82 protein-coding genes, 3 tRNA genes and 3 rRNA genes (2 of these 88 running past the window's edge) are annotated in these 115,343 nt (G+C 43.4%); 35 read left to right on the top strand and 53 right to left on the bottom strand.

What is annotated here, in order from left to right; all coding sequences use genetic code 11:
• Together E2K93_RS08815 and E2K93_RS08810 are read right to left on the bottom strand one after the other, a co-directional pair.
• Nucleotides 1-904, bottom strand: partial view of a mechanosensitive ion channel family protein gene (locus tag E2K93_RS08815; protein ID WP_189637733.1) — the 5' portion only. Its footprint begins 794 nt before the window's first position; the window shows 904 of its 1,698 coding nt (coding positions 1-904); its start codon is at nt 902-904; the stop codon falls past the left edge of the window.
• A gap of 200 nt (nt 905-1,104) precedes the next feature.
• Nucleotides 1,105-3,366: a cellulase family glycosylhydrolase gene (locus tag E2K93_RS08810; protein ID WP_189637732.1), complete on the bottom strand. Its 2,262-nt coding sequence runs from the start codon at nt 3,364-3,366 to the stop codon at nt 1,105-1,107.
• A gap of 590 nt (nt 3,367-3,956) precedes the next feature.
• Here E2K93_RS08810 and E2K93_RS08805 point away from each other — a divergent pair.
• Nucleotides 3,957-5,174 carry a helix-turn-helix domain-containing protein gene (locus E2K93_RS08805; RefSeq protein WP_135438742.1) on the top strand — a complete coding sequence of 406 codons (1,218 nt, stop codon included), beginning with the start codon at nt 3,957-3,959 and terminating at the stop codon, nt 5,172-5,174.
• A 535-nt stretch (nt 5,175-5,709) separates the two neighbouring features.
• On the opposite strand, the gene E2K93_RS08800 is transcribed toward E2K93_RS08805, so the two are convergent.
• From E2K93_RS08800 to E2K93_RS08770, 7 genes are all read right to left on the bottom strand, one after another.
• A complete protein-coding gene (locus tag E2K93_RS08800) occupies nt 5,710-8,271 on the bottom strand; it encodes a glycoside hydrolase family 3 protein (RefSeq protein ID WP_135438741.1) in 2,562 nt (853 codons plus the stop codon).
• 23 nt (nt 8,272-8,294) lie between these two features.
• On the bottom strand, nt 8,295-9,566 hold the full coding sequence (locus E2K93_RS08795) for a sugar MFS transporter (protein ID WP_135438740.1): 1,272 nt from the start codon (nt 9,564-9,566) through the stop codon (nt 8,295-8,297).
• Between the two features lie 172 nt (nt 9,567-9,738).
• Complete coding sequence (locus tag E2K93_RS08790; protein ID WP_135438739.1) at nt 9,739-13,377, bottom strand: carbohydrate-binding protein; 3,639 nt, start codon at nt 13,375-13,377, stop codon at nt 9,739-9,741.
• A 474-nt stretch (nt 13,378-13,851) separates the two neighbouring features.
• The gene (locus E2K93_RS08785; RefSeq protein WP_135438738.1) at nt 13,852-17,943 is read right to left on the bottom strand and encodes a ThuA domain-containing protein; all 4,092 of its coding nucleotides are present in this window, start codon (nt 17,941-17,943) and stop codon (nt 13,852-13,854) included.
• 169 nt (nt 17,944-18,112) lie between these two features.
• Complete coding sequence (locus E2K93_RS08780; RefSeq protein WP_135438737.1) at nt 18,113-21,187, bottom strand: TonB-dependent receptor; 3,075 nt, start codon at nt 21,185-21,187, stop codon at nt 18,113-18,115.
• Between the two features lie 90 nt (nt 21,188-21,277).
• A complete protein-coding gene (locus E2K93_RS08775) occupies nt 21,278-23,752 on the bottom strand; it encodes a carbohydrate-binding protein (RefSeq protein WP_189637731.1) in 2,475 nt (824 codons plus the stop codon).
• A 436-nt stretch (nt 23,753-24,188) separates the two neighbouring features.
• Nucleotides 24,189-25,508: a winged helix-turn-helix domain-containing protein gene (locus E2K93_RS08770; protein ID WP_135438735.1), complete on the bottom strand. Its 1,320-nt coding sequence runs from the start codon at nt 25,506-25,508 to the stop codon at nt 24,189-24,191.
• Nucleotides 25,509-25,744: 236 nt separating this feature from the next.
• Between E2K93_RS08770 and E2K93_RS08765 the strand changes: the two genes are divergently transcribed.
• On the top strand, nt 25,745-27,043 hold the full coding sequence (locus tag E2K93_RS08765; RefSeq protein WP_189637730.1) for a S41 family peptidase: 1,299 nt from the start codon (nt 25,745-25,747) through the stop codon (nt 27,041-27,043).
• Between the two features lie 87 nt (nt 27,044-27,130).
• Here the strand turns inward: E2K93_RS08765 and E2K93_RS08760 are convergent, their stop codons facing one another.
• The 3 genes from E2K93_RS08760 to E2K93_RS08750 are packed head-to-tail and all read right to left on the bottom strand — an operon-like array spanning nt 27,131 to nt 29,370.
• The gene (locus E2K93_RS08760) at nt 27,131-28,321 is read right to left on the bottom strand and encodes an NAD(P)/FAD-dependent oxidoreductase (RefSeq protein ID WP_416316095.1); all 1,191 of its coding nucleotides are present in this window, start codon (nt 28,319-28,321) and stop codon (nt 27,131-27,133) included.
• A gap of 7 nt (nt 28,322-28,328) precedes the next feature.
• Complete coding sequence (gene ftnA, locus E2K93_RS08755; protein WP_135438733.1) at nt 28,329-28,859, bottom strand: non-heme ferritin; 531 nt, start codon at nt 28,857-28,859, stop codon at nt 28,329-28,331.
• Between the two features lie 37 nt (nt 28,860-28,896).
• Nucleotides 28,897-29,370, bottom strand: a complete 474-nt coding sequence (locus E2K93_RS08750) for a peroxiredoxin (RefSeq protein WP_135438732.1) — start codon at nt 29,368-29,370, stop codon at nt 28,897-28,899.
• A gap of 124 nt (nt 29,371-29,494) precedes the next feature.
• On the opposite strand from E2K93_RS08750, the gene E2K93_RS08745 reads away from it, so the two are divergent.
• Nucleotides 29,495-29,968 (top strand): NYN domain-containing protein, encoded by a 474-nt coding sequence (locus tag E2K93_RS08745; RefSeq protein WP_135438731.1) that lies wholly within the window; start codon nt 29,495-29,497, stop codon nt 29,966-29,968.
• 216 nt (nt 29,969-30,184) lie between these two features.
• On the opposite strand, the gene E2K93_RS08740 is transcribed toward E2K93_RS08745, so the two are convergent.
• Nucleotides 30,185-31,087, bottom strand: coding sequence for a hydrogen peroxide-inducible genes activator (locus E2K93_RS08740; RefSeq protein ID WP_135438730.1), 903 nt, complete (start codon nt 31,085-31,087; stop codon nt 30,185-30,187).
• Nucleotides 31,088-31,300: 213 nt separating this feature from the next.
• Between E2K93_RS08740 and ahpC the strand changes: the two genes are divergently transcribed.
• Complete coding sequence (gene ahpC / locus E2K93_RS08735) at nt 31,301-31,864, top strand: alkyl hydroperoxide reductase subunit C (protein WP_228445236.1); 564 nt, start codon at nt 31,301-31,303, stop codon at nt 31,862-31,864.
• 123 nt (nt 31,865-31,987) lie between these two features.
• Nucleotides 31,988-33,547: an alkyl hydroperoxide reductase subunit F gene (gene ahpF, locus E2K93_RS08730; RefSeq protein ID WP_135438728.1), complete on the top strand. Its 1,560-nt coding sequence runs from the start codon at nt 31,988-31,990 to the stop codon at nt 33,545-33,547.
• A gap of 78 nt (nt 33,548-33,625) precedes the next feature.
• Here the strand turns inward: ahpF and E2K93_RS08725 are convergent, their stop codons facing one another.
• The 3 genes from E2K93_RS08725 to prlC all read right to left on the bottom strand — a co-directional run bounded on the left by E2K93_RS08725 (nt 33,626) and on the right by prlC (nt 37,251).
• A complete protein-coding gene (locus tag E2K93_RS08725) occupies nt 33,626-34,369 on the bottom strand; it encodes a class I SAM-dependent methyltransferase (protein WP_135440446.1) in 744 nt (247 codons plus the stop codon).
• A 50-nt stretch (nt 34,370-34,419) separates the two neighbouring features.
• On the bottom strand, nt 34,420-35,127 hold the full coding sequence (locus E2K93_RS08720; RefSeq protein WP_135438727.1) for a DNA-3-methyladenine glycosylase I: 708 nt from the start codon (nt 35,125-35,127) through the stop codon (nt 34,420-34,422).
• 69 nt (nt 35,128-35,196) lie between these two features.
• On the bottom strand, nt 35,197-37,251 hold the full coding sequence (prlC, locus tag E2K93_RS08715) for an oligopeptidase A (RefSeq protein ID WP_135438726.1): 2,055 nt from the start codon (nt 37,249-37,251) through the stop codon (nt 35,197-35,199).
• Nucleotides 37,252-37,536: 285 nt separating this feature from the next.
• Here prlC and gorA point away from each other — a divergent pair, with 285 nt between their 5' ends.
• Together gorA and polA are read left to right on the top strand one after the other, a co-directional pair.
• Entirely contained in the window at nt 37,537-38,886 is a 1,350-nt protein-coding gene (gorA, locus tag E2K93_RS08710) for a glutathione-disulfide reductase (protein ID WP_135438725.1), read from the top strand.
• Nucleotides 38,887-39,429: 543 nt separating this feature from the next.
• Complete coding sequence (gene polA, locus E2K93_RS08705) at nt 39,430-42,159, top strand: DNA polymerase I (RefSeq protein ID WP_135438724.1); 2,730 nt, start codon at nt 39,430-39,432, stop codon at nt 42,157-42,159.
• Between the two features lie 237 nt (nt 42,160-42,396).
• Here polA and E2K93_RS08700 read toward each other — a convergent pair whose 3' ends face one another.
• Nucleotides 42,397-43,098 carry a hypothetical protein gene (locus E2K93_RS08700; protein WP_135438723.1) on the bottom strand — a complete coding sequence of 234 codons (702 nt, stop codon included), beginning with the start codon at nt 43,096-43,098 and terminating at the stop codon, nt 42,397-42,399.
• Between the two features lie 101 nt (nt 43,099-43,199).
• Nucleotides 43,200-43,850, bottom strand: a complete 651-nt coding sequence (gene yihA / locus E2K93_RS08695) for a ribosome biogenesis GTP-binding protein YihA/YsxC (RefSeq protein ID WP_135438722.1) — start codon at nt 43,848-43,850, stop codon at nt 43,200-43,202.
• A 251-nt stretch (nt 43,851-44,101) separates the two neighbouring features.
• Here yihA and E2K93_RS17885 point away from each other — a divergent pair, with 251 nt between their 5' ends.
• Nucleotides 44,102-45,334: a c-type cytochrome gene (locus tag E2K93_RS17885; protein ID WP_416316094.1), complete on the top strand. Its 1,233-nt coding sequence runs from the start codon at nt 44,102-44,104 to the stop codon at nt 45,332-45,334.
• 69 nt (nt 45,335-45,403) lie between these two features.
• Here E2K93_RS17885 and E2K93_RS08685 read toward each other — a convergent pair whose 3' ends face one another.
• The gene (locus tag E2K93_RS08685) at nt 45,404-47,050 is read right to left on the bottom strand and encodes a serine hydrolase (protein ID WP_135438721.1); all 1,647 of its coding nucleotides are present in this window, start codon (nt 47,048-47,050) and stop codon (nt 45,404-45,406) included.
• A gap of 159 nt (nt 47,051-47,209) precedes the next feature.
• Between E2K93_RS08685 and E2K93_RS08680 the strand changes: the two genes are divergently transcribed.
• The 3 genes from E2K93_RS08680 to E2K93_RS17690 all read left to right on the top strand — a co-directional run bounded on the left by E2K93_RS08680 (nt 47,210) and on the right by E2K93_RS17690 (nt 52,071).
• A complete protein-coding gene (locus E2K93_RS08680; RefSeq protein WP_135438720.1) occupies nt 47,210-47,494 on the top strand; it encodes a hypothetical protein in 285 nt (94 codons plus the stop codon).
• Nucleotides 47,495-47,621: 127 nt separating this feature from the next.
• Nucleotides 47,622-51,749: a two-component regulator propeller domain-containing protein gene (locus E2K93_RS08675; RefSeq protein ID WP_135438719.1), complete on the top strand. Its 4,128-nt coding sequence runs from the start codon at nt 47,622-47,624 to the stop codon at nt 51,747-51,749.
• A gap of 157 nt (nt 51,750-51,906) precedes the next feature.
• A complete protein-coding gene (locus E2K93_RS17690) occupies nt 51,907-52,071 on the top strand; it encodes a hypothetical protein (RefSeq protein WP_189637729.1) in 165 nt (54 codons plus the stop codon).
• A 22-nt stretch (nt 52,072-52,093) separates the two neighbouring features.
• Here the strand turns inward: E2K93_RS17690 and E2K93_RS08670 are convergent, their stop codons facing one another.
• From E2K93_RS08670 to E2K93_RS08655, 4 genes are all read right to left on the bottom strand, one after another.
• The gene (locus E2K93_RS08670) at nt 52,094-52,537 is read right to left on the bottom strand and encodes an ATP-dependent zinc protease (RefSeq protein WP_135438718.1); all 444 of its coding nucleotides are present in this window, start codon (nt 52,535-52,537) and stop codon (nt 52,094-52,096) included.
• 29 nt (nt 52,538-52,566) lie between these two features.
• A complete protein-coding gene (locus tag E2K93_RS08665) occupies nt 52,567-53,568 on the bottom strand; it encodes a succinylglutamate desuccinylase/aspartoacylase family protein (RefSeq protein WP_135438717.1) in 1,002 nt (333 codons plus the stop codon).
• Between the two features lie 4 nt (nt 53,569-53,572).
• Complete coding sequence (gene rimK / locus E2K93_RS08660) at nt 53,573-54,466, bottom strand: 30S ribosomal protein S6--L-glutamate ligase (protein WP_135438716.1); 894 nt, start codon at nt 54,464-54,466, stop codon at nt 53,573-53,575.
• A 673-nt stretch (nt 54,467-55,139) separates the two neighbouring features.
• Nucleotides 55,140-55,215: transfer RNA gene (locus E2K93_RS08655), tRNA-His, on the bottom strand.
• A gap of 290 nt (nt 55,216-55,505) precedes the next feature.
• Here E2K93_RS08655 and E2K93_RS08650 point away from each other — a divergent pair.
• Together E2K93_RS08650 and E2K93_RS08645 are read left to right on the top strand one after the other, a co-directional pair.
• A complete protein-coding gene (locus E2K93_RS08650) occupies nt 55,506-57,314 on the top strand; it encodes a GGDEF domain-containing protein (protein WP_135438715.1) in 1,809 nt (602 codons plus the stop codon).
• A gap of 74 nt (nt 57,315-57,388) precedes the next feature.
• Entirely contained in the window at nt 57,389-57,931 is a 543-nt protein-coding gene (locus tag E2K93_RS08645; RefSeq protein ID WP_135438714.1) for a DUF1285 domain-containing protein, read from the top strand.
• Here the strand turns inward: E2K93_RS08645 and hemN are convergent.
• The 4 genes from hemN to E2K93_RS08625 form a co-directional block, all read right to left on the bottom strand.
• Nucleotides 57,928-59,268, bottom strand: coding sequence for an oxygen-independent coproporphyrinogen III oxidase (gene hemN, locus E2K93_RS08640; RefSeq protein WP_228445583.1), 1,341 nt, complete (start codon nt 59,266-59,268; stop codon nt 57,928-57,930). The genes E2K93_RS08645 and hemN overlap by 4 nt on opposite strands.
• Before the next feature lie 169 nt (nt 59,269-59,437).
• Complete coding sequence (locus E2K93_RS08635; RefSeq protein WP_135438713.1) at nt 59,438-59,749, bottom strand: TraR/DksA family transcriptional regulator; 312 nt, start codon at nt 59,747-59,749, stop codon at nt 59,438-59,440.
• Nucleotides 59,750-59,779: 30 nt separating this feature from the next.
• On the bottom strand, nt 59,780-60,274 hold the full coding sequence (locus E2K93_RS08630; protein ID WP_135438712.1) for a DUF2489 domain-containing protein: 495 nt from the start codon (nt 60,272-60,274) through the stop codon (nt 59,780-59,782).
• A 5-nt stretch (nt 60,275-60,279) separates the two neighbouring features.
• Entirely contained in the window at nt 60,280-60,873 is a 594-nt protein-coding gene (locus tag E2K93_RS08625; RefSeq protein ID WP_135438711.1) for a GTPase-activating protein, read from the bottom strand.
• Between the two features lie 691 nt (nt 60,874-61,564).
• Between E2K93_RS08625 and E2K93_RS08620 the strand changes: the two genes are divergently transcribed.
• Together E2K93_RS08620 and E2K93_RS08615 are read left to right on the top strand one after the other, a co-directional pair.
• A complete protein-coding gene (locus E2K93_RS08620; RefSeq protein WP_189637728.1) occupies nt 61,565-63,139 on the top strand; it encodes a polysaccharide lyase family 7 protein in 1,575 nt (524 codons plus the stop codon).
• A 46-nt stretch (nt 63,140-63,185) separates the two neighbouring features.
• Nucleotides 63,186-64,247 carry a polysaccharide lyase family 7 protein gene (locus E2K93_RS08615; protein ID WP_135438710.1) on the top strand — a complete coding sequence of 354 codons (1,062 nt, stop codon included), beginning with the start codon at nt 63,186-63,188 and terminating at the stop codon, nt 64,245-64,247.
• A 1,234-nt stretch (nt 64,248-65,481) separates the two neighbouring features.
• Here the strand turns inward: E2K93_RS08615 and rrf are convergent.
• The 6 genes from rrf to E2K93_RS08585 form a co-directional block, all read right to left on the bottom strand.
• Nucleotides 65,482-65,596: ribosomal RNA gene (gene rrf, locus E2K93_RS08610) — 5S ribosomal RNA — on the bottom strand.
• Between the two features lie 155 nt (nt 65,597-65,751).
• Nucleotides 65,752-68,638: ribosomal RNA gene (locus E2K93_RS08605) — 23S ribosomal RNA — on the bottom strand.
• Between the two features lie 394 nt (nt 68,639-69,032).
• A tRNA-Ala gene (locus E2K93_RS08600) sits at nt 69,033-69,108 on the bottom strand.
• 125 nt (nt 69,109-69,233) lie between these two features.
• Nucleotides 69,234-69,310, bottom strand: a tRNA-Ile gene (locus E2K93_RS08595).
• Between the two features lie 124 nt (nt 69,311-69,434).
• A 16S ribosomal RNA gene (locus tag E2K93_RS08590) occupies nt 69,435-70,976 on the bottom strand.
• The 16S, 23S and 5S rRNA genes sit together here with 2 tRNA genes alongside, the layout of an rRNA operon.
• An 865-nt stretch (nt 70,977-71,841) precedes the next feature.
• Nucleotides 71,842-72,576, bottom strand: a complete 735-nt coding sequence (locus tag E2K93_RS08585) for a hypothetical protein (protein WP_135438709.1) — start codon at nt 72,574-72,576, stop codon at nt 71,842-71,844.
• 128 nt (nt 72,577-72,704) lie between these two features.
• On the opposite strand from E2K93_RS08585, the gene E2K93_RS08580 reads away from it, so the two are divergent.
• Nucleotides 72,705-73,256 carry a gamma carbonic anhydrase family protein gene (locus tag E2K93_RS08580; protein WP_135438708.1) on the top strand — a complete coding sequence of 184 codons (552 nt, stop codon included), beginning with the start codon at nt 72,705-72,707 and terminating at the stop codon, nt 73,254-73,256.
• A 39-nt stretch (nt 73,257-73,295) separates the two neighbouring features.
• On the opposite strand, the gene E2K93_RS08575 is transcribed toward E2K93_RS08580, so the two are convergent.
• From E2K93_RS08575 to E2K93_RS08565, 3 genes are all read right to left on the bottom strand, one after another.
• Nucleotides 73,296-73,517: a hypothetical protein gene (locus E2K93_RS08575; RefSeq protein WP_135438707.1), complete on the bottom strand. Its 222-nt coding sequence runs from the start codon at nt 73,515-73,517 to the stop codon at nt 73,296-73,298.
• Nucleotides 73,517-74,332 (bottom strand): shikimate dehydrogenase, encoded by an 816-nt coding sequence (gene aroE / locus E2K93_RS08570; RefSeq protein ID WP_135438706.1) that lies wholly within the window; start codon nt 74,330-74,332, stop codon nt 73,517-73,519. The genes E2K93_RS08575 and aroE overlap by 1 nt, the downstream gene beginning before the upstream one ends.
• 121 nt (nt 74,333-74,453) lie before the next feature.
• On the bottom strand, nt 74,454-75,158 hold the full coding sequence (locus E2K93_RS08565; RefSeq protein WP_135438705.1) for an OmpW/AlkL family protein: 705 nt from the start codon (nt 75,156-75,158) through the stop codon (nt 74,454-74,456).
• Between the two features lie 126 nt (nt 75,159-75,284).
• On the opposite strand from E2K93_RS08565, the gene E2K93_RS08560 reads away from it, so the two are divergent.
• Nucleotides 75,285-77,129 carry a DUF3413 domain-containing protein gene (locus E2K93_RS08560; protein WP_135438704.1) on the top strand — a complete coding sequence of 615 codons (1,845 nt, stop codon included), beginning with the start codon at nt 75,285-75,287 and terminating at the stop codon, nt 77,127-77,129.
• A gap of 61 nt (nt 77,130-77,190) precedes the next feature.
• Here the strand turns inward: E2K93_RS08560 and E2K93_RS08555 are convergent, their stop codons facing one another.
• From E2K93_RS08555 to E2K93_RS08545, 3 genes are all read right to left on the bottom strand, one after another.
• On the bottom strand, nt 77,191-77,823 hold the full coding sequence (locus tag E2K93_RS08555) for an outer membrane beta-barrel protein (RefSeq protein ID WP_189637895.1): 633 nt from the start codon (nt 77,821-77,823) through the stop codon (nt 77,191-77,193).
• Nucleotides 77,824-77,943: 120 nt separating this feature from the next.
• Complete coding sequence (gene hemF / locus E2K93_RS08550; RefSeq protein ID WP_189637894.1) at nt 77,944-78,861, bottom strand: oxygen-dependent coproporphyrinogen oxidase; 918 nt, start codon at nt 78,859-78,861, stop codon at nt 77,944-77,946.
• Complete coding sequence (locus E2K93_RS08545) at nt 78,858-79,430, bottom strand: L-threonylcarbamoyladenylate synthase (protein ID WP_135438701.1); 573 nt, start codon at nt 79,428-79,430, stop codon at nt 78,858-78,860. The genes hemF and E2K93_RS08545 overlap by 4 nt, the downstream gene beginning before the upstream one ends.
• A 201-nt stretch (nt 79,431-79,631) precedes the next feature.
• Here E2K93_RS08545 and purE point away from each other — a divergent pair, with 201 nt between their 5' ends.
• On the top strand, nt 79,632-80,114 hold the full coding sequence (purE, locus tag E2K93_RS08540) for a 5-(carboxyamino)imidazole ribonucleotide mutase (protein WP_135438700.1): 483 nt from the start codon (nt 79,632-79,634) through the stop codon (nt 80,112-80,114).
• A 6-nt stretch (nt 80,115-80,120) separates the two neighbouring features.
• Complete coding sequence (locus E2K93_RS08535; protein ID WP_135438699.1) at nt 80,121-81,278, top strand: 5-(carboxyamino)imidazole ribonucleotide synthase; 1,158 nt, start codon at nt 80,121-80,123, stop codon at nt 81,276-81,278.
• A 109-nt stretch (nt 81,279-81,387) separates the two neighbouring features.
• Here the strand turns inward: E2K93_RS08535 and E2K93_RS08530 are convergent, their stop codons facing one another.
• The 4 genes from E2K93_RS08530 to E2K93_RS08515 all read right to left on the bottom strand — a co-directional run bounded on the left by E2K93_RS08530 (nt 81,388) and on the right by E2K93_RS08515 (nt 84,921).
• Nucleotides 81,388-81,945, bottom strand: a complete 558-nt coding sequence (locus E2K93_RS08530; RefSeq protein WP_135438698.1) for a type I DNA topoisomerase — start codon at nt 81,943-81,945, stop codon at nt 81,388-81,390.
• Between the two features lie 83 nt (nt 81,946-82,028).
• A complete protein-coding gene (locus E2K93_RS08525; protein ID WP_135438697.1) occupies nt 82,029-82,502 on the bottom strand; it encodes a DUF494 family protein in 474 nt (157 codons plus the stop codon).
• A 35-nt stretch (nt 82,503-82,537) separates the two neighbouring features.
• Nucleotides 82,538-83,677, bottom strand: a complete 1,140-nt coding sequence (gene dprA / locus E2K93_RS08520) for a DNA-processing protein DprA (RefSeq protein WP_135438696.1) — start codon at nt 83,675-83,677, stop codon at nt 82,538-82,540.
• 146 nt (nt 83,678-83,823) lie between these two features.
• Nucleotides 83,824-84,921, bottom strand: coding sequence for a LysM peptidoglycan-binding domain-containing protein (locus E2K93_RS08515; protein ID WP_135438695.1), 1,098 nt, complete (start codon nt 84,919-84,921; stop codon nt 83,824-83,826).
• Between the two features lie 157 nt (nt 84,922-85,078).
• Between E2K93_RS08515 and def the strand changes: the two genes are divergently transcribed.
• From def to trkA, 4 genes are read left to right on the top strand one after another with little or no spacing between them, the layout of a single operon-like run.
• On the top strand, nt 85,079-85,591 hold the full coding sequence (gene def / locus E2K93_RS08510) for a peptide deformylase (protein ID WP_135438694.1): 513 nt from the start codon (nt 85,079-85,081) through the stop codon (nt 85,589-85,591).
• 27 nt (nt 85,592-85,618) lie between these two features.
• The gene (gene fmt, locus E2K93_RS08505) at nt 85,619-86,593 is read left to right on the top strand and encodes a methionyl-tRNA formyltransferase (protein WP_135438693.1); all 975 of its coding nucleotides are present in this window, start codon (nt 85,619-85,621) and stop codon (nt 86,591-86,593) included.
• Nucleotides 86,586-87,878 (top strand): 16S rRNA (cytosine(967)-C(5))-methyltransferase RsmB, encoded by a 1,293-nt coding sequence (gene rsmB / locus E2K93_RS08500; RefSeq protein WP_135438692.1) that lies wholly within the window; start codon nt 86,586-86,588, stop codon nt 87,876-87,878. The genes fmt and rsmB overlap by 8 nt, the downstream gene beginning before the upstream one ends.
• Before the next feature lie 35 nt (nt 87,879-87,913).
• Nucleotides 87,914-89,296, top strand: coding sequence for a Trk system potassium transporter TrkA (gene trkA, locus E2K93_RS08495; RefSeq protein ID WP_135438691.1), 1,383 nt, complete (start codon nt 87,914-87,916; stop codon nt 89,294-89,296).
• Nucleotides 89,297-89,379: 83 nt separating this feature from the next.
• On the opposite strand, the gene E2K93_RS08490 is transcribed toward trkA, so the two are convergent.
• From E2K93_RS08490 to E2K93_RS08475, 4 genes are all read right to left on the bottom strand, one after another.
• Nucleotides 89,380-90,831 carry a TrkH family potassium uptake protein gene (locus E2K93_RS08490; RefSeq protein ID WP_135438690.1) on the bottom strand — a complete coding sequence of 484 codons (1,452 nt, stop codon included), beginning with the start codon at nt 90,829-90,831 and terminating at the stop codon, nt 89,380-89,382.
• Between the two features lie 80 nt (nt 90,832-90,911).
• Complete coding sequence (locus E2K93_RS08485) at nt 90,912-91,553, bottom strand: YigZ family protein (protein ID WP_135438689.1); 642 nt, start codon at nt 91,551-91,553, stop codon at nt 90,912-90,914.
• Nucleotides 91,554-91,560: 7 nt separating this feature from the next.
• Nucleotides 91,561-92,880, bottom strand: coding sequence for a Xaa-Pro dipeptidase (pepQ, locus tag E2K93_RS08480; RefSeq protein WP_135438688.1), 1,320 nt, complete (start codon nt 92,878-92,880; stop codon nt 91,561-91,563).
• Nucleotides 92,881-92,934: 54 nt separating this feature from the next.
• Entirely contained in the window at nt 92,935-94,851 is a 1,917-nt protein-coding gene (locus tag E2K93_RS08475) for a transglycosylase SLT domain-containing protein (RefSeq protein ID WP_135438687.1), read from the bottom strand.
• 111 nt (nt 94,852-94,962) lie between these two features.
• Here E2K93_RS08475 and tusA point away from each other — a divergent pair, with 111 nt between their 5' ends.
• A complete protein-coding gene (tusA, locus tag E2K93_RS08470) occupies nt 94,963-95,208 on the top strand; it encodes a sulfurtransferase TusA (RefSeq protein WP_135438686.1) in 246 nt (81 codons plus the stop codon).
• Nucleotides 95,209-95,373: 165 nt separating this feature from the next.
• Here the strand turns inward: tusA and glyS are convergent, their stop codons facing one another.
• The 6 genes from glyS to dnaA form a co-directional block, all read right to left on the bottom strand.
• The gene (glyS, locus tag E2K93_RS08465) at nt 95,374-97,440 is read right to left on the bottom strand and encodes a glycine--tRNA ligase subunit beta (RefSeq protein ID WP_135438685.1); all 2,067 of its coding nucleotides are present in this window, start codon (nt 97,438-97,440) and stop codon (nt 95,374-95,376) included.
• On the bottom strand, nt 97,441-98,364 hold the full coding sequence (gene glyQ / locus E2K93_RS08460; protein WP_135438684.1) for a glycine--tRNA ligase subunit alpha: 924 nt from the start codon (nt 98,362-98,364) through the stop codon (nt 97,441-97,443).
• 248 nt (nt 98,365-98,612) lie between these two features.
• Nucleotides 98,613-101,051: a DNA topoisomerase (ATP-hydrolyzing) subunit B gene (gene gyrB, locus E2K93_RS08455; RefSeq protein ID WP_135438683.1), complete on the bottom strand. Its 2,439-nt coding sequence runs from the start codon at nt 101,049-101,051 to the stop codon at nt 98,613-98,615.
• Nucleotides 101,044-102,144, bottom strand: coding sequence for a DNA replication/repair protein RecF (recF, locus tag E2K93_RS08450; RefSeq protein ID WP_135438682.1), 1,101 nt, complete (start codon nt 102,142-102,144; stop codon nt 101,044-101,046). Before recF ends, gyrB begins: the two co-directional genes overlap by 8 nt.
• A 6-nt stretch (nt 102,145-102,150) precedes the next feature.
• The gene (gene dnaN, locus E2K93_RS08445; protein WP_135438681.1) at nt 102,151-103,254 is read right to left on the bottom strand and encodes a DNA polymerase III subunit beta; all 1,104 of its coding nucleotides are present in this window, start codon (nt 103,252-103,254) and stop codon (nt 102,151-102,153) included.
• A gap of 15 nt (nt 103,255-103,269) precedes the next feature.
• The gene (dnaA, locus tag E2K93_RS08440; RefSeq protein ID WP_135438680.1) at nt 103,270-104,637 is read right to left on the bottom strand and encodes a chromosomal replication initiator protein DnaA; all 1,368 of its coding nucleotides are present in this window, start codon (nt 104,635-104,637) and stop codon (nt 103,270-103,272) included.
• Nucleotides 104,638-105,301: 664 nt separating this feature from the next.
• On the opposite strand from dnaA, the gene rpmH reads away from it, so the two are divergent.
• The 11 genes from rpmH to E2K93_RS08385 all read left to right on the top strand — a co-directional run.
• Nucleotides 105,302-105,436, top strand: coding sequence for a 50S ribosomal protein L34 (rpmH, locus tag E2K93_RS08435; protein ID WP_135438679.1), 135 nt, complete (start codon nt 105,302-105,304; stop codon nt 105,434-105,436).
• A gap of 33 nt (nt 105,437-105,469) precedes the next feature.
• Nucleotides 105,470-105,832, top strand: a complete 363-nt coding sequence (gene rnpA, locus E2K93_RS08430; protein ID WP_135438678.1) for a ribonuclease P protein component — start codon at nt 105,470-105,472, stop codon at nt 105,830-105,832.
• The gene (gene yidD, locus E2K93_RS08425) at nt 105,793-106,041 is read left to right on the top strand and encodes a membrane protein insertion efficiency factor YidD (protein WP_135438677.1); all 249 of its coding nucleotides are present in this window, start codon (nt 105,793-105,795) and stop codon (nt 106,039-106,041) included. Before rnpA ends, yidD begins: the two co-directional genes overlap by 40 nt.
• A gap of 6 nt (nt 106,042-106,047) precedes the next feature.
• Complete coding sequence (yidC, locus tag E2K93_RS08420; RefSeq protein ID WP_135438676.1) at nt 106,048-107,715, top strand: membrane protein insertase YidC; 1,668 nt, start codon at nt 106,048-106,050, stop codon at nt 107,713-107,715.
• A gap of 219 nt (nt 107,716-107,934) precedes the next feature.
• Nucleotides 107,935-109,314 (top strand): tRNA uridine-5-carboxymethylaminomethyl(34) synthesis GTPase MnmE, encoded by a 1,380-nt coding sequence (gene mnmE, locus E2K93_RS08415; protein ID WP_135438675.1) that lies wholly within the window; start codon nt 107,935-107,937, stop codon nt 109,312-109,314.
• A 267-nt stretch (nt 109,315-109,581) separates the two neighbouring features.
• Complete coding sequence (locus E2K93_RS08410) at nt 109,582-110,070, top strand: flavodoxin domain-containing protein (protein WP_135438674.1); 489 nt, start codon at nt 109,582-109,584, stop codon at nt 110,068-110,070.
• A gap of 405 nt (nt 110,071-110,475) precedes the next feature.
• The gene (mnmG, locus tag E2K93_RS08405; RefSeq protein ID WP_135438673.1) at nt 110,476-112,365 is read left to right on the top strand and encodes a tRNA uridine-5-carboxymethylaminomethyl(34) synthesis enzyme MnmG; all 1,890 of its coding nucleotides are present in this window, start codon (nt 110,476-110,478) and stop codon (nt 112,363-112,365) included.
• Between the two features lie 203 nt (nt 112,366-112,568).
• Nucleotides 112,569-113,192: a 16S rRNA (guanine(527)-N(7))-methyltransferase RsmG gene (gene rsmG, locus E2K93_RS08400; RefSeq protein ID WP_135438672.1), complete on the top strand. Its 624-nt coding sequence runs from the start codon at nt 112,569-112,571 to the stop codon at nt 113,190-113,192.
• Nucleotides 113,193-113,308: 116 nt separating this feature from the next.
• Nucleotides 113,309-114,091 (top strand): ParA family protein, encoded by a 783-nt coding sequence (locus E2K93_RS08395; RefSeq protein WP_135438671.1) that lies wholly within the window; start codon nt 113,309-113,311, stop codon nt 114,089-114,091.
• 18 nt (nt 114,092-114,109) lie between these two features.
• Nucleotides 114,110-114,994 carry a ParB/RepB/Spo0J family partition protein gene (locus E2K93_RS08390; RefSeq protein WP_135438670.1) on the top strand — a complete coding sequence of 295 codons (885 nt, stop codon included), beginning with the start codon at nt 114,110-114,112 and terminating at the stop codon, nt 114,992-114,994.
• A gap of 205 nt (nt 114,995-115,199) precedes the next feature.
• Nucleotides 115,200-115,343 carry the 5' portion of an ATP synthase subunit I gene (locus tag E2K93_RS08385; RefSeq protein WP_135438669.1) on the top strand. It continues 255 nt past the right edge of the window, so 144 of the gene's 399 nt are visible here — the first part of the coding sequence; its start codon is at nt 115,200-115,202; the stop codon falls past the right edge of the window.

Genomic DNA, 115,343 nt, shown 5'->3' with positions numbered 1-115,343 from the left:
CCAAATGTGAAAACACCTGACCATCAAGCACTTCTTTACTTAAACTGTCACGGGCCTGAATGACGGTTTTCTTGTACAAGGCGGTCGATAAACCCAACTCGTTTAGCAACGTCACCATATGCTGCAAACGATTAGCGTATTCCTGTATTTCTAAATTGACTAATGCCGACTGAGAAATAAGAGCTTTACCGGTATCAGACTCGGTGCGCACTACCGCTTTTTTCTTTTCTAGCTGTAATAATTTGTCTTCATTTAAACCAATAAAACCCGATAAGGTATCCGCTTGTTTACGCACTCGCTGTTCCGCTAAAGCCAGCGATTTATCGGCGTTTAGCCCCAACGATTCGGCGCTTCGAGATAGGTACACCAAAGCATGAAACACATCCTCTTGATAACGGCGAATGAGATTAAGTTTCCATAGCATTTGCGCAACGCGATCTTTGGCTGGGGCTTCATTGAGACTGAATATATTCTTGAGAGCATCGGCAATGCTTTGCTCTAAATCACCGACGGCTTTATCGCTAACCGCCAAATCGTCGTATATTTCCTGCAATGCTTTTTCAACTAGATTTATCGCTTTCTCTTGGTGTTTTTTAACAAACGCCTGCTCCTCTAATGCCGTGATATCTTCTATATATTGCTGCAATAGATTGCGATAACGCGTCAAGGTATTCAGGCGTTGCTTACCCAGTGCGCGTTTTTCAAAACCAAACGCATCTTTTTGTTCCGATTCAATTTGTTCAATCAACTCACGATAATCGGCTATTTCTGACAGAGTTTGTTTAAGTTGTTTCGCGGCGCTTTTAGTGTCCTCAGCATCCGCTGGCAACGACTCTTGAGCGAATGCAAAAAAAGGTAAGCAAACAAATATGAAAACAATAAAGCGACGAGAATTGCCAAGCACGAAAAAACTCCATTTCATTAACTGGATTATTAAGTTTAATTTACTGCTCTAATAAAAATAGCAAATTCTGCTTGTTCTGCTGCGAGGTAGGGTATTTTGTTACGGCGAATGCATGCTTTTAACAGCTTGCCTAGCCTAAAATAAAAAGGCTGTGCAATGAACCCATTACACAGCCTTTGCAGGTTAGCTAATAATACCCATTAAAAGCTAAGTGAATCCGATGTTTCAGTATTGCTTGCCGCATTGTATGGCAAACCACCGGTAATATCGGTTACCGTGAAGGTAAACGTACCACTTGGATTGCGCACGGTGCTTGAGCTAAAGCTTACTTGACCAGACGAATTGGTTATCGCCGACGCTGAAGAGTTAGATAAACCACTCCAATCACCAGATACGGTGATACCTTCTAGAGGCGTGCCTTGATCATCAACCACGGTTACCGTTGCATACGCTGTCACTCGACCACCATTACCGCTGCTCGATGTCATGGTAATGTTGTTCACTGATGACTCTGTACCTTCAGTTGGCGGTGTTACCGTACCAGGTTGTAAATCAAAGCTAATCAAGTTAAAACCGCCGGCACTAACCATCCTAAATTCTTGCACACCAGCATTTAGACTGACCGTTACTTGCATGTCTTGATAGCTATTCCAAGCACCTGTGTTAGGTGTGATCACAGGACCGGTAACGTCTACACCGTCCATTTCAATATGGAATTGACCATCATTTTGTGCAGACGCCACGCTCATGGTTAGAACATAATCACCTGCGGCTTGCACATCAATGGTGTAATTCAACCATTCACCTGGATCGATCCAGCCAACATTAGTGAAACCATTTGACGCTTCAATATCAACACCTACGTCCCAACGGTAAGCACCACCCCAGTTTTCATCATCAATATCATGATACGCAACACCTTCACCACCATGGTCAAAGTCAGAAGCATAAATCACATTGCCAGGGGCAGAACTATTGAATGGGTGTGCTTGCGATGGGTCGGTTGGTACTGGCATAGGCGCGCCATAAAATGGTCCCGCCGCTGGTGGTAGAGGCGCTTCACAACCGGCAGGTGCTGATGCCGTTGCTGAGGTGACAAAACCTAATTCAGCAATACCATCATAGGAAGCATCATCGGCATTTGCCGATAACTTACCCGCGTCTTTACCACGTGTTACTTTACCAATTAAGTGACCATCTCCGCCCCATGGGCGTAATGTCATGGCATCGACATCTTGCTCAGGACACAGTTGTAGCCATTCCCACATTTCGGTAACGCCAATCGTCGCAGCGGTCACAGTCAATGGATTGCCATCGCCGGTCGCACTCAAATAGTTACCAGCATCGGTTTGCAAAGCAACGCGACCATTACCAGCATCAACAATGGTGAACGAGTCATTCGCACCAGCACCATATGCAGCGGCATTAGCTTGCAAGTTAGTACCATCATGAGTAATAAATTGACCATCAATATGACTGTAAATACCAAGTTTTGTGCCCATTGCCGGGATGGCTGGGTCACCGGCAGTCGGCCAATTAGCAAGTGGTGAGTCAGGTTTCCAAACCGTACCAGCGTTATCAATTTTACTCTTGATGTTATCCAGATCTAAATCTTGTGCATTTAGGTATTGGAATTGCGCCCAACCCATGTGGTGCGATTCAAACGCGGCGTTATAGCCGTTTTCAGTGTCACCAGGCCAAAATTCGGTACACAATAAACCTGGGTAATCGGTACCAGCATCTTGAATAGGGTTAATGGTCGATTCGATACCAGGTAAATCCCAGTAGCCATGCCATGCAAATGCGGCATTTTCCCAGATGTTAGCATCGCCAGTGCCCGCTTTTATGTAATCGGCACCGTACATCGCCGAAGATGCACCATTAAACGACATGAAGCTACCAAGGAAGATCATGGTATCTGGTGCTAAAGCACGAATGTGGTTGTACATTTCGACTTGCTTGTCCCAATCAGCATCAGACCAAGCATGGTTTTGCCCGGCAACCGGTTCGTTATGCGCTTCAAACAAAACATGAGTTTCATTGGCGTATTTGGCGCCATATAAACTCCAAAAGTCTAATGTCTTTTGCATTGAATGAATCGCGCCATTTTCACCATTGTTGGCAATAGTAATCATCAGGTATAGATTAGCGGAAGCGGTACGAGCGACGAGAATATCCGCCAACTCTTCATTTATACCTACCGGATCTGGATTTTGTGCAGCATCACCTTCAAGGTAAACGTGCAACAAGTTATAACCGTATTCGGTGGCTAATTTATTTAACGATTCTTGCGACGGCAGAATAGGTTCGATTGAACCGTACGGATCACCACCATCTAATGACACACTAACTCCACGCAAAGTGGTGTTTTGATCGGATAGGATGACATTATAACCAAGTGATGTATCGATATGGACACGATCACGGGCGGCAAAGGCGTCGCCACTAATCATAGCGGCCATAGTCAGCGCCGCTGCGATAGTTAACCTTTTATTTGTTGTTTTTATAGATGAGCTTTTGTTCATGTTTCATAAACCCCATTATTATTTTTAGTTATTTTTCAGCCATCTACCGCTTTTGAATTCCTTACCAATTAAATCCTTGTTGTTACCGTCAATAGATGACAATCAAAAGACGTTTATCCCTTGATAACTATTTAATTAACCGTGTTGATAAGAAACTGTCGTCCGCCTGCATTACTCAAACAGCAAATTAACCAAGGTTCTAAGTTCGAATAAAGCTAATTAATACAAACTATTGGCGAATCATTGAAGCGAAGTAAGGATTTCAAGGCATGTAGAAAAGGTGTAAAAGAGGTATTCAAAATAAGCATTAGCAAGTCGATAAAAATAAAAAAATCCACTAACGAAATAACCTTACTAAAAACAGCATAATTGTAGATTTTCAGCTAAATACAGCGACGTTTTATGACCAATTTAACGAAGTATTGAAAGCGCTACCATTTACATTAGATAAAATGCATTGCAACAAAGATTTAGCATGATATGCTCAACGTTAATAATTATAAAATCTGCCTTGAACAAGGGAAAAGATGAAGCCGTTTGAATTCCAGACTGTATTGTTCAATTTTCATGACGTAATCCTGATCATGACCGCGATCCAATGTTTGTTTTTTGGTGCGTTGTTGTATGTTACAAATACCAGTCGTTTAAAAAGTACGTGGTTTCTTATTGCCTTTTTGCTTGCTCATGCGTTGATCCCGATTAATGAATTAATGATGTGGGGAGCTGAATTTAAGCTTCAGGTACGATCCCAATGGCCACATTTATATTTTATTCCACAACTGGCGTATTTTTTGGATGGCGCTCTGTTATATTTGTGCATTAAATCATTAATTTATAAAGATTTTACCCTTAAGAAAAAAGACCTTATCCACCTTGTTCCGTTGCTTGTTTACGTGGTGTTTATGTCGAGTACGTATTTCTCTTACAGTGAAAACGTGCGTATGCAAATGTTGCTGACCGAATCGTTTGTATACAGTGGTGGCTTTGTTGGTGTCGACCTGTTCAGTAAAATTGTTCGAGTTATCTATGTCATCTCTTGCTTTGTCTTGATTAGCAAATACAGCAGCCGTTTACAGGACACCCAATCAAATATCGAAAGCGGCCATATCCATTGGCTAACGAGTCTAGTCATTGGTTTTATGACGGTGATGCTTGCCGAAGCCGTGTTATCGGCGGTTAAAGTACTTAGTTTCTTTTTTACTCTAGGTGACGGTGTCTATTTTTATATAGGCCTTACCGGCAATTATGCGTCATTTATTCTAGTAAACTTATTAGTGTTTTTGGCGGTTCGCCACTTTATAACGTTTAAGAAGGTGAGCAATAAAGAACCGACCAACAAACCGGTCGAAGACCCTTTCTTTAATCCAGAAAAAGCCAATGAAATAGAAAAGGCAATGTTAGCGAGCAAGGCCTATATGGATCCAGATATCACGCTAGATAAATTGGCGGAAACTCTGAATATCATCCCTCGTGATTTATCGATGCTGATAAATCGTCATTACGGTATTAACTTCTATGAATTTATCAATAAATACCGCATAGAAGAAGCCAAGAAAATGCTGATCTCGCCGCTCCATAAAGATACCACAATTACCGATATTTATTTGGATGTGGGCTTTAATAGTAAGTCCGTGTTTTATACCTTCTTTAAAAAGTTTGAAGGCATGACACCATCGAAATATCGACAATCGGTAAAGGCAACTGACAAAATATCTGGCAAGCTCATATCTGAAAGCAGCGGTTAAGCCGCTGCTTTAAGCGGCAGATTTGAAGCAATAGCAGTGTTCACAAAGTAGAGAAATAGCACCGTCGCAAATATACAACCTTCGTCCATGAAGCCATTTGCATTAGCACATCCTGTGCGTCACAAATATACAACCTTCATCCATGAAGCCATTTGCATTAGCACATCCTGTGCGTCACAAATATACAACCTTCGTCCATGAAGCCATTTGCATTAGCACATCCTGTGCGTCACAAATATACAACCTTCGTCCATGAAGCCATTTGCATTAGCACATCCTGTGCGTCACAAATATACAACCTTCATCCATGAAGCCATTTGCATTAGCACATCCTGTGCGTCACAAATATACAACCTTCGTCCATGAAGCCATTTGCATTAGCACAATCAGTGCGTCACAAATATACAACCTTCGATGTTTTGAAGCGGCTAGAGCGACACAAGATATCAATCACTCAACAATCTAACCAAGCTCAGTAGACAAAAAAAATCCCAAACCTAGGTCTGGGATTTTAAGTAAGTTCACGTTAGTAAAATTACTGACAACTTATCGTTGCATGTTTTGCCAAGTGCGGCACTAACTCGATATCGGCAATGCCAAACTCTGCTTTACCTTTTGAAGTTAACTGAAATGGTGTATTTAAGTCTGCAAAGCTCATACCTTGTTGCTTAAAGCAATTAAGGTCGATAGAAACATTTTGCCAACTATTTGGTTCCAGTTTGGCAATCATCTCAGTGATATCCAGATCCGCTGTACACGCTTCATTAAGACCGACTTCACAAATCATCGACAACATCACAGGTGCAGTTGGCGACTGTAATACGTTGACGTTAAATGATAAGGCCGACTCAAGCACCATTTGCGGCCGTAAATCTTCTCTAAAATTACTTTCGCTCGTAATACGCAAGCCGGCATTTTCACTGCCATCTAAGGTGATTTTCAAGGCGTCCTCTTGAACTGACTTATCAATAGTACGATAACTTACTGCGCCGACTTGATGGGCGTTTGATTCAACATCAATTGATTGCTCACCAGATTGCAAAAACATCAACCAAGGCTTATGCAATTGGCCACTAAAAATTTTGCGATTTTGCAACGTTTCAGCATCAAAGGTTACCGTTTCATCCAAGTTATTCGCCAACGTCGATTTGTCTTGATAGGTTAAGCCAAAACCATATGGCAGTAGCGGTTCGTAAATCGTATCACCTTTATTTACCACGGCTTGCTCAGGACTTTTTGGCCAGCTGTAAGATAATTTTCCGACAAAATCGTACTGCACATTACCATCTGCATCGGTCATCAATACTTCAGCAACACCGTTACCTTCTGAACCAGGTAACCAAGCAGCAACAAAAGCATCCGAGGCATTGAGTTCGGCGTTAACCCACAATGGGCGACCACTGATAAACACAGACACAACGGGAATGCCCTGCTCTTGCAAAGATTTTAATAAGGCTAAATCGGTTTTTTCACCACTTTGATAATCAAGATTGTTGCGATCGCCATGACCTTCAGCATATGGCTCTTCACCAAATACCACGATCGCTACATCAGGCTTTTCTTCAAAACTGCCATCAACGGATAACGATACCTTACCGCCTGCAGCAGTAACATGCTCAGATATACCATCATAGATCGAGCTACCACCAGGAAATTCTTCATTGGAATTATTGGTGCCTTGCCACGTAATGGTCCAGCCACCGGACTGTTTGCCAATGTTGTCTGCCGCATCACCTGCTACCAATACGTGTTGGTTTGGCGATAGAGGCAATAGACCATCATTGTTCTTCAATAACACTAAAGACTCACGCACCGCTTGACGTGCAACGTCTCTATGCTCTTTGGCACCAATCAACTCAGTTTTGCCAGAGAATGGACGTTTCGCAGGACTTGGTTTATCAAACAAACCAGCACGCACTTTGACTCGCAAAATACGCTTAACCGCATCGTCAATTCTGGCCATTGGTATGTCACCCGCTTCAACTTGGGCGATGGTATTTTCATACAATGGTTTCCACGCATCCGTCGGTACCATGAAGATATCCAAACCAGCATTTACAGCTTGCGGGCAACTTTCATTGCTACAACCTTGCACTTGTCCGTGACCGTTCCAATCACCAACAACAAAGCCATCAAAACCCATCTGCTCTTTTAACACGTCAGTCAAAAGGTATTTATTGCCGTGATTTTTTTTGCCATGCCACGAATTAAATGATGCCATAACCGATTGTGAACCTGCGCTTAAACCACCAACATAACCTTGTGCATGAATATCGAACAGTTGTTGTTCAGACGCCAAATTATCGCCCTGATCATCGCCTTTCTCAGTACCGCCATCACCTAAAAAGTGCTTAACTGTACTAATAACACGTTGATCAGACAGAAAATCTCCATCAGCACTGCCTTGTAAACCCTTAACGATAGCGGCTGAATACTCACCAACTATTTGAGGATCTTCGGAGTAGCCTTCATAGGTTCGTCCCCAACGGTCATCACGAACCACGGCGACGGTCGGTGCAAACACCCAATCAATGCCGGTGACCATAACTTCCTTTGCCGTTATGGCAGCGATTTGCTCGATAAGCGCGGGGTTATTCGCTGCCCCTAAACCGATGTTATGTGGGAACAAGGTGGCGCCAATGACATTATTATGACCATGCACAGCATCAGTGCCCCACATGGTTGGAATGGTTGAACCATCTTGCGAGTCATCAATGGCCGCTTGATACATATCTTCGGCAAGTTTTATCCAATCTTGTGGTGTTGCATGCTTATTGTTATCTGGAAACGCCCCGCCACCGTTAAGGTATGAACCAAAACCGTATTTGCGCATATCTGCAACACTGATATCTCGAATTTCAGGTTGAATCATCTGCGCAACTTTGTGCTGTAAAGTCATACCTGCCAAGATCTCGTTAACACGTTCTTCAACAGCTTGATCTGGTTTTACGGCAATATCTAACTTAGGCCATACGGCAGACGCATCTTGCGGCGCTTGCGCAGCCATATAGGCTCTGTCATTAGTCGTCTCACTGCACCCGAGGGCGAGCAAACTCGTCGCCAGTCCTAGGGCAATTTTTTTAAGCTTAAAATTCATAGCATCCCTTTTATACGTATTCATTACGCTTGCTTTAATTTAGGTTTTGAACCGACCAGACCATAAAACACGATAAACGCATAACAGATAATCGGTAAGAAAAATGACGTTTGTACGCCGAGCATATCGGCTAACAAACCTTGTGCTAACGGAATAATCGCACCACCAACAATGGCCAAACACAACACCCCAGAACCTTGAGATGTGTGACGACCAAGTCCGGTAACCGCTAGCGAGAAAATGGTTGGAAACATGATTGAGTTACATAAGCCGACCAATAAAATAGACCACATCGCCAGTTGCCCATCGCTCACCATAGTGATGGCAATCAGCAAAATGGCAGCGACCGCATTAAAAGCAAGCGCTTTACCGGCCGCTATTTTTTGCATCGCCAGACCGCCGATGAAACGACCAACCATGGCGCCGCCCCAGTAATAGGCAATATATTTTGCCGCTTGTGCTTCTGTCTCTAAACCAGGTATTTGTAACTCATGAAAATAGTTAACAAGGAAACTGCCGATGGCCACTTCGGCACCAACGTAAACAAAGATACCAACCGCACCTAACACCAAGTGTGAATATTGCCAAGCACTGCCCATACTGCTCGAAGAGCTTTCCTGTGCTTGTTGGTGTTCGATATGAGGTAATTTCAATTTCGCGAAAATCGCCGCCAAAATAAGCAGCATAGCGGCAAGTAGAACATATGGCATTTGCACTGCTTCGGCTTGTTGTTGTGCATTGACCATAGCTTCAGCGGTTTCGTTAAGAATAAGGTAGGCACCGAAGAAAGGCGCAACCGTGGTACCCAATGAATTAAACGCTTGGGTTAAAGTAAGACGAGACGACGCGGTTTCAGGTTTGCCCAAACAACTCACATATGGATTAGCTGAGACTTGCAGCACGGTAATACCTGCTGCCAGTACAAATAACGCGAACAAGAATACCGGATAGCTGTGCATTGATGCCGCAGGATAAAATAACAAACACCCCATCGCAGCGATGATCAGACCGCTGACAATACCGTATTGATAGCCCAGTTTTTTAACCAGTACACCCGCAGGTAATGAGACAATAAAATACGCACCAAAGAAACAAAATTGAATCAACATAGCTTGCGCATAAGTCAGATCAAAGATGCCTTTCAAATGCGGTATCAAGATATCGTTTAAGCAGGTAATAAAACCCCACATAAAAAATAATGAGGTTAGAGAGGTTAACGCAAAACGGTAATTTGCATGACCGTTTGTGGTCGATGCATTCGTCGGTTGCTCAGCAGAAACAGGTGCTGTGGCCATAATAAATCCCAACTTATAATTATTCTAATAGCAAGTTACAACAACCAACTCAATGGCAGAATCGCCGTAAAACAATGATTTATATTGTTGCTGTAACGCTTGGATTGATTTGAAAAAAGCATCAATCACTGAGCGCTACACTCAGCAATTGATGCTCATTAACTAGTGACGATTATTCAACCGCAACTAATGACCAGTTATCTAGAATGACTCCTGTTGTACCGTAGGTATTAGCGCCTGAACGGAACAACAAGTAATAGGTACCGGCTTCTGTGATCTCAAATTGACCAGGGTTATCACTGCCATCACAACCAGACGCAGTAGCGGCGCCGGTATACGTTATAGCATCTGGGCAATCCCACGAGTTATAAGCAACAAGCACTTGTTGATCGCCATTGTATTCACTGTGATCTTCAGGTTGCGTGGTACCAATATAGACTTCACCCCATAGCTCGTTGATATCGGCATAGGACATGTCCATGTCAAACTGATAGGTACCTGGCTGCAAATCAACAACCGTATACATACCCATGTGCTTAGTCCAAGGACCAGCAACAGTTTCACCGAACGTGGCGACACCATCGGCGATGGTGACAACACCATTACCATCGACATCTTCACCCCATTGGCTTACTACCGTCCAACCACTGTCATCTTCAAATGAACCGTTGGTGATCAAGTTTGTTGCTACCGGCGGCTCAGTAACCGGAGGATTGACTTGTTTTACTGTCCAGTTATCCAAAGTCACACCGGTTGTACCATAGGTATTGGCACCCGATCTAAACAGTAAGTAGTAGGTGCCCGCTTCAGTTATTTCAAAGCGACCTGGGTTTTCATTTAAGTCACAACCAGATTCTGTTGCCAGACCTGTATAGGTGATCACATCAGGACAATCCCAAGAGTTATAGGCTTTGATTACTTGCTGATCACCATTGTACTCACTGTGATCTAGCGGTTGCATGCTACCTATGTATACTTCACCCCATAGTTCATTGATATTTTCATAAGACATGTCCATATCAAATTGGTAGGTGCCTGGTTGCAGCTCAATAGTTGTATAAAGCCCCATATGCTTAGTCCAAGGACCGGCTACGGTTTCAGTAAACGAAGCAACACCATCAGCAACGGTTACAACGCCATTACCATCAACATCTTCACCCCATTGACTAACGACCGTCCAACCTGTGGCATCGTCAAACGCACCATTGGTTAGTAGGTTGTCACCAAGTACAACTTCGCCTTGCTCTTCACATTCACTGGCATCAACCAAGTTAAATTCAAACCAGTTTACATTTTGTGCACCACCAATCGCATCAAAGCGCATGGTTTGCATACCACCGTTAAGCTCTATTGCATTGCTTAAGGTGATCCAACTTTGCCAGCCGCCTGTAGGTGGAATGGTAACCGTATCTGTGACCACACCGTCAAAGCTTAAAGTGAACCCTTCACTGCCGCTTTCAGTGGCAACTCGATAATCAGCGATGTAACAACCGGCTTCAGGGATTTCAACGCTATATTCCATCCAATCGCCTGGATCGATGTAACCAACGTTTTGGTTACCATCAACATCTTGGGTGGTTTCTAGCACAACTTCGCCATCAGGCAGTTCAATTACGCTGGTCCACTCTTCCGCTTCAACGCGAACGTCGGCAGGCTCTTCAGGTACCCATTGACAACCTTCGCCAAATTCAGTGCTACCTTCACCACCGGCTTGAATATCCATGTTCATCAAGTTAAAACCACCGCCACTAACGACGCGCAGCTTTTGCACACCGGTTTCTAATGTGACTTCAACGTCGATGTCTTGCCAGATATCCCACCAACCCGTGTTAGGAGTGGCTACGGTACCGGTCAAATCAACACAATTTGATTCAAGATTGAATAAGCCGCCTGTCGCTGATGCTGTACGCAGAGTGACAATGTAGTTACCAGCTTGGGCAACATCGATGGTGTATTCCATCCACTCTTCGTCCTCGAAGAATCCAACTGCGGTATAACCTTCGTTAGTCGCTTCGACATCAACCGCTTCATCAAAACGGTATGCATCACCCAAGTTCACAGCACTGCTATCGTGGTATGCAACACCTTCGCCGCCAAAGTCATAATCAGCAGCCCATAAGCGACCGTTCGGTGCATCCATGTTATACGGATGTGCGCCTGCGCCATTGGTTGGTACAGGTAAAGCTTGCCCATAGAAAGGTCCCGGTGGGTTATCACTAGGCTCATCCAACATAGGTAATGGAGCTTCGGCTGCCTCGGTTACCACTAAAAAGGTATTCGCACCGTTTAGCAGTGCACCATCGCCAGCAGAACCAATATATCCCGTATGAGCATCGTCACCATCGCTGATCAAGCCAACTAAATGACCAGAGCCTGCCCAAGGTCTAAGCGCAATATCCCCGCTAGGCAGTTCAAGCCATTTAAGTTTTTCCGTACTGCCAATTTCATCGGCGGTTGCCGTCATTGGCGTGCCAAAATCAGCAACCGTTAAGTATTTACCGTTGGCAGCTTTAAGCGCGACATGACCATCGTCACCGGCATCAACGACAACAAAAGTGTCTTGCCCTTCGCCATCAAAGCTGTGATCTGACACCATTAAGTTGCCGCTCTCATCGACACTTAAAAAGGCATGACCGGCACGGTTATATAAGCCGATTTCTTCGCCAAATGGCACCGTTGGCGTACCCGCTGCAGGCCAAGTTGCAACACCACTATCAGGGCGCCACACTGTGCCAAAACTGTCTAAGCTGTATTTGATGTGACCAAGGTCAAGGTTATTTGCACCTAGCCATTCAAATTGCATCCAGCCAATATGGTGACTTTCGAATGCTTCGTTATAGCCATTCTTGGTATCACCTGGCCAAAATTCAGTATTTACCAATGCTGGGTAATCAGTACTGCCTTTAAATGCGGCAATCGTCGATTCAACACCGGGTAGGTCCCAATAGGCATGAAATGCAAACGCGGCATTGTCCCAAATATCAGGAAACTGCTCTTTTAAACTATCAGCACCGGCAATGGCTTCAGAGCCACCATAGAAAGACATAAATGAGCCAAGTAGAATCATGGTATCTGGCGCAACAGTACGAATTGCTTCATACATTTGTGCTTGTCTTTGCCAATCTTGTTCAGTCCAGTTTTCATTAATTAATGAAACAGGTTCGTTGTGAGCTTCATAAATAACATGGGTCTCATCTTTATACTTAGCACCGTATAGATTCCAAAATGCCAAAGATTTTTCCATGCTATGGATAGCACCATTTTCACCATTGTTACCAATGGTGATAATCAAATACATTTTTGCCTGACGTGTCAGTTCAACAAGCTCATCCGCCAGTGTTTCATTAACACCAACAGCATCAGGGTTTTGTTCTGCATCACCTTCTAGGTAGACATGTAACGTATTAAAACCGTAGTCATGTACTAACGATTCTAATTGCTCAATGGTCGGTATGGTTTTAGCTTGCTCGGCGTTATACGGGTCTCCGCCATCTAACGATAAACTGACACCACGTAAGCTGGTATTCATATCCGTTTGGATAACGTTATAACCTAGAGATGTGTCAATATGAGGACGATCACGTACCTCGATATCCGCCAATGCTAAATCGGGAATTTCCGGTTCCGGCTGAGATGAGTCATCTGGTTGTTGCGTGGTTGTATCTGGGGCACTTACTGCACTTTCGATACCATCGTTATCGCTATCAACACCGAAACACCCTGATAGAGTGACTATGGTGGCACCTAACAAGGCTGATTTAATTATTCGAGCCAGTTTATTGCCAGCCAGATTAATATCGTTACTTGCCATTGAACTTTCCTCTTTATTGTTATTGGAAACCTTAGGTCAAGTTTATTGACTGATATAAGCCAAAATTGCCAACCTGTGTTTCTCTTTAAATTCGAAAATATCGCTGATAATGCAATGTCACCTAAATCCTATTGAGCCGTCGTCCTGATAACGTATTCGAACCAAGATTTTCTGACATTTCGATAGTTTGACTAAAAACACATAACCTGAACTTCGCTACAAACCTTATAAAACAACGGATAGGCGCAATTCCCCTGAGTTCATTATGGATAAGATAAAAAGAGTAAAAATCGATATAAATTGACGTCAAAGACTGACATTGATGGGGTAAATGAGGCGTATAAATATTACCAAGCAAGGTAAATGAACAACAGGCATAACACAAAACTGAACAGCCTGACAAAGGCAACCAAATCAAGGAACCAAGTCAGGCTGTTTTTAACGCCCTTGCAGCGTGTTTGTGCTGCAAGAGATTTACTCTAAGCTGTTTATCCAGCGCTCTAACACTGCCATGTATTCACTGTCTTCTAATAACCGTCCTAAAGGCGGCATACGGTCACTTGCGTTGGAACTTTTATCACGAATATACATAATTGAATTATTGATATTGCCAGGGTCTACAACCTTTGGGTCGACCAAGCCATAATCAGCAAAATAATCGCGTTGGTTTGCTAACTCACCATCAATAACACCTTGGTCCGCCAATGGTGTTTCGTATCGTCCATCCCATAAAGCGGCAATGCCTTGTGGCCCATGGCAAGATGCGCAGTTAATATCCCAATATGATCTCACTCTGTGGGTTAACGTTTTGCTTTCATCACTGATGTGGGCATGGGCGGGAAAGGCAGAAATGTCAGCCTCATCAAGCGCCGTTGAAAAGAGACCAAGATGATTAAGCGTGCGCAATTGGTTATCACTGATATCTGAAGGGTACTGATAATCACTATTAAGCGATGCGGTTTTTACACCCAATACATTCTCGGCATCATCATTGTGACAATTAAGACAGTCGCTAGGGCTTGGATACATCCAAGTTTGCGTCCAATCGCCATCGCTCGAACGGATGGTAAATTGTTGTGAGCTGCCGCTAGTTAGCAGGTCCGCATCTGAATTATCTTCTCGCCATTGGTAGGTAACACCATAGACCTTTTGCTGTTCGCCAATAACCAACAAGCGAGTCTCCAAGCGACGCACTGCGCTTGCATCCTGCTCGTGTGTTGGCAACGCAAAATGTTTAACAAACACAGTGCCTGCTGGCCATTGCCACTTGCCTTGCTGTTGCCACTGCACTTTTTCACCTGATGGCACAGCAACCCAACGTTGCTTTAGCGCTCGATCAGACCAAAGTGGCGCAATAGGCGCGAAAGCAATCAAACTGCTGCTTGGCGTTAAGTTGGCCACGTCACTAAAGGCACCTGTTTGCGACAGCAATGCTGGCACATTGCTTAAATCATCTGCAGCACGTTTTGGCATGTCCAAATACGCCTTAGCATTAGGTCGACACGCTATGGCGTAGCTGAAATCTGGATTACATACTTCCGCCTTATTAATGATAAAGGTTTCGCTTGAATCGACAGACTCTCGATTGGCAATAAGCGCACCGGTTGCACCATCTTCGACAGCAACAAACAGCCCGTTAATAGCCGCTTTTAATGCAAACGAACCATCGTCATTTTCAACCAAGGTAAACCATTCGTGTTCACTAACCGACGTGGCGCTCGCTGCAAGACGGCCATCAGGCAATACGGTGACATAATTGCCTGTTGCTGATGATTGCAAGGCAACAAAGCCATTGCCAGCATCAACCAAAATAAAGGTTTCTGCTTCGGCGGCTGTCTCTTGTGTTGCGCTTAGTTGGCCATCGACGTTAGTGACATATTGGCCGTTTACCGCGGCAATAAAGGTAATCGCATCGCCAGCAACAAAACGACTGACGGGGATGACTTTAATGCCACTGACCATAGGGTTTTCGATGACCGGATCAAATTGTAAATCAAGGCTACCATCACTCACTGTGACGGTGGAAACCACTAGATAGGCACTGGCGGCGCCGACGGTGGCAAAGACATCCAGCTGCGAGATAATTTGGCTATTCTCGGCATCAACATTAAACACCCGTAAGCCGGCATTGTTAAAATAGGTTTCTGCAAATTCTAGCGTTAGCTGATAGTCACCATTATCAATTGGCAAATGATATGAAAAGCCACCTTCTTGCCAATGGTGAGACTGGTAAATGCGATCATTATCGGTACCCGAAATCGCTAAAGACGAGCCACTACCGTGACCGCCACTAAAAAAATCATCGGCTTGATAAAAGGTACCATCGGCAGCATTGACCGCTGCGCCACCGGCATTTATGGCATAGGTGTTTTCGGCACTGTCTGTGTTACCAGCATTATTAGGTGTGTATTTCACTTCCACCAACAAGCCGGCATCATTAGGCTTACCGCAGCAATTTCCGCCAAATGAAATTAAATACAATCGATTATTATGCGGTGAAATGACACCATCGATGATGCCAGCCATTACGGAAGTATCAAGCCAGCGTCGTAACGTTGGCTCACTTTGTTCAACGGACGCTTCAAACATCTCATCATTATTAAAGTTCCAATAGATAAGACGACCATCGAAATAACTCGGTAATTTATACTCATCTTCAACACTGTTATCCCAACGATAAACACCTGCCACCATCAAGGCACGATGGCTCATGGTGACCCAAGCGGGTTTGGCATTAGGTAAGCTGCTGGCACCCGTATTGTTAGGTGAGTCATTAATAACATTACTGGCATCAAATGCGGCACCACTTACCGATGTGGCAAAATCATAATCTCGATAGGCTTCGTTGTTACCAGAAAAATAGGGCCAGCCAAAGTTGCCGGCACTGTCGGTAATGTTTAACTCATCATAACCCGCAGGACCACGGCTTGCATTAGAGCCACCGGCATCAGGGCCTATTTCACCCCAAAGTAAATTGTCGTTGCTCGGATCAATGGCGATACGAAACGGATTGCGATGCCCCATGGTGTATATTTCCGCTCGATGCTGCTCATCTTGGGCGAATAAATTCCCTGCGGGAATGGTGTAGCCGTCAGCGGTAGGCTTAATACGTAATATTTTACCGCGCAAATCGTTGCTGTTAGATGAAGACTTCTGCGCATCCCAAGCGCTGCGACCAGGGCGTTCATCAATAGGGGTATAACCGTCTGACGCAAAGGGGTTGGTATTATCACCCACGGCAATATATAAATTACCCTCGCTATCAAAGTCCATCGATCCTGCAACATGGCAACACTCATCAATTTGCACAGCAAAGCTCAACAAAACCTGCTCGGCAGCTAAATCTAAGGTGTTATCGGTTTTTATGGGGATGCGAGACACATTATGCTGAGCCAAGCTGGTATCGGTGTAGTGAAAGTAGCCAAAACGATTGCTGCTAAAATCAGGGTCGAGGGCGAAACCAATCAAGCCGCCTTCATGGGAAGCATTAACATTAAGTACGGATTTTTCTGCCAATTCACCATCTTCCATGGCATAAAACTGACCTTCACGACCAATGATATAAATATCGCCAGCGGCTGAGATATCCAACTCCATCGGTTGGTTGATAGAGCTGGCCAATACGGTATTGGTAAAGTCGGCATCGCTTGGCGCCGCCCCATTCCATACCGGCGTACCAGCAGCTAATTGCCCTGCCCACATCATAGCGCCTGCGATATGGTCGATAAAATCTTGCTGTTGATAGGTTTGCTGAGTATGACCTAAGCCAGTGTAAAATGATCGGCCTTCGCCTACCTGATGATACCAAGCAATAGGATGGTCATCACCCATGGCACCATTACCTGGCTCATAGCTGGTCTCATCGAGAGCCATCAATACATTTACATTCGCTCTTGGGTTTTGCTGAAAGTTATACCACTCATCGGTATGGGTCCAGTTTTCAGCAAGATGCGCTGTCGCCGGATGTTGATCATCTTCAATGTTTACAGTGGCTGATTGTACATGCGGATGGGCACTAAAATAGGCACCAACCAAATCGCCATACCAAGACCAAGAGTATTCAGTATCACTGGCGGCATGAATACCTAAGTAACCACCGCCCGATTCAACAAAGTCCTGAAAAGCTTGTTGCTGGTCACTGTTCAATACATCACCAGTGGTATTAAGCCATATAACCAGCGAATAGTCCGTTAAATTGCTGCTATTAAAATCATTACTGTCTTCGCTGAAAGTGATTTGCCAACCCATATTATCGGCGATATTGGTCAACATAGTTTGCCCAGCAGATATCGAATCATGTCGATAGCCAGCGGTTTTGCTAAACACCAATATCGGTTTATCTGCCTTGGCATCAGGTTCTGGTTGCGGGTCTGAATCGTCATCAGAGTCGTCTCCATCACCAGAGCCATCGCCTGAGCCATCGTCAGAATTATCACCTGAATCATCCGGGTCGGGTTGCGGATTGACGATCGGATCTGTGTCGTCGCTACCACCCCCTCCACCACAGGCACTTATCATCAAAATTGATAATGAAAAAAGCAGATACTTTAATAGTGACTTCATCATGTTAATGTCTTCTTATTGTTAACAACCTGCCATGCATTAATTTTTGCATGAATATCAATAATATATACAACTTGAGCAAGTGTCTAAAAAACCACCACTTAGTTAAGCTATATAAATGACAAAGCCGCTGACAATAGCGGCTTTGTTATTATGTGCTTAGGTAATGTGCTTAGAACACATAGCGTGCACCAAAGTTATAGCGAGTATGACCCACCGAGTACTCTCGTACTTGATACTTCGAACGACCATGAATTCGCTGGTCTTCTTCGGTCAAGTTAATGCCTTCAACAAATACCGAAAAGTGTTCATTGATATCGTAACTGATGTTGGCATCCCACTGATAATACTCTTCAACAAAGCGCGGATCGCGACCTGCAGATTGCAAGTAATCATCACGCCAGTTATAAGCAACACGCACTTGGAAGCCGTATTTCTCATAGAACGCGACCAAGTTAGCGGTATCACTCATACCAGGCACAACCCATTGGTCTTCGTTTTTGTTGATATCGTACTCAAGATCACCTTCAACAATGGTGAAGTTCGCTTGTACACCAAAACCGGTGTCACCAAAGGTGTGTTGTATCGCAATTTCCCAACCATCTACTGTGGTTTCGTTTTGGTTAATTGGAATATTCACATCGAACGTCGCCACAGGATCGGTAGGTAAGCCGGTTACCACAACTTCAATTTCATCACCTTCGCCGGTCACTTCAACATTCGCTTCATCAGCAAAGTGTTCAGCAAAATAGGCGTTCACATCTTCAGGTGTATATTCAAAGAATGGGTCGCCACCGGTTATATCCTCGATAGCTTGATTGTAAAGGTCGCCTTCAATCGGCGTCGTTAAGTTGCCAAATAATGGCTGATCTTCAAATGTTTTCGTAACAATGAAGTTCTCCACATCTTTGGTCCAGTAACCTACCGACATATAACTCGCTTCATCGAAGTACCACTCAAATGAAAAGTCTAAGTTAGTAGATTCCATTGGCAAGAGTTGTGGGTTACCACGACGACCACCGCCACCACCTGAACCAAACCAATCGACAAACAAGGCACCCTTAATGTCGTTATACGTTGGGCGACTGATTGTTTGGCTATAAGAGGCTCGGATTATGACATTTTCAACAACTTCATAATCAATATCGATGCTAGGTAACCACATATCGTAGTCACCTTTGATTTCAGAGAAACCTTGAACTGAGCTGCCATCTGCATTGGTTTGCTTATAAAGGTCAAAACCGTTGCTAAATACACTCCATTCAATGCGATCGTATAATGGTACTAACGCTTTTGAGTGAACTTCGGTATCTTCATAGCGAATACCGACGAAGATATTAAGCGGCATCTCAAACAGTTCCATTTCATAATGGCCCTGTATGTAGAAAGAGTTTGATTCTTCGCTCGTTGTTTCATCAACATCAAAATTATAAGTTGGACAGAAGTTGGTCAAACATGGACCGCCATTTCCTTCAACACTGCCGTGGTAACCGGATTTTAATAGCTGCTCACCACGTTCAATAAGCGCATCAAAATCCCATGTAACATAATCGGTGGTCATGCGCGGATCGTTACTGCCTTCAATGCCATCAAAAACGCCATCGATTGATTCGATGCTGAGTAAGTCGGCAATATCACCGGGTTCACCTAAACCACTCCAAGCATTTCGCGGTACCCAAGCGGTACGACCGGCGTTGTCCACTTCGACACGAGCGGCACCAATTTCAATGGTTAAGCCATTATCAAATACGTATTCACCGCTAATTTGCAGTTGTTCTACGTCCATTTGGTTATCAATAGAGCCAAAGCCACTACCTGATAACTGCATGTCATTTACGTCCAGTTCATCGACGCGGATAATTTGGTTATTAGAATTACGTTCACCTAATTCAATATCCAGAATCGGCATACCATCGGCACTAAAATAACCATCGGTGGTGATTCGGTTAAGTGACGCTACCGCTACAAAACCACTTGAACCATATTTACTGTTTGGCTTTTGTTCACCACGAGAATCATGGTAATCAGCGATAACCTTTAGACTATCGTTAGGTGTCCATTCGAAATTAACACCTAAAGAGTTGTTTTCATCAACGGTCGCAAAGCGGCCTACACCTTGAATTCGATCGACGGCACAGCCAACCACAGAATAACGCGTTGGAGAGTATATATTGCCTTCTTTGACCCATTCCGATTCACGGGTACTACAAGAGGGCTCAAACCAAGCTGATAAATCTTTATGTTCCGTGTCGATTTCGTTTTCAGCATAGGTATAGTCAATGGTTGCTACCAAGCTATCAATAGGTTTCCATTGCATGGTTAATTGAGCATTAACACGCTCACGATGAAAGTCATCCAAGTTGTATTGAATGTTGGTTGGCACGGCATAAATACCGTCTACGGTTTCGGTCGGGAAGCCGATAGCTTTTGGATCACCAACAAATATCGTACCCCACTCATTATCTGGGTGTGGTTCACCAAATTCCAATTCATAGGCTTCAACTTCAGCTTGGCTGACGAAGTTACGACTCATAAAGTCTTGCGTGGTTGCTGATTGCCAGCCACCGTCACGCTCTTGATAACTAAATGACAGACCAATACCGAAAGTATCATCGGCAAAGGTATCACTAAATAACGCCGCAAACTCTGGCGTTACATCGTTACCTTCTCGTGTACCTTTATCGTGCACACCTTTTGCGCTAAAAGCCGCTTGTAAGCCTGGTCTTTGCAATGGTTTGCTGGTGACAACATTGACCACCGCACCAATACCACCGGTCGGAACATTGGCTCGACCTGATTTGTATACTTCAACCGCAGAAATACCTTCAGATGCGATATTACTGAAGTCGAATGAACGGCCACCTGTGGTCGGCATTTGACGACCATTAAAGGTCACCAAGTTGAAATCTGGACCAAAACCACGAACGGTAATCTCTGAACCTTCACCGCGATCCCTTTCGATAGCAATACCGGTAATACGTTGCAATGATTCCGCTAAGTTGGTGTCAGGGAATTTACCGATATCTTCAGCGGATATACCGTCTACAATACCTTTTGCTTCCCTTTTTAAATCCATTGAGCGTAAGAAGACACCTTTGATACCAGTGACTTCAATGACTTCCATTTGCTCCGCTTCATCATATTCTTGTTCGTTGTCAGAGGTTGCGTCTTGAGCATAAGCACTGGTCGCTAGAACCGTCGCGATACTCATCGCCAGAGCACTTTGCTTAAATTTTTTATTATACATAATCGTTAACCCTAAATATGCGAGTTACCTCCTAGGTCGTCGGCCCACCGCTACTACAAAACGATGAACCGACATAGGAGATACTGGTGCTTAGTTTGTTATTTTTATCCAGTTGAGATTGATTGCGCCGCCAACAAAATCAAGGCGTAGAGTTTGCTCTCCAGCAACCAAATCTACCGCTGCAGTTTGAGATACCCAGTTTTGCCAGCCGCCGGTATCGGCAACTTCTTGTGTATCTACTACAACACCACCAATTGAGGTTTCAAAGCCATCGCTACCACCCTGACTGGCTAGTCGATATGTAATAAAATAGGTACCGTCAGCTGGGATATTTACCGTGTACTCCAAGAAGTCACCGCCATCAATCCAACCAACATTTTGTCCGCCGCCTTCGTCTGCCGTATCTTCGGTAGCAACGTCACCCGCAGCTTGCCAATTTTCAGCTTCAACTAAGATCTCAAATGGTGGCGCGAATAGCTCAAACCAGTTGATGTTGATAGCACCGCCGACAAAGTCGAATCGAGCAATATGCTCGCCTGCAGTCAAATCAAATTCAGCAGACGATTGAGTTGCCCAGTTTTGCCAGCCACCGGTATCGGCAACTTCTTGTGTATCAACCACAACGCCATCAATTGAGAATTCAAAACCGTCGCTACCACCTTGGCTGGCAAGACGATAATCAACATAGTAAGTACCATCACCAGGCGCGGTTATGGTGTATTCAAGGAAATCGCCAGCATCAATCCAGCCAACGTTTTGACCACCGTCCTCATCTTGAGTATCTTCGGTCGCGACATCACCCGCGGCATCCCAATTTTCAGCTTCGTAGCGAATACCTGCTGGGCCCGTAGATTCAACTTCTTGTTCTGCTAGAGGCGCTTGGAAACAACTTTCGTTTGAAACACAGCTAACTTGAACGTTATCAAGTTGGAAATGTACTCCACCGTGAAATTCAATAACGAGTAAGGCACCAATATTAGCGGTGTCTAATGGCAGAGGGTCACCTTCACCAACACCAGGGATCCAAGTTAACCAGTCTGGCGCAAGAAAGGGGCTCGCGACAAAGTCACTTACTGGGATTTCATAGGTTACCCAGGTATCAAGCGCTAAGTCGGCAACATTCCAGACAAACATGCCCATATAAGGCCAGCCTGTCTCCATGCGAATATCTAGGGTTTCGGTCGTGGTATTGGCGCTATCGATGTATAAATCAAAGCTCAATACTGCATTGTGACCAACCAATTCAACACCTGGTGTCAGAATTCCGATATTGGCATCACCTTCAGGATGGCTAACATCAATAACAAGATTGTGCTCGCCTTCTGTTTCAACCATCTCGATTGTCGGCGAGTTAAAGTTACCAATTGATAATTCAGTAACAACGTCGGTGTGGTGCCATGTAAGCGCTTCTAGGTCTGATACTTTGACGTCTTTTTTATCATAGAAACCGTCATTAAAAATCTCGGTTACAACCGTTTCAACAGACTCAATTCGATCGGACGCTGCTTTGCTGATTGCCGATTTAACATTAGACGCACAGTTTTCAACACTGGCTTCTACGCTTGGGTCACAAGACCAAACCTTGACGTAATCAACCAGCAATTGCGCATCGCTTTCAGCGGCTGCATCAAGTTTTAAAACAACCTGAAGTTCTTGGTTGAAAGGACCGTCGTTGTCAACGACAACATCATCACCGGCCATATTGTATGCCCAGGTGTTTAATGGATTAACCGTGTGAACGTGAACGCCATTGATGTACCAACGAATTTGGCTCTCGTCCCATTCGATGGCGTAATTTTGAAAATCTTCTTTGGCAGCAGAAACACTGTCACCGTTAAACTCAACACCGCTGGTTAAGCCAAGACCATAATGAGCACCGGCGATAAAGCCGTTGCCGTGACTCTTCAATGCCGTTAATGCATTGTAGCCATCATACATATCATTGATTGGCATTAAGCCGAATACCGCCATGACATCAGTGCCTTCTGGTACCATGATGCTGGCTTCAACACGACCAGATGAAATACCGGCAATGGTTTTAAGTGACGACGGCATATCTTGTTGCGCTGCTATTGCTAGCTGACCATCAGCCATGCTGGTGTTTTCACCTGCCCAAACACTGTCATTTAATGCTTCACCATCAAATTCATCTGCCCAAACCAAATTCCAGCCATACTCAGCTAGCGTTTCAAAATCACTCTCAATAAGGAAAGTAAGCTGGGCGCTATCGGTTTCGCCAGTGCCTTCTTGAGTTACCGTATAGGTAATGCTGTCTTCACCACTAAAATCAGGATTTGCTGTATAAACAAATGTACCGTCACTGTTAAATTCCAGGACACCATTTGCCATCGCCGCACCTTCTGGCACGGCAAAGCTAAGTCCGTCACCTAGATCGTTCCTGCTGACATCCCCTGTTACCGGATCGCCATCTTCTTTACCCTCAAAGATGTCGCCCACAGCAAACAATGTGCGTTCGACATTATCATCTGCATCCCCATCTCCACATGCCGTAAGAGACAACAAAGCTGTCACCGACAATGTGAGAAAAATTTGGTTTTTTCTCATTGTAAACCCCATGTTTTACATTACTGGTATTGTTTTCTGAAATTCATCTCTGCGAGGCAAGTTGCGCTGACAGAGGTCTCCAGTTTTAGTTATTTACACTTCATTGGTTGGCATCAAATTAGCAAAAAGAAGTGCATGAGAAAGTTTTTATAACAGCAGTACAATGATGTCGTCCGATTGAACGATTCGAACAAAAAAACAGACAAAAGTGAAAGTTCGAGTAAGTGAAATTATCACGAACATCAGGCGAGTAAAGGGCTTGATAGATTTTTGTAATAATCAGCAAATATTAACAATAGATAAAAAAAGTTGATCTAAATAACATCTGCGTGCCGACAAAACAGCTAAAAATTGCGAGATGATTGTAACTTTTAAGCCTATTTTATTGCCAAGTGACTCAACAATAAGGCAGCTATTTCAGCTAAAAAAAGAGTAATTACGATGTCGGTGGGCAAACAGGCTTGCCGATGTGCTCGACAAATTTTTCACACATTCGCTTGGCTTCTTGCTGTCTATTTGATGCGTTTAGTAAGCTAACTAAACCGAGTGATGCGCGCTCATTATAAGGGGCAAAATTCAATACTCGTCGATACCACGCCTCGGCATCTTGTGGCTGTGCCAGTTGTTGGTATTTATCACCAATTAAGGCGCCTAAATCCGCATGCCAAGGCTGTATTTGCGCAGATTGTGTAGAGTATACTCGCTCCATCGTTGCGTACGCTTGTTGATAGTAATCTATTGCACGCGCTAACTGATTTTCAATTTCGTATATCTCAGCAATATTAATTTGTGCTTGCCAATTATCCGAGTCCAACTCGATTGCCCGCATGTAGTTTTGTTTTGCTTTAGCAAATTCACCTTGCGCAGAATAGACGAAGCCAAGCGCTTTATAGGCTCGTGGCAATTTATCCGCCAGCTCTACTGACTTATTGGCTAAATACAATGCTCGCTCTAAGGTCGATATTGCCTGCTCTGTGTTGGTTTTATGTTGTTGTAGAGCAAGACGTAACGATGTGGTTTCGGTGGCTGAATCTGACCATCGAATCACTTGTTGCACCAAGGCATTGGCCAGTCCAGCATGGGCTTTGGCAGACTCTGGATTAAGGGTAAGCACCCGCTGATATAACGCCATTGCCGTCACATTGCCTTGGCGGGTCATTTGCGAGTATACGTTATCGGCTTGTTCGCTTAACTTATCCACTTCCGTTAACGAAGCGTTAGCTGTTGAATCTGAACCTTGGCTAACCTGATCGGTGCTTTGCCAGACAAACATAATAATCGCCAACAGCAATGCCGTTACAATGAGCAATGTGTTTTTAGTCGACGATAAGGTCGCTTTGTTTGCATAAGACAGGTTCGTTTGATTGGTTGGATTAGCTTGATTTGTTTGTGCCAAGACTTTTTCATTGTGCCAACTGATCTCTTTTGCGATCAGTCGATAGCCTCTTTTGGGAACCGTTTCAACGATGCTTGGCTGCTTAGCGTTATCATTAAGCGCTTTACGTAAACGGGAAACGCATCGGGTTAAGGCATCATCGGTAACCACTTGATTAGGCCATATCTTTTCCACCAACTGTTGTTTGCTAATGACCTGATTCGAATGATGAGCTAATTCAAGAAGCAGCATGGTCGATTTCGGTTCTAGACGAGCTACGGCCTGATCATTAGAGTCACTATCTTCACTCTTATAGTAAAATACATCACCTGACTCAATCGCAATAAGCCATTGATTTAATTTAATATAAGAACTATTCATCTATGTTACCGATTTTCCATGACATATAGATTCGTCAGAGTTTTGTCAGCAAAGTTGGCTGATTTTGTCAGGACAAATGCACACTGTTAGGTAATAATTGAATGCAATAATAAAGCATTACAAATTGAATCACCATGCACAGCTTATCACGACAGCTAATCGTTCTAACGATATTATTTATATCGATATTTTGCACTCAAGCTACAGCAACGAGTGAAGGCTTTTCACGAGCTGTTGTGCTCGACGATTTATCGGCACTGAGAGATTCCATCCGCGCAACGCATTATGACCCGTTTGCCTATACCTCGGAGGCAACCTTTGAGGCTCGATATCAACAATTAGCGCAATCCATAGTAAAGCCGAATTATAGCTTGCTAGAGACCGTCAATTTATATCAATCGTTGATTAGCACCATCAAAAATGGTCATTCCGAACTTGATTTTCCGGTGCAGCCTTACCTGCAGTATGCTGAAAACGGTGGCACTATTTTCCCTTTAGAAATCGCCTTTGAACATGATAAGCCTTTGGTGCGAAAAAATTACTCTAGCGATCAGAGCATCGAGATTGGTGCCCAAATCAAATCCATTAACGGCGTTGCATTTGCAGATATCCTAGAACAAATTTATCCGCTGATTTCGGCAGAACGACGTTACTTCAAAAATTCCAAACTAGAACTGTTTTCTTTTCCGCGTTATTTTTGGCGCGCATTTGGTGAAACGAAACATTATGTTGTCGAGTTAGAGAGCAACGGCGTCATAACAAGCCATCGCTTTGATGCCGTAGATGTATTTAGCGGCTTTGAATCAATAAGAGAAGAAATCATTGGTTCGAACAGGTATTTAAAATTTTTCGATGATAGCGCCTATCTTTATATTGCCAACTTTTCTGGGGACGAAGCTGAGTTTAAGCAATTTATCGATTCGTCATTTGCCAAGATAAAACAAAAAAACATCGCAAACCTTATTATTGATTTAAGAAACAATGCTGGTGGTAATGATTCGCACAGTGATTACCTAGTGTCTTATCTCGCCGACAAACCGTTTAAATGGCATGCCAATTTTCATCTTAAAACCAGTAAATTGTTGAAGCAAGACACGCGAAAAAATAGGGATCTTACAAATCCCTATTGGCAAGCAATAATGGCCCATGAGGATGGCAGCCGCTTTGAATATGTTGTAGATAGCTATCAACCTCAAAGCGAACAAAAACGATTCACAGGTCAAGCCTACGTATTGATTAATCGCCAATCGCATTCACAAGCAGCGGTTACTGCGGCGCAGATTCAAGATTATGGTTGGGCAACATTGGTCGGTGAGGAAACAGGTGATTATCCAAGTTTGTATGCTTCTCAGTTCCACTATACGTTGCCTAAAACGGGCATTTTCGTGAAAATATCAAAAGGATTTATCGTTCGAGTAAATGGTAGCAGTAAACAACAAGGCGTCATTGCCGATATTGTCATAAAAGACCATTTACTTGATGACAATGATGAGATTCTCGATACCTTGCTAAAGAAAATTTCCGCTTCGAAATAACTCGAACAAACGATTAATTGTAATATCGCGCGTCATTAAGGCCTGTCAGGCAGGCCTTAATATGCTTAATTAGCAAGCTGCGAACGACTAAACCACTTGTCCAGCGGCCCAGCCTGAGCTCCACGACCATTGAAAGTTATAACCGCCTAACCAACCGGTCACATCGGTCACTTCACCGATAAAATACAGACCAGAGACTTTTTTTGACTCCATGGTTTTGCTCGAAAGCTCATCGGTATCCACGCCGCCCAATGTAACCTCAGCGGTGCGATAACCTTCGGTACCATTGGGTTTGATTTTCCAGTCATGAAAATAATCATGCAGGCTTTGACAATCGCTATTGGATAATTGATTTAGGTTTTTCTCAGGCAATTCGCCAGCTTGATATAAGCGTTCGATAAAGCGCTTCGGTAGCATATGTGAAAGCGCGGTTTTTAAGGCTCGCTGAGGCGCTTCTTGGCGCAAGGATTGCAACTTATCATAGACCTTTTCATCGGGCAGTAAGTTAATACTCACCCACTCACCAGCCTTCCAAAATGAGGATATCTGTAAAATAGCTGGCCCTGACAAGCCGCGATGAGTAAATAAAATATTTTCCCGAAAGACAACGCCACTTTCACTGCTAACAACGCTGTCGACACTGATACCAGACAAGCCATCAAAGCGCTGTTTATCCTGATCATGCAAAGTAAAAGGCACCAAGGCTGCGCAGGTTGGTAACACCGTTAAGCCAAACTGTTCGGCCAGCTTATAGCCGATTGGTGTGGCGCCCAGTTTAGGCATGGTTAAACCGCCGGATGCGACCACTAACGATTGGCAGTGATAATCCTTGCCCGAGGTGGTGACGATAAAACCATCGTCGACTTTGGCCACTTTGACCACTTCCGACTGCATTTTAACCTGTACGCCGGCCCAGCCGCATTCGGTCATCAGCATCTCGACAATGTCGTGAGCACTGTTGTCGCAAAACAATTGGCCTAAGGTTTTGTGATGATATTCGACACCATGGCGTTCCACCATGTCGATAAAGTCATACTGGGTATAGCGGCTTAATGCCGATTTAACAAAGTGTGGATTTTGACAAAGATAGTTATCGGGGTTGGCGTTTTGATTGGTGAAATTACATCGACCACCGCCACTGATAATGATTTTTCGACCGGGCTTTTTGCCCATATCGACTACCGCGACACTGCGGCCACGGTAACCGGCGTTGAGAGCACACATTAGCCCCGCCGCGCCGGCACCGATCACAAGTACATCTAAATGTTGCAAAGACATCTATTAATTATGCACCGTCTGCTGGTACTTCAACGGAAGTTGGACCGTTTTTCGCCATCTCAGCTAGGTCTTTGTCGACGAAGAACAGTGCATGACCGTCCGCGCCAACCAATTCAATTTTATCGATGATCGACTTGAATAAGGTTTCTTCTTCGTGTTGCTCAGCCACAAACCACTGTAAGAAGTTAAACGTAGAATAGTCTTGAGTGGTAAACGCGGTATGCGCAAGGGCGTTAATACGTTCAGTAATCAAACACTCGTGCTCATAGGTTTCTTTAAAGACATCAACTAACGAGCCAAATTCATGTGGTGGCGCTTCAATTGCACCTAAAATTGGCATTGCACCTGTTTCACTCACGTAGTTAAACAAGCGGTTCATGTGTTGCATTTCTTCAATTGCGTGCTTGCGCATAAACGCAGCAGCGCCTTCGAAACCGGCGTCTTCACACCAAGCACTCATTTGTAGGTACAGGTTAGAAGAATAAAATTCCATATTGATTTGCTCATTGAGCTGTTCAATCATAGGTTGCTTTAACATAATACGTCTCTATGTTTATCTGATTTGAAATTAGCGTTTAAAGGTTAGCAAGTACGTTTTCTGCGGTACTTACTTCAAATTGTTTTGGTTGTTCTACAAACAACTGACTGACGATACCATCTTTGATCACCATGGCATAACGTTGTGAACGAACACCACCAAAGCCACCTGTTTCCATACTAAGACCAAGCGCTTTATGGTAGCTACCATCACCATCGGCTAGCATCATGAGGTTTTCAGCATTAGCTGATTTACCCCATGCATCCATCACAAAAGCATCGTTAACCGCAACACAAACTACACGATCAACGCCTTTAGCGGTGAATTCGTCGAAGTTAACCACAAAACCCGGCAAATGTGCTGCCGAACAGGTTGGTGTAAAGGCGCCAGGTACAGCAAAAACGACACTGGTCCCTTTGGCAAATAATTCGCTCGCTTGATGAACTTGCATACCATCGCTGGTAAGTTGCTGTAATTCGCCGGCAGGTACTGCTTTGTTAACTTCTATCATGATGTTCACTTTTGTTCTGGTTAAGTTATTGAATCTGATTATAAAGCCTTGCTTAACATTTGTCTGAATTTTTACATTTTTTCCCGTAGACTTAGACCATTCATTGTTTAGAGAAAACCTCGTTATGCCTAGCGCAGCTATTTTTGTGGATGTTCAGAATATTTACTATACGTGCCGACAAGCGTTTGGGCGCAGTTTCGATTACAACAAACTATGGGCTTACATTGCTGCAAGCCACCAAATAGACCATGCCTATGCTTACGCCATTGACGCCGGCAATGAAAAACAACAGCAATTCCAAAATATCCTACGTGCCATCGGCTTTACTGTGAAGCTAAAGCCGTTTATTCAACGTAATGACGGCAGCGCCAAAGGCGATTGGGATGTTGGCATCACCATTGATGCCTTAGAGCACGGCAGCGATGTCGATAAAGTGTATTTGCTCTCTGGCGATGGTGATTTTGATCTATTGGTCAACAAATTAAGGCAAAAATATAAATGTCAGGTTGAGGTAATCGGCGTTGAGCAACTTACCGCAAACTCGTTGTTAATTGCCTGCGATCGTTTCACCCCTATCAATAATGAGTTACTGCTTTAGTCTGAGCAATTAACGCTGCTGACACAGTTGATCGCCATAATAATTGTCTTGATAGTTGCACTGACACGCATGCTTTGACGGTTTGCTAATGAGTTGTTTTACCACATTGATTAGATTTCTCATGGTTTGCTCCATATGAGATGTTATAGGTTGTCACCATTAAACCGAATCGTTGCTCCTTGATACAGCGATTAAAACTGATGTTGATGTTCGATTTTATCTATCGTGCTTTTTCAACTCTTGATTAAACAGTTTTTGCAGCAAGGTGATATCGTTTACTCGCACATAGTTCGGACGCAACACTAGGGCGATTGAGCGATGTGGACCGGGTTCATTTAAGTGTACGGCCTGTAACTCTGATTGTGAGCTAACCAACTGATCTAAAGCCATTTTTGGCACAAGTGTGGTACCTAATTTACCAGCAACCATCTGAATTAAGGTGTACAAGCTGGTGGAATCAAAGTCTGTATGTTGATTTTTAGGCTGCAGTTGGCAGGCAGCTAAGGCATGATCTTTTAGGCAATGACCATCTTTAAGTAACAATAGTTTATCAATCTCTAGGTCTTTACTGCTGATTTCTTGCAGTGATGCGTTGTACTGATCACGATGACTAACCCAATAAAAATCCTCTTGCCAAAATTCAAAACTCAACAAGCCATCAATGTTATAAGGCAGCGCTAAAATAGCCACATCAAGTTCACCGTTACGCACCTTTTCAACGAGAACATGGGATTGCTCTTCAACAATTTTAAGCGGCAGTTCTGGGTATTGTCGGCGCACTTCAGGCAATACTTTGGGCAGTAAATACGGACCAATGGTCGGGATAACCCCTATGGTTAGTGGCGCAGATAACGGCGCGTTATTGACATGCGCAAACTGTAACAGCTCATCGACTTCTAAATTAATAAATCGAGCTTTGTCTAAAATCTGCTTACCGAGATTGGTCACTAATACTTGTTTATTATTACGCTCAAATATTTGCAGGTTTAACTGTTTTTCAAGTTCATTGATTGCCGTACTTAACGCCGATTGCGAGACATTACATAACTCGGCGGCTTTTTTAAAATGTAGGGTCTTCTCGACCGCTAATGCATAACGAAGTTGCTTAAGAGAGATCATGGCAATGTGCACGCTGTTAATTAATACCTGTGAATAGCGATACTATAAAGCAATACTTGGCTTTTGTAATTCAATTTTATAGAACATAAAAATCAATTCAATCAATTATACTAATCAAACCTCGCATCGTACTATAGCCACATCGAAACGCAGACAGCTGCGAACAACACACAGTTAATCACATATTAATTTTAAAAATAGAGGTAAATCATCATGGCTAAGATCGGTCAAACTATTCCAGAATTCAAAGCACAAGCATTCCACAATGGCGAGTTCACAGAAGTAACTTCAGATTCTGTAAAAGGTAAATGGAGCATCTTCTTGTTCTACCCTGCTGACTTCACATTTGTATGTCCGACAGAACTAGAAGACATGGCAAACCACTACGCAGAATTGCAAGAGCTAGGCGTTGAAGTGTATGCCGTATCGACCGATACCCATTTCTCACACAAAGCATGGCACGATTCTTCAGAAGCGATTGGCAAAATCAAATTCCCAATGTTAGGTGACCAAACAGGCCATATTACTCGCGGTTTTGATGTGATGATTGAAGAAGACCACATGGCACATCGCGGTACTTTCCTAGTTGACCCAGACGGTGTTATTCAAGTCGCTCATATTCACGCCGGTGGTATTGGTCGCAGTGCAAAAGACATGGTTCGTAATGTAAAAGCAGCACAATATGTTCGCGAAAATGACGGTGAAGTATGTCCAGCCGCATGGGAAAAAGGCGAACAAACCTTAACACCAAGCCTTGATCTTGTCGGCAAGATCTAACGCTTAACACGACTTACTCATTTACTTCCTTCGTTCGGCGGGCATTAGCAAATTCAATTGCCTAATTGACCCGCCATTTTTTTTGCACTGAGTTCATAACCAAACTAACAAAAAGGTATTCGTATGTTATCTCCAGATATTCTCAACACATTAAAAACTTACACTGCCAACATGAAAAACCCTGTGACATTGGTATTGCAAACCGGTGCGCATCAAAAACGCGACGAATTACATGAGTTTTTAAGCAAGCTTTGTTCGATTTCCGACAACTTGATTTTACAACAGGCGGATATCAATTTACGCAGTCCAATTTCATTTGCACTGCAAGTCGATGGCAAGCCTAATGGCATTATTTTTTCTGGCATTCCCGGCGGTCACGAATTTAACTCACTAATTTTGGCGATTCTGCAGTCATCAGGTTCACCAATCAAGCTAGATGACACCTTAACCGGCTTACTCAAAAACATTAATGAACCATTGCATTTTGAAGTGTTCGTCAGCCTAAGCTGTCATAACTGTCCGGATGTAGTGCAATCTTTGAATCAATTTGCGCTGATTAATGACAACATTAACAGTGAGATGATTGATGGTGGTTTATACGAACAATTAATCGCTGAACGCAATATTCAAGGTGTGCCAAGCGTTTACCTTAACGGCGAGTTATTTGCTAACGGTAAAATCGATACCGCACAGCTTATCGACAAGCTACTTAAACGCTATCCACACATTGCAAAAACTAGTCAAACTGAACAACTGCCAACGCAAGATGTTACCGTCATTGGCGGTGGCCCAGCGGGTGTTGCCTCTGCGATTTATGCCGCCCGCAAAGGCTTAAAGGTAACCATGATTGCCGATCGCATTGGCGGTCAAGTAAAAGACACGGTCGACATAGAAAACCTGATTTCGGTAAATAAAACCACAGGCACTCAACTGACCAATAACATGCAACAGCATATGAGTGATTATGACATCACCTTAAAAGAACATGTGCGCGTCGACAATATCGACAAAGGTGGCGACGATAAGTTGAAAACCTTGCACTTGTCATCCGGCGAAATCATTACCAGTAAAACCATTATTGTTGCCACAGGTGCCAAATGGCGTGAACTTGGCGTGCCAGGCGAGAAAGAGAATGTGGGTTCAGGTGTGGCTTATTGCCCACACTGTGATGGGCCTTTTTTCAAAGGCAAAGACGTCGCTGTTGTCGGTGGTGGTAACTCAGGTATCGAAGCCGCATTAGATTTAGCTGGTATGGTAAATAAGGTAACGGTATTTGAGTTTATGGATGAATTTAAGGCTGACCAAGTGCTGCTCGATAAAGCCAGAGCAAACGATAAAATCACGTTGATCAATAATGCCGAAACCAAGCAAATTATTGCCACTGATGGCAAAGTCAGCGCGATTGAATATACCGATCGTAGCAGTAATCAAACCCATCAAGTTGAACTAGCCGGTGTGTTCGTACAAATCGGTTTGCTGCCAAACAGCCAATTTCTGCAAAACGTGGTTGAAAGCACCCGTTTTGGCGAAGTGATTATTGATGAAAAGTGTCACACCACAGAGCCTGGCATTTTCGCCGCGGGTGACGTGACAACAGTACCTTACAAGCAAATTGTTGTTGCCATGGGCGAAGGTTCTAAAGCTGCATTATCGGCCTTTGACTACCTAATAAAAGAGTTTTAATCCGCTATTAACCGATAGCCAATTATGGTTATAAAAATGCTCGCGCATGCCACCAAAATCAAGGACGATTTGGTGGCGTTAATTTTTAGGGATACCCTGATTAACATAGATATCAAAACGATTTTTCTTCATTTTGATGGATGTGCTCGGCTGGCGATTAGCCAACGGCTCGGCGTAGTTAGGACGTTTCACAACAACTCGATACTTGGCCAACGCCAACGCTTGGTCGAGCAGGTCATCGGCATCGGGGTCGCTGCCCACCAAACCTTGAAAGACCCGCATTTCTTTTTTCACTGCGGCAGACTTTTCCCGGTGTGGGTACATAGGATCAAGATAGACCACATCGATATCATCGAGTTTGCTCATGGCATTGATGCTCGACGCATTAATAAGCTGCATACGTTGGCCTATCCACTCGCCCACTTCATCACTGGTTTTAGCGCGTTTCAGTCCATCATCTAATAATGCGGCAACCGGTCGTTGACGCTCAATCATGGTGACCTTACAACCAAGGTTTGCTAATACAAAGGCATCTCGGCCTAATCCTGCTGTGGCATCTAATACATTTGGATTAAAGCCATGCTTTAAGCCAATGGCTTTGGCAATATCTTGGCCTCTGCCACCGCCAAATTTAGCTCGATGGCCCACCGCACCGCCAACAAAATCAACGTGAATACCGCCCAATTTGGGCTCGTCGGTTTTATGCAGGCTAATTAGGTCGTCTGTGGCTAATAAATAATATGGGCTTTTAACCTTATTGATATCCCGTAATTCACCGCCATAAGGTAACTGCCAGTTGTCAGCAACCTGTTCAGCTTGCATCACATTGGCAAGATTATCTGCGAAAACTAGGCAGTGTGGAGTATCGCTCATTATTCACCGTCCAAAGTAATGTAGTTATCACCCGTGCTGAGGGCAATAAGGCGGGAAATCTCTTTTAAACTATAGCCGCTTTGCTGCTGCCACTCATTAAAACACCGCTGTATGCTGTTAAGACTTGTCTTTGAGGTTAAGCCTCCAGAGATCAAATCATGAGCTCGAAAATAGGCTTCGACATCACGGCTTAATAAAAAGGTGTCTTTGCCTAATGCTCTTAACGCGTAAGGGCCGGTGTTGCCACCTAAACGTTGACCGTGTTTTTTCAGGTGATTCCATAAGCCGATAATGTCGGTTTCTGGCCAGTCGGCGATAAACGACGCAAAACTGCCATGCTCCACCTCAGTTTCAAAAATCATCTGCGCATTGGCTTTAATCGTTTGTACTTTTTTATAGTTACGAATGATGCGCGCATCAGATGCTTTTTGCTCAAGCATTTCTTCTGGCATCATCAGCATTTTCTCAATGTTAAATTCAAAGAATAACTCTTCAAAATTAGGCCATTTGTTTTCAACAACGCGCCAAACAAAACCCGATTGAAATACCTTCTTTGTGAACTCAGCCAAAAAACGGTCACTGCTAAGCTGACGTAATTGCTGATTGTTATCTGCCAAAGCCGGATACGGGTGCATCAGCGCCTGTAATTTCTCTTCGCTGCCTTTTCTCTCAAGCGCGCGTTGATAAATTGTGCTGATTTTTTCCATACTTAACGTCCAAATAATGCAAATAAATAAAGGGCGCCAATAGGCGCCCTAGGCAAATTTATGGCTTTACTATACGCCGATACCAGAATGGCGCAATAGCGCGTCTACTTGTGGTTCACGGCCGCGAAATGCCTTAAATAATTCCATAGGTTCTTCACTACCACCTTTTTCGAGCACACATTCAAGAAAATCTTTACCGGTGTCGGCATTGAAAATTCCCTCTTCCTCAAAACGTGCGTAGGCATCTGCAGATAATACTTCAGCCCATTTATACGAGTAGTAACCGGCGGCATAGCCACCCGCGAAGATATGACCAAAGCTGTGCTGAAAACGATTAAACTCAGGAGCCTTTACCACAGCGTATTTATCACGTACTTGATTAAGCACCGATTGGATTTGATCACCCTTGCTCGGATCAAATTGCGCGTGAATGGTGAAATCAAAGATGCTGAATTCCAATTGACGGAGCATTTGCATGGCCGATTGAAAATTCTTTGCCGCTAACATTTTATCAAGCATGGCTTGTGGCAATGGTTCGCCGGTTTCATGATGACTGGATAAAAACGCCAACGCTTGTGGTTCCCAACACCAATTTTCGAGGAACTGGCTTGGCAATTCTACCGCATCCCAAGCGACACCGTTAATGCCGGCAACACCAGAGGCATTCACTTGCGTTAACATGTGGTGCAACCCGTGACCAAACTCATGGAATAAAGTCACCACTTCATCATGGGTAAACAACGCAGGTTTATCACCTACAGGTTTCGTAAAGTTACAGGTTAAGAATGCAACAGGCAGTTGCACACTGTCATCGTTGAGTTGACGACGGCCAACGCAATCGGCCATCCACGCACCACCACGCTTTTTATCACGGGCATATAAATCTAAGTAAAAGCTACCACGTAAATTATCATCACGATCAAAGACTTGGTAAAAACTAACATCTTGGTGCCAGCTATCAATGCCGTCTAATTGTTTAATGCTTACACCGTATAAGCGATGCACCACTTCAAATAAGCCGGCAATGACCTTATCTTCTGGGAAATATGGACGTAAATCTTCGTCCGAAATCGCATAACGCGATTGCTTTAGTTTTTCCGAATAATAGGCCAAATCCCACGGTTGCAGGTCAGTTTTGGCAAACTCTTGCTGTGCAAATGTGCGTAACTCAGATAAATCATTCTCGCCTTGGCTTTTAGATTTTTGCGCTAAGTCTTGCAAAAACGTCATAACTTGGTCGCTATTTTCAGCCATTTTGGTCGCCAAAGACTCTTCGGCGTAACTGTCAAAGCCCAACAGTTGAGCCAACTCATGACGCAACGACAAGGTTTCAGCCATAATATCTGTGTTATCAAACTCGCCAGCATTTGGACCTTGATCAGAGGCGCGAGTGACATAAGCGACGTAGAGCTTTTCTCGCAATTCAGCGTTGTCACAGTACATCATTACTGGCAAGTAACTTGGAATATCCAACGTAAATAACCAGCCTTGTTTTTGTTGGCTTTCAGCCATTTGCTTAGCACCCGCTAACGCACTGTCAGGAAGACCGGCTAGTTCACTTTCATCATCAATCAACACACTAAAGGCGCCAGTTGCATCAAGCAGGTTATTACTAAACTTTGATGCCAGTTCGCTCAAGCGCGTTTGGATCTCACCATAACGCTGCTTCTTGTCTTGCTCTAAGCCAATACCCGACAATTTAAAGTCACGCAAAGCATTGCTTATGACTTTCTTTTGGGCAACATCAAGGCGATTAAATTCATTACTTTCGGACAACGACTTGTAGGCGTTGTATAGGCCTTCATGTTGGCCCACCCAAGTACTGTACTCCGATAATGTCGCTAGGCAAGAATCATAGGCATCGCGCAGTTCATCACTGTTCACTACCGAGTTCATATGCGATACCGGAGACCAAATCTTTTCGAGAATATCATCGACATCATCTAAATAAGCCACCAGATTTTGCCAGCTGTAGTCCTGGCCTTTGGCTGCGATCGACTCTATCGCTTGCTTAGCATCATTAATGGCCTTTTCGACCGCGGGTTTAATGTGTTCTGGTTTAATTTGCGAAAATAACGGAAGAGCACCCTGTTGTTGGGCTTGTTCTAATAACGGGTTAGTCATGAATTACTGGCCTAGTTTTTTTAGTCATCTATTAGTACAAATAAGATCGAATAGGGCAAGAATCAAGGTGTGGTGGCAATAAAAAGCCAACGAGATCACATTCAACAGTATTTTCATTGGCCATGGACACAGAAAATAACACTCAATTTGAATAGAAAAACCTAAATCATCGCTCTAATAAACATTGATTTGTTTGATGGTCATCCGCGATGAATTGCCTACGGCGCTTGAAAATTTGCCATTTGGCCACCATCTTGTATGCATAATCGCGATTTGGAGTGAATAATGAGTAAACATTTTGACTATATTGCCCTTGGTGCCGGTTCAGGTGGCATTGCCTCAATAAACCGTGCTGCCATGCACGGCAAAAAGTGCGCATTAATTGAAGCAAAAGCCTTGGGTGGCACTTGTGTTAACGTCGGTTGTGTCCCTAAAAAAGTGATGTGGTATGCCGGTCAGATTGCTGATGCGGTGCATTTGTCAAAAGATTATGGCTTCGATTTAACCGCTGGCAAGCTGGACTGGGCTAAGTTGGTTGATAGTCGCGAAGCGTATATCTCACGAATTCACGCCTCCTATGACAATGTACTCGGTAAAAATAACGTAGAAGTTATCAACGGCTTTGGTAAGTTTGTCGGTAGCAATGCCATTGAAGTCAATGGTGAAGTCTATACCGCCGATCACATTCTTATCGCCACTGGCGGTCGCCCAAGCATTCCTAACATTCCAGGTGCCGAACACGGTATTACCTCTGATGGCTTTTTTGCATTAACCGAACAACCACAGCGGGTTGCCGTGGTCGGTGCTGGCTATATCGCCGTTGAAATCGCCGGGGTATTAAACGCGCTAGGCAGTGACACCACTTTATTGGTGCGCAAACACAAACCATTACGTGATTTTGATGACATGCTGTCAGACACACTCGTTGAGATCATGGCGCAAGATGGTCTGACATTGAAAACACACAGCACCCCTAAAGAGCTGATTAAAAATGACGATGGCTCATTAACCTTGCACCTTGAAAATGGTGAGTCGTTGACGGTTGATAGTGTTATCTGGGCCATTGGCCGTGAGCCAGCCACCGATAACATTAATCTACAAGCAGCGGATTTAACCACCAATGAGCGCGGCTTTATTGAAACCGATATGTACCAAAACACCGCGGTTGATGGCATTTATGCGGTCGGCGATAACACAGGTAGAGCCCAATTGACGCCAGTAGCGGTTGCCGCAGGTCGTCGCTTGTCTGAGCGACTATTTAATAATAAGCCAACGGAACACTTGGACTATTCGCAAATTCCAACCGTGGTATTTTCGCACCCAACAATTGGCACCTTAGGTCTTACGGAAGCTGAGGCTGTTGCCCAGTATGGTGAGCAAGATATCACCGTGTATACCTCACAATTTACCTCAATGTACACCGCGGTAACCCAATATCGCCAGCCATGTCGAATGAAGCTGGTATGTCAAGGCGACAATGAGAAAATCGTTGGCATGCATGGCATTGGTTTGGGTAGTGATGAAATGCTGCAAGGGTTTGCAGTAGCGGTTAAGATGGGCGCCACCAAAGCCGACTTTGACAACACTATCGCCATTCACCCTACTGCTGCTGAAGAGTTTGTTACCATGCGTTAGTCAGCTCAGTAATTATCGTTACTGTTTGATATAGCTTTAGAAACCGGAATTTAGTTCCGGTTTTTTATTGCCTGCTTGACAATCATGTAAGCCCTTTCATTCTTGCTGATTAACGTCAGCCCGCGCCACATCTAGCTATACAACTTTTTCGTTTAAGAATGCAAATTGCAATCTGTTTTATTTATTAATATTTTTTGAAAAAATCGTTTTTTTTAAAAAATAGTTCTGATAGTATCAATATCCCCCTTGCGAGAAATGAATGTTTTTTAGTCAATCGCAAACGGGAGCTGGGAATAATTATCCACATCTATTTTTGCCAATAATAATAAATAGAAAGTGCATTTACATCATCCCCACACCCTATTCTTAATGAGCTTGAGCAAAGCCACACTTGACAATTGTCTTTTTGTCAGGTGGTGTCACATATTGTTTTCACAGAGTTATCCACAATTAACAAGGTAATGTGAACATTTTAATTCTGGTCTGAATTTTCTATCTGTGGCATTCTAATCGGCATTATCATTGAGCTAAACCTAGAAATTTATGAGCCAGTCATCTCCTTACATTCTTGTTGACGGATCTTCGTATCTGTTTCGTGCCTATTACGTTCCTTATTTACAAGCATTATCCACTAAAGACGGTCATCCAACCGGTGCAATCACTGGTGTATTAAACATGCTCCGCTCTTTAAATAAAGATTATCCTACCGGCAAGGTGGTGGTGGTTTTTGATGCCAAAGGCAAAACCTTCCGCAATGACATGTATCCGGAGTACAAGGCGAACCGCCCTCCTATGCCTGATGATCTGCGTTGTCAGATTGAACCACTGCATAAAATTATCGAAGCCATGGGTCTACCATTATTGGTGATCGAAGGCGTTGAAGCCGATGATGTGATCGGTACCTTAGCCAAACAGGCCAGTGAACAAGGTTTAGAAACCATTATTTCTACTGGTGATAAAGATATGGCGCAATTGGTAACGGAGCATGTGCGTTTAATTAATACCATGACCAATACCATGACCGATGTCGACGGTGTTGTTGAAAAGTTTGGCGTACGCCCAGATCAAATCATCGACTATCTCGCCTTGATGGGCGACAAAGTAGATAACATTCCAGGTGTTGAAAAGTGTGGTCCGAAAACCGCGGTTAAATGGCTCGCTCAACACGGCACGCTCGATGCGGTTATGGCTAATGCCGACCAAGTGAAAGGCAAAATCGGTGAAAACCTGCGCTCAGCATTAGAGCAATTGCCACTATCATATCAATTGGCCACCATTAAAACCGATGTAGAGCTTGAACAAACATTGGCTGAAATGGAAGCCAAACCCGCGCAAACAGAGACGCTACGAGAGCTGTACAGTCAGTTTGAATTAAAACGTTTATTGGCGGACCTCGATAAAGGTGCCCCTGAAGCCAGCGTTGACGAAGAAAGCGAAAGCGAAGAGGTCATTGAACAAGTCGACGCTAACTACGACATCATATTGACCGAGCAACAATTAGACGATTGGTTAGCACAACTTGAACAAAGCAAAACTTTTGCCTTTGATACCGAGACGACTTCAGTTAACTATATGCAGGCTGAGTTGGTCGGTGTGTCATTTGCAACCGAACCTGGTAAAGCCGCCTATTTGCCATTCGCCCATGACTATATTGACGCCCCAGAGCAGCTCGACAAAGAGCTTGTAATGGCAAAGTTAAAACCATTGCTAGAAAGCAATGAGTTAAAAAAGATTGGTCAAAACTTAAAATACGACGCCAACGTGCTAATGCGCCACGGCATTAAATTAAATGGTATTGAGTATGACACCATGCTCGAGTCATATTGTTATAACAGTGTCGCCACTCGTCATAATATGGATGCGTTGGCGGCTAAATATCTCGATTATAAAACCGTGCACTTTGAAGATATTGCCGGTAAAGGTGTAAAACAATTAACCTTTAACCAAATCGATATCGACAAGGCCGGTCATTATGCCGCAGAAGATGCGGACATCACCTTACGTTTGCATAATGTATTGTGGCCTAAGTTAGAAAAAAATAGCGATCAGCAACAAGTATTCCGAGAAATCGAAATGCCATTAATGCCGGTATTGGCTCGCATGGAGCAAACCGGTGTGTTGATTGATTCTGATTTGCTCAACCAGCAATCACTGCACATCGCTGCCCGCCTTGATGAGTTAGAAATGAAAGCTCATGAAATCGCAGGCAAGAGTTTCAACCTGAGCTCACCAAAACAACTGCAAACCATTTTGTTTGAAGAGCAAAATATTCCGGTGATTAAAAAGACACCCAAAGGCGCGCCATCGACAGCCGAAGAGGTATTACAAGAGCTAGCACTTGATTACCCACTGCCTAAATTGATTCTTGAGCATCGCGGATTGGCCAAACTAAAATCAACCTACACCGATAAACTGCCGTTAATGGTTGATTCGCAAACTGGCCGAGTTCACACCTCGTACCATCAGGCGGTAACAGCCACAGGTCGGTTGTCATCAACGGATCCAAACTTGCAGAACATCCCTATTCGTTCTGATGAAGGTAAAAAAATCCGTCAGGCATTTATCGCCCCACAAGGCAGCAAGATTGTCGCCATCGATTATTCACAAATTGAATTGCGTATCATGGCGCACCTATCTAATGACCAAGGCTTGTTAAACGCATTCGCAGAAGGCCGCGATATTCACCAAGCGACCGCCGCGGAGATTTTCGCGATTCCATTAGAGCAAGTAACCGCCGACCACCGTCGTAGTGCTAAGGCAATTAACTTTGGCTTGATTTATGGCATGTCTGCGTTTGGCTTGGCCAAGCAACTGCATATTGGTCGCAACCAAGCACAAGATTACATGAATAAATATTTTGAGCGTTATCCTGGGGTAAAAGAGTATATGGAAAACACTCGAATGGACGCCAGTGACAAAGGTTATGTCGAAACACTATTTGGTCGTCGCTTATATTTACCTGAGATCAAATCAAAAAATGGTGCTCGTAGAGCGGCAGCAGAACGCGCTGCGATTAATGCGCCAATGCAAGGTACCGCCGCGGATATCATTAAAAAGGCGATGTTAGCCGTTGAAGCCTGGTTGTTAGAACAAAACGATTCGCGCATAAAAATGACCATGCAAGTGCACGATGAACTGATATTTGAGGTGGATGAAAGCATTATTGATGAAATTGTTCCAAAATTAGTCGAAATTATGGACGATGCAGTGCAATTAAATGTGCCGTTGATCTCAGAAGCCGGTACAGGCGACAACTGGCAGCAAGCACACTAAATGTAATTTAATTACAAAAAATTGAGCAAAAAAACAAAATAAAGGCCTTTTTGCATACGTATGTAGCGTTTTTTTGCAAAAAATGTAATAAAAGTTAGAATAAATACTTTACAAGCTAGAGTGAACACTCTAAACTACAATCATTCCTAACGGAATTCTTGTTGTAATAACTTTTGTTTTCTAGCTTCCCCATAAGCTTCCAACCGACGGCACATTGTGACGTCGGTTTTTTTTATGCTAATTTTCCTGCAACGCATCCAATTGTTGCTGATTAATCGTTAAACGCGTCACTTGCATTTTCATCTCTTGGGTAATGCTGTTGTCGGTAACAATATTATCGGCAAACTCAATCTCACCGACACCAAGCAGTACTAAAGACTGTTGATCATAGGTCCAGTTGCCAGAAGGGACTTGGGCTTTATATGGCGAACGCTGACCTATTACCGTGATCAATTGATTGACGCCGATCATCGTGAAAAAATCTTGTTCTTCAAAACGCCATTGCTCGAGCATGTTGGCAGCCTTGTCCTCAGATATATACCAAGGGATCTCCCAATCATTTTGCAGTGCGCCGCCGTGCCAAGCGATAACCGTATTTGGTCTAATAATGCGACGCTTAGCCGCGGTAAAAACATAATTAGCACAGCTTGATGCGCAAATATCACGAACGGTTACACTAATTTGATTATTAAACACCCAATACCCTAAACGCATGCCGGCATCGGTGAAACCACCAACGCTAGATATCGACAAACTTTCAATTGGCTTATCACCAACTAAACGCAATGCCGCCTCGACATCCTCTAGGGTTAGCGGGCCAGTATAAGAAAGCTGTTTCTTATCTTGTGCATAATCAAATTGCACTTTCTGTTTTTCGTCTTCTATCACCGAACACGCCGGCATTAGCAACAAAACAATAGTTAAGTATATGTATTTCATATGAAACCTCTTTTCGTTTAATATTGGCATATTGCGCCCAGAATGCCAGCCAACAAAAAAGGCGCCGAAGCGCCTTTGTCTGCAATAACGATAAATTGACGTTATTCAACGTCGACTAAATCGGCTTCATTGCCTTCACTATAACTACTAAACCAATCACCGATGATTGAGGTCGCTTGTTCTAAACCAACTTTATTCAATGACGAAAATGCCATGACTTTGATGTCAGAGTGCAATTCTTTACAGACTTTCTTCACTTTCAGCACTTCGGAGCTGCGTTTACCAGACTTATATTTATCGGCTTTGGTCAACAGTGCCAAAACGGGTAATTGGCAATCATTTGCCCATTGAATCAGATCTACGTCGAGATCTTTTAATGGGTGACGAATATCCATAAGCACCACCAAGCCTTTCAAGCTCTCACGCTTTTCCAAATATTCCGCTAACGATTTCTGCCATTTCTTTTTCATTTCCAATGGTACTTTGGCATAACCGTAACCTGGCAAATCGATCAAGCGGCGATTTTCACGAATGTCAAAAACGTTAATAAGTTGGGTACGACCAGGGGTTTTACTGGTTCGGGCCAACGACTTTTGATTCGTCAGCGTATTAAGTGCGCTTGATTTGCCAGCATTGGAGCGGCCAGCGAAAGCCACCTCGACGCCGGTGTCGTCAGGTAATTTGCGAATATCAGGCGCACTAAGGATAAATTGCGCGACATGAAGATTTACGTCAGCTGTTGTCAAAATCATCTACCAAGTAAAAAATAACTTGTTCAATTATATCCTGTTTTTTGATTTGCTTCGTATTGTTTTTTTGTAATCGTTAAATAGCGGTCAATTTGACAATTTTTTGCGGAAATTTTGTCAATAACCATTACACCTGCGCGGGAATTGTGTAAAATACCGTAAATTTTTATATCTATTTATTAAACTAATCGCGCTATTAGAGAGAATTTGGCCTGTTATAGGCTGTTTCTCGAGTAATAACAGGCAGAAAAAATATGAAAAAACTTGTTCTTTCAGCAATCCTAGGTTGCGGATTACTTGGTAACGCATTTGCCGCCGGTGATGCAGATGCAGGTAAAACTAAAGCAGCTACGTGTGCAGCATGTCACGGTGCAAATGGTATCGGTATCGCCGATAACTACCCTAACCTTGCTGGCCAACACGCTGACTACATTGTTAAGCAATTAAAAGCCTTTAAAGACGGCTCTCGTGTCGATCCGGTAATGGCACCAATGGCGATGCCATTGTCAGAACAAGATATGTTAGACCTGGGTGCTTACTTTGGTTCACTATCTCTATCAGGTGATGCGCCAGCAGCCGGTGGCGAAGGTGAAACCGCTGCAGCAGCACCTGCACCAGCAGCACCACAAGTTGTTGCCGACCCAGTAGCAGGTAAAGGTTTATACGAAGACGGTGACGTCACACGTGGCATTACCGCTTGTGTTGATTGTCATGGTAAAGAAGGTAACTCAGAAGTTCTGATTAACCCGAACCTGTCTAACCAACACCCTGAGTACATTGAAAAGCAGCTTAAAGCGTTTCACGCTGGTGACCGCGTAGATGCATCAATGAACGCTGTTGCTATGAACTTAACTGAGCAAGATATTCTTGACTTAGGCGCGTACTTTAAAGCACCAGAAGCGGTTGCTGACGTAGTCGCTAGCAAGCCTTCAGCTGAAAAACTTACCTTTGTCGGTGATGCTGACGCTGGTGAAGCGAAAGCCATGGTTTGTGCAGCGTGTCACGGTGCAGATGGTAACCAACCGTTACCAAATCACCCGAAACTAGCTGGTCAACATGAAAGCTATCTTGTTAAACAATTGCAAGATTTCAAATCTGGCGATCGTGAAGACGCAATCATGGCCGGTCAGGTAGCAGGCCTTAGTGATGATGACATGCAAAACCTTGCCGCTTACTTTGCCAGCAAAAAAGTAACACCAGTTACTGCTGAGGCAAATGAAGTTGGTAAGAAGCTTTATCAAGGTGGTGACGCCGCTCGTGGTATTACCGCATGTATCGCTTGTCATGGTACTGACGGTAAAGGTGCCGGCCTTGCTGGTTTCCCTAAAGTTGGCAGCCAAACAGCCGACTACACCAAAGTTCAACTTGAGAAATTCCGCAGTGGTGTTCGTAATAACGACATGAACAGCATGATGGCAAATATTGCTGCCAAGCTTACTGACGAAGATATCGCTGCACTAGCTGAGTACATGGCTTCTCTGAAGTAATTGACTGGCTTTACAGCAAATAAAAAAACAGCGCCTTGAGGCGCTGTTTTTGTTTGTCGGGTTTAGGTTTTAATCTAGTTTGTCTGCCTTCATATCACGCCCGCCTTGCGTCAATATCAAACTTTGTTTGCCGTCTTGCTCAACAAATTCGATTTGAGCATCAACTTCTTTATAAAAGTAGCTGGTTGGTGACAGAGGGTGGATTTGCAGCTTTTGCTGCCCGGTAGCTTGGGCAAACAACTTGTCGCCATCTCGGCTTATTTCAAGGATGAAGTTATCCGCCAGCTTGTAACGACCAACTAACGAGTCATAAACAGCGGTATCTATTTCGACCGCTTTCTTTGGCTCAGGTAATTCGCTGCCCAAATAACTGGCAAACTGTTCATCGTCGCCACCTTGGCGCATAAGCATGCCAGTGACATCCCCTTGCTCATTCTGTTCGATAGTAAAGTAAGACAGCGAATCAGGATATACAAAGGTGGCCTGATCAACTTGTCGTACTTGCATTACCGAACCACCGGTTCGTTGGGTAAATACGCCATCGCCTTGTAAAAACAATTTGCGGGTGTTGTTATCATCGATACGATACTGGCCAACAAACGGCGTTAACGCCTTTTTATCGAAGTCGACATGCTTATCAGAAAATTTAGGATAAGATTTACCTAACATATCAGCAGCAATGACTTTTGCCACCATAGTTGGGTTTGGCGTATGCATGTGATTCGACAATACCGCCACGTATAAGTCTTGCGAAGGAATATATTGGCTGTAAGTTATAAAGCCATTAATGCCACCACCATGAGCGATAGACTCACTGCCTCGCACCGACGATAGTGACCAACCGTAACCGTAATCCACTTCTTCGCCATTGCTGAGCACCGTTTTAGTGTGCGCCTTTTGCGTGGTTTGCTTGGAAATAAACTTGTAGCTGTTAACTGCATCAATCCATAATGCCAAATCTCCAACACTAGATAGTAAAGAACCTGCAGCATATGGTTGAGTCATGCTGATATAGTCACTGTTTTGCCACTTGCCATGAAATTCATAACCGGTCGCTCTGTTTACAACGACTTCTTTGGGGTGACCGTAATAAGACTCTTTCATGCCTAGTGGCGTAAAGATGTTTTCTTCGATAAACGCTTCGTAACTTTGACCACTGACCTTCTCAATGATCATACCCAACAAAAAGTAACCTGAATTGTTGTATTTAAATTGGCTACCAGGGGTAAATTCAAGCGGTGCATCTTTGAAATAAGCCAGCATTTCAGTCGGTGACTTATCCTGCTTCATTTGTGTCAACCAATTTGGCATACCAGTATAACTTGGTATGCCGGAGGTATGATTCAATAGCTGCTCAATGGTCACCGCTGCAGTATCTTCTACTAGATCGCTAACGTACAAATCAATACGATCACCAAGTTTTAACTTTTCTTGTTCCATTAACATCAAGATAGCAACTGCGGTAAATTGTTTGGAAATAGAGCCGATACGAAACACGGTATCTTTATTATTGGCAATACCCCATTCCATATTGGCTAAACCATAGCCTTTTTCTAATAAAACCTGGTCTCCTTGCTTAATAATGATTGACGCACCTGGGCGATCATCAGCGTATAGTTCGAGCAAAGACTTATCGATTTCACTAATATCTTTAGCCTGTGCGCTGAACGCTAACGACTGTAACCCAACTGCTATAAGAGCCTGTTTTAATTGCATTATTAGTATTCCTTTTGGTTATTTCCAATTGCTTGTACAAGTTATAATCGAAAATCAGTTAAAAACAAATTAACACAAAGGATAAAACTAAATAACACCCCGATTGGTTACAATTTATGTCACGCTGCAACAAAGCGGCCAATATAGAGGTATTCATTTATGTTAGCTGAACAGCCAAGAAAACCTGATGCGACAACGGCCATGCAACAATTGATTGTTGCGGTGCGTAATGACTTTCCATTTAATGAAAGCGAAGCCAATATCTGCGGCATCAATTGCATTGGTTGCCCAAAAAAGTTACTGGAGATCGTTGATACCGAGTTATGTGATTGGCAAGTAAAGCTAGAGCATGGTGACGTGCCTAAATTAGGTGAGATTTCTCGTCTGGCTAAGCTTTGCAAAAATGTGCGCCGCGGCCTTAAACGTAATGGCGTCGTTAGCTAACATATCGGCAGCGCATTTAATCTATAGCCGCCAGCAATAAAGCGTTGTGCAGACCGAAAAAGCAAGGTAAGTTAGTAAACAATGTACATATAAACGGCTCCTTGTTTGCTGATTGGGATATCAAAAATTGGTTGCTGCCACCCCTCTATCGCCTCGCATTCTCATTCAAAAACTGCACCTTAGCTGTTTGTTTTTATTGCTATTATTAGCACTTTCACCGTTAACAATTAGAGCAGAATCGTTTCATAATTTAAGCATTGAAGACGGTCTGTCACAAAGCATTGTGTTTAACATTGCTCAAGATAAAACCGGCTATATGTGGTTTGCGACACAAGATGGCCTAAACCGTTTTGATGGCAGCACCTTTAAAGTATTCAAAACCGATACCGATAAAATCAATGCCATTGCCGATAACTATATATACCCACTGGCTTATGATGACGACAACAACCTATGGTTGGGTACGCGCTCAGCAGGCATTAACAAACTGGCGCTGGATAAATACTGGTTTAGTCATTATTCGCCTGCCAATAGCGCGTTAACCAGCAACCGTATCACCGCATTGCATGCCAATGGCAACCGAGTATGGCTAGGTACTTACCAAGGGCAATTGCACTATTTTGATAAATCGAGCAATAAAGTATCCGAAATCTTACTGCAGACTCAAAAGCCAATATATAGCTTATTAGTCGACAGTAATCAGCAATTATGGGTCGGCACCCATGGTGATGGTGTCTATCTTTATGACTTAACCAGCGGTCAGCAAAGCCACTTTGTCGCGGGCACTATCAGTAACATGGGCTTAAGCCACAACAGCATTTTTACCATCCATGAAGACAACAATAAACAAGTCTGGCTCGGCAGTCAGGGCGGTGGCCTATTTCGATATGATCAACAACAAAAGGTGTTTAGAAACTGGCGCCATGATGCCAATAACAACGCCAGTTTGTCGCACGATCAGGTGCGAGTAATTTTCTCCGATAGGCAAAATCGACTGTGGGTTGGCACCCGTGGTGGCGGTCTCAATTTATACCAGCCTAATAGTGATAGTTTCAGCCATTTCAAACACGATATCGGTGACAAATATAGCCTGGCTCATAATCGCATTTATTCCATCTTCGAAGATAACAATAGTATGCTGTGGATAGGCACAGCCAATGGTATTAGTAAGCTCGACCCACAATCGTTAGTCTTTAAAAATCTTAAAGCCCCGAAAGACCTCAACAGCAAAGATATTTGGTCACTATATCAAGACACTAACGAGCATTTGTGGGTTGGTTCATGGGGAGGTGGTGTTAATAGCTTTGATAGCGACCTTAACGCCAATAACGCACAAAACCGTATCAATGCACTGCTTAACAATAACGCGATTAAAGCGATGCTTGAAGACGAGCAAAAGCGGCTATGGATTGGTACCTGGGGCGGCGGTCTGGAGCTCATTGATATCCAACAAAACAGCACCATGCATTTTGTTGCCGACGATACCGATATCCATTCCCTTGCCGATAACAATGTCTTGTCATTATTGATTGATGACAAACAACAACTTTGGGTTGGCACCGATGGCGGCGGCTTAAACCTATTCAATCAACAGCAACAGACCTTTAGCCATAAAGATAATAGTGCACATTTGCTGCTCAATATTCCGGCACAAAAAATCAACAGTCTATTTCAAGATAAAGATCGCAATTACTGGGTCGGCACCGATGGCTATGGACTGTATCGATATAATCGCGCGCAACGCACCTTAGTGCAATATACCAAAGGCGAGCCCGGTAAATACCACATTAGCCATAATACCGTACGTACCATCTATGAAGATAAGCAGGGTTTTATCTGGGTTGGTACTTCAAATGGTTTAAATCGCATTACTCAAACCACTGGCGAAACACACCACTTTGGTGTCGAACAAGGGTTAGCCAATCAAGTCGTCTATGCCATTGAAGCAGACCAACGAGATAATTTGTGGTTGAGCACCAATAAAGGTATCAGTCGCTTTAACCCTAATGTTGGCTTATTTACCAATTTTGACAGAACCGATGGGCTAGTCGGCAATGAATATAATGCTGGCGCCAGCGTCGCCTTAAATGATGGTCGTTTGGCATTTGGTGGCACCAACGGCGTGACCACGTTTACCCCAGAATTACTTAAGGCCAATAACAGCGCTGGCGGTATCTCTGTTACCAATGTTTTATTAGATCAGAAGCCTTTGCATCAGCAAAGCCATGCCAATTTATCATTGTATGCAAGCCTACCTGAGCAGCAACAAAGCATCGAGTTAACCCATCAAGTAAATCGTTTGTCGTTATCCTTTGCCCATCTTAGGTATGTAAAAAACATGGGGAGCGAGTTTAGTTATCGCTTAATAGGCTTTGATCACAACTGGCAATACCACCTTGGCAAAAGTTTAACCGTTGATTATACCAATTTAGATCCTGGTCAATATCAATTGCAGGTCAAAGCAATTCAATATGGCATGACCAATAATACCGATAGGCTTTATATCAATATCAATGTGGTGCCTGCACCATGGAATACCTGGTGGGCCTATGTTGGTTACGTCGCACTGGTACTTACCATCATTTACCTGCTGATTCGCATGCGCATTTATCGCGTTGAACAGCAAAAGCGTCAATTGGCAATTCAAGTAGAACAACGAACAGAGGAAATCGCCGAGCAACGCAAGGTCATTGAACATCAAGCGCATGAGTTGCAGCTGACACTGGATGAAAAAAATCGCCTGTTTACCAATGCCTCACATGAGTTGCGTACGCCGCTGAGTTTAATTATTGCGCCGATTCAAAGATTGCTCAACGAAGAGCAAGACAGCGCCAAGAAACGCCATCTCGAAATCATATTGCGCAACGGCAAACGATTAAAGTCGATGGTTAACCGAGTATTGAGCTTGTCTCATATCGAGTCATTTAAAGACAAAACCAATGAGCGCATTGATGTATCTCATATCGCCCGCAAAACCGCAGACCAATTTAACTCAGCCTATCAAAGCCATAGCGTCGAGTTTCACAGCAATATTGAAGACAACTTATATATCGACGCCCACGAACACGGCATAGAAACAATCCTGATTAATTTACTCGGCAACAGTTTCAAGTTTACCAAGCAAGGTCATATCAGCTTAGAAGTCGGTAAAGATGCGCACGATAAGATTGTCATAACTGTTACCGATAGCGGTAAAGGTATCGCCAAGGCCCAGCAACAGCATATCTTTGAGCCATTTAATCGTGGCGATGATTCTGATCAAACCAGCGAAGGCTCAGGTATAGGTTTAGCCATTGTCGGTGAATTGGCTGAGCAGTTTAACGCGACCATTGAACTCGACAGTGAGATTAATTCTGGCTGTTGTTTTAAGTTAACCTTTGACCAATCAGCAGCTATTGATAACCCATTGACGCCGCAATATGCCACCAATCCAGCAGCCAGCGCGCAGTCATTGCCAGTGATGGAATATACTGACAATTTAGAGAGTGACTATGTCAGCGATGCATCCAAGAAAACCTTACTGATCGTTGAGGATAATCTCGAGCTAAATGAGTTTTTACGCGCAGATTTTCGAAACGACTACAATGTTCTGGTTGCCAATAATGGCCAACAAGGGCTTTTGCTCGCACAGCAAGAATTACCGGATTTGATCATCTCAGATATCATGATGCCAAAGCTAAACGGTATTGATATGTTGAACAAGATAAACGCTCATCAACTTACCTGCCACATCCCGGTTATTCTATTAACAGCAAAGAACGACAAACGTACTCGCCTCACTGGCTTCAAATCTCAAGCCATCGACTTTATTGATAAGCCTTTTGACCTGCAAGAGCTGCAACTAAAAGTCGAAAACTGGATTACATGGGCAGAGAAAATGGCGCAGCGTGATGTCAGCAGTAAACCTAGTCGCCAGCAAATATTACTGCCACAAGACTCTGACTTGTTAAGTAAGTTAGATAGGTTATTAGAGCAACACTTTGCTGAGCATGATCTTGATGCCGAGTTTATTGCCAGTGAAATGGCAATGAGTAGCAGACAATTGCAACGTAAACTTAAAGCGATCACCGATCAGTCGCCGATAGAATACTTACGTAACTTCCGTCTCGCGAAAAGTCAGCAGCTGTTAATTGAAGGGATGCAAGTCAATCTTGTTGCTCATCAGGTTGGCTTTAGCACCAGCTCTTATTTTGCTAAAGCGTTCAAGAATAAATTTGCGGTGACACCGAAAGCCTATCAGCAAAAAAACCTTTAAAAACATCTGTTTTATCTCATTATGTCGTTTCTGTTGCCTTTTTTGTCCGATATGTCGCACTAATATAGACACAGTTAGTTTAGGCTGATCTAAGTCTATTAAAGAGGTTGTAGGCGACGGCAATTAACATTAATTGCGATCTGCCTAGGAGATAGTTATGACGGACAATAACAATAATAAACCGCCGAAAATGATCGTTAAAACATTATTGTTTTTAATCGATCACAATGATATCCCAGACTCGGTCAAACAAGAAAAACGCAATACATTGGTTAAAATGTTTGGCTCGGTACAAAAAGCCTACCAATATATATCTGAATAAATGCTCGCTGCATGATCTAACCTTACGCTTTCATCTGAGGCGTACTCTCGACCAAAAACGTTGCTGATGGGTCAACATAAACACGATCACCCATCCCTTCTCGGCCTAATAACATCAAGTACGTCATATCTTCCCGATTACTTAAGGTCAACTCAATCAGCCATTGTTGGTCGCCTAGGCCAAACCGCGTCTGTATAACGCATCGTTGCTCACTGCTACCGTTGGATGATTTAATTCGTCTGGAATCGTAGAGTGGCGCAGTGCAATGAACAATTTTATCTAAATTGTAGACATCAGGGTGCAGATCAAAGCTCACCAAGGGTTTAGCCCGAGTAGAAAGCACTTTAATATTATCAACGTGCAATGCCGAGGTTTTGGCACCGGTATCTACCCTCACCGGTAACTCGTAGATACCTAAGTCGGGTAAACTGCAAAGTTCTATATTACCTATTAATAATCTGTCCATATGATTGTCCAGTATTGATCTGTTCCGCGCTATACAATATCTTCCTGCAATTGCTCAATATGCTCAGCAACTTCCTCATCATCGGCACCAAAATAGGCGATATGATATAGTGCTTCCCCTTCTTGTACTAAAGGAATATTTTGCTTGCCAATTAAGATTCCTGAACGTGATGAGCACACTTGCTCGATAAGGTCACCCATGGGGCTGTTAATTTCAGCGAGTACATCGCCTTTTTCGACTCGCGCCCCCATTTTAACAAATTCTAAAACAAAACCACTGGCGTTGGCGCGGGTCCAATCACTGCGATTGGCAATAAAGGGCTCGAGTTTTCTCTTCGATGACCGCTTGCGAATCAACTTTAATTCCGACAACACATTGAGCACACCCTTAACGCCACATTGTATGGAAAATTCGTCAAACCTTAATGCTTCGCCAGCTTCATAAAGCAAGACTCTGGCACCATTATTTACCGCCGCCTCTCGCAATGAGCCATCGCGTATATTAGCGTTTAACATTACAGGTACACCGAACGCTTTGGCGATGTTTTGCGTTTGCTCGTCATCTAAATTAGCTCGAATTTGCGGCACATTGGAACGATGAATAGCGCCGGTATGCAAATCAATGCCGTACTGACAGTGCTTTACGATCTCATTTAAAAACGTGTAGGCGACTCTTGATGCTAGAGACCCTTTGGCAGAGCCAGGAAAACACCTATTTAGATCACGACGATCAGGTAAATAGCGACTCTGATTTAATACACCATGCACATTTACCATAGGTACCAATATTAAAGTACCTCGTAATAATTTGATTTTTTGTGTAATTAGACGGCGAACTATTTCAATGCCATTTAGTTCATCACCGTGTACTGCAGCACTTATAAAAACCACATCACCAGGTTTCTTGGCATTGATGACATGAACAGGAATAGACACTTCGGTATCTGTATATAAACGCGCTACAGGCAGTGCGATTTGTTTTGATTCACCGGCGAGTATTTGTTCGCCACCAATGGTAATTGTATCTGTCATTTCACTACCCTTGGTCATCATGCGCTATGACTTGGTTTTCTATAAAATCGATGACCATACCAGCAACATCTTTACCGGTAGCTCCTTCAATCCCCTCTAAACCCGGTGACGAATTCACTTCCATAACCACGGGACCGCGACTGGATTGCAAAATATCGACACCACATAAGTTTAAACCCATAGCTTTCGCTGAATTAATAGCGGTAGCTTTTTCTTCTTCCGACAATTCAACCAACATGGCACTGCCGCCACGATGCAAATTTGAGCGGAATTCACCTTCTGCTGCTTGCCGTTTCATAGCCGCAACAACTTGGTCGCCTACCACTAAACAGCGAATATCTGCGCCATTTGCTTCTTTGATAAATTCTTGCACCAGTATGTTTGCTTTAAGGCCCATAAACGCTTCCATAACACTTTCTGCTGCTTTATTGGTTTCCGCCAAAACCACACCGATACCTTGAGTACCTTCAAGTAATTTGATCACCAAAGGTGCTCCGCCGATGGTTTTAATTACATCCTGAATCTTATCTGGTTTATTTGCATAACCGGTACGCGGTAAGCCTATGCCTTTTTGTGACAGTAATTGCAAAGAGCGTAATTTGTCTCGTGAGCGACTAATGGCATCTGAGGTATTAACACAATAGGTGTTCATCATTTCAAACTGCCTGACCACCGCGGTACCGTAGAAAGTAATTGAAGCACCAATCCTAGGGATAACCGCATCATACTTGGGCAGCGCCTCGCCGTGATAACGTACTTTAGGGTGGTTGCTGGTAATGTCCATATAACAATGTAAGGTGTCGATTAAATCGACCTGGTGACCACGAGATTCTGCTGCCTCAATTAAGCGCCGAGTTGAATAAAGATTGTCGTTTCTGGATAAAATGGCGATGCGCATGCAACTATTCTCCCAAAAGGTGATTGAATGAATTAAAAAAAAGCGACACGGTACCCAATAATAGTGGCTCAAAAAATTGCAGATTCCAGTTACAGCTAACATTTGATAACGAAATAATAATTGAGTGGGCTAATAACAATAAGAATGAATAAGTGGGGCTGGTGGAACTTGAACCCACGCCAAACCAGAATAGCGGAATCACCTGCGATTTCGCGTCGTGGTAAATGCGAAGTAGGCTATTAATAATATAAGGGAGTAAGTGAGATAGCTGGCTGAACTTGAACCCACGCCAATCCAGAATAGCGGAATCACCTGTGATTTCGCGTCGTGGTAAATGCGAAGTAGGCTATTAATAATATAAGGGAGTAAGTGAGATAGCTGGCGGAACTTGAACCCACGCCAATTCAGAATAGCGGAATCACCTGTGATTTCGCGTCGTGGTAAATGGGGTGGCTGATGGGATTTGAACCCACGCCAATCCAGAATAGCGGAATCACCTGTGATTTCGCGTCGTGGCGAATCAATACATCTGAAAGTGGAATTGTATTTAGAAAATAAGTGAGATAGCTGGCGGAACTTGAACCCACGCCAATTCAGAATAGCGGAATCACCTGTGATTTCGCGTCATGGCGAATCAATACATCTGAAAGTGGAATTGTATTTAGAAAATAAGTGGGGTGGCTGATGGGATTTGAACCCACGACAACCGGAATCACAATCCGGGGCTCTACCAACTGAGCTACAGCCACCACTGAAGAACACTGTATGAAACAGTGCGCGGATTATAGTGCAGTATCCTTATTAATGGCAAGTGTTTTTACCAAGATAGAAGGCAATTTACGCAAGCAATGGTTAAGCTTGCTAAATTACACTTTATGTTTTGCTTTTTTACAAAAACTTTAACGATAAATTTACAATAGTGGTTGATTTCTGTTAGATTTTTAAAGTGTAACTAAAGACAATAAAAATATTAGGGAATGTAAGTTACGATAAATCGTGACGATTGCAACGGATATGCTGTCAGGAATAATAATAATAAATGAATAGAGTTAAGAGTTTTTATCAGGCACTCGTCGTCATTTTACTATTTAGTATTGCAAAACAAGGGTTTGCAAACAGTCTAAATAATGAAATTTTTGTCGATGGCTCTGAACATGGTCAATCTTTATCGATAAAAGGTAATTATTATCTCGATGAAGCATCCGATCTTACCGCGCAGCAAGTATGGCAGCAGCGGTCGCAATTTCAGGTCAATGATGACAGCAATGCATGGCTTGATGAAATTAGCGGTTCTGTATGGAGTTATTATACGGTCAGTAATCGCAGCGATTCAGAAGTTACCGTTTATTTTGAATACCCATATCACCAACCAGCTACCCTCGCCCTCTACCAAAAACAACCGTCTTCAGCCGAATTCATTCGTCAAAAAACAAGCCAATTTGAAACTGGCGGCGATCGGGCCATGGCAATTGCCCGCGTCACGTTACCGGTTGTGTTGCAAGCCAATGAAAGCAAACAGATTCTGGTAGAGTCATACAGTGACATTGGCACCGCGCGATTTACCGATTTTCGCTTGTGGTCTACCAAAGCCATTGTTAAAGCCACCAATCTAGAACACTTAATATTTGCTGCTGTTGTTACCTTTATTTTGTTATCGAGCCTAATAAGTTTTGGCTTATATAAATTTTTGAAAGAGAAGTTTTTCTTCTGGTATTCATTGTTTGCAGTGAGCTCCATACCTGTGATGGGTTTGAGTACCGGTATCTTAAACCTGTACGTCGCCGGTCTCGATTACCACCCTCTTGGTACCATATCTATGGTGGTTATGATGGCCGCTGGTATTCAATTTATTCGAGTCTATTCGAACGCGTCCTATCATTCATTACTGGCTGATAAAGCGATGCACCTAACGATGGTCTTGGTATTATTGGGACTGCCAGTTGCCATTATTGGATTCCATGAACTGGCCATGCAAATCCAGCAAATTGCTATCTTTACCTTTCCTGTGGCGATCATTGCCGCCATTTACTGTGGCAGTTTAGGGGAAAAGCAAATCACCACTATGGTGTTAGCAAAGCTGTTATTTTTTGTGGTTTTGATCAGTACTAATTTGCAAGCCTGGGGCTGGGTGAAGCCGAGCTACGGGTTAGTCTTCTTGCCTACCATAGGCATGTTAGGCCAACTGATTTGTTTGATTTGGGCTATGTATAGCAAAGCCTTAGTGCATGTCAAAGAAGGCTCTGCGGAAGAAATTAACACCATCAATGATGCATACGAACGCGCATTCGAACTGCAAGAACAAGTTAAGCAACAAAACCAAATGCTCAAGGCGGCAAAAGAGCAAGCTGAATTTGAAGCACGTACCGACATGCTGACTCATTTACCAAATCGACGTGCGTTTATGAATTTAGCAAAAATGGCCATCGCTCAAGCTGTACGCCAAGAAAAGCCGCTGTCGTTTATTGCCTTTGACATTGATAACTTTAAAACGATTAATGACCAATACGGGCATCCTGCCGGTGATAAAACCTTAAAAGAAGTGGGCGATCTTACCCGCAGTATTATTCGTGCCAGTGATTTTTGTGGTCGTATCGGTGGTGAAGAATTCATGATCGGTTGTCATAATAACTCCATGGGTGATGCCTATCACTTAGCCGAACGTATACGCAAAGCAATTGAAAACCATGTCATTGTTTACGAAGACATGGAATTTTCGACCACAGTGAGTATCGGATTAGCGCAATTAAGTGAAGAAGACGATCTAGAGTCGGTCATCAAAAAGGCTGATGAAGCGATGTACTTGTCTAAATCTAATGGTAAGAACAAAGTCACCCATTACGCTGCTTAACAACAAGACAGCAAACTATGATTCGATAAGGCTATAATTAGGTTATAGCCTTTTTCATTTAAGAGCCGTTATTGATGTCTTTAGAACGCCTATCTAAACAACTTTCCCAGCAACAACAAGAGCTGCCTCCCGTCGAGTTGTGGGATCCACCCTATTGCGGCGAAATGGACATGCAAATAAAGGCCGATGGTCGTTGGTTTTATATGGGCAGTGAAATAACCAGACAACGCTTGGTAAAGTTATTTTCAACGGTATTAAAGAAACAAGATGACGAGTACTTTTTAGTCACCCCGGTAGAGAAGATTAAGATTCAGGTAGAGCATTTGCCTTTTGTTATTACCCAATGGCACTGGCTTGATGACGCGATTGATAAAACCATGCTGCTCACCACCAACCTGGGCGATCAAGTGATACTCGATAGTGCGACAAGAATACAGCTTAATACTGATGGTACGTTGCAAGTCAATGTGCGCCGTAATTTGGATGCCAGCATCCATCGTAATGTATTTTATCAGTGGGCCGAACTGGCAGAAGAAAAACAAACTGGCCAGCAGCAACAATTGGTGATTAATAGCGGTGGTGTTGAGCACACCATCGGCGTGCTCGAAAACGATTAAATCACTTTAGAAAAGCGCTGCTGATGTAATTTGGTTTTTAAATAGGCATCAAACGACATACAAATATTACGAATTAGCAGCCTCGCTTTTGCGTTCACGACAATGGCATTATTATCATTAACCAATAATCCGTCATTTATAAATACCAAAAGCGTTTGTAAGTCATCAGCAAAGTAGTCATCAAATACGATATTAAAACGTTGCTCAACATCGTGTTTACCCACCCGAAAGTTGCACATTAATTGACGAATAACAAAGGCACGAATAACGTCATCGGTATTAGTGACAATACCTTTTTCCAATGGCTGACCATGACTATCAATTGCCTGATAGTATTCTTTTAACGTTTTCACGTTTTGGCTGAAGCTTTGCCCCATTGCACTAATTGCAGAGACACCAAGCGCCAATAAATCGCAGTCACCTAATGTGGTATATCCTTGAAAGTTACGATGTAACGAACCTTGGCGTTGAGCCTTGGCCAGTTCATCATCTGGTTTGGCAAAATGGTCCATACCAATAAACTCATAACCCATATCCACCAGAGACTCGATTGCAAATTGCATTAACTCTAATTTTTGTGCCGAGCTAGGCAACCATTGATCACGAATTTTGCGTTGCGCAGCGAAGCGTGACGGCAGGTGTGCATAACTAAACAAAGAAATCCGATCCGGATCGATGTCCTTTACTGCAGCAATAGTATTAGCAAAGCTTGTGATGGTTTGATGCGGTAAGCCATAAATTAAATCGATGTTAACAGAGTCAAAACCAACCTTTTTCGCACGTTGTACCAAGTCAATTATAAACTCGGTACTTTGTAGACGGTTTATCGCCTTTTGTACTTTGCTATCGACATCTTGTACGCCAATGCTTAAACGATTAAAACCGACTTGGTATAAGTGATCGACCAAGTCCAGCTCTATTTCACGAGGGTCAACTTCAATCCCCATCTCGATGTTTGGGTCAAATTGAAACGCCGATTTAAGCTTGTCCACTAAACGAGAGATTTGCTGTTTACTAAGAAACGTTGGTGTCCCGCCTCCCCAGTGCATTTGCTTTACGGTTTTGTTGCTTACTAAAGGTGCGCGAGCATCTATTTCTCGACACAAATAATCGATGTATTCATCGGCTTTTTCTTTGTGGCGAGTGACTATTTTATTGCAACCACAGTAGTAACATAGGCTGTGGCAAAATGGGATATGAAGATAAAGAGACAAGTCATCGGTGTCAGACGCCGCAATAGCATTGACTAAATCGCTGTTTTTAAAATCGTCACTAAACTCAACCGCGGTTGGGTATGAGGTATATCGAGGACCACTAACATCATACTTATTTAACAGTTGCGGAGAGAACATTTCATTAAAAATGTTATGTGAAAATTGAGTTGCCGACACAGAATAAAACCCATTAGTAGAATTACCGGCAAGTATAAAAAACTAAGCGCCCGATTTTATTGATCGAGCGCAATGTTTTTGCAAATGATTAACAATTGATAAGGGCTAGCCGGCACTAATCAGCGCAATTAATGCACTTTGTTGCAGAAGGTTGTACTTCCAGTCTGGCGACCGCGATATCATCGCCACAGCTACTGCATATGCCATAGGTACCGGCTTCGATACGAGTTATTGCATTGGATAGTTGTTGAATTTCGATTTTAGCTTCAACTTCTAAAGCATTTAGTACTTCGTCGTTCTCTCTTTCACCGGCTTGTTCAGACCAATCGGCGGCGCGACCTTCAGCAAAATCATCATGAATTGAATCGACCCTTGCCTGCAAGGCAACGATACGCTTGGTAAATTCTGCTTTTAATTGCTCTCTCATCACGACCACCCATTACGTTGTTATTGTCGGTTAGCTTTTTTGCAACGATTCAATCAACGTTAACGTATAAGGCAGCAACTTTTCTACCTCATCGTATATCGCATTTTCATGCTCTTCTTCATGGCCTGCACGCTCTATATCAAGTTTAAAGCGTTCTTTTTTAGATAACTTCTTTCGTTCTTCCAGAATTGGCATATGATTGATCTTGCTATATAAAGTAAATATAGCAGGAAAATTGGCTTTCATCTGAGACACGTAATTTGGCAACGATTCCATCAACACCGATAAACGCCAACTGCCTTCCGACACCTCGCATTGTCTCTCGGCCATCGCCCGACAGATATGACTAATAGACTCTAATGCTTTTAAATCGCGCTTTATGTGTTTTTGCTTTTGTTGCTCTAACGCTAAAGCCTGTTGTTGGCGTTGATGTTTAAGCTGAAAAAGCAAATAGCTCGCATACGCTGCTAAGGCAAATATGATTATGGCCGCGACTACCAACAAGATAATGTTAGATGTTTGCATGACGACTACTCTTTATAATCAGAGAAATCACTGTCATCAAGGCGATCCCATAACGCCTCGTCGTCGTCATCATCGGCAAGTTCATCGTCTTGCTCAGGTTGCTCGTAGCCAAGTAAATCCATAAGCTCTTGATAACGGCTTTGCGCTTTATCAAGCATATCCATTTGTTCAGGGCTAATGTCCTCACCAGATTCAACAAGCGCAGAAATAAGCATTAACTGTTCATTGTTTTCCAGGTTATGCAATTCCTGTTCGTAGGCTTGCATCACCGCTTCACTGGTGGCTACATCGTTACTTTGCGGCGCATCGTCAACAACACGAACTGGGGCTATCGGTGCCACCGCAGCTTTTTTCGCTTGCGGCTTCTCTGATTTAACCTTAATGCCTAAATCAATCGCTTTTTTACTGCCCAAGCGCGGATCTTTATTACTGCTATCCACTGTCGCTTCGGTATTGTTTTTAGCAACATTCTGACGTGTACCGGCTTTATTTCCGGTCATTTTGCGTTTTCTTTGCTCTTTCTCTGCCTTTTCAGGGCGTTTGAGATTGAGCTTCTTCATTAACGCGCCTTCTTTGCGCGATTTTTTCGATCTGGCCATAACGAGTCATTTAAATTAACAAGAATAGCTCTATTTTACGCGAAACTAGCCAATAAGGATAATAGTGCGTCGCATTTTAATGCGATTTTGTTGGCTTTCTGAGTAAATAAAACGACGGCTTGCCTTCGCTGATCTATAAAGTGGTATAACAACGTATTGGTAAAACCAATATTATCCCCCCTGGTCACAAACTTAGCGCCGATGACTTAAGTAAACGCAACGCAAATAATAACTCGCGCCAATAGCTCGAGCCCTGCATTGTCGTTAACTAACTGATATCAGCGAGTTTATTGGGCAGCACGAAACCAAACTTACCAACAAGTAACAATTGGTAATAACCAATAAGAGCTCAACACAACCAAAAGCTAGTGTTTGGCTTGACATTTTGTGTTGAAAAAACCTATATTGATGTAAGACATTACGTGTTAATAAAAACAATAATAGATTTGCAACAAGCTATCCCCACATAATGAAATGTCGTAACCTAATGAATCAAAAGATAAAAATCATCGATTCACAGAGTATTGCTAAGATTCAGATCCTGTCTGTTTAGGCGATATTATTGGTCAGCAGTTAATAAAGCATAAATCGTTTGTTTTTATAGCGTTATGATCAACATGGGTTGGGGAATGCATTGCTAAGTAAATCATTACAAAAACAAAAGTAGCAATACATTAAGGACATAACCAACATGATTCGGGCAGGTTACCTCGCTATCGCAATAATCAGTTTAACTGGTTGCGGTTCAGGTTCTTCTAGTAGTTCTAGCGACAAACAAAACAAAAATATCAACTATGCTGCCGATATTGGTGGTGTGTTATCTGCGACGATAAGTGAAGATGACTCAGCCGCTATCAATGGCAAACTTACCATTACAGACCCAAACAGTAATGAGAGTAGCTTTCGAGAGATTACCGACTTAAATAGCCAATATGGTATTTTTAGTTTAGATAGCGATGGCACCTGGACATATCAATTGCACAGCGATGATGCTCAGGTGCAATCATTACAACAAGATCAGCAGCTAACCGACGACATCAGCATAGAATCAGCGGATCAAACAGCTGCGACAATCAGCATTACCATTTTAGGTCAAAACGACAGCCCGACATTCAGCAGCGGCGACAATGTCGATTTTGCAGCGATTGATGTCAATGAGGCAAACCAAGCTAGCGGTCAAATCATAGTCACCGACATAGACACCAACGAAAGCCAGTTTATCGCGCAACAGCAAATAGCGGGTAACTATGGCTGGTTTAGTATAAGCAGTAACGGTGATTGGCAATACCAACTCGATGAAAACAACGCGACGATTAAAACCTTGAGCCATCCGCAAGCTATTGATGAAGCATTTACCATACAGTCAGTAGACAATAGCGAACATCAAATAAGCATCAATATATTCAATAGTGTTACTCGAACTGACCTAGGTACCCATGAGCTTGGTATCGAGCTTAACGATTGGTATTTAAGTGTACCAACCGATACAGACAATAATGGCCGCTCTGACTCAATCAGTGAAAACCAGTTAGCCAATGGCTATAGTGACGAATTCTTTTATGTATCTGAAGACAATGGCTTGGTATTTCGCTGCCCAGTCGATGGCTTTAAAACCTCGACCAATACTAAATATGTGCGAGTTGAGTTACGAGAAATGCTACGTCGCGGTAACTCCGGCATTAAAACTCAAGGCGTTAATCTAAATAACTGGGTGTTTGGCTCTGCTCCAGACGAAGATATCAATGCCGCAGGCGGTGTCGATGGCGAACTTACTGCGACCCTGGCGGTCAATAGTGTTACCACTACTGGTGAAAGCTACCAAATTGGCCGTGCCGTCATAGGTCAAATCCACGCCAATGATGATGAACCGATTCGGTTGTATTATCGAAAACTACCTAATAACAGTAAAGGGTCGGTTTATTTTGCTCATGAGCCAATTGGTGAAGACGACGATTATTATGAACTTATCGGTAGCCGTGATAATGATGCCGCCGATCCTGTCGATGGCATAGCACTTGATGAAAAGTTCACTTACGTGATTAAAACAGAAGGCAACCAATTAACCGCGACAATTAAACGTGATAACAAGCCGGATGTTAGCACCAGTATTGATATGAGCGGCAGTGGTTATGATCAAGGTGGTCAATACATGTATTTTAAAGCCGGTGTATACAATGGCAATAACTCCGCTGATAGCAGTGAATACACCCAAGCGACTTTTTATGAACTACGCAATAGCCATACAGGCTATGCCTATAGTGAATGATACTCAGCCAGTAGATACTAAAAATTATAAATATAAGAGGATAGATATGAAGCGTTTCACAAAGCCATTTAGCGGTTTAGCTGCATTGGCAATGACGATGATGCCAGCATATGCAGCAAGCGACATGGTTCCAGGCGAAAAGTTTGCCTTACAACAATGGAAAATCACCCTGCCGATAGACCAAGACGGTAACGGTAAAGTAGATGAGGTTGATACCAGCTATTTGAAAAACTATCAGCATGAAGACTTTTTCTACCTAGACGAGCAACAGCATATGGTGTTTGTCGCACCTAATAAAGGCCTAACAACGCAAGCGTCATCAAATACACGTAGTGAATTAAGACAAATGATACGTGGCTACAATACCAAAATAGGCACTAAGGATCGTGGCAATAACTTTGCGTTGAAGGCGCATAGACGAGCGAAGAAATTTGGCTCTGTCGGTGGCCAATTACAAGCGGTATTGAAAGTAGACCATGTTGCCCTAAATGCAGGGCACCCGGATAAAAAACCCGCCTATTCTGTTGTTGTTGGCCAAATTCACGCCGGTAAAGACCAAGACCTAATTGATAAAGGCGATGGTTTTGGCTGGGGTAATGAGCCAATTAAGATCTATTATAAAAAGCTTCCAGGTCATGAGAAAGGCTCAGTATTTTGGACCTATGAGCGCAACCTTGCGAAGGATGATCCAAACAGAACAGATATTGCCTTCCCTGTATGGGGTAATACTTGGGAAAACCTAGACGATCCAGGTAAAGAAGGTATCGCATTAGGTGAATACTTTAGCTATGCCATTCTTGTTCACGAAAATACCATGTATGTGAAGTTTATTGCCCAAGATCATCCTGAAGTGGTGTATCAGGTCGATTTGTCTAATAACATAGACCCTAATGGTAAAGAAGATAAACTTGATAATCCTAAAGGCTATAGTCAGGATTGGTTTTACTTCAAAGCGGGCGCTTATAACCAATGTAGTACCAAAAATGATACTTTATATTGGTATACCGCTTGTCCAGGCACAGGTAACTGGCAAGAAGATAAAGCAAACGGTGATTACACCCAAGTTAGCTTTGCTCAACTGACCGTGAAAAATATCAAGAAAAAGTAAGTTTAAATAATATTATTAAAATTTAGACAGAAAAAAAGCGAAGGTTATTAACCTTCGCTTTCGACAACTACTTTTGTCTATGTCTGGTGCATTAGTCTCCAGCCCTGACCTATCCTTGCAACGTCATCCATGTCGAGTTACGTTTCCATACATTGTTTTTTCTTTTCGGTCTTCCTGACACCTTATAGGCTTTCCGTAACAGCACACATCCTTGATAACAACTCTTCCTGAGTCGATTAATGTTCCTTTAAGCTATCCCTATAGCATCCCTACCAAAATTCCTTTGATTGATTTCTGACTAGTTACATCCTGTAACTGTTTTTAAGTTTACGTTAACATTGATTTGATACAAGCAAGTTATTGGCTAGTAAATAAGCAACCAACACACACCTTTTATAAACCACTGTTTTAATTAGTTATTTTGAAATGTAGTCGGGCATTAATAGCCAATACTCCGCTTAACAATGGACGATGTCTTACAAAGCATATGGAGATCTTCCTAATCGCTAAAACTCGAGTTATTTAGTCGGGTATTTTGTACATTAGAACAAATAAGGACTAAGAACTAAGGGCTAGGGGATATTATCAGTGAGGATAAGTTTAAATACATTAAGAACTTGCTCTCCGTCATCCCACAATGCTGTTGTGTGGGATCTTTATCAGGTTAGAGGTGTCTTGATTATCAAAGCTCGTTGTAATTCATAGTGGTGCGTTTTGTAAAACCACTTCGAGCCGACAGGAGGTTGCGGCCTTCGCCGCAATGACGTTCATGGATGTACTAATGCCGGCAGGTTCAGGATGAACGTTTTATGCCGGTGACGTGCAGGGACGGACTAATGCCGCGGGTGCATGGATGCACTGGAGCGGTGACGTGCAGGGACGCACTAATGCCGCGGGTGCATGGATGCACAGGAGCGGTGACGTGCAGGGACGCACTAATGCCGGCAGATTCAGGATGAACGTTTTATGCCGGTGACGTTGATCTGTTTTAGAAAATGTGCGCCGTCATTCCGGAATCGCCACCGGCGATGTCCGGAACCTCCTTCAGGTTCGAAGAGGTTCGCAGATATAATGACAACGGATGAACGCGGGTTACTGTTTAAAAGCACGTTATAACCTGATGGGGGTCCCGCACAAAAACACTGCGGGATGACGGTGATTTTTTCTGATAATTGTTATACGACAGAAAGCGAAAAAGCCCTTAGCTTACGCTAAGGGCTTTTTCTAAATAGGAGCCTGGCGATGACCTACTCTCACATGGGAACTCCCACACTACCATCGGCGCTACTTCGTTTCACTTCTGAGTTCGGCATGGGATCAGGTGGTTCCAAAGCGCTATTGTCGCCAGACAAAAAACGTTAAACAATTTGAAAGTGATATTAAAGTCTTACTCAATTCTTATGATGCGTGACGTGCACGGATGCACTAATGTCGAAAGTGTTCACGGATGAACGCTGTCTTTCGACGAATATGTCAAACACATACAAAACCGTTTGGGTGTTGTATGGTTAAGCCTCACGGGCAATTAGTATCAGTTAGCTCAAGGCCTCACAACCCTTACACACCTGACCTATCAACGTTGTAGTCTCCAACGACCCTTTAGGGGACTTAAAGTCCCAGTGAGAACTCATCTCAAAGCCTGCTTCCCGCTTAGATGCTTTCAGCGGTTATCAGTTCCGAACATAGCTACCGGGCAATGCCATTGGCATGACAACCCGAACACCAGAGGTTCGTCCACTCCGGTCCTCTCGTACTAGGAGCAGCCCTCTTCAATTCTCAAACGCCCACGGCAGATAGGGACCGAACTGTCTCACGACGTTCTAAACCCAGCTCGCGTACCACTTTAAATGGCGAACAGCCATACCCTTGGGACCGACTTCAGCCCCAGGATGTGATGAGCCGACATCGAGGTGCCAAACACCGCCGTCGATATGAACTCTTGGGCGGTATCAGCCTGTTATCCCCGGAGTACCTTTTATCCGTTGAGCGATGGCCCTTCCATTCAGAACCACCGGATCACTATGACCTACTTTCGTACCTGCTCGACGTGTCTGTCTCGCAGTTAAGCTGGCTTATGCCATTGCACTAACCGTATGATGTCCGACCATACTTAGCCAACCTTCGTGCTCCTCCGTTACTCTTTGGGAGGAGACCGCCCCAGTCAAACTACCCACCAGACAGTGTCCCCAAGCCCGATCAGGGCCCCAGGTTAGAACATCACGCATACAAGGGTGGTATTTCAAGATTGGCTCCACTCAAACTGGCGTCCAAGTTTCAAAGCCTCCCACCTATCCTACACATGTAGGAGCAATGTTCACTGTCAAGCTATAGTAAAGGTTCACGGGGTCTTTCCGTCTAGCCGCGGGTATACGGCATCTTAACCGCAATTTCAATTTCACTGAGTCTCGGGTGGAGACAGTGTGGCCATGATTACGCCATTCGTGCAGGTCGGAACTTACCCGACAAGGAATTTCGCTACCTTAGGACCGTTATAGTTACGGCCGCCGTTTACCGGGGCTTCGATCATGAGCTTCGCTTACGCTAACCCAATCAATTAACCTTCCGGCACCGGGCAGGCGTCACACCGTATACGTCATCTTACGATTTAGCACAGTGCTGTGTTTTTAATAAACAGTTCCAGCCACCTGGTTACTTCGACCGACCGAGGCTTAGAGAGCAAGTCTCATCACCCTAGCCGGCGTACCTTCTCCCGAAGTTACGGTACTATTTTGCCTAGTTCCTTCACCCGAGTTCTCTCAAGCGCCTTAGTATTCTCTACCTAACCACCTGTGTCGGTTTGGGGTACGGTTCCTATATATCTGATGCTTAGAAGCTTTTCCTGGAAGTATGGCATCAACAACTTCAACTCCGTAGAGTCTCGTCTCGTATCTCAGCCTTAAGGAAATCCGGATTTACCTAAATTTCCAGCCTACATACTTTCACATGGACTACCAACGCCATGCTTGCTTAGCCTGCTCCGTCCCTCCTTCGCAATATATAGAAGTACAGAAATATTAATCTGTTTCCCATCGACTACACCTTTCGGTCTCGCCTTAGGGGCCGACTTACCCTGCCCTGATTAACATGGGACAGGAAACCTTGGTCTTTCGGCGGGGGAGTTTTTCACTCCCCTTATCGTTACTCATGTCAGCATTCGCACTTCTGATACCTCCAGCATGCTTTACAACACACCTTCAACGGCTTACAGAACGCTCCCCTACCACTTGAACTTACGTTCAAATCCGCAGCTTCGGTGCTATGTTTAGCCCCGTTACATCTTCCGCGCAGACCGACTCGACTAGTGAGCTATTACGCTTTCTTTAAAGGGTGGCTGCTTCTAAGCCAACCTCCTAGCTGTCTGGGCCTTTCCACATCGTTTCCCACTTAACATAGACTTTGGGACCTTAGCTGGCGGTCTGGGTTGTTTCCCTTTCCACTTAGGACGTTAGCACCCTAAGTGTGTCTCCCGGATAGCACTCATTGGTATTCGGAGTTTGCAAAGGGTTGGTAAGTCGGGATGACCCCCTAGCCTTAACAGTGCTCTACCCCCAATGGTGTTCGTCCGAGGCTCTACCTAAATAGATTTCGGGGAGAACCAGCTATCTCCCGGCTTGATTAGCCTTTCACTCCGACCCACAGGTCATCACCGCATTTTTCAACATACGTGTGTTCGGTCCTCCAGTTGATGTTACTCAACCTTCAACCTGCCCATGGGTAGATCGCCGGGTTTCGGGTCTATGCCCTGCAACTAAACGCGCAGTTAACACTCGCTTTCGCTACGGCTCCCCTAATCGGTTAACCTTGCTACAGAACATAAGTCGCTGACCCATTATACAAAAGGTACGCAGTCACCCCGAAGGGCTTCCACTGCTTGTACGTATGCGGTTTCAGGTTCTATTTCACTCCCCTCACAGGGGTTCTTTTCGCCTTTCCCTCACGGTACTGGTTCACTATCGGTCAGTTAGGAGTATTTAGCCTTGGAGGATGGTCCCCCCATATTCAGACAGAATTTCACGTGTTCCGTCCTACTCGATTTCACGGTAAGTTTATTTTCATGTACGGGGCTATCACCCTGTATCGCTGCCCTTTCCAGAGCATTCCACTAACTTACAAACCGCTTAAGGGCTAATTCCCGTTCGCTCGCCGCTACTAAGGAAATCTCGGTTGATTTCTTTTCCTCGGGGTACTTAGATGTTTCAGTTCTCCCGGTTCGCCTCGTTAAGCTATGTATTCACTTAACGATACCCGCCTTACGACGGGTGGGTTTCCCCATTCGGACATCCCAGCCTATAACGCCTTTTATCGGCTTAACTGGGCTTTTCGCAGATTAACACGTCCTTCATCGCCTCTAACTGCCAAGGCATCCACCACATACGCTTAGTCACTTAACCATACAACCCCAAAAAGTTTCGAGTGCCTTGGTGACAAAACCAAGACCAAATGTATGTCTGACATTTTCACGCATTCAATAAGAATGTTGATAACTTACGTTATCAAACTCAAATGTTGCCATTTGAGCCTTGAGTAAGAACAACTAACACAACGAATAGTGTTAGTTATAATTTGAAACGCTTTAACACGTTTCGGTTGATAAACAACAAGTTGTTTATCGTGGTAACTTATTCAGCGCTTACGATTGGAGGTCGCAAGCATAAGTTACCGGGTTTAATATCAGCTTTCCAAATTGTTAAAGAAGTACATTAATGCGCTCATTCGGCACTAAAGTGAGTTAAAAAACTCAAACATAAACGTTATCGCTTATGTTTGAGTTTTCATGAGAGAAAATGGTGGAGCTAAGCAGGATCGAACTGCTGACCTCCTGCGTGCAAGGCAGGCGCTCTCCCAGCTGAGCTATAGCCCCATATATTTACACATATGGTGTAGGTCTTACTTAAGTAAGCATTTTTGTATTTTAACAAGGCATTTTATTATGATGTTTAGTTTACCTAAATGAATAATAAAATAACGACGTAAAAACCAAAAAATTGGTAGGTCTGAGTAGACTTGAACTACCGACCTCACCCTTATCAGGGGTGCGCTCTAACCAGCTGAGCTACAGACCTACTGGATTTCTCTCACGTTTGTTATCAATGCAATTTGTGTGAACACTCGACGACCTACAAGGATGTAGGAAGTGTCGAAAGATTGTAAGGAACAATCTCGACCAAGTAAGCGTTTTACTTAAGGTAAGGAGGTGATCCAACCCCAGGTTCCCCTAGGGTTACCTTGTTACGACTTCACCCCAGTCATGAATCACAAAGTGGTAACCGCTCTCCCGAAGGTTAAGCTAGCTACTTCTTTTGCAACCCACTCCCATGGTGTGACGGGCGGTGTGTACAAGGCCCGGGAACGTATTCACCGTGGCATTCTGATCCACGATTACTAGCGATTCCGACTTCACGGAGTCGAGTTGCAGACTCCGATCCGGACTACGACAAACTTTGTGGGATTCGCTCCACCTCGCGGTCTTGCTGCCCTCTGTATCTGCCATTGTAGCACGTGTGTAGCCCATCCCGTAAGGGCCATGATGACTTGACGTCGTCCCCACCTTCCTCCGGTTTATCACCGGCAGTCTCCTTAGAGTTCCCGCCCGAAGCGCTGGCAAATAAGGATAGGGGTTGCGCTCGTTGCGGGACTTAACCCAACATTTCACAACACGAGCTGACGACAGCCATGCAGCACCTGTCTCAGAGTTCCCGAAGGCACCAAACTATCTCTAGTAAGTTCTCTGGATGTCAAGGGATGGTAAGGTTCTTCGCGTTGCATCGAATTAAACCACATGCTCCACCGCTTGTGCGGGCCCCCGTCAATTCATTTGAGTTTTAACCTTGCGGCCGTACTCCCCAGGCGGTCAACTTAGCGCGTTAGCTACGCTACCCACAGATCAAGTCTACAGACAGCTAGTTGACATCGTTTACGGCGTGGACTACCAGGGTATCTAATCCTGTTTGCTCCCCACGCTTTCGTGCCTCAGCGTCAGTATTTGTCCAGGTGGCCGCCTTCGCCACTGATGTTCCTTCCAATCTCTACGCATTTCACCGCTACACTGGAAATTCCACCACCCTCTACAATACTCTAGCCTGCCAGTTCGAAATGCAGTTCCAAGGTTGAGCCCTGGGCTTTCACATCTCGCTTAACAAACCGCCTACGCACGCTTTACGCCCAGTAATTCCGATTAACGCTCGCACCCTCCGTATTACCGCGGCTGCTGGCACGGAGTTAGCCGGTGCTTCTTCTGTCGCTAACGTCACAGTAAGCAGTTATTAACTACTTACCTTTCCTCACGACTGAAAGTGCTTTACAACCCGAAGGCCTTCTTCACACACGCGGCATGGCTGCATCAGGGTTTCCCCCATTGTGCAATATTCCCCACTGCTGCCTCCCGTAGGAGTCTGGGCCGTGTCTCAGTCCCAGTGTGGCTGATCATCCTCTCAAACCAGCTAGAGATCGTCGTCTTGGTAGGCCATTACCCCACCAACTAACTAATCTCACTTGGGCTAATCTAAAGGCGAAAGGTCCGAAGATCCCCTCCTTTGGTCCGTAGACATTATGCGGTATTAGCAGTCGTTTCCAACTGTTGTCCCCCACCTCAAGGCATATTCCCAAGCATTACTCACCCGTCCGCCGCTCGACGCCAGAGTAGCAAGCTACTCTTCGTTTCCGCTCGACTTGCATGTGTTAAGCCTGCCGCCAGCGTTCAATCTGAGCCATGATCAAACTCTTCAATTAAAAAGTTGTTTGAATCCTCTCTATAAAAAGAGAAGGTTCGACTCAATGAATTCTGTTGCTGTTTCTCTTACGAAAAACATTTTTGACATAAATTGTCGTTTGCATGAGAACTCATCAAGTAAAGTCTAATAAAAGACTTAATGGTAAAACCATCTTATCTTGTGAGTGCTCACACAAATTGCATGATAACTAATTGTTAAAGAACCGATTCTTGTCGAATCGAGCCAATCAATCGCATTCGTTGTTGACGTTGCTTTCCGTTGAAAGCGGATGCGCATTTTACGCATCTGAGTTTTGATGTCAACACTTATTTGAAATTTATTTTCAAAAGTTTTGTTGGCCGTTTAGAGAAACAATCGCTTATCTAAACTTATCAAAACACCCCGTTGGCCTTTGCCGTTGAAGTGGATGCGCATTTTAGGGATTTTTCAGATAAGGTCAACAGTTTTTTTGAAATAATCTAAAATTAATGTTTGATCGTCTACATTCTGTACAGATAGCTATATTATTGACCTTTTGGGTAATGTATTGATAAGAATTGTTAAAGTTTTGGTTACAAAATCAAGATTCGTTGAACATACATTTATACTTATATAATGCGTATAAACTATCTAATAAAAGAGAATAGACTGAGCTTTAGGCATTATTATTTAATAAAAACTACATAAAAGCCGATATTATGACGAATTCTAAATTTAACCCTTATCAAGATATCTTCAGCAAACCACGAAATACCTATAAATAATTAGTGCGCCGTGATCAGGGTTTTAAAATAACAGAGAACGTATTACTCGGTATTGAAGAAGAGCACTATTAATTCGCTCTATGGTTTAGCTTATCTATATGGTAGTAGTACAAACTTTGGCTAAAGCTGGTAACGGTAATGAATTGCCACTATATGGCTAAAACCTCGATCCCTGCCGTTATAGTCACTTTCATTAAATATTTTCGCAACTTTAAACGCTCGATAGCCTAGACTGAATTTTTCAGAAAGCATGTAACGCACATAAAAATTAACCTCTAAGTTTTTAATCACAGGCTTCTTACCTTTTAAGCCATGACATTTGATTGCCGAACAGTTTTGGTATTTTTGAAATTTAACACCGGTTCCGATTTTTATTTTGCGATTTAACTGATGCGCAACAACACCACCGAGCTCATATCCATCGTTATAGTTGGTATTCTCCCATGCATAAAAATTTTCATCGTCATTTGCGACTATGAAAGATGCTTCTGCGAAAAATGTAAAATCATCAATCGGTGAAAACTTTTTGCCTACTCCTAATTTATAAAGGTCATTTTTAGTACCAGTTTCTCCTGGTACACTATGTTCTGTAGATTCAAATATCGCCGCATTAGCGATCACATAATCTATAAACCCCCAATCAAGGGGGTAAATGATAGCAATACCGACACCATCAACTTCACAATCAGCAACATTCGTTGTCCAACATAAATCTTGCTTAACATAGCCCACAGCAAATTCAATCGCCTTTCCTGGCTCTTCGTTATCAGAGCTTGATGCAAAACTTGGGCATACGGAGCATACCAATAGCAAGGTTATAGTTAAGGTCTTAACTAGCTTATTCCTACCAAACATAGATATAACTTCCGATGTGATTTAAATGGATAGCTAATATTCTAGTTCAAGAACTATAAACCTATTCATAAATAGAAATTTATTTATAATATGAGCAACTTTACTTATTAAAAAGCCAATAGAAGATAATGAAATATCCTCAAAATACGGTACGTTCATATAAAGGAATAACACCTAAACTAGGTCAAAATTGCTATATTGACGAATCAAGTGTGGTCATCGGCGATGTGGTACTTGCTGATGATGTCAGTATTTGGCCCTTGGTTGTAATCCGTGGCGATGTAAATCACATTCGTATCGGTAACAGCAGTAATATTCAAGATGGCAGTGTGTTGCATGTCACCCGTAAAACCAGCAACTACCCTGACGGTTACCCATTACTCATTGGCGAACAAGTAACTGTGGGTCATAAAGTCATGCTGCATGGCTGTACCTTGGGTAATAGAATACTTGTCGGTATGGGCGCAATTGTTATGGATGGTGCTGTGGTTGAGGATGATGTGATTATCGGCGCCGGTTCTTTGGTTGCCCCGAACAAAGTATTGCAAAGTGGCTATTTATACGTTGGTAATCCAGCCAAGCAAAAACGACCGTTAACGCAACAAGAAATGCAATTTCTAAAAAGCACCAATGCCAATTATGTCAAACTGAAGAACGAATACCTCGAACAACAAGGCTAGCTTGATAAGGTTATTAATAAAACGAGCCCAAGCTATTACTTATATTGTCAGCCGGATGATATTGTCTTCATCCGGTTCTTCATCTTCAAGATAGTCTTCAATCAGCTCTTCTAGCTCAAACTTCAAAGCATCGGTGATGTCACGTTTAGGGGCTTGTATATATATAGTAATGCGAGCACCGCTGAGCATACCGGTAAAACACCAACAACTTTGAGCATCAATATATTGAAAATCATCATTAAACAATATGGCTTGGTTCATTAGCCTTCCTTAAACTGCTGACGCAATAAAGCCAAAACAGGCGCGACATCAGGTTTTACACCATGCCATATAGCAAAGCTTTGTGCGGCTTGGCCAACCAACATACCCAAACCATCAATGATCTGCCTAGCCCCTTGTTGTTGGCACCATTTTAGAAAAGCAGTTAGCTCTGCACCATAGACCATGTCATAACATACCGCATCGACAACCGCGCTACTGGCTAAGTCTGGTAATGTTGCTGACAAGCTTGCAGACGTTGCGTTAATGATGACATCAAAGCGCTTGGATTGGGTTTGCGAATAATCAATGGCTGTCAGTTTGTCATGTTGGAAATGATCGACCAGCAGTTGAGCCTTGCTTAAGGTGCGATTAACGATAGCCAGGCTATCTGGGTTTTGTGCTAACAGAGGTGAAATGACCCCACGACTTGCGCCACCTGCCCCCATAAGTAATATGCGTGCGCCGGTTAGGGTGACATTGTGAGCAAGCAAGTCATCGACCAAGCCTCGACCATCGGTATTGTCACCCAAGATGCCACCATCGGTAAATGATAAAGTATTTACTGCGCCAGCCGCTTGTGCATCAACGGACAACTGATCACACATTTGCATCGCTTGCTCTTTAAACGGTGCCGTCACATTGGCACCTTTGCCGCCATGAGCTATAAAGGTGTTCACATCAGCGACGAATGTATCGGGCTCACTCAGCTGCTTTTGATAGTCAATGCGCTGGTCACAGGTTGACGCAAATTGTTGATGAATGATGGGTGATTTCGATTGCTCGATCGGATTGCCGAAAACCAGGTATTTGTCCATAACGGCCACAGATTAACTTTAGATGCTTCAAGAGTAATAAATTCACCAGACAAAATAAAGCGGCTATAGGGAAAACCTATAACCGCTTGTTATATATGCGTGCTGTCTGTCTAACCTTTGATTAGAACTTGTAACCCAACATTAGTGAGTAAACCATAGGATCTACATCGACTTCGGCAGAACCTTTAATGTCATCACCGATTTTAAAATCTGCGTCCGTGTTAATATCGATATAACGTACAGAAGCATTAACATGCCACTTGTCGCTTAGCTGATAATCGGCACCAACTTGCACAGCCCAACCAAAAGATGCATCAAGTTCTAAGTCATTAAAGCCTAAAGATTTTGGCGCGGATTTAAACTCTTCATCAAAGAAAACAGTGTAGTTTAAGCCGGCACCAACGTACGGCATAAAATTAGAACCCGTATCAAAATAGTAAATAGCGCTCACTGTCGGTGGCAAGTGAGACACTTCGCCCAGTGTAGTGCCATCAACATTAACGCCAAACAAACCTTCAGAAATACCTTCTGGATCGTGAATATTTACGTCATGCTTAAATGGTGTTGCGGCTAGCACTTCAACCGCCCAATTGCTTGAGAAGAAATATACAAAGTTTAAACCCAGCTGTGTATTGTCATCCACAGACACGGATAGAGGCGTGTCACCACCAAGAGCTGGTACATTGACGCCGGCTTTACCACTATCCGGGTCCACCATAGTGGCACCACCACGAATAACAAAATCACCTGCCTGATATGACGCTGCTGTCGCTACTGAGCTAATAAATAATGACGCAAGAGCTAAACTAATTACTTTCTTTTTCATGGCCTTTGCCTTTTATATACTGTAAAAAACTGTCGCAAAGTGTAACTATGTCTAATCTTTTATTTTTTGATTTAAAACAAATTTTGTTAGATCATTAACAAAAAGTTTAACTTTAGATGGAATTTTATGAGTTTAGCAGACAAAAATGCGGTTGCTAGCTGGTTGAACCGTTACCTTTTATGTAATTTTGTATTGGTATTGTTAATTTCATTACGATACCTGAGCCCGAATCCCTGGCCGCAGGACCTGTTGTCTTGGTTGTTTTTATTGAGCTACGGTGTCGCCCAATTAGGCTTTCTTACGCTACTACTTACGGCTTGTTTGCATCTACTAAACAAGTTAATTGGCTCAGCAATAATCATTCGCAGCCTCGCCATTATTACCGTATCGCTGGGTTTATCCTTGTTACTCGCCGATACCTTTGTTTATCAGCAATATCGCTTCCATTTCAATGCCATAGTCTTTGAACTTCTAGTGGAAGGTGGCACAGAAATATTTAGCTTTAGTTGGCAACTATGGACCATGATAGTGCTTATTATTGTCGCCTTTTTTGCAGCACAATGGGGATTATCAGAGGCGTTATGGCGTAAGTTTAACGACAAGCCATTAGCACTAATGCCTTATGTAAAGTATTGGGCGCTGTTTATGTTGGTCGGTCATGGTATACACACCTGGGCCGATGCGATGTTTAAGAAAGAAATTACCTCGCAAGCACGCTACTTGCCACTGTCTTATCCATTAACCGCAAAAAGCTTTATGGCCAAATTTGGGGTGATGAACATTGAAGCGCAAAAGCAACAAGCGCTGTTAAAACAGAAAAAAGTTAAATCATCAATCAACTACCCACTGCAACCAATGCAGTGCCAAACACCAGAAAACACGCCGAATATTTTATTGATCGTTCTCGATTCTTGGCGAGCAGATATGATGGATGCCGACATGACACCGAATATGTTCGCGTTAGGTGAACAAAGCGACGTGTTTAACGCCCACCATAGTGGCTCTAATAATACCCGGCATGGCATGTTTTCATTGTTTTATGGTATTCCTGGACACTATTGGCAACCGGTATTAGATCTGCAAAAGCCACCGGTGTTGATGCAAGAACTGAAAAAACAAGATTATGAATTCGGCATCTTTGCCAGCGCTAAACTGACCAGTCCGGAATTTGATCAAACCTTATTCGCCAATGTTGATAATTTGCGTACCCATTCTACCGGCGACAAGCCTTATCAACGCGACTTAGATATCACTGAAGACTTTATTGATTGGCACAGTAAACGTGACAGCAACAAGCCTTATTTTAGCTATATGCTTTACGATGCAGCACATGGCTTTTCGATTCCTAAAGATTTCCCTCGTAAATATCAGCCATCGCTGGATGATATCAATTATATGGCATTGAACGATGACTATGATGCCGAACCGTTTTTAAACCTATATAAGAATGCCATTCACTTTATCGATATAGAATTAGGTAAAGTATTGGCACAAATTGATGAGCAGCTAGACAACACTATCGTTATTATCACCGGTGATCACGGTAAAGAATTTAACGAGAGTAAAAAAGGTTACTGGGGTCACAACAGTAACTATTCCGACTATCAAACTCGGGTACCACTGCTGATTCACTGGCCTCAACGCCAGCAAGAGATGTATGACGGCGTAACCAGTCATTACGATATCGCGCCGACCTTACTTACCGACGCGTTAGGTTGCACTAACGACAGTAAAGACTATAGCTCTGGTCAATCATTATTCAGCAAAACCGAACAGCCATGGTTGTTACTTGGCCGTGACGGTAATTACGCCATTAAAGAAAATGGTCGTATTAATGAAATGGATCGCTACGGCAACTTCACCATCTTTGATGCAACAACCTATCAAGAAATACCCAAAGGTAAAATTAACATGCAGGTGGTACTCGATGCGATGGAAGAATTAAGACGCTTTAACGCCAAAAAGAAATAAAGGCACTGAACGCAAAAGCCGGTTTATTAACCGGCTTTTTGTTGGCTAAACGGGCGCAGTGTTAAAAGTTATAACGCACGCTCAATGCATAGCGGTCGCCGTCATCATTTTCTTCCAACGATGCACCAATACTTAAATTATTTTTCAGGTGAAAAAAGCCTTGAATGCCGGTGACATTTTTATCGACGTGAACATTGGGAGAAATATAAGTCCATTGATTTGATGCGGTATTAGAAAACCGATCAAATTCTAGGTCCCGGTAGGTATAATAAAATCGCACTTCAATGTATTTGTTAAACAGGCTACGCAGGCCAATGGATGCTTGCATGCCATCAGCAGAGTCAGAGAAGCTGGATTTCTCATATTCCACATCAATCAGACCTAAGGTGCCATAAAACACATTGTCTTCAAACAATTCGTAATAATAACCAAGGTTTAATTGATACTGCTGGTATTCAGAGGCACTGGTTTCTTGTTTAAATTTATCAAACTCAGCCGTTTCGTATTGACCAGAAACAAATACATTGCTCATAAAGCTATAGGACGCCTCAATGGCGACGCCGTCCATATCGAGCTCAGAATTCTCTGATTCTCCGGCAACATATTCGAGCTGAACATAATCCCAACTGACTGGACTGGCGTTTACAATATTAATAGTGGCTAAACACAATGATATAGCGACAAAAAAACGCATAGAAAATCCTTTTACTGATAACGACAATACAAACATTAGCTGTCTTTACAACCTAAAAAAGGCTGATAATAAAGTACATTATCAGCCTCTTATAAAAATATATAGCGTTATTTCAAGCGGTTAAGTCTTGCTTAACCAATCTTGTGGCTTAAGGTAGCGCTCGTATAACAAGGCTTCGCTGCTGCCTTGCTCAGGGGTGAAATTATATTGCCAACGCGCAAGTGGTGGCATCGACATTAAAATTGATTCGGTGCGACCACCGGATTGCAAACCAAATAACGTACCACGGTCAAAAACCAAGTTGAACTCGACATAACGACCACGACGATACAGTTGAAATTGACGTTCGGCCTCACCGTATTCAGTGTCTTTGCGTTTATTGATAATCGGCACATAGGCATCAATAAAGCCTTCGCCAACGGCTTTGATGTAATTAAAACAGGTGTCAAAATCCCAGCAATTAAGGTCATCAAAAAATAAGCCACCGACACCGCGGGTTTCATTGCGATGCTTAAGAAAGAAATACTCATCGCACCATTGTTTGTGCTCATCGTAAACCTTGTCACCAAACGGTGCACATATATCGGCAGCGGTTTGATGCCAATGCACAACATCTTCTTCAAATGGATAAAATGGTGTTAAATCAAAACCACCACCAAACCACCAAACAGGCTCCTCCCCTTGTTTTTCCGCCACAAAGAAACGCACATTAGCATGTGATGTGGGAATGTATGGGTTGTTCGGATGAATGACTAGCGATACCCCGCAGGCTTTCCATGTACGGCCAGCCAATTCAGGACGATGCGCCGTAGCAGATGGTGGTAATTTATTGCCACTGACTAAGGAAAAGTTAACCCCGCCTTGTTCAATCACTGTGCCATTGGTCAAGACGCGGGTACGACCACCGCCGCCTTCTTCTCGTTGCCAGCTGTCTTCCACAAACTTACCACTACCATCGGCGTGTTCTAATGCGTCACAAATTTTGTCTTGCAGTGATTGCAAATAGCTTATGACCGTATCGATGTTTACTTGACTCATGTTCTTAATACTTCTCCGCTCAGAGCATCTATGATGGTGGAAGGCTTATCGAAGCCTAAGGTGTCACCCTTGATAATAAAATCCAATTGCGCACCAAGGTTTTGTTCTGCTTGTTGCCATGTGGTTGCAGGTTGCTGACCACTTATGTTGCAACTGGTTGATACAATTGGCTTTCCTGTCGCTTTACATAGAGCAACAACATCTTTTTGACTGGTTACCCGAACCGCTATGGTGTCAAATTTGCCACTTAAATGCTTACTAATATTGGCATTGGCAGGCATAACTTGGGTGATGCCGTCTGGCCAACGAGACAACACACTAAATCGCTTATGTTGCGGGATTTTAGCGTCATCTACATAAGGTAACAATTGTGAATAATTAGCCGCCAATAATATTAAGCCTTTTTCGATAGGACGTTGCTTTAACGCCAATAAGCGTTCAATCGCTTGATTATTGTCAGGATCACAGCCAAGACCGAATACCGCTTCGGTTGGGTAGGCTATGATGCCTCCCTCATTAAACGCGTCTACAGCATTTTCAAACATTGGATGTTCGCTGTTATTATTCATATTGATTCGTGAAAAAAGCCATAAAAATGCGCACATTATAGCCCCTTTATGGCCTTATGGCATCAGGATGTTGACGACGATTTTCGTCGCAGGTCGAACCATCTGCAAAAAAACTGGTCAATATTTGGGTATTTGCGCAAACAGGGTTATAATGCGCGCTTTATTTTTCAGCCCTTTACGACAACAAAAAGGTGTAATGCGATGACTGTGGGAATCATCATGGGGTCAAAATCAGATTGGCCAACAATGCAACATGCGGCAGAGATGCTCGACTTGTTAAACGTACCTTATGAAACAAAAGTAGTTTCTGCACACAGAACACCACACTTGCTGGCGGAATATTCTGAATCAGCAAAAGATCGTGGTATCAAAGTGATCATCGCAGGCGCAGGTGGCGCAGCTCACCTACCTGGTATGGCTGCGGCATTTACCAGCTTGCCTGTACTTGGTGTGCCAGTGCAATCCAAAGCGCTAAGTGGTCAAGACTCGTTGTTATCTATTGTGCAAATGCCAAAAGGTATCGCGGTGGGGACATTAGCCATTGGTACCGCAGGTGCTGCAAACGCAGGTTTGCTGGCTGCACAAATTCTTGGCACACATGATGAAAGCATCATGGCCAACATTGAAGCGTTCCGCAAAAAGCAAACGCAAACCATTTTGGATAATCCAAACCCGGCAGAATAAAATACGATGAACAAGGTATTGGTACTAGGCGCTGGCCAACTGGCGCGCATGATGGATTTAGCCGGTACGCCGCTAAACCTCGATGTAAAAGCTTTTGATGTGCGCAGCAATCAAGTTGTTCACCCATTAGCTAACGAGCATACGTATGGCGATCTGCAGACAGGCATTGATAACTGTGATGTGATCACGGCGGAGTTTGAACACATCGCCCACGACGTATTGGCAGTATGTGAAGCGTCTGGCAAGCTTTTACCAAGCAGTGACGCGATTAAAATTGGTGGCGACCGCCGCCTAGAAAAAGCCTTACTTGAATCTTGTCAGGTGGCCAATGCCAAACACAAAATCATCGACAGCCGTGCCGATTTTGATGCCGCTATAGCAGACTTGCAACTGCCAATCATTTTCAAAAGTGCCTTAGAAGGCTATGACGGCAAAGGCCAATGGCGCCTAAAGAGCATGGACCAAGCTGCGGCTATTTGGGCTGATATGCAGGACTTTGTCGAGCAGGCTAACACCTCAGTGCCACAAGGTATCATCGCTGAACAAATGGTACCTTTTGAGCGTGAAGTCTCTATTGTTGGTGCGCGCAGTCGTAATGGCGAAATCGCTGTATACCCGATCACGGAAAACCATCATACCAATGGTGTGCTTAGTGTTTCTTTGGCAGTAGCGAGCACCAATGCACTGCAAGAACAAGCATTAGAGGTGTTTACCAAGCTGACTGAAAAGCTGGACTACGTTGGTGTCTTAGCGATCGAATTCTTCCAAGTTGGCGAGCAATTGCTGGTCAATGAAATCGCTCCACGAGTGCACAATTCTGGTCACTGGACCCAACAAGGTAGTGATTGCTGTCAATTTGAAAATCATTTGCGTGCGACGTTAGGTTTACCACTTGGTAATACTGAGCTTATTCGCCCAACAGCGATGATCAATATTCTTGGTGAAGATTCGGTGCCAGAGCAGGTATTGAGCATTCCAGGTGTTGCTATGCATTGGTATAACAAAGGTAAACGTGCGGGTCGCAAGATGGGTCACATCAATGTATGTGCCAACAGCGAACAACAACTTGCCGAGAAGCTGCAGCTATTAGCAAACATACTTGAGCCGAGCGCCTTTGAAGATTTGCAAGACTTTGCCGATCGTTTCCAAGCCCGATTAGGCTAATCGTTATTTAGATAACGACAGTACAGATATAAAAAAGGGGCGAGTAAACTACTCTGCCCCTTTTTTATATCTGTTTTTTAAATTTTAATCTGCTTAGTAAAAACGAACGCTAACTCTGGAAGTGGCTACACTTTTTATCTGCGCATTGCAGTTTCTCGCCTGCCGCCATATTGCGCTTTAGCAATAAGCCATAACCACACTTTTGACAATTGCCTGCCACCGGCTCGTGATTAACCGCAAACTTACATTTTGGGTAGCCATCACAAGCGTAAAAGGTTTTGCCGTAGCGATTATGTTTTTCCGCCAAATGGCCTTTACTGCATTGCGGACACTTCACATCGGCAACCACTTCACTATGCTCATGCTCGATATGGTGACATTCAGGAAAGTTGGTACAGCCGATAAACATGCCAAAACGGCCCTGCTTTACCGCCAGCTCATTGCCGCATTCAGGACATTCGGTTCCTGGTAACAGCTGTTGTTCAAATTTTTCTTGCTCAACCAGCGGGCGAGAATAACTGCAAGTAGGGTAATTAACGCAACCAAGAAACGCACCGGCTTTGGAATTTTTGATCTGTAACTCGCTGCCACATTGCGGGCAGACTTCGTACTCTTTTTCCAAAGCGTGTTCGTGCTGACTAAATAAAGGTTTACTGTCTTTGCTCATAATAACTGGCCATGGGCGTTAAGGGCGGCCATTATCGCAAACGACAGTGCAAAACTTAAGCGCTTTCGCAAAACCTTGAAGATTTAGTGCAATGGCCCTTCGCATTCATCAAATATCAAATCTTCCATTTGCGAATAAGCAGACTCTTTGCCCGGCACATTAAACAGCACCATAAGCACGACCCACTTAAGATCGTCAATATTGAAATCTTTGGTGTCCAATTCCATCACCCGGTCGATAACCATTTCCCGTGTAGTGAAATCGAGGACATTAATGTGTTCAAGGAACATCAAAAAACCACGACTCTCAACATCAAGGAAACGAGTTTCTTCAGGTGTGTAAATACGGACCGAGACACCTGGACGGCGGGTCAAATATGGGTATGCATCGGTATTTTGCAGCGCGGCTAGTTTTTCTAACCAAGATAAAGCTTTGTAGATCTCATCCTGATGGAATCCGGCGCGAGTTAATTCGTCGGTAAGGATGTCATGATCCACCATAACTTCAGCTTCACTGTGGATATAGTTTTCAAAAAGATACATGAGAATATCGAACATAACTATTTCCCCTCTAAGTGAATTGCGTAATAAGGTTAAACCTTATGTTGCAATTTGATGTAGCCACCTGGTACCGCGGTTACCAGACCTCTTAGCTCTAGCGTCATCAATCGAGTTAATACTTCCTCTATGGGAAGCTTACTTCGAGAAGCTATTATGTCCACGGTTGTAACAGCTTCATAATCCACACTACGCAACAATGGATCGAGAAACAAGTCCTCAGAACACTTTTTTTGTAATTTTTTAAGGCCTGTTTTTGCCAATAATTGTTGCTCTATATTGATACGACCGGCAAGCGGCTTTAGATCTAACATGTCGACGATATCAGCATGGTTATCGACTAACTGCGCGCCCTGTTTTAGTAAGTAGTGACAACCTTGTGTTTGCACATTACTTATCGCCCCCGGCATGGCAAACACCTCTCTGTTTTGCTCTAGCGCCAGGCGCGCCGAGATCAATGAGCCACTTTTTAAAGTCGCTTCAATGACGAACACACCAAGGCTCATGCCAGTGACAATGCGGTTGCGACGAGGAAACGCACCAGCAAAAGGTTTGCTGCCCGGCAGGCATTCACTGATGATGGTTCCTTGTTGGTCGAGTATACGCTTGGCTAGCGCCCGATGTCGTGCCGGATAGACACTATCTAGACCTGTTGCCACCACGGCTAAGGTATAACCATTGGCATCCAATGCACCGCAGTGAGCAGCAGCATCAATACCTATCGCCAGACCTGAAGTGATCACACAATAACGGCTTAAATCGGCGGCAAACTGATGACAATGATGACGTGCGCCGACTGTGGCACTTCGTGAGCCAACCATTGCCAATTGCGGCAAGTTTAATAACTTTATGTTGCCTTGTACAAACAACACAATTGGTGCATTTTCGATGTGTTTAAGCTGCTGCGGATAACGCTTATCCAGATAACCAATTATGCTCATTTGATGTTTATTCGCTAGCTCGATAAATTGCTCAATGCGCTTTATCTCAGGGTTTAGCATGGCTTGGCGTTGTTTGTGACTAAAACCCATGCTACTTAGGGCGCTAGCGTCTAGCTTTCGTAGTCCATCTAAACCATATTGATGCAGTAATTTAATTTTGATGTTATTGGCAAGACGCGGTACGAGGCGCAAGCGCAGGTACGACACTAGCGTGGTGTGAGCAGAAGTCATCATTCATATCCTTTGAATTCATTGATCTGTTAGTTTGTATGTTGTTGCATATAAAACAAAAGCCGAAACACAAATAAAAAGAGCGCTAATTCCATTAGCGCTCTTTTCAGTTTAGTTAAAAATCGATGTTTCGGAAACTGCCTTGGCAGTTAAGGTGCATTCACCGAGTCATTGATATGCACAGCTTTAGACGTACTTAAGACAATCGCGTAGCTGGTGTTATCAAGCACTTTAAATACCATTAGATGACCAATGCGCTCTTTTGGCATTTCCACACGACGATCACTGTCATTTGGTCGGGTCAATCGATACCAGCTTGATGCATCTTCTTCGTAAATCGGACCATCTTTGGTTTCGATAACATCAGGGCTTTGTCGATTAATGGCATATACATCACCCATTTCGATGTTTTCGTTAGCGCCCTTGTTTAATAGCACCACTTCAAACTTACCGAATTCGCGCACCATATTGCGAGAGCGAATCATACGGGCATCAATCTCTTTACCTTCGGCTGCCTGCATTGCATAGAATGCTGGATACAGTTGACCTTCGTTGACCGGCACTATGATGGCGCCAGCTCGAATTTCCTGATTTGACGATTGCAAATATAAGGTCGATGGTTTTTTCTCTTCAAGACTGCCCTTGCGAACACCTTCGGCGGTACCAATCAAAATAGCGTGATAACCTAACGGTTTGCCGCTGTCAGGATCGATAACCTGCTCACCTTTTTTGTAAATGGCGTAGTGTTGCTCTGTTGCAACCTCACCTTTGACATACAATAAGGCGCCTTCCATATTGGATTTGTATTTTTCATCGCCACCCAGTACATACGGCGCTTTATCAAAGTCTTCGCCAGTCATTACGGTTGCGTAATCTAAATAAGGCGCAACCACTTCAAATGGTAAATAGGTTACCGGGTTTTGCTCTTTTAAGGTTTTACGAATCTGTGGTGACCATTTTAATGTTGGCTTGCCTTTAACCAACATCGGGTTACCATCGGCGTCAAACACCAAGCGCAATTCATCACCCGGATAAATTAAATGTGGGTTAACGATTTCTGGGTTCATACGCCACAGCTTAGGCCACAGCCATGGTTCACTGAGGTACATCGCGGAGATATCCCAAAGGGTATCACCCTTCTTTACTACGTAGTTTTTTGGTGCATCGTCTTTTATTTGCAACTCATCCGCAAGGGCGAGTAGCGAGGTAAACAGACAAACAATGGTTATTAGTATTTTTTTCATCATGCTGTCGGATCCGTTTCGAGCAATTTGTCGTTAAAGTTATTGTAACGTTAATATTCGCGAGAGTAACGATAAAGCCCTATTATTCATAGAGAATAATGGCTAAAATTAGTACCAACATACCATTGTATCGAAATTATCGCTAATTTTTTAAAAATATATGACAGTTTTAAATGTATTACGCTTCCCTGATGAGCGTCTAAGAACCATAGCAGAACCGGTTACAGAAGTAACTGACGAAACTCGCCAAATTATCGACGATATGTTCGAAACCATGTACGCCGAAAACGGCGTAGGTTTGGCGGCAACCCAGGTAGATATTCACCAACGTATTGTTGTTATTGATGTCAGTGAAGATAAATCAGAGCCAATTGTTTTGATCAATCCACAAATCACTGAACACAGTGGCGATATTATGATCAACGAAGAAGGTTGCTTATCGGTACCCGGTAGCTACGCAAAAGTTGAGCGTAATACCGAAGTAACCGTTAACGCCATCAATAAAGATGGCGACGCATTCGAGCTTGATGCGTCGGAACTGTTGGCTATCTGTATTCAGCACGAACTGGATCACTTAAAGGGTGTGCTGTTTGTTGATTACCTGTCGCCATTAAAACGCCAGCGTATCAAAGCAAAGCTAGAAAAAGCCGCTCGTCTGGAAAATCGCGCCTAATTCAATCGACATTCTGAGGGTAACTCTTTGTCTAAACCACTGAATATTATCTTTGCCGGTACGCCGGATTTCGCTGCCAAACATCTACAGGCACTCATCGACTCACAACACAATGTGGTCGCCGTATATTGTCCGCCAGATAAACCTGCTGGTCGCGGTAAAAAATTAACCGCTTGTGCGGTTAAGCAATTGGCACAGCAACACGATATTCGCGTAGAACAGCCACTAAACTTTAAACAACAAGACGATCAACAACAATTAGCCCGCTATAACGCCGATGTTATGGTCGTTGTTGCCTATGGTTTGTTGTTACCGAAAGTCATCCTTGATGCACCGCGATTAGGGTGTGTCAACGTTCACGGCTCATTGTTGCCGCGATGGCGCGGTGCAGCACCGATTCAACGTTCATTAGAAACGGGTGATGCCGAAACCGGTGTGACGATTATGCAAATGGATATTGGTTTGGATACCGGTGACATGCTATTAAAAGCCAGTTGCCCGATTACCAGTGCCGATACCAGTGCCAGTTTATATGAAAAATTAGCCGAATTAGGGCCAAAAGCCTTACTTGATGTGATGGCACAAATGGCTGAAGGCACGCATCAAGCGCAGCCACAAGATAACAATCTAGCCAACTACGCTGCAAAGCTCACTAAAGAAGAAGCCATAATCGACTGGTCATTACCCGCGGCGGTATTGGACAGAAAAATTCGCGCCTATCAACCTTGGCCATTTGCGCAGTTTATCTACAACGATGGTAAAAACCAGCATCGCATTAAAATATGGCAAGCAACAGCCGTTGCCAGTCAATCAAACGCGACCGCCGGCACCATAACCGAGGTTAATAAACAAGGTATTCGTGTCGCCACCGGTGACGGTGAGTTGCAATTAACCAGCTTACAGTTGCCCGGTAAAAAAGCCCTACACGTTGCCGACATCTTAAATGGTCGTGGCGACTGGTTTGTGAGCGGCCAACCAATCACAGGACACGCTGATGTCTAAAAATTTGCGCGCACTGGCAGCTAAGTGTGTCTATGCGGTGGTCGATAAAGGCCGCAGTCTCAGTGATGAATTACCTAAGCAACAAGGCTTAGTCGAGTCACCTAAAGACAAAGGCTTATTGCAAGAGCTGTGTTATGGCGTGTTACGTTATTTACCAGAGCTTGAACACCATGTCCGCCGATTTGTTGATAAACCATTAAAAGGCAAGCAGCGAGTGGGTCACTTTCTATTGTTGGTTGGTATTTATCAAATCAAATATACCCGCATTCCCGATCACGCTGCGGTAGCAGAAACCGTCGCTGCCACAGGCCCTTTAAAAAGTCGTCATTTAAAAGGTATGGTCAATGCGGTATTGCGCTCTTATCAACGTCAACCTGACAGCGATGACGAGTTGCCCGATGCCGTGCGTTATAACCACCCTTCTTGGTTTTTGAAAAAAATTCAACAAGGCTATCCGCAACACTGGCAACAGATTGTCGAAGCAAACCTGCAGCGACCATCAATGTGGCTGCGGGTTAATCAGCAAAAAACCACAGTGACAGATTACAAAGCGCTATTGGCGGCAGCCGATATTGACGTCGCTAGCGAAGATCCAGATAGCCATGGCCTGTTATTAAGCCAAGCGGTTGATGTCACTCGTCTGCCACATTTTCATGACGGTTGGGTGTCAGTACAAGACGGCGCTGCACAAATGGCAGCGGTATTACTTGCCGCAGAAAGCGGCGATAAAGTACTTGATTGCTGCGCCGCACCGGGTGGCAAAACCTGTCATATTCTAGAGCGTAGAGCGGAAATTGACGTTACCGCTATCGACATAGAAGCAGAACGCTTAACCCGCGTTGAAGAAAACCTGCAACGTTTAGGATTAACAGCCAAAGTGCTATGTGCCGATGCCGCCGATACCAGCGATTGGTTCGATGGTGAAATGTTTGACCGGATATTAATTGATGCGCCTTGTTCAGGAACCGGTGTTATACGTAAAAACCCTGACATAAAATGGCTGCGTCGGGCATCTGATATAGACGCTCTGGTTGTGCTACAAAGACAAATACTTGATGCTATATGGGCTATCCTTAAGCCTGGCGGCATCATGGTTTATGCTACGTGTTCCATTCTTCCTGAAGAAAATAGCGAACAAATACAAAGATTTGTTAAAGAAAACCAAGATGCGACTTTGCTTAACCTAACTCGTGCCAATGCAAGCCAAGATTGGCAAATATTGCCTGGAAACGAGTCAATGGACGGCTTTTATTATGCGAAACTACAAAAAAGTGCTAACGTTTAGCAAGCAGTGCAAATAACAATAAAAAATAACGGAAAATGAAGATAATCATTTTAGGTGCCGGTCAAGTTGGCGGCACCCTGGCAGAAAATCTGGTTGGTGAGAATAACGACATCACCTTAGTTGATGTTGACTCAGAAAAACTCAGAGAACTGCAAGACAAGATGGATTTACAGGTTGTTACCGGTCACGGTAGCCATCCTGATATCCTTGAAAAAGCCGGCGCCGAAGATGCGGATATGGTCATTGCGGTGACCAGTGACGACGCCACCAATATGCTGGCTTGTCAAATTGCCTTCTCGATTTTTAGTACCCCAGTAAAAATAGCCCGTATCCGTTCCGAGCAAATTCTTAAATACAAAAAACGTTTATTCCATAATCAGGATATTCCTGTCGATCACATTATCGCACCAGAACAATTGGTGACCCGTGATATCGCTCGTCTTATCGATTACCCTGGCGCCTTGCAAGTACGAGAGTTTGCCGGCGCGAAAGTATCTCTGGTTGGTATTCGTGCCTACTATGGTGGCCTATTAGTCGGTCATGCCCTATCGACGTTACGAGATCATATTCCTAATATTGATACCCGAGTGGCGGCAATTTATCGTAAAGGTAAGCCTATTCGACCATTAGGTACCACGGTTATCGAGGCCGATGACGAGGTATTCTTTATTGCTGCGACTCGACATATTCGCGCGGTGATGAACGAACTGCAAAAATTAGAACCCGCATATAAACGCATTATGATTGCCGGCGGTGGTCATATTGGTGCTGGTCTTGCGAGAATGCTCGAAAAAAACCATCAGGTAAAACTTATTGAGCGCAACCCACAACGGGCAGAGTATTTATCAAACGAGCTTGATAATGCGTTAGTGTTTAATGGTGACTCGTCCGATCGTGAACTGCTGGTTGAAGAGCACATCGACCAAATCGACGTGTTTATCGCCGTTACCAATGATGATGAAGCCAATATTATGTCCTCCATGGTGGCTAAAGGCTGTGGTGCACGTAAAACCATCGCCTTAATCCAACGTAATGCCTATCACGACATTATCCATGACAACATTCTTGATATCGATATTGCGGTATCACCACAACAAGCCACCATATCGGCGTTATTAACCCATGTACGTAAAGGTGGTGTGGTTAACGCATATAGCTTGCGCCGTGGTGCCGCTGAGTCGGTTGAAATCGTTGCTCATGGTGACGAGCAATCATCAAAAGTGATCGGTCGAGAAATTCAAGACATTAAGCTACCACCGGGGGCAACCATAGGTGCGATTGTGCGTGGCGAAGAAGTACTTATTGCCCACTCCACCACGGTGATTCAGGCTGATGATCACGTCATCCTATTCTTAGTCGATAAGAAATACATCAGTCATATCGAAAAGCTGTTCTCGGTTTCAGCGATTTTCTTCTAAATATAAAAAAGGCGGTATCAACCGCCTTTTTTCTGTCTGTCATTTATTCATGCTGCTAAATGCTGCCTATTTAGGCAACGGTATTAATCACGCCAGAACGACGGCATGAATAACACCAATAAGGTAAATATTTCCAAACGGCCAAATAGCATGGCAATGATCAGCACCCATTTACTGAAGTCATTGACCGAAGCAAAGTTCGCCGCCACTTCACCTAAACCTGGGCCCAAGTTATTCAAACAGGCTGCAACCGCTGTAAAGGCAGTCATTTCATCGATGCCTGACGCCATGATCAACACCATACAAATAATAAAGATCACCGCATACGCCGCAAAGAAGCCCCAGATTGCATCAACGACTTTGTCCGGTAACGCTTTGCGACCAAGTTTTATAGTGATGATCGCTTTCGGGTGAATCAGACGGCTCAATTCACGAATACCTTGTAGGTATAGCAAAATGATACGCATCACTTTCATGCCACCACCGGTTGACCCGGCACAACCACCAATAAAGCTGGAAAAAATAAGTAATATCGGCAACATCGCTGGCCAGGCCGAAAAATCGGTGGTCGCGAATCCTGCGGTGGTGCTTATCGACACCGCTTGGAATAACGCATCATCAAATGCTTCTTCAAAATTTGCCGTAACACCATAGGCCAACAAACTAAAGAAGCATACGAGCGTTAATACCATTTGAATCGACATAAACGCTTTAAATTCAGGATCGTAAAAATAAGAGCGAATGCTTTTGCTGTTCCAGGCGGTAAAGTGCAAGGCAAAGTTAACACCAGCAATCAGTAAGAACACCACACAAATCACATTGATCAAAGGGCTGTCAAAATAGCCCATCGACGCATCGTGAGTCGAAAAGCCACCAATCGCTATCGTCGAGAACGAATGTGAAATGGCATCAAACGGCGTCATTCCTGCCGCCCAATAACTTAATGCACAAGCGATGGTTAACGATAAATAGATATACCACAGGTGTTTTGCCGTATCGGCAATACGTGGCGTCATTTTAGAGTCTTTAACTGGACCCGGCGTTTCGGCACGATACAGCTGCATACCACCAACACCTAGCATAGGTAATACGGCAACCGCTAAAACGATGATACCCATGCCACCTAACCATTGCAGTTGCTGGCGATACCAAAGTACGGCATGAGGCAAACCCTCTATTTTAGTCAGTATGGTTGCGCCGGTTGTAGTAAGACCAGAAAACGATTCAAAGAAGGCATCGGTAACCGATAAGTTCGGTTGTTCGGTTAGCATTAGTGGTACAGAAGAGAAGCTGGCCAGTACGGTCCAGAACAAGACGACGATTAAAAAGCCTTCGCGGGCTCTAAGATCACCTTTTTCGCTGCGGTTGGGGTACCAACCGAGAAAACCGGCGCCAACACACAATAAAAACGAAGTAATAAATGCAACACCACCACCATCGCCGTAGATCAAAGAGATCAGCGCCGGCGGTAACATGGTAAAGCTGAGGATCATAACCAGAATGCCGATGATCCGGATAATATTACGGTATTGCATTAATTTATCAGGGTTTATTTTTATTCTAGGTATAGCATAACCTGAATCATTAGGCCTTAGCTATCTAAATTATTTTCAGTTTAGAGCAAAGGGTTATTGGGAATCACCCGTCCAGCGGTGATCTCAACAATACGCTGACAATAGGCATCTATGGCTGGAATGGGAATAGCGACGCTAAGGGAAATATCAACACCGTAGTCTTTGCTAAGGATCTCACCGTCAAACGCAGCAACGACATGCTCGATGTCTTTTAACTGACCATAATCGCATTGCAATGTCACCGTATCCCTAGGGGTAACCAACTCGGTTGCTAATACATTAATGGCTTGTCTAACCGCGTTTGCATAGGCCCGTTGCATGCCACCGGTACCTAACTTGGTACCACCAAAGTAACGAGTAACAACGGCGCAAATTTCACCAATATCACTGCCTTGTAGCACCGCTAACATGGGTTTTCCGGCGCAACCTGTTGGCTCACCATCGTCACTAAAGCCATAGGCGGTACTTATTTCAGGTCGACTGTGCATAAACGCATAACAGTTGTGTGAGGCATCTGGAAATTGCTGGCGTTTACTGTCGATAAACGCTTTCGCACTTTCGGCGCTATTACAACGCGCAATGGCACAAATAAAGCGACTGCGCAGAACCTCGGTCTCAAACACCAAAGGTTCTGCGGGTACCAAATACGGCGTCGCTTTAGCAGTTATGTTGGTTTTGCTCATATTGTGTTTAAGCTAAACCAAGATCACGCGTCATGTTTTCAATACCATCGTCATGAACGATAACATTGTCTTCGATACGAATGCCGCCAAACGGTTTTAAGGTGGCGATTTTATCCCAGTTTATCTGGCTAGCATGCTTGGAATTTTGCAAGCCTTGCAAAAACTCATCAATAAAATAAAGGCCAGGCTCGATAGTAAACACTTGCTTACTTTCAATGCCGCGAGTTGTACGTAAGAATGGATGTGCCTCGGGTGCACTGACTAAGTCACCTTGCTCGTTGGCCATAAAGCCACCCATATCATGCACTTGTAACCCCAGGTGATGACCAAGGCCGTGTGGGTAAAATGCGCGAGTTACACCTTCAGCAACCATGGCTTCGCTGTCCATGCGTACAATATCAAATTGCTTCAATACCTTGGCTAACTGATAGTGATTTTCAATGTGCAAATCGACATAGCTGCTACCCGGTTTAAGTGCTGAGACTAAGTTTTGCTGCATCACATCAACAGCCTGTATTAATTCAGCGAATTCGTTTTGTTGCTTGGCATAAGTACGGGTGATATCCGCGGCGTAACCGTTAAAACTGGCTCCGGCATCAATTAAGAACGACAAGTGCTCGGCTGGTGCCTGTTTTTCCAAAACGGTGTAATGCAAAATCGCCGCGTTTTCATTCAAGGCGATGATATTGCCATAAGGCATTTCATTTTCGCCCTGACCTGTCGCCGTTAAATAGGCAAGTTGAATCTCGAACTCAGAGGCATTGGCCATAAACGCTTGTTTGGCAGCATTATGACCTTTCACAGCGATTTTATTGGCCTGACGCAGGCATGCTAAATCGTAGTCGGTTTTATAGGCTCGATGATAGTGGAAGTAATGAATGACTGCATCAGGGTTTTGTATTGCAAAGCCATAATCATTGGCAACCTCGGCATGGGCGCCAATATAGGCGGTTCGGCTTTTATCTGCTGGCAAGATATCAACCACTTGATCAGGTTTGGCAATAAGTTTGATATCAAAGAAATCAGTCCAATAGCTGTCTTCCAGCTTCGTCACCTTATGCCAAAAGTCGGTCGGTTGATAAAACGCCAACACCGGCTTATCTTGACCATTGACGATTAACCAACAATTAGCGGTGTCTGTTATTGGCAACCACGCTTTGAAATGTGGGTTGGTTTTGAATGGATAATACATATCATCCATAAATACACCCAAGGTTTTACCCGCGTGAATACACAAAGAATCTAAACCTTGGCGTTGCAGAATCGTCGCGGTACGGCGTTGCAATTCTTCAATATGCGCCGCAAAGTGTTGTTGCAGTTCAGTCATAACTATTGTCTTGTCTTGTAAATTTGCCAGCGATAATAGCACATCAAGCCGGCGCTAGTGAATTTGCCTGTCAAGAATATCAACAAACGGCGAACGCTCCTGCCCCAGCTTTTGCATATATATCTCGGTAAATGCCATAACACTTTTTACGTAATTGCGAGTCTCTTTATACGGTATGGTTTCGATCCATTTCTCCATGGTCATGTTGGGTGCTTTTTTCAACCAACGATTCACCTTACCTGGGCCAGCATTGTAAGCGGCAGTGGCGAGAACAATATTGTTATCAAATTTATCGAGCAGATATTTAAGGTACTTAAAACCAATATCGACATTGGTTTCTGCTTGTAACAGTTGCGAACGTTTTAATGATTTATTACCGGTTAAGTAACGTGCCGTACCTGGCAGTACTTGCATTAACCCTAACGCACCTGCTGACGAGGTGGCATCGCTCATAAAGATACTCTCTTTACGGGCAATGGCATAAGCCCAAGCGAGGCTGATTTGATGTTTAGCCGACTTATCGCCAAACAACTCAGACATCGGCATTGGAAAACGAACATCAAGATCGTTAAGGCCAACATTATTGGTCAGAGTAAAGATGGCTCGGTCGTACCAACCCTGTTCAAATGCCATTTTTGCCGCCATAGAGCGTTGCTCTTCGGTTAGCTGACGCATCCAGTAACTCCACTCACGGCGAGCATCACCTAAACGCTTAAGATGGTACAACTCCATCGCTCTTAAACCCGCATCGGACTGTTTAAGCTCGGCAATATTATCCCCGGACATAGTAATAGGCTTATGATTTAAAACACTTTTATCACCAACATGGGCGGCTGCTAAGAAGCCATAGAAACTGCGTGCTTTAGCCAATTCCTTGTAGATGCTTTGCGCCTTGTCGGTATTACCGAGCAAATCATAACTGCGTGCTTGCCAATACATCCACTGTCTATCTTTTTGCTGATCACCGGTTAGGGTTTGTAATTCAGTTAATACCCCTTGGTAATCCTTATTTTCTATAAATTTGGCGACCTTGTATTGAATGGCACTGTCTTGTACATACTGGCGCTGTAAGTTTTCATACCAACTTATAGCAATAGGATCATCAGAACGAGCGATTGCCGGTACAAGGGAAGTAAGAACTTGCTCGCGATGTAATGGCGTTAACCTACCCTGGGCATCGATTTTTTCATACACAGATAAGGCCAGCATCTCATCTTTAAATGCTAAGCGCTTAATGCCATAAACGATCACTTGAGTTTCTTGTTTGCTAAATTGGTTAAACTTATCAAGGTTTGCGACCTTTGCAGGGGTTGTACGAATGTCTCGCCACAACTTCCATAGGTATTGTTCGCTGTCTGGTAACTGCTTACCTAAATACTTCACTAATATGTGACTGCGCTTTTTGTTGGCAAGCAGAATACGTTGCCAAATAAGTTCGTTACTGCGATAACCTGCTTTGGTCCATTGGGCCAGTAACGGGTCACAACTTTTAGGCAACGATTTACCCGTCAGCCATATTGCTGTCACCTCACTCAGCACATCGTCTTTATTAGCGCCAAGTTCGAGTCGATAATTATGGTAATGGCAAGTTAGGTCTTTATTACTGGTTGGCTGATAGTAATCGACAAAAAGCTGTTTCTTATCGGAACGAATTAATTGTTTAAGCCAAGCTTTGCGTAGTGGCCAATCGACCGGTGTACCTTGATATGTTGCTAAGAATTCACTGATTGGTTGTTTATTACGAACGGTCATATTGCGTTGCAATTGATCCAATTGGAAATACGGTAATAAAGGGTAGTCCTGCAGCTCTGCAACTTTACTGCGATAGGCATCAGATTTTACGTTCCACTTTTTTGCCGAGGCTTGCAAATATACGTCGCGCTGGTCTTCGATAGGGGTGTTTTTTTTCGCTGATGCTGAGAAAACAAAAGACAATGAAACTAAAACGGCAATGGGTTTGATTAACGACATAAATAAACGGCTTCCCAGGTTACAAGGCTATTTTTTGCGCAACACCTTTCATTTTAATCAGGGATCATTAAAATAACTGCTGTTGTTACAATCTTATTAAGTTATTACTCGATGTCAGACACTATATTTGAACAGGCTGATCATACCTTGGATGCTATTGGCCTAAGATGTCCAGAACCGGTGATGATGGTACGAATGAATATTCGTAAAATCAATGTCGGCGAAACTTTGTTAATCCTTGCTGATGACCCATCAACAACAAGAGATATCCCAAGTTTTTGTGAATTTATGGAGCACGACTTAGTGGCCAAGGATACGGCTAATAATACTTATAAATACCTTATTAGAAAGCGCTAAGCAACGCATTTCGTCGCAATTTTGCCAAGGCTTTTTCGACCGCTATCTAGTAGGTAGACCATGCGAATTTGGCAATGTTCAAGGTTATGAATAAGTTAGTCGAATTTAAAGTTCAAAACATAAAAAAAAGCGGCTTCAAAGCCGCTTTTTTTTGGCTAAAATAATTTACTGCAGAACCGAGATATCGGCAACATTAAAGAAACTGTTACGGATTTGATTCAATAAGGTCAAACGGTTGGTTTTTACTTTTTCATCATCCGCCATCACCATCACGTTATCAAAGAACTCATCAATAACGCCTCTAAGGCCAGCTAATTTAGTTAGTGCCTGCTGATAGTCACGATTAGCAAATAACGGCTGCAATTCACCCTGTAAGGCTGCAAAGGTCTCGGCTAGGGCAATCTCTTGTGGTTCAGATGCCAAGGCGTTATCAAATTCGTTGTACAACTCACCATCGAATTTAGCCAATATATTACCGACACGTTTATTGGCCGCAGCCAACGCTTGTGCTTGCTCAAGTTCGCGGAAATAACTAACCGCTTTAACACGCTGATCAAAGTCTAGTGGCGCCGTTGGTGTTTTCGCTAATACCGCTTGGATAACATCTACTTTAATACCCTGCTCTTGATAATAGGCACGGAAGCGACCCATGATGAAATCAATCACATCAGCAGCAGTATTATCATTGGTCAGCTTATCGCCGTATGAATCAATGCTTACGTTGATTAAATCAGCAATATCTAATGGCAATTGCTTTTCGATAATAATACGAATTAAACCTATCGCTGCGCGACGCAATGCAAACGGGTCTTTATCGCCTTTAGGTGGCTGATTAATACCAAAGATACCGACTAAGCTATCAACTTTATCAGCAATCGCGACAGCGGCGCCTACGTTAGCTTCAGGTAAACTGTCACCAGCAAAACGCGGGCGATATTGATCTTCAAGAGCTTGCGCTACGTCAGCAGGCTCACCATCGTGCTGAGCATAGTACTTACCCATAGTACCTTGTACTTGTGGGAACTCGAGTACCATTTCACTCATTAAATCTGTTTTACTTAATAGGCCAGCGCGATAAGCGTTATCGGCATTTTCCGAAAGGCTTTCAGCAACAAATTTAGCTAAGGTGGCAATGCGCTCTGATTTGTCTTTCAATGTACCAAGTTGCTTTTGGAACAATACCGTCGACAAGCTTTGTAAACGCGATTCTAAGCTTTGCTTTTTATCGGTTTTAAAGAAGAATTCTGCATCGGCTAAACGTGGGCGAATAACCTTTTCATTACCATGAATCACTTGTTCAGGTTGTTTTGACTCAATGTTGGTAACAAAGATAAATTTGTTTAGTAGCGCACCATTGCTGTCTTCAACAGGGAAGTACTTTTGGTGATCTTTCATTGAATAAATTAGCGGTTCCGCTGGAACTTGTAAGAAGTCTTCATCAAAGCTACCAACCAAAATTGATGGCCATTCATTAATAGATGCGACTTCGTCAACCAACTCATCGTCTAACAATGCTTTACCGTTAAGCTCAGCAGCTGCGGCATTAACATCATCAACAATTTGACTACGACGAGTTTCGTAGTCAGCAATAACGTATGCAGATTTTAACGCTTGTTCATAATTGTTCGCGTGATCAAGTGTGACCATACCTTCAAAATGAAAGCGGTGACCCAGTAACTGGTTGTCAGAGGCGACACCTAGAATGTTGCCGGAGATAACATCAGCGCCAAACATCATGGTAATGGTGTGTACTGGACGGATAAATTGAATACGACTGCTACCCCAACGCATTGGTTTTGGAATAGGCAGTTTATTGACGGCGGTGCTAACCATACCTTCAAGCAATTGTGCAATCGACTTACCCTGCTGGGTTGCTTTGTGCAATAGCCACTCACCTTTATCGGTAACCAAACGTTCTGCTTGTTCAACGGTAATACCGTTTGAACGTGCCCAACCTTGAGCAGCTTTAGTGGCATTGCCGTCAGCGTCAAAGGCAACATTAACCGCAGGGCCGCGTTTTTCAACAACCTTATCTTGCTGTTGTTGTTCAAGCTCGGTCACTTGCACAGCAAGTCGACGTGGCGTAGCAAACCATTTGGCTTTAGCATAGCCTAGACCAGCGCCTTGCAGTTGCTCGGTAATAGAATCGAAAAATGCCTGTGCCAAACCTTTTAGCGCTTTTGGTGGTAACTCTTCAGTACCTAATTCAACTAATAATGTATCTTTGCTCATTTACTTGTCCTCGCCTTGTTGCTCTGCTTGCTTACAAAGCGGGAATCCTAGTTCTTCTCGTGCTGCGTAATATGCTTGTGCACAGGCTTTTGCCAAGGTGCGCACGCGCAGAATATAACGTTGACGCTCTGTCACAGAAATCGCATGACGGGCATCTAATAAATTAAAGGCATGCGAGGCTTTCATCACTTGCTCATAGGCTGGTAATGGCAAACCAAGTTCAATCAATTTTTGGCTTTCTTGCTCACACACGTCAAATTGATTAAATAGTGCATCAACGTTTGCGTGTTCAAAGTTATAGGTCGACTGCTCTACTTCGTTCTGATGAAACACATCACGGTAGTAAATTTTGCCCATAGGACCATCAGTCCAAACCAGGTCATAAATGCTGTCGACGTTTTGAATGTACATCGCCAAGCGTTCTAAACCATAGGTAATTTCACCGGTTACTGGCGCGCACTCAAGTCCACCAACTTGTTGGAAATAAGTAAACTGGGTGATTTCCATGCCGTTCAGCCAGATTTCCCAGCCTAAACCCCATGCACCTAGTGTCGGTGATTCCCAGTTGTCTTCAACAAAACGGACATCGTGTACAAGAGTATCGATACCGAGTTGCTTTAAAGAGTTAAGGTACAATTCCTGAATATTCTTTGGCGATGGTTTTAATACAACTTGGAACTGATAATAGTGCTGCAAGCGATTTGGGTTTTCACCATAGCGACCATCAGTAGGACGGCGGCATGGTTGCACATAAGCACTGCTCATTGGCTCAGGACCAATAGAACGTAAAAAGGTCATTGGATGAAAGGTACCAGCCCCTACTTCCAAGTCGAGTGGCTGAACAATAACACAGCCCTGTTTGGCCCAGTAATCCTGTAATTGCAGAATCAGACCCTGAAATGTTTTGATATCGTATGTGCTCATGAATACCAGTATTAGTTTAATTGACAGAAATGGCGCTAATTATAGCGATTGTTTACTAAATCGACTAGCGGTAATTACAGATTTAGCTGTTGATTTTGCTGATTAATAATAGCACTGGTGACGATTACTTGTTGTCACCCGCGCTGCGTTGTTAAAGCAAGCTATCAATAAAGCCTTGAGTGACTAAAAAGAAACCCGACATAAGCCGGGTTTTTTCATTGTCATATTTAGTATGCTAAACAGCGAAACTAGACATCCAAGTTAGCTACATTAAGAGCGTTGGTCTCAATGAAGTCGCGACGTGGTTCAACGTGATCACCCATTAAGGTGTTGAACAACTGATCAGCAGCAACAGCATCTTCGATAGTCACCTGTAACATACGACGTGTTTCAGGGTCCATAGTCGTTTCCCAAAGCTGTTCTGGGTTCATCTCACCCAAACCTTTATAGCGTTGGATATATTGACCACGTTCAGACTCTTTTAATAACCATGCGCGTGCTTGCTCGAAAGAATTCACTGGTTGAATCTTCTCACCACGTTTAACGTAAGCACCCTCTTCCATCAAACCGTTAATCGCTTCGTTAAGCTCCATAATGGCTTTAAATTCAGAAGAATGGATAAAGTCATAACCAAGGTTATAAACCGTGTCTATGCCGTGCATACGAACGTTAATCGATGGGTAGTAAATATTGCGTTCTTGATCGTGAGCAACCGTTGCCGAATAAATCGAACCGCTATCACCATTTTCTTGTAAAAGATTGACGAAATCTGTGGTCCAAGATTCTACTTTGGCTTTATCGCTAAACTCACCATTGATGATTTTGTCAGCCTGTAATAACTGCAGTAATACATCTTCTGGGATTTGACGCGAAACACGGTTAATGATTGCCATCGTATCGCGATATTGATTAAACAAGCTTTCTAAGGCAATACCAGATAACGCAGGAGCATTGTCATTAACATGAATAGACGCATTCTCTAGAGCCAAAGTCGTAAAGTATTGCTCTTTTTGCTCGTCATCTTTGAGATAACGTTCTTGCTTACCTTTCTTAACTTTGTATAGCGGCGGTTGCGCAATATACATGTAACCACGTTCAATGATTTCTGGCATTTGACGGTAGAAGAAGGTCAATAGCAAGGTACGAATGTGCGAGCCATCGACATCAGCATCGGTCATGATAACGATAGAATGATAACGGGTTTTGTCTGGATCATATTCGTCACGGCCGATACCACAGCCAAGTGCGGTGATAAGAGTGCCTACTTCCGCTGAAGATATCATCTTGTCAAAGCGTGCTTTTTCAACGTTAAGAATCTTACCTTTTAACGGTAGAATTGCCTGATTCTTACGATTACGACCCTGCTTGGCTGAACCGCCCGCAGAGTCACCCTCCACTATATATAGTTCAGAAAGTGCTGGGTCTTTCTCCTGACAGTCAGCCAATTTACCTGGCAAACCGGCAATATCTAACACACCTTTACGACGGGTCATTTCACGAGCTTTACGCGCAGCTTCACGTGCACGTGCCGCATCGATAATCTTCATGATAATGGTTCTCGCAGTACCTGGATTTTCAAGTAGGTATTCACCTAATTTTTCACCCATAGCTTGTTCAACTGCGGTCTTAACTTCACTCGATACAAGTTTATCTTTGGTTTGTGAAGAGAACTTAGGATCAGGCACTTTAACAGAAATAACCGCGGTTAAACCTTCACGCGCGTCATCACCCGAGGCATTGGTTTCACCGCCACCTTTGGCTTTCTTGTTCAAGCCTTCTTTGGTCATGTAGCTATTTAAGGTACGTGTCAACGCGGTTCTGAAACCACTTAAGTGGGTACCACCATCGCGCTGTGGGATGTTATTGGTAAAACAGAAAATGTTTTCCTGGAAACCATCATTCCATTGCATCGCAACTTCAACAACAATACCGTCTTCACGTTCAAGATCGAAGTAGAAGATTTCTTGGTTAACCGGGGTTTTATTAGTATTTAGGTAATCAACGAATGCCTGGATACCACCTTCATAAAAGAAGTGATCTTCACGACCATCACGCTCATCAATTAGCTTAATTGATACACCTGAATTCAAGAACGATAATTCACGAATACGTTTGGCTAAAATGTCGTAGTGAAACAAGGTATCAGAAAAGGTTTCGCTGCTTGGCCAAAAACGCACGGTAGTACCCGATTTGTCCGTTTCACCAACTTCTTTCAACGGTGCTTGAGGTTCACCCATGGCATAAGTTTGCTCATGAACTTTACCAGCACGGCGAATGGTCAGTTCTAGCTTCTCACTTAGGGCGTTTACAACCGAAACACCAACACCGTGCAAACCACCAGATACTTTATAGCCCGAATCTTCACCACCAAATTTACCACCAGCATGCAATACGGTTAAGATAACCTCTGCTGCCGATACACCCTCTTCTGGGTGAATATCAGTAGGAATACCACGACCATCATCTTTAACAGATACAGAACCGTCACCGTGAATGGTAACAATGATATCTTTACAATGATCGGCTAAGGCTTCATCGATTGAGTTATCAAGAACCTCAAAAACCATATGGTGCAAACCAGTACCATCATCGGTATCACCGATGTACATGCCTGGTCTTTTACGTACAGCATCTAGGCCTTTTAAGACCTTAATACTGGACGAATCATAATTATTTTCTTCACTCATGTTTTTCGCCTTGCGTTATTTCCGTTACTACGCCATGTTTCACGTGAAACATTTTATAATTTTGTTGCTCTGGAAGCATGGCCTCCAGGGCATTTTTTTCAATCGCGGTAATAAAAAGTTGGCAGGTTAATTTGCCAATTGCTTTCGCTAATACCGCCCGAGAATGTTGGTCAAGCTCCGCACCAATGTCATCAATAAGTATGATTGGCGCGATTTGCTGACTTTCAAAAATCAGGTTTGCTTGAGCTATGGTTAGTGCCATTAGGAACAACTTTTGTTGTCCTCGAGACAATACCTGCTCTACTGGTTGCTTATTGAAACTAAATTGCACATCAAACTTATGTGCACCAAACAAGCTATAACCGTATTTAATTTCCCGCTCATTATGCTCTGCTAATAACTCGTGTAATTGTCTTGATTTGTTCCAACCACGTTGATATTGCAAGGCAATATTATCCGCCAAATCAGGCATGATAATCGCGAGCCATTTGTTTAATTCTTTTGCCAAGCGTTCGATATACTCACTGCGAACTTTGGCAATGATCTCAGATTGCTGACAAAACAGCTGGTTATAATAGTCCAACTGTTGTCCACCAATGCGTTGTCTTAAACACGCATTGCGTTGTAATAATACTTTTTTAAACTCGCGCCAAACACTCACAAATGAATGTTCCACGTGAAACAATCCTAAATCAACAAACTTACGACGCTCTTTGGGACCACCAAAAAACAAACGAAATGTTTCTGGTGTAATCACTTGCACCGCGACATGCTTGGCCAAATCAGAAAGACGAAACTTACTGTCGCCATTAATGCGAATTTGTATTTCGCCCTGCTTGCCTCTTTGCACGCCTAATTGATGATTTTGGTCATCCTTGGCACTGACCACAAAATGGTCTTTTTCGCTCTGGATTAAATTTTCTATCTTATTGGTACGAAACGACTTACCGTGCCCAAGAAAAAATACACTCTCTAATAAACTGCTTTTACCAGAACCATTATCGCCAACAATCAAGTTTAGCGATGGCGCAAAACTGATGTTGGCGTAGTCTAAATTTCGAAACTGATTTACCGTTAAACTCTGTATACTCATTACCAATTACAAGCGCATTGGCATGATCACATACAATGCTTCGGCAGTTTGATCTCCTTCAACAACCACACTAGAGTTGGCATCCGATAAAGTGAATTTAACGTTGTCATCTTTAATGGCACTGAGCACATCAAGGATATAACTGACGTTAAAACCAACTTCAAGCGCTTCATATGGAAAATCAATTTCCAGATATTCTTCCGCGGATTCTTGCTCTGGGTTATTGGCGGTAATTTTTAATTCGTTAGCGGAAAAGTTGAGGCGTACCCCTTTGAACTTTTCATTCGATAAAATTGACGCACGAGACAACACTTGGCGCAAATCATCTTTAGGTGTAATTAACACTTTATCGCCATTGCGTGGTAATACGCGGCGGTAATCTGGGAAGCGACCATCGACTAATTTACTGGTAAACGAAAAGTCGGTATCGATAATTCGAATATGATTGCTGCCTAAGAAAATCTGTACATCTTCATCTACCGGGTCAAGTAAACGGATAATCTCTAAAATACCTTTACGCGGTACAATGACCTGGCGTGCTGGTAGTGACAAATTGTCATTAACAATTTTACAAATTGCCAAACGATGACCGTCTGTGGCTACCGAACGAATTTCATTATTTTCTGTTTCTATCGACATACCGTTCAGGTAATAACGGACGTCTTGGTTAGCCATCGAAAAATGAGTACTTTCTATCAATCGTAACAGTTGCGATTTATGCAAAGAGAATTCAACATCTCCCTGCCAAGATTCAATGTTTGGAAAGTCCGTCGCTGGCAGGGTCGCTAATGAATATCGTGAACGACCAGAGACCATGTTTATGGTCTCGCCATTTAAGCTAAATTCGATCTGCGCCGAATCTGGCATACTCTTACATATATCCAATAATTTACGTGCTGGTACGGTGATTTTTCCATCTGGGCCTTGGTTGTCAATTTCAGTGCTTGAAACCATCTCAAGCTCTAAATCAGTGGCCACCATAGTAAGTGATTGCCCACTTACCTCTAGCAAGATATTACCTAATATAGGTAAAGTGCTTTTACGCTCTACAGCGCCAGACACCAAAAGTAATGGTTTTAAAAGTACGTCCCTAGCTAACGAAAATTTCATTGTTTTTATACCCTGTTACGATGATAGTGTTCTTATTAGATTCGCGTAGTCTTCTTTAATATCGTGAGTCTCTTCGCGTAATTGTTTAACCTTACGACAAGCATGTAATACTGTTGTATGGTCGCGACCACCAAATGCATCACCAATTTCTGGCAAGCTATGGTTAGTCAACTCTTTCGCTAAGGCCATCGCGATTTGTCGCGGACGTGCAACCGAACGATTACGACGTTTCGATAAAATATCCGCCACTTTAATCTTGTAATACTCAGCAACCGTGCGCTGAATATTATCTACAGTAACCAATTTATCCTGCAGTGCCAACAAATCACGCAATGCTTCACGGACAAAATCGATGGTAATCGGTCGACCTGTAAAGTTGGCGTTGGCAATAACCCGGTTTAATGCCCCTTCTAACTCTCGAACATTAGAACGCAAACGCTTGGCAATAAAGAACGCCACTTCGTCAGCCAGGTTAATATTACTTTCTTGTGCTTTGCGTTTTAAGATGGCAACGCGGGTTTCCAGTTCAGGTGGCTCAATGGCCAACGTAAGACCCCAACCGAAACGTGATTTCAGTCGATCTTCAACGCCCGAAATTTCTTTTGGATATCGGTCACTGGTAAGAATGATTTGTTGATTGCCCTCAAGTAAGGCATTAAAGGTATGAAAAAACTCTTCTTGAGTACGCTCTTTATTGGCAAAAAACTGAATATCATCGATCAATAGTGCATCGACACCACGATAATATTGCTTAAACTTTTCAATCTCGTTGTTTTGCAGCGCTTTTACCATATCCTGAACAAAACGTTCGGAATGCATATAGGCTATTTTGGCATTGGGCTTATTGCGTAAGATGCCATTACCGACCGCATGCAACAAGTGAGTCTTACCAAGGCCGGTGCCACCGTATATAAATAGTGGGTTGTATGCTTGACCGGGATTATCGGCTACTTGCGACGCTGCCGCACGAGCAAGTTGGTTCGATTTACCTTCAACAAAGTTATCAAAGGTATATTTGTCACGAACATTGGTCGTTTTAGGAATATTCGGCTCAACCTGTTGGTTGCTGACAGTCGCTTCGGGCTGACTACTGGCGGCAAAATTTTGCGCCACTTCATTCGCTACAGATGTGGTTTGCATTGGTTTACTACCAACATCAAAGCGCACTTCTGGCGGGTTATTGCCAGCTAAAGCGACTAACTGAGTAATGCGTGTCAGGTATTTCTCGCGAACCCAATCGAGCACAAAGCGATTCGGTGCGTATAAGGTCATGGTGTTATTGTCTACAACGCATTGCAATGGACGAATCCACATACTAAATTGTTGCGCAGGCAATTCTTCTTCAAGAACTGACAAACAACTTTGCCAGAGTGAATGTTCCACTCATAAACTCCTGTCAGTGATCATAATTTCCACTCTTAAAAAAGGAAAGCAACAGGTATAGGATAACAATCGACGATTTTGTCTTTAATAGTGCGCATTTTATTAACCGCTAAAGCTCAGTCGACTGAATGATATACAAGAAGGCTGGAAACGATCTTTCATTATTATGTTTTAATACTGCAGCCATTATCACCTGAGTTATCCACAAGTGCAATACGGTAAAAACATTAATTTATCTTGGTTCGCAATAAAATATTCAAACTATTGATTTATAACTACTTTATTAATAATTTATTTTACCGTTTGGGCCTTAAAATCTAGCGCATTTGGCTATCTCTGATCGGGCGTTTGCAGTAAAGTTATCAACCTTAAGATCGACAATTGTTATAAAACTGTGGACGACAGCGTATTTTTGCGACATTAGGGCTTGTTTTTAACGCAATTAAGCGATTATGATCGCATTTACAACAGATCGCGATCAATTCGGATCTGATAAAGGATCCTTTTTAAGCACAACGGAGATCTTTTCTACAATTAATTGTTTTTAACCGTTGACTTTATCGCCCTTTATATTTAGAATTCGCCCTCAATTTTTAACACTGTGCTCCGAAAACGTTTGTTTACGGTAGCTAACAAACCAAACGGACAAACAGGAAAAAGTATCATGAAAAGAACTTTTCAACCTTCAGTACTAAAGCGTAAGCGTACTCACGGTTTCCGTGCTCGCATGGCAACTAAAAACGGCCGTGCAGTAATTGCACGTCGTCGTGCAAAAGGTCGCGCTAAGCTTAGCTCGTAATCCTTATATCTAACATATAAGGAAGTTACCCACATGGGTCACTATGAATTTAATCGGGAGTCACGTCTGTTGACTCCTGGTCAATTCAAATCAGTCTTTGACAATCCTTCTAGATTTGGCTCAAGCCATTTCACTATCCTTGTTACCTCAAATACCTTAGATAAACCTCGTTTAGGCATGGCTATTGCTAAAAAACGGGTAAAACTCGCTGTTCAACGCAATCGAGTAAAACGTCTAGTTCGGGAAAGTTTTCGCAAAAATCAGCACAAATTACCTGCCGTAGATATGGTTGTTATGGTAAAGTCGGGTATTGATCAGCTTGATAACACGATGATTAATCAACAACTGGAAAAGGTATGGCGGAAAATAAAACAGCGGCACAAAAGCTCGTTATAGCTCCCATCATTGCCTACCAACGCTGGCTTAGTCCAATGTTGGGCAACAATTGTCGATTTAATCCGTCTTGTTCGCATTATGCGATAGAGGCAGTGAGCCGCTTTGGTGTGGTAAAAGGCAGTTGGTTAGCAACGAAACGTATATTAAAATGTCATCCGCTAAGTGCGGGTGGTGAAGATCCCGTTCCAAAATCGAAACAAGAGAATTAACACATTATGGAATCACAACGCGGTTTGCTCTTTGTCGGCTTGTTGGTGGTCAGCTTTTTGCTGTTTCAACAATGGCAAGTAGATAATGCACCAGTACAACAACCGACTCAAGAAAGTCAGGATGTGCCTCAAAATAACGCTAATTCTGGTGAGGAATTTGTTCCTGCATCATCAGATACTGCTAGCGAAGTAGACGTAAATACCCAAACAACAAGCGCTGGCGGTGTTATCACTGTAACCACCGATGTTTTGGAATTTAAAATTGACACCCAAGGTGGTGACATTATTGCGGCCAACTTGCTAGCGTACGAAACCGAGCAAGATAGTGGTATCGCTATGCCAATTTTGACGGAGCAAGGTTTTACCTATGTTGCGCAAAGTGGTTTGATTGGTGCGCAAGGCCCTGATGCTAGTGCCAGCGGTCGTCCAATTTATAACACCTCGGCGACAGAATATAGCTTAGCTGAAGGTAGTGACTCATTAAAAGTAGACCTTACCTTTAATAAAGACGGTATTAACGTAACCAAGTCATTTGAATTCAAAAAAGGCGCTTACGATGTTGCGGTTAATTATCAAGTAAATAACCAAACGCAAACCACTGCGTCTGTGCAACTATATGCACAACTTAAGCAATCAAGTTACGTTGATAGCGATTCATCAATGATGATGCCAACCTATCGTGGTGCGGCTTACTCAACCACAGAAAGCCGTTATGAAAAATACGACTTTGACGATATTGAAGACGCTAACCTAAAAGAAACCACCAAAGGTGGCTGGGTTGGTATGCTACAACATTACTTCGTATCGGCTTGGGTACCTGAAAGCCAGGCGACCAACCAACTATATACCCGTTACTTAGCCAACAATGGCCAAGCGGTTATTGGTTTTAAAGCGCCGGTGACCACAGTCGCTGCGGGTGCAACCGAAACGTTAACCTCAACCTTTTATGTTGGTCCAAAAGATCAGGAAAAACTTGAGAAAATCGCTGAAGGTTTAGATTTAACCGTAGATTACGGCTTTTTGTGGATGATCTCACAACCGCTATTCTGGTTGTTGTTAGCGATTCAAGAAATTGTTGTTAACTGGGGTGTGGCGATCATCATGATCACCATCGTGGTTAAGACATTAATGTATCCATTGACCAAAACACAATACACGTCAATGGCTAAGATGCGTAAGATCCAGCCGAAAATGGCGGCGTTGAAAGAACGCTATGGTGATGACCGTCAAAAGATGTCGCAATCAATGATGGAGCTTTACCGTAAGGAAAAAGTAAACCCAGCCGGTGGTTGTTTACCATTAATACTGCAAATGCCGATATTCCTAGCTTTGTATTGGGTGTTCATGGAATCTGTAGAATTACGTCATGCTGAATTTGCACTATGGATCACCGACTTATCGTCGAAAGACCCATACTACATTCTGCCTATTCTAATGGGTGCTTCAATGTTCCTAATGCAGAAGTTGCAGCCAGCAATGACCACCGACCCTATGCAACAAAAAATGATGCAATGGATGCCGGTATTCTTTACCTTCTTCTTCTTATGGTTCCCATCAGGTCTAGTACTTTACTGGTTGGTGTCTAACGTCATCACCATTATCCAGATGCTGATAATATTCAAGTCCATTGAAAAAGCCGAAGAACAAGCCAAATTAAAAGGCAAAGCGAAATAATTATTTGCTGATAGATTGAAAAAGACCTGCTAAGTCAGGTCTTTTTTTATGGCTGATGATTAATAACGCAGGCAGATAGCTAGCCCTTAAGCTCTGCTAATAGCTGATATATAAGCCGAACCCAATCAGGCCGTTGTAAATAATATTTGTGCATTTGTGGTTACCACACGACTTAATCGTTTATAATCCAACACATAAATAGCCTTATTTACACCTTTTATGTCTGAGCAAATAATCAGTAATACCGAAACAATCGCAGCACAAGCAACCGCGCCTGGTCGAGGCGGTGTTGGTATCATTCGCGTTTCCGGTCCATTAGCGACTGTCGCCGCACAACACATATTAAAAAAAGTACCGCAAGTTCGTACCGCCGAATATCTGCCTTTTTATGACCAACAAGGTGAGGTTATTGATCAAGGTATTGCGCTATTTTTTAAAGGTCCTAATTCGTTTACTGGCGAAGACGTACTCGAACTACAAGGCCACGGCGGGCCAGTCATTCTCGATATGCTGCTCAATCATGTGGTCAGCCTTGATGCGATTCGCATGGCCAGACCCGGTGAGTTTTCAGAACAAGCCTTTATCAATGATAAGTTGGATCTAACCCAAGCAGAGGCCATTGCCGATCTGATCAATTCAAGCTCAGAACAAGCTGCTCGTGCCGCCCTGCATTCATTGCAAGGTGACTTCTCAAAGCTGGTTCATCAGTTGGTTGATGAAGTCATACATTTACGAATGTATGTCGAAGCCGCCATCGATTTTCCCGAAGAAGAAATAGACTTCCTTGCCGATGATAAGGTCAGTGATGATCTAAACCAAATCATCGTTAAAGTTGCCGATGTATTAAAACAAGCACAACAAGGCGCCATCATTCGTGAAGGTATGCGTGTGGTTATCGCCGGTCGCCCTAATGCCGGTAAATCGAGCCTGCTTAATGCGTTAAGCGGTAAAGACTCAGCCATTGTTACCGACATCGAAGGCACCACTCGTGACGTGCTATCAGAGCAAATACATATTGATGGTATGCCACTGCATATAATCGATACTGCAGGTCTGCGTGAATCACCAGACAAGGTTGAGCAAATAGGTATAGAACGTGCCTGGAAGGAAATACAACAAGCAGACAGAGTGCTACTGATGATTGAATCAGGTAAAGGTGAAAGTAACGACCCTCAGCAATTCTGGCCTGAGTTTTTCGAGCGCTTACCAGACGCTCTCGGCTTAAGTGTTGTTAAAAACAAAGCCGATATTAGTGGCGCCGAAACCGGTTTTAGCATTGAACATGACAATGAAACCATCACTTTATCGGCAAAAACAGGCGATGGCATTGACGCCCTAAAAGATCATTTAAAACAGATTATGGGTTATCAAGGCTCTACCGAAGGCACCTTTATGGCGCGCCGCCGTCATATTAATGCGTTGCAAATGGCCGAACAACATTTACTCACCGGACGCGAACAGCTGCATTCCTTTGTCGCCGGTGAAATACTTGCCGAAGAGCTGCGCATATGTCAGCAACACCTCAATGAAATTACCGGTGAATTTACCTCAGATGACCTACTAGGGCAGATATTCTCATCATTTTGTATAGGTAAGTAATACTTTATAAAGCTGTGTGCGTTAAAAAGTATTATCCCTTACCAGCTACGGGATCTCGATTCACTACCTACAGCTTACTTTTGAACTAGATATTGTGGCTAACACCACAATATCGTTTTACACTTTCTATAACTTGCTCTCCGTCATCCCACCACGTTGTTGGGTGGGATCTCTTTGAGGCTCAAAGTGGCTTCGTTAAAAGCACATTATGAAGCATGAAGGTCCCATCCAAATACATGATGGGATGACGGTGCGTTTTAATAAATAATGCGCTACGATACTTCAAAAAACAGCGCTTTGACGGAGCACCAAATGTCATCATATCAAATCATTGTCGGCTCAATGTTAGGCAATACAGAATACATTGCTGAGGCAGCACAAACGGTCTTAGAAGAGCTTGGCCACCAAACAAATATCCATTTTCAGCCAGTTTTTGAACAAATAGAAAAAAAAAATCAGAAATGGCTTTTATGTACTTCGACCCATGGTGCCGGTGATTTCCCTGAAAACATCGAAAATTTTATACACGATCTAAACGGCAGTGATATCAACCTTGATGATCTGCCTTTTTTAGTGATTGCTGTTGGTGATACCAGCTACGACACCTTTTGCCAAGCAGGAAAATCGTTATATAACATGATGTTAAATAAAAATGCTAAAGCGATTAATGAAATATTTACGATCGACATGATCAATATTGATGATCCAGAATTGGCTGCAGATCAATTTATGCGATCGATAAGTGATCAGTTATAAAGTACTTATACACAATTTACGATCTAAAAATAAGCTATTGTGGATAAAGCTGGGTAAAACATATTAATTTTCTATTATTATTCAGTGATCAAATTTAAGTCTCGATCTGCTTGTGGATAAACAGCCCTTTTGATCAAAGGTTTTAACAAGGTTGATCAAGCCTTGATCACAGCAATTGATCCACTCTAAAACCATGTTCTATATAGTAAAAAAGTACTTATCCACTGAAAATGCGATCACTAATAAGTAATAATAATAAGATCTATATAAAGATCTTTATATATATTTAAGATCGCATTGCCGATCGAATAGATGATCTTTTTAACATATTGATCATTTCCCTAACGCATAAATAACGGTACAATTACCACCCTTTTGAAAAGATCCAAGTGAGGCGTTTGTTTAATGTGGTATCAAGATAATTTTGATGTGATTGTTGTAGGTGGTGGACATGCAGGTACCGAGGCAAGCCTTGCTGCTGCGCGCATGGGCTGCAAAACACTGCTACTGACACATAATATTGATACCCTAGGTGCAATGTCCTGTAATCCAGCCATTGGCGGGATCGGTAAAGGTCACCTGGTTAAAGAAATAGACGCTCTAGGTGGTTTGATGGCTGAGGCCATTGATCACAGTGGGATCCAGTTTCGTACATTAAATTCTTCTAAAGGCCCTGCTGTACGTGCCACACGTGCTCAAGCGGATCGTCTTCTATACAAAGCCTACGTACGTAACTACTTAGAAAATCAGGAAAATTTAACTATTTTCCAACAAGCTTGTACTGATTTGATCATGGATGGTGATCGTATCGGTGGTGTCAATACTGAAATGGGCTTGAAGTTTAAAGGTAAAACCGTGGTGCTCACGGTCGGTACTTTCCTTGCAGGCCAGATTCATATTGGCTTGAATAACTATCAAGGTGGCCGCGCTGGTGATCCAGCATCACAAACATTGGCGGATCGACTAAGAGATATGCCGTTTAGGATCGATCGTTTAAAAACCGGTACACCACCGCGCCTAGATGCTCGCACACTCGACTTCTCTGTAATGCAGGAACAAGCTGGCGATGCACCGGTACCAACGTTCTCATTTATGGGCAAAACCGAGCATCATCCACAGCAGATCTCGTGTTACATCACCCACACCAATGAACAAACACATCAGATCATTCGTGATGGATTGGATCGATCGCCAATGTATACCGGTGTGATTGAAGGTGTAGGTCCTCGATACTGTCCGTCGATTGAAGACAAAATTACTCGTTTTAGTGACAAAGACTCTCATCAAATTTTTGTTGAGCCAGAAGGCTTAACCACCCATGAAATCTACCCGAACGGTATTTCAACCAGTCTGCCATTTGATGTGCAGATGGATTTGGTGCGCTCGATCAAAGGTTTTGAAAATGCGACTATCACCCGACCGGGTTACGCCATTGAGTATGATTTCTTTGATCCGCGTGATTTGCAGCAAACCTTAGAAAGTAAATTCGTTGAAAACTTATTCTTTGCTGGTCAAATCAACGGTACCACCGGTTATGAAGAAGCTGGCGCACAAGGCTTAATCGCCGGTATGAACGCAGCCTGTCGAGCTCAAGACAAAGACGGTTGGACGCCAGGTCGTGAACAAGCATACACCGGTGTGTTGATCGATGATCTTTCTACCTTGGGTACCAAAGAACCGTATCGTATGTTTACCTCTCGCGCCGAATATCGTTTGTTATTACGCGAAGACAACGCTGATATCCGTCTTACCGAAAAAGGCCGTGAATTGGGCCTTGTTGGTGATGATCGTTGGGCACGTTTTTGTGACAAGTTGGAAAACATCGAACAAGAACGTCAACGTCTGAAAACGACTTGGGTGCATAAAGACCATCCTGCATTGGAAAAATTAAATCCAATGTTGAAAAACCCGATTTCACGTGAAGCCAATCTAGAAGATCTTTTGCGTCGTCCTGAAACTCGCTATCAAGATCTGATGGCCATCGAAGAGTTGGGCCCGGCGTTAACAGATACCCAAGCGGCAGAGCAAGTAGAGATTCAAACCAAGTATCAAGGTTATATCGATCGTCAACAGGATGAGATCGAAAAGAAAAAACGCCATGAAAACACCTTGATACCAACAGACTTTGATTACGGTAAGATTTCTGGTTTATCAAACGAGGTTGTCGCCAAGTTAGCCGATGCAAAACCAGAAACCTTGGGCAAGGCTTCACGCATTTCTGGTATAACCCCAGCCGCGGTTTCGTTATTGCTGGTGTATTTGAAAAAGCACGGTTTACTGCGCAAGAGCGCGTAGTTGTTCACTACACTCTGAACTTGCATTTCATCATCCCGGCGAAAGCCGGGACCTGGTTCCGTTATAAATTACTTCTAACTTAACCTGCAAATCCCCAAAAATTGTTATCAAACACCATTAAATCTTTATTCTCATGGGCGTTAGATATAAACTAGAGCGCTAAATTTGAGCGCAACATATCTTTCCACGTTTGAGGCCTTGTCATGGATTTAACCGCTGACTTAACGTCTTTGCTGAACAAAACTGACTTGCAAGTTACTGATCAACAAATTGCTAAATTGGTCGGTTATGTCGAGTTATTGGATAAATGGAATAAGGCTTACAACTTAACATCAGTACGTGATCCAAGAGAGATGTTGGTTAAACATATTCTTGATTCATTGGTTAACGGCCCACACCTAAACGGTGAACGTTTTATTGATGTTGGTACCGGACCCGGTTTACCTGGTATTCCGTTGGCAATTCTTTACCCGCAAAAGCAATTTGTGTTACTCGACAGTTTGGGTAAACGCATCACTTTCTTAAAGCAGGTAGTGTATCAATTGAAACTGGAAAACGTAACGCCAGTGCAATCACGAGTCGAAGAGTACCAACCAGAACCAAAATTTGATGGTGTGTTATCGCGCGCATTTGCGTCGCTGCAAGATATGTTGTCATGGTGCAAGCACTTGGTCAGCGATGATGGCCGATTTTATGCGTTAAAGGGTGTATATCCGCAACAGGAAATAGAATTAATGCCTGAGGATATCGAACTGGTTAACAGTGTCACCCTGCAAGTCCCTGAGCTTCAAGGGGAAAGGCACTTGATAGAGTTAAAATTGCGTTAAAAGCAAAAAAAGTTGACCACAAGTGCAAAAAAATTTGTTAAGTTAGAATACTTAACAGTTTAAAATATCAACAATAACGTCGTTAATAATTATTTCTGTTTTTATTCGGGGAAAACGTGGCTAGAACCATTGCAGTTGCCAACCAAAAAGGTGGTGTTGGCAAAACCACAACGTCTGTCAATTTAGCAGCGTCTCTTGCAGCTACCAAGCGCAAGGTCTTGCTGATCGATCTCGATCCTCAAGGAAATGCCACCATGGGTAGCGGTGTCGATAAATATGACGTCCATGCCACCAGCTACGAGTTATTAATTGATGAAAAACCACTGCCAGAAGTGATCTGTACAGATACCACCGGTGGTTATGATCTTATCGCAGCAAATACCGATGTTACCGCAGCAGAAATCAAACTGATGGAAGTGTTTGCCCGCGAACTGCGTCTGCGCAATTCACTGGCGCCATTCCTTGATGATTATGATTTTATTATCATTGACTGCCCACCATCGCTAAACATGCTTACCGTTAATGCCATGGGCGCAGCCGATTCAGTATTGGTACCGATGCAATGTGAATATTATGCCCTTGAAGGGTTAACCGCATTGATGGACACCATCGCCAAAATGGCACAAGTGGTAAACTCTGATTTGCACATTGAAGGCATTCTGCGCACCATGTATGATCCGCGCAATCGCCTTGCCAATGACGTTTCCGAACAACTTAAACGTCATTTTGGCGACAAAGTCTATCGCACCGTTATTCCTCGTAACGTGCGTTTGGCTGAAGCACCGTCATTTGGTACTCCAGCCATGTATTACGATAAATCAGCAACCGGTGCAAAAGCTTACTTAGCGTTAGCCGGTGAAGTATTAAAACGACATGCACAACCGGCACCGGTTGAGTAATTGAGATAAAGGATAACAATGAGCAGTTCAAAACGTCGTGGTTTGGGTAGAGGTTTAGATGCCCTGCTTACAGCAGCACCTAGAAAACAACCAGAGTCAGCAAATGACGGTGTCGAGGTTGTAGCTGAGCAAAGCGATTTACAAAAACTGCCAATTGAATCTTTACAGCCTGGTAAGTATCAGCCGCGTAAAGATATGTCCGAAGACGCTTTAGAAGAATTGTCGAGTTCAATCAAAGCGCAAGGTATTATTCAGCCAATCGTGGTTCGCCCGGTTGCTAAAGACAAGTACGAAATCATCGCCGGTGAACGCCGTTGGCGCGCTGCCCAATTGGCAGAAATCGATATGGTTCCGTGTTTGATTAAGGATGTACCAGATGAGTCGGCGGTCGCTATCGCCCTTATTGAAAACATCCAACGTGAAGATCTTAATGCGATGGAAGAAGCCGTCGCCTTAGAACGTCTGTTACACGAATTTGAACTCACCCATCAAGAAGTCGCTAGCGCTGTTGGTAAGTCTCGCACCACAGTAACTAATCTACTTCGTCTAAATAGCCTCAATAGCGAGGTTAAAACCTTCCTTGAAAATGGCGATATTGAAATGGGCCACGCTCGCGCCCTACTCGCCCTCGATGGTGATTTACAAACGACTACCGCTCGCACGGTCGCCGCGAAAGAATTAACGGTTCGCGATACCGAAAAACTGGTGAAAAAAGTCCAACAACCAGAGGTTGAAAAACCGACAATGGTTAAAGACCCTGACACCATAAAACTTGAAGAAAGTTTAGCGGAGCGTATCGGATCACCGGTCGCTATCAAGCACAACAAAAAAGGCAAGGGGCAAATGGTTATATCTTACGCCTCTTTAGCTGAGCTTGATGGTATTTTGTCGAAGATAAAATAGTTGTTTAAAAGCTAATCAAACAACCGGTCACCGTAAATTTAACAAGCCAGTTACGCTTATTTTAAATTCGCTAAATTGTGCAAAAGGAATAGCCGGAAAAGTTGCAAAAATGCTGTAAATCAGTATACTTGCGCACGCGTTTGACTATAAAAAAATCAATCGCTAAAAAGTGTAGCTTTTTTGTGCAGTTTCTTGGGAGTTACCGGTGACTAATATATTAACAAAACCGGGTAAAAAATACGCATTTACACAATTGTTTATACAGTTGATAGTAACGCTCCTGAGTACGATAACAGTTTATTTTAATTGGGGATTTTCTCCTGCTTACGCGGCAATGGCCGGTGGTGCA

It is taken from the genome of Thalassotalea sp. HSM 43, assembly GCF_004752005.1.
Lineage (GTDB): Bacteria > Pseudomonadota > Gammaproteobacteria > Enterobacterales > Alteromonadaceae > Thalassotalea_A.
This window is presented reverse-complemented; position numbering and strand designations above follow the sequence as displayed.

Coding starts and splice junctions, on each gene's coding strand:
- E2K93_RS08810 (WP_189637732.1), bottom strand. CDS start 3,366: ATGGCCGCTATGATTAGTGGCGACGCCTTTGCCGCCCGTGATCGTGTC.
- E2K93_RS08805 (WP_135438742.1), top strand. CDS start 3,957: ATGAAGCCGTTTGAATTCCAGACTGTATTGTTCAATTTTCATGACGTA.
- E2K93_RS08800 (WP_135438741.1), bottom strand. CDS start 8,271: ATGAATTTTAAGCTTAAAAAAATTGCCCTAGGACTGGCGACGAGTTTG.
- E2K93_RS08795 (WP_135438740.1), bottom strand. CDS start 9,566: ATGGCCACAGCACCTGTTTCTGCTGAGCAACCGACGAATGCATCGACC.
- E2K93_RS08790 (WP_135438739.1), bottom strand. CDS start 13,377: ATGGCAAGTAACGATATTAATCTGGCTGGCAATAAACTGGCTCGAATA.
- E2K93_RS08785 (WP_135438738.1), bottom strand. CDS start 17,943: ATGATGAAGTCACTATTAAAGTATCTGCTTTTTTCATTATCAATTTTG.
- E2K93_RS08780 (WP_135438737.1), bottom strand. CDS start 21,187: ATGTATAATAAAAAATTTAAGCAAAGTGCTCTGGCGATGAGTATCGCG.
- E2K93_RS08775 (WP_189637731.1), bottom strand. CDS start 23,752: ATGAGAAAAAACCAAATTTTTCTCACATTGTCGGTGACAGCTTTGTTG.
- E2K93_RS08770 (WP_135438735.1), bottom strand. CDS start 25,508: ATGAATAGTTCTTATATTAAATTAAATCAATGGCTTATTGCGATTGAG.
- E2K93_RS08760 (WP_416316095.1), bottom strand. CDS start 28,321: ATGTCTTTGCAACATTTAGATGTACTTGTGATCGGTGCCGGCGCGGCG.
- ftnA (WP_135438733.1), bottom strand. CDS start 28,859: ATGTTAAAGCAACCTATGATTGAACAGCTCAATGAGCAAATCAATATG.
- E2K93_RS08750 (WP_135438732.1), bottom strand. CDS start 29,370: ATGATAGAAGTTAACAAAGCAGTACCTGCCGGCGAATTACAGCAACTT.
- E2K93_RS08745 (WP_135438731.1), top strand. CDS start 29,495: ATGCCTAGCGCAGCTATTTTTGTGGATGTTCAGAATATTTACTATACG.
- E2K93_RS08740 (WP_135438730.1), bottom strand. CDS start 31,087: ATGATCTCTCTTAAGCAACTTCGTTATGCATTAGCGGTCGAGAAGACC.
- ahpC (WP_228445236.1), top strand. CDS start 31,301: ATGGCTAAGATCGGTCAAACTATTCCAGAATTCAAAGCACAAGCATTC.
- ahpF (WP_135438728.1), top strand. CDS start 31,988: ATGTTATCTCCAGATATTCTCAACACATTAAAAACTTACACTGCCAAC.
- E2K93_RS08725 (WP_135440446.1), bottom strand. CDS start 34,369: ATGCAAGCTGAACAGGTTGCTGACAACTGGCAGTTACCTTATGGCGGT.
- E2K93_RS08720 (WP_135438727.1), bottom strand. CDS start 35,127: ATGGAAAAAATCAGCACAATTTATCAACGCGCGCTTGAGAGAAAAGGC.
- prlC (WP_135438726.1), bottom strand. CDS start 37,251: ATGACTAACCCGTTATTAGAACAAGCCCAACAACAGGGTGCTCTTCCG.
- gorA (WP_135438725.1), top strand. CDS start 37,537: ATGAGTAAACATTTTGACTATATTGCCCTTGGTGCCGGTTCAGGTGGC.
- polA (WP_135438724.1), top strand. CDS start 39,430: ATGAGCCAGTCATCTCCTTACATTCTTGTTGACGGATCTTCGTATCTG.
- E2K93_RS08700 (WP_135438723.1), bottom strand. CDS start 43,098: ATGAAATACATATACTTAACTATTGTTTTGTTGCTAATGCCGGCGTGT.
- yihA (WP_135438722.1), bottom strand. CDS start 43,850: ATGATTTTGACAACAGCTGACGTAAATCTTCATGTCGCGCAATTTATC.
- E2K93_RS17885 (WP_416316094.1), top strand. CDS start 44,102: ATGAAAAAACTTGTTCTTTCAGCAATCCTAGGTTGCGGATTACTTGGT.
- E2K93_RS08685 (WP_135438721.1), bottom strand. CDS start 47,050: ATGCAATTAAAACAGGCTCTTATAGCAGTTGGGTTACAGTCGTTAGCG.
- E2K93_RS08680 (WP_135438720.1), top strand. CDS start 47,210: ATGTTAGCTGAACAGCCAAGAAAACCTGATGCGACAACGGCCATGCAA.
- E2K93_RS17690 (WP_189637729.1), top strand. CDS start 51,907: ATGACGGACAATAACAATAATAAACCGCCGAAAATGATCGTTAAAACA.
- E2K93_RS08670 (WP_135438718.1), bottom strand. CDS start 52,537: ATGGACAGATTATTAATAGGTAATATAGAACTTTGCAGTTTACCCGAC.
- E2K93_RS08665 (WP_135438717.1), bottom strand. CDS start 53,568: ATGACAGATACAATTACCATTGGTGGCGAACAAATACTCGCCGGTGAA.
- rimK (WP_135438716.1), bottom strand. CDS start 54,466: ATGCGCATCGCCATTTTATCCAGAAACGACAATCTTTATTCAACTCGG.
- E2K93_RS08650 (WP_135438715.1), top strand. CDS start 55,506: ATGAATAGAGTTAAGAGTTTTTATCAGGCACTCGTCGTCATTTTACTA.
- E2K93_RS08645 (WP_135438714.1), top strand. CDS start 57,389: ATGTCTTTAGAACGCCTATCTAAACAACTTTCCCAGCAACAACAAGAG.
- E2K93_RS08635 (WP_135438713.1), bottom strand. CDS start 59,749: ATGAGAGAGCAATTAAAAGCAGAATTTACCAAGCGTATCGTTGCCTTG.
- E2K93_RS08630 (WP_135438712.1), bottom strand. CDS start 60,274: ATGCAAACATCTAACATTATCTTGTTGGTAGTCGCGGCCATAATCATA.
- E2K93_RS08625 (WP_135438711.1), bottom strand. CDS start 60,873: ATGGCCAGATCGAAAAAATCGCGCAAAGAAGGCGCGTTAATGAAGAAG.
- E2K93_RS08620 (WP_189637728.1), top strand. CDS start 61,565: ATGATTCGGGCAGGTTACCTCGCTATCGCAATAATCAGTTTAACTGGT.
- E2K93_RS08615 (WP_135438710.1), top strand. CDS start 63,186: ATGAAGCGTTTCACAAAGCCATTTAGCGGTTTAGCTGCATTGGCAATG.
- E2K93_RS08585 (WP_135438709.1), bottom strand. CDS start 72,576: ATGTTTGGTAGGAATAAGCTAGTTAAGACCTTAACTATAACCTTGCTA.
- E2K93_RS08580 (WP_135438708.1), top strand. CDS start 72,705: ATGAAATATCCTCAAAATACGGTACGTTCATATAAAGGAATAACACCT.
- E2K93_RS08575 (WP_135438707.1), bottom strand. CDS start 73,517: ATGAACCAAGCCATATTGTTTAATGATGATTTTCAATATATTGATGCT.
- aroE (WP_135438706.1), bottom strand. CDS start 74,332: ATGGACAAATACCTGGTTTTCGGCAATCCGATCGAGCAATCGAAATCA.
- E2K93_RS08565 (WP_135438705.1), bottom strand. CDS start 75,158: ATGAAAAAGAAAGTAATTAGTTTAGCTCTTGCGTCATTATTTATTAGC.
- E2K93_RS08560 (WP_135438704.1), top strand. CDS start 75,285: ATGAGTTTAGCAGACAAAAATGCGGTTGCTAGCTGGTTGAACCGTTAC.
- E2K93_RS08555 (WP_189637895.1), bottom strand. CDS start 77,823: ATGCGTTTTTTTGTCGCTATATCATTGTGTTTAGCCACTATTAATATT.
- hemF (WP_189637894.1), bottom strand. CDS start 78,861: ATGAGTCAAGTAAACATCGATACGGTCATAAGCTATTTGCAATCACTG.
- E2K93_RS08545 (WP_135438701.1), bottom strand. CDS start 79,430: ATGAATAATAACAGCGAACATCCAATGTTTGAAAATGCTGTAGACGCG.
- purE (WP_135438700.1), top strand. CDS start 79,632: ATGACTGTGGGAATCATCATGGGGTCAAAATCAGATTGGCCAACAATG.
- E2K93_RS08535 (WP_135438699.1), top strand. CDS start 80,121: ATGAACAAGGTATTGGTACTAGGCGCTGGCCAACTGGCGCGCATGATG.
- E2K93_RS08530 (WP_135438698.1), bottom strand. CDS start 81,945: ATGAGCAAAGACAGTAAACCTTTATTTAGTCAGCACGAACACGCTTTG.
- E2K93_RS08525 (WP_135438697.1), bottom strand. CDS start 82,502: ATGTTCGATATTCTCATGTATCTTTTTGAAAACTATATCCACAGTGAA.
- dprA (WP_135438696.1), bottom strand. CDS start 83,677: ATGATGACTTCTGCTCACACCACGCTAGTGTCGTACCTGCGCTTGCGC.
- E2K93_RS08515 (WP_135438695.1), bottom strand. CDS start 84,921: ATGATGAAAAAAATACTAATAACCATTGTTTGTCTGTTTACCTCGCTA.
- def (WP_135438694.1), top strand. CDS start 85,079: ATGACAGTTTTAAATGTATTACGCTTCCCTGATGAGCGTCTAAGAACC.
- rsmB (WP_135438692.1), top strand. CDS start 86,586: ATGTCTAAAAATTTGCGCGCACTGGCAGCTAAGTGTGTCTATGCGGTG.
- trkA (WP_135438691.1), top strand. CDS start 87,914: ATGAAGATAATCATTTTAGGTGCCGGTCAAGTTGGCGGCACCCTGGCA.
- E2K93_RS08490 (WP_135438690.1), bottom strand. CDS start 90,831: ATGCAATACCGTAATATTATCCGGATCATCGGCATTCTGGTTATGATC.
- E2K93_RS08485 (WP_135438689.1), bottom strand. CDS start 91,553: ATGAGCAAAACCAACATAACTGCTAAAGCGACGCCGTATTTGGTACCC.
- pepQ (WP_135438688.1), bottom strand. CDS start 92,880: ATGACTGAACTGCAACAACACTTTGCGGCGCATATTGAAGAATTGCAA.
- E2K93_RS08475 (WP_135438687.1), bottom strand. CDS start 94,851: ATGTCGTTAATCAAACCCATTGCCGTTTTAGTTTCATTGTCTTTTGTT.
- tusA (WP_135438686.1), top strand. CDS start 94,963: ATGTCAGACACTATATTTGAACAGGCTGATCATACCTTGGATGCTATT.
- glyS (WP_135438685.1), bottom strand. CDS start 97,440: ATGAGCAAAGATACATTATTAGTTGAATTAGGTACTGAAGAGTTACCA.
- glyQ (WP_135438684.1), bottom strand. CDS start 98,364: ATGAGCACATACGATATCAAAACATTTCAGGGTCTGATTCTGCAATTA.
- gyrB (WP_135438683.1), bottom strand. CDS start 101,051: ATGAGTGAAGAAAATAATTATGATTCGTCCAGTATTAAGGTCTTAAAA.
- recF (WP_135438682.1), bottom strand. CDS start 102,144: ATGAGTATACAGAGTTTAACGGTAAATCAGTTTCGAAATTTAGACTAC.
- dnaN (WP_135438681.1), bottom strand. CDS start 103,254: ATGAAATTTTCGTTAGCTAGGGACGTACTTTTAAAACCATTACTTTTG.
- rpmH (WP_135438679.1), top strand. CDS start 105,302: ATGAAAAGAACTTTTCAACCTTCAGTACTAAAGCGTAAGCGTACTCAC.
- rnpA (WP_135438678.1), top strand. CDS start 105,470: ATGGGTCACTATGAATTTAATCGGGAGTCACGTCTGTTGACTCCTGGT.
- yidD (WP_135438677.1), top strand. CDS start 105,793: ATGGCGGAAAATAAAACAGCGGCACAAAAGCTCGTTATAGCTCCCATC.
- yidC (WP_135438676.1), top strand. CDS start 106,048: ATGGAATCACAACGCGGTTTGCTCTTTGTCGGCTTGTTGGTGGTCAGC.
- mnmE (WP_135438675.1), top strand. CDS start 107,935: ATGTCTGAGCAAATAATCAGTAATACCGAAACAATCGCAGCACAAGCA.
- E2K93_RS08410 (WP_135438674.1), top strand. CDS start 109,582: ATGCGCTACGATACTTCAAAAAACAGCGCTTTGACGGAGCACCAAATG.
- mnmG (WP_135438673.1), top strand. CDS start 110,476: ATGTGGTATCAAGATAATTTTGATGTGATTGTTGTAGGTGGTGGACAT.
- rsmG (WP_135438672.1), top strand. CDS start 112,569: ATGGATTTAACCGCTGACTTAACGTCTTTGCTGAACAAAACTGACTTG.
- E2K93_RS08390 (WP_135438670.1), top strand. CDS start 114,110: ATGAGCAGTTCAAAACGTCGTGGTTTGGGTAGAGGTTTAGATGCCCTG.